The following is a 108,080-nucleotide window of genomic DNA, read 5'->3' as shown; positions in this document are numbered from 1 at the left end:
GATGCGGTGGGGCGGCTGAACCAGCAGGTCCAGCAGCTCAGCCAGGAGGTCACCCGCCTCAACCAGGAACTCATCCAGGCGCGCAGCACCCCACCGGCTCCGGCGCCCAGCACCGGCACCAGCACCGGCAGCACCGCGCCCGACGCCAGCGGCACCGGAACCGGCTCGTCCAGCGGCGCGCCGCAGCAGTGAACCAACGGGATTCAGCAAAACGGGGAGGCGAGCGATGGCGCACCACGGCCACATCGACGAATTCGACCGCATGATCAACGTCGGCCACGCCGAGCGTGTGGCGTCGCTGGTCGGCGGCGGCATCCTGGCGGTGCTCGGCATGCGCCGGCCCACCATCACCGGGGCCGCCATGGCGCTGGTCGGCGGCGCGCTGGTGGCGCGCGGGCTGACCGGCTATTGCCCGGTCTATGGGCTGATGGAGGAGTGGAACGAGCATCACGACCCGGCGATTCCCAGCCAGGATGTCGAGGAGGGGCGCAACCAGTTCGCCCGTCACCCCGGCGACATCTATTCCGACTGCGACGAGACGGTGGACGAGGCCTCGAAGGAATCGTTCCCGGCCAGCGATCCGCCGGCTTTTTCTCCAGGCATCACCTGACGCGCGCCAGCGCTCAATATGCCGGTCACAAAAAGGTCTTTTCGATCAGAAATGGCCTTTTTCGTGCTTCCAGCCGGTGAAATGTTTGCCGGTATTGCGCATTGAGGGCGCGCATCCAGGGGTGGACGCCGTATGACCACGGAATAGCCAATTCTTGTCAGATTTGTTGCAGTATTCGCAAGTTGCGCAGCCGGCGCGTCTGTTCTATGGTGCGCCGCACAACCGGTCCGCTGCCCGTGGGGAGGAATGTTGAACCCGGCGCGTCCTTGCATCAGTACTTCGTCATGCAATGGTTCGCCGCACGGAACAACCGACCAGTCAGCGACCTGATCGCCATTCCTTACCATCCTGATGGGATACTTCCTGATGACCACGATGATTCCTGCCGCCGCCAGCCTTGCCGGCAAGAAGGGCCTGATCCTCGGCATCGCCAACGACCAGTCGATCGCCTATGGCTGCGCCAAGGCCTTCAAGGCGCTGGGCGCCGATCTGGCGATCAGCTACCTGAACGAGAAGGCCAAGCCGCACGTGGAGCCGCTGGCCCGCGAGCTCGAGACCGAGATCTTCGAACCGGTGGACGTCACCGGTGAAGGCCAGCTCAAGGCCATGTTCGAGAAGATCGAGCAGAAGTGGGGCAAGCTCGACTTCGCGCTGCACTCCATCGCCTTCGCCCCGCGCGAGGACCTGCACGGCCGCGTCACCGATTGCTCGCGCGACGGCTTCTCGGCGGCGATGGACGTGTCCTGCCACTCGTTCATCCGCATGGCCCGCTACGCCGAGCCGCTGATGAAGGACGGTGGTACTCTGTTCACCATGTCCTACTTCGGCTCGCAGCGCGTCATCGAGAACTACGGCGTCATGGGCCCGGTGAAGGCCGCGCTGGAGTCTTCCGTGCGCTACCTCGCCTCGGAGTTGGGCCCGAAGGGCATCCGCGTGCACGCCATCTCGCCGGGTCCGATCAAGACGCGCGCCGCCTCGGGCATCGCGCATTTCGACGAGCTGATGGCCAAGGCCGCCGACCGCGCGCCGGAGCACCGTCTGGTGACCATCGAGGAGGTCGGCTACACGACCGCCTTCCTCGCCACCGATGGTGCCAAGGGCATCACCGGCGCCACGACCTACGTGGACTGCGGCTACTCCATCGTCGGCTGATCCTCAGCTGCGTTGCCGGAAAGGGGCGGGCGTGTCTGCGTCCGCCCCTTTTGCGTGTGGATTCGGGGTGCGTCAAATTGCCGTGCGCCCGCATGCTTCCTTCTTCGCGGGCGCGAACGACGCATAATCCGCCTGTGGGTGCCCAGCAAGGCGGGCACACGGTTCCGGAGGCAGCATGGGTGCGATAGCGTGGCGGCGGCAGCTCAGCGTCGGGCAACCGGTCATCGACGAGGATCACAAGCACCTGATCGAGTACCTGAACGAGCTGGACGCGGCGCTGAACGCGCGCGTCTACCTGCCCGCGCGTGTTGCCAAGACGCTGATGAAGCTGCTGGAGTACACGCACCAGCACTTCCGGCGTGAAGAGAAGATCATGGAGTCGGTCCACTTCCCCAAGCTGGAAGAGCACAAGGTCCGCCACGTCAAGGCGGTGAAGGCGATTGGTGACCTGTCCAACATCTTCGCCAAGGAACCGACGCGCGCCAACGGCGAGCGGATCTACGCCTTCACCGCCGACTGGCTGGTGAACCACATCATCATGGAAGACACGCAGATCGCCCCCTTCGTGCGGGGCGTGTGGGTGTAGGGGGCAGGAGCCCCCTAAGACGCCCTGGTCCGCTTCGCCCAGGCGTGCTCGCGCGTCCATTCGACGACGACGTCCAGCAGGCGCTCCACCGATGGGCGCACCTCGGAAACGAGGTCGTCGCGGAAGCGGAAGGGCGGCGTCTCGTCCATGTAGGTGCGCTGGCTCAGCTCGAGCTGGACGGTGTGGGTGCCGTGCTCGGGATTGCCGTAAGCGCGCGTGATATAGCCGCCCTTGAAGCGGCCGTTGAGCACCGACGTATACTTCTCGCTCGCGGTCAACACGTTCATCAGCCGGCCGACCAGCTTCGGTGAGGCGGTCATGCCGTCGCCGGTGCCCAGATTGAAGTCGGGCAGCCGGCCCTTGAAGAAGCGCGGCACCTCGGACCGGATGGAGTGCGCGTCGAACAGGATGGCGATGCCGAACCGCTCGCGCAGCGCGTGCAGCTCGCGCTGCAACTGTTCATGGTAAGGGCGCCAGTAAGTCTCGATGCGGCGCTGCACCTCGGCGGAGTCGGGCTCGTGACCGGGCTTGTAGATCGGCTCGTGGTCAAATGTGGTCAGCGGGCACAGTTCGGTGTTGTCGGCGCCGGCGTACAGCGACGCCCCGGCCGGGTCGCGGTTGAGGTCGACCACGTAGCGCGAACACGTCGCCTTCAGGAATCCGATGCCCAGCGCCGGAGCGAAGTGATAGAGGCGGTCGAGGAACCAGTCGGTGTCCGGCACCTTCAGCGCCGCGTCGGTCATGCCCGCAGCGATGTCTGGCGGGATGTCCGTGCCGACGTGCGGGATGCTCAGCAGGACCGGGGTCTCGCCCGGCTGGAATCGAAATGTTTCCATGGTCCTACCTCGACTGCGCACCGCTATGCTGCAATGCACAACGACTATGGGGGCGAACGCCGCCCCCGTCAAATTCCATTTCGATTTTATTATATAGAGTACGAATATTCTACGTCGGCGGATCGTTTGGCGCATCGGGGTCGAGGTCGTCGCTTTCGGCGACGTGGTCGACCATGTCGGACAGCACCCGGCGGATATGCTCGTCGGTGATCAGGTAATAGACACGGTTGCCGCGCCGCTCGGCCTGGATCAGCCGCCCGGCGCGCAGCAGGCGCAGGTGGTGGCTGACCAGCGAGGGCGACAGCCCCACGGCCGCCGCCATGTCGCCGACCGAGGTCGGCGTCTCCAGGCAAGCAAGGATGATGCGCAGCCGGCTCGGGTCGCTCATCAGGCGGAACATGTCGGCCAGTTCGGCGGTCTGGTCCTCGCTGACGCGCAGCAGCGCGGGCTTTGCGGTGGGGGCGCTTCTCAGCATGCGGGGCGGGGCTCCGGTTTGGGGGTTGAGGATGATATGGCGATTCTGGCGCGTCGGCGCATTGGCGCTTATGGACATTTGAGGTGTTGACGCGAGCCGGGGAGTTCGGAACAATTCGTTCAAAGCCAGATTTGCCGAAAAATGGCTGCTGCGGGTTCACCGCACCGGGAGGAAAGACCATGACGACACGCCGTCAGGTGTTGTTGCCGCTGGCGTTGGCGCCGATTGCCGGGATGGCCGTATGGGCCGGCGGTGCGGCCGAGCCGACGCACCCCGCGGGCCGCTTCCACCTCGCCCTCGATGAGTTCACCGCGCTGTGGCGCGACCTGTCCGACGTGCGCATCGCCGGTGCGGCGTCGGAGCCGCAATTCTCTGCCAAAATCAAAGCACTGGATGGCGTCCAGGTGACGTTGCGCGGCTTCATGGTGCCGCTGACCGAGGGTGGGCCGCAGCGCCGCTTCATCCTTGCCGCCAACCCGGTCGGCTGTCCGGCCTGCGAGCGGCCGGGACCCGCCACAATGCTGCATGTCCACACGCAGACCCCGGCGGCCGAGACGCGCAACGCCGTGGTGGTCGCCGGCACGCTGCGGCTCAAGCCGCACGAGGGACTGTTCTACCGCCTGGAGCAGGCGGCGGTCCGCTATACCTGAGACTCAGTCGAACAGCAGGCCGCGACCGTGCCCCTCCAGGGGCTCGCGTCCGGCCACCGATGCCACCAGATCGCCCAGCCCGGCGAAGCGTACGTTGCTGCGCGCCATCACCAGCCCCGCGCCGCCCGCCCGCAGCGGCGTGCGCCCGGTGGCCGGGTCGGCCGCCGTGGGGTCGACGATGTCCGCCACCAGATCGCCCGCCGACACCCATTCTCCGACCTCGCGGTGGTAGGTGATGATTCCCGAGCAGGGCGCCGTCAGCCGCTCCAGGCCCGACAGCGGCGTCGCCTCGCACGCCAGGGCGGGCAGGGGGGCAGCCTTGCCGGCAACCATGCCGCGCCGGGCCAGCACGCGCAGGATGGCGCGGGCGTCGGCCTCGGCCAGCGCGTCGGACACGTCGGCCTTGCCGCGCAGCTCGACCGTCACGGCGACACAGGCGGAGGGCACCGGCGTGGCCGCTCCGAACCGCTCGGCCAGCCTCCACCAGGGTGCCGCGCAGGCTTCGTCGAAGGGCTCGCCGCCCGATTCCCGCTCCAGCAGCACCGCGCGGCAGCCCAGTTCGGCGGCGATGTCGGCGGTCTCCGGCCACAGCGCCTCGCCGGTGTAAAGGTGCGGCACCGCCTCTTTGTCGCAGTGCAGGTCGAGCACGAGGTCGGCGTCCAGCGCCAGCCCGAGAAGCGCGTGGCGCAGCGCCGCCACCTCGTCGCCCGGAGTCAGCGCGGCGTGCGCCTTGTGCAGCGCCTCGCGCACCACGGCCGTGTTGGCGGCCGGGTCGTCGCCCAGCCGGCCGTGCAGCCGGTCCCCCGCCGCGGCCGCGAGGTCGGGGAAATGCCGGTTGAAGTTGCCTCCGCCGTCGAGCGCGTAGCGCCCGACGTGCGTGCCCTCGACCATTTGGGCCAGGCCCACGGGGTTCGCCGCCGGCACCACGACCACTTCGCCGGTCACCGTGGCGTCGCGCAGCAGGCGGATGAGGTGGTGCGCGACCAGCATTCCCGGCGTCTCGTCGGCGTGCAGCGCCGCCTGGACATACGCTTTGGGCCGGGCGCCCGGCGTGCCGAACCGGTGCACCGACAGCGCGCGCCGCGTGCCGAGCCGCGCGCCGGGGAGGGGAATGTCCTCGACCATGATGCCTCCGGTGTACAACCTCGCCGATCAGATAGCGCGTGCGGCGGCGTACGTCGAGGCCGGCCGCTTACCGCCGTCGTCGGCGGCGCATCCACGCCCGTACCGGGCCGCTGGCCGCCGGCAGCACGAACGCGGCCAGCAGCACCGCGGCGGCCAGGGCGGCGAAATCGTCGGCGTCGAAATCCGCCAGCCACGCGCGCACCGGCACGCCGATGGCGAAGCGGTCCAGCGCCCACAGCGGGACGACGCCCAGGCAGACCGCCAGCGCCACCCGGTCCGCCCGCCATGCCCCGGCCGGTTCCGGCTCCGGCTCCGGTGTGGCGAGGCTGCGGCCGGTGACGACGATCCACGCCACATAGGGATAGAGGCCGAGGGTCAGCGCCTGCTTCAGCCACGGCCGGGTCGGGCGGTAGATCCAGTCGCCGTAGAAATGCATGCCGAGACCGAACACCACCGCGCCCAGCACGACCCACAGCGCGCCGGTCGGCTGCCGCCGGTGCTCGGCGAAGGCGGCCAGCGCCGCCAGTGCCGCAACGTTGAGGTAGGAGCCCTCTTCGGTGCGGGGGTTGAACAGCACCAGATAGAACACCGCCAGCATGACGGTGACCAGCGTCGCCGTCGGCCGGTCGAGCCGCTGCGTCGCCGTGAACGCCACCGCCAGCGTGGCCAGCGCCGCGGCGATGCGCAGATGCGTCATGGCGGGATAGCTCGGGCGCACGCCTGCGCTCGCCAGCAGCGTCGTCAGGTCGAACCAGCTGCCGCTGTCCGGTGCCGCGGCGGTGGTCAGCTTCGCCACCATGGCGACGTATTGTCCGGCCACATAGGCCGGGTCGGGGTGGAGGAACGGCACCGCGGCCGCCGCCACCAACCCGAACAGCAGCGTCCCCCGCACGCCCGGCCGCACCGCGCCGAACAGCAGCGCCGGCACCAGCGCCAGCGGCTTCAGCGCCACCGCCAGCGCCAGCAGCCAGCCGCCGCGCCGCTCATCGCCGCGGGCGATGTCGATGGCGGCGTGCAGGATGATGGACACCATCATCAGCTCCCACTGACCGCGCAGCAGGTTGATGGAGGCGGTTGGGATGGCGAGCGCCAGCACCCAGGCGGCGGTCCAGTGCGCTGCGTCGCGTCGCAGCAGCGCCGCCGTGCGGGCGATGGCGGCGGAGAAGACCGCCACCAGCAGCAGCCGCCAGATCTGGTCGCACAGCCCGAGCGGCAGCGCCGCGAACGGCCCGTACAGCACGGCGCTGGACGGGAAATAGAGGAAGCCGTGGATGCCGCCTGTGTAGACCGGCACGCCCGACCACCAGTCGAGCGCCGCGTCGCGGTAGATGTGCGTGATCGGCCGCCCCGGCTTGACCACCGCCAGCACGCCAATGACCACGGCGAACAGCCCCCACAGCGCTAATCCGATCGGGGCGGGCGGCCAATGGCCGGAGCCGCGGGCATTGGATGGACCAAGGGGGAAAAGCATCATGCACCAGATAGACTTACCACCTTTGTTATATAGGGCGATTCGCCGCGGGTGTGAACGACCGACCGTGCTCGGCACGGGCGTGCCGGCAAAACGCCGCCGGGTGTGGCAGGAATGCCCCTCGCGTGCGATCCTGGCGGCATGGGAGCACTCACCACGCCATGGCGGGCGTCGGCGCTGTTCGCGGCGCTGGCGCTCTACGGCCTCCTCAGCGCGCCGGCCCCGCCGGAAGTGCGCGTGGTGGAGGCCGTCATCGGTGCGCTGCTCCTCGCCGGCATAGGGTTGGAAAGGCCGCTGTTCGTCGCGACCGGCCATGCGTTGCGCGTGCCCGATCTTGCCGGCTGGGAAGCGGTGGGTGTCGCGGCCTTCGTCTGGCTGTTGTGGGCGCCGCTGGTGCGCGGGCTGACGCTCGGCTGGGAGGCGGCGGCGGTGCTGCGCGACGTGTTGCCGCTCGGCTACCTGTTCCTGCCCGTGCTGCTGGTGCCGCTGCTGCGCCGTGGAGGGCCGGAGGCGGTGTCGGGCGCGGTGCGGCTGCTGGCGGCGGGGCTGGCGCTGGCCGGCGTGCTGTTCGCGTTGCGCTGGTGGCGGCAGGCGGGGTGGGGCTTCGGTGCCGTGGGCATGCGGCCCATGGCGGACGGCCTGCGCTATTTCCTCAACGCCCCATCGGTGCTGTTCGCCGCGGTGGCGCTGCCCATGGCGGCACTGGGGCTGGCGGCGCGCGGCGGCTGGTGGCGGTGGGGCGTTGCCGCGGCGCTGCTGGTGCCGGCCGCGCTGTGCCTGGGCGCGTTGGCCGGGACGGTGCACCGCATGGCGTTGGGCATGGCGTTGCTGGGGTTCCTGACGACCGTCCCCTGGTGGTGGCGCCGGGCGCCCGCGGCGGTGCTGGCCGGCGTGGTGCTGGCCGGGGCCGGTGCGCTGCTGCTCGGTGACAGCATGGCCGGCGCGCTGGCGCTGGTGGGGGAGAAGACCCGGCTGACCGGCACCAACGCCCGCATCGACGAGGCGGCCGCCGTGCTGGAGCAGGTCGGGCGCTCGCTGCCCGCATTCCTGTTCGGCGACGGCTGGGGCGCGCAGATCGCCAACCCGGCGGTGGGCGGCTGGCGGGTGACGTACACCCACACGCTGGCCAGCTATGCGCTGCTCAAGGGCGGATTGCTGGGCCTGGTCGCGGTGGTCGCCTATCTGGCGGCGCTGATGCCGCCGGCCTGGAACCTGCTGCGCACCAACCCGCCGCTGGCGGTCGCGTGCCTGGCGCCGTTGTCCATGGCGCTCGGTGTGCACACGGCCTTCAAGTACCTGGATTGCGGCCTGCTGCTCACGCTGCTGGTGTTGGCGGCGGAAGAAACTCGGACCAAAGAGCAGAGGAACGTCTTGGCTGACGCTTGACGTGTGTTGCATACTAATGCATGCAACCGTTGCCATGGGGCCGCCCCTTGCCGGAGTCGCCGTCGATTCTCTTCATCAACCGGGTGTTCCCGCCGGACCGTGGGGCCAGCGGACGCTGCCTCGCTGATCTGGCCGGGCGCGCGGCGCGGGCCGGCTGGCGCGTCACCGTGCTGGCGGATGGCGAGGGGCCAAGCGAGGCGCCGCGCGGCGTCACCATCGTGCGGACCGGTGGAACTGGTGAAGGTCGGCCGACGTTGCGCGGATACCTCGCGGCGCTGGCGCGGCTGACCGTGCGCGCCCTGACGCTGCCGCGTCACGATCTGGTCGTCACCATGACGGATCCGCCGCTGCTGGCGCTCGCCGGGCCGTTGCTGGCGTTGCGGCATCGGGCGGCGCTGCACTGGTGCCACGACCTGTTCCCGGCGTTGCTGCCGGTGCTCGGCGTGCCCCTGCCGGCCTTGATGCGGCGCGCATTGCAGGCGGCCATGGCCGGCGCGCTGAAGCGCCACGGCGCGGTGGTCGCCATCGGGCGCTGCATGGCGGAACGGCTGCGCGGGCAGGGTGTGCCGGAGCGGTTGGTGACCGTGCTGCCCAACTGGGGTGACCCGGCGATCCGGCCGCTGCCGCGCGACGCCAGCGCCTTGCGCGCCGAGTTGCGGCTGGGTGGCCGCTTCACCGTCGCCTACGCCGGCAACTTCGGGCTGGCGCACCCGCTGGGCGCGCTGCTCGCCGCCGCCGAGGCGCTGCCGGAGGTGGCCTTCCTGCTGGTCGGCTACGGTCGCGGGCACGCCGCCGCGGCGGCCGAGGCCGGGCGGCTGGCGAACGTGCACCTCCAGCCGTTTCAGCCCACGGAACGGCTGGCCGACACCCTGGCTGCGGCCGACCTCCACCTCGCCGTCATGGACCCACGGGCCGAGGGGCTCCTTGTTCCATGCAAGGTGGCGAGCGCTTTGGCCGCCGGGCGGCCCTGCCTGTTCCTCGGGCCGCCGGGCAGCGAGGCGGCGCGCCTCATCGCCGATCACGCCTGCGGCATCGTGCTGGAGCCCACCGATGCCGGCGGGCTCGCCGCGACGATCGCCGCCTACGCGGCCGACCCGGGGCGCTGCGCGGCGGAGGGCGCGCGGGCGTCGGCGGCAGCGTCGGCTTGGGACGCCGACGCGGCGGCGGCGCGCTTCCTGGCGCTGGCTGCGGCGCTGATCCCGGCGCGCGGCGTTGCGTCCGCGTGGGGGGCGGGCCATGGCTGAGGTCACGCAGAGCTTTGACCGCGCGACGCCGGGGCTCGGGGCGCCGGGCGTGCGCGAATTGGCCGGCACGCTGCGCGCCGGATGGCGGCTCGTCGCCGCGTGCGCGCTGGCGGCGCTGGTGCTGGCGCTGGCCGGGCTGCGGCTGGTGCCGGCGGAGCACACGGCCAGCATGGTCGTCGGTCCGACGGCGCGTACGGGCGTCGCCGCCATGGGACCGCGCATGCCCGTGCACGGCGCCGATGGCGCCTTCGGCCTCGCCGAGCCCGGCCCCGGCGACGAGACGCTGTCCGACTTCGCCCGCTTTCTGGAGTTGCTGGGCTCGGTGCCGGTCGCGTCGCGGCTGATGGCCGACCCGGCGCTGGTGCAGCGCCTGTTTCCCGAGCGCTGGGACGCCGGCACCGGGCGTTGGGCCGCGCCGTCCGGTGCCGGTCCAACGCTGAAGCGCTGGCTGCTGGCGCTCGCCGGTCGCGACGACTGGATCGAACCGGACGCCGAGGCGCTTGCCACCCGGCTGCGCCGCGCGCTGGTGGTGTCACCGGTCGGCACCGGGCCGATGCGGCGGCTGACGCTGCGCCATGCCGACCGCGCCTTCGCGCTGGATCTGCTGGGGCGACTGGCTGTTGCGGCGGACGCGCACCTGCGCGCCGAGGCCATGCGCCGCAGCGCCGCCCAGGTCGCCCACGTGCGCGCCAAGCTCGCCACCGTCACCCAGGCCGATCACCGCCGTCCGCTGGTCGATCTGCTGGCCGAGCAGGAGCGCGTCTCGCTGCTGATCGAGGTGGATCTGCCCTTCGCCGCCGATCCCATCGAGCCGCCCTCGGCGGCGCGGCTGCCGGATTGGCCGGACCCGCTGGTGGTGTTGCCCGCGGCGCTGGCCGGCGGGTTGGTGCTGGGCGTCGTTCTGGCGACGCTGCTGGCGATGCGCAGGGAGCGTCGTCCAGGGGGGCGGGCGTGATTCCCATCCCCGTTTCGGTCGTGGTGATGACGCGCGACGAGGCGGTGAACCTGCCGGCCTGCCTTGCCGAACTGCGCCGTTTCGCGCAGGTCTTCGTGGTGGACTCCGCCAGCAGCGACGCCACGCCGGAGATCGCCGCCGCCTGGGGCGCCACAATCGTGCCGTTCCGCTGGAACGGCGGCTATCCCAAGAAGAAACAGTGGTGCCTGGACCATCTGCCGTTCGCCTGGGACTGGGTGCTGTACGTGGATGCCGACGAGCGCCTGACGCCCGCCCTGGTGGACGAACTGGCGGCGCTGATGGCGCGCGGGCCGGCGTGCGCCGCGTACGCCGTCGAGGGGCGGCCGGTGTTCCTCGGCCGGCCGCTGCGCTTTGGGGCTCGCAACGCCAAGCTGGCGCTGCTCGACCGGCGCCGGGCGCGCTTCCCGGAGGTGCCGGACCTCGACGTGGCGTCGATGTGGGAGGTGGAGGGGCACTACCAGCCGGTGGTCGACGGCCCGGTCGGGCGGCTGCGCGCGCCGCTCCGGCACGCCGACGACAAGCCGCTGTCGGCGTGGTTCGACCGCCACAACCGCTATTCGGACTGGGAGGCGGCGCTGCGCGCCGATGGGCGCATGGCGGCGCTGATCGGCCTGGAAAGCGGCCGCCGACGCCGGCTCAAGCGGCTGCTGCACGCGCTGCCGCTGCGTCCGCTGGCGGTCTTCCTGCACGGCTACGTGCTGAAGCTGGGTTTCCTGGACGGGGCCGCGGGCCTGCATCACGCGCTGGCCCGCGCCTTCTACTACTGGCAGGTGGGGGTGAAGATCCGTCAGGCCGCTTGGTTGTCCGCGGCGGCTTCGCGCTCACCGCCCAGCGCCTTGACGAGGTCGAAGGTGCGCTTGCGCACGGACGGGTCGGCGATGCGGTAGTAGGCGCGCACCAACTCCAGCGTCTCGCGCCGGGCCATGGAGTCGAACTCCTCGGTCTCGCTGGGGTGCGCCTGAGCCAGCACCGGTGTGGCGCCGGACTGCGGCATGTCGTCGAAGAAGAAGCTGACCGGCACCTCCAGCACCTGCGACAGGTTGAACAGCCGGCTGGCGCTGATGCGGTTCGAGCCGCGCTCGTACTTCTGCAACTGCTGGAAGGTGATGCCCACGGCCTCGCCCAGCTTCTCCTGGCTCAAGCCCAGGAGCGTTCGGCGCAGACGCAAGCGCGCTCCCACGTGCACGTCGATCGGATTGGGGCCTTCGCCGCGCCGCGACAGGGTGTGAGGGGAGGGGAGCTTGGTCTTGGTTGAGGTCATGTCGGCGCTCTCGGGCTGGGTGCAGCCACCGGTGGCGGCTGCCCTGACGGTAGATTCTGAAAACAAATTTTATGCAACCTCCTGTCGGCATCAACAATATATCACGCCGGGACTGTGGGCTGGGTCACAAACGAAATGAAATTTCTACGTGGCGGAAACGGCCAATCGAATACAGGGCCGGCAAGTGGCGTTTCATTGCGGCTGCGCAACATTGTGTTGCCGTGATCGCTGCGCACGGCAACCGTCCGATGCCAAGCAGTTCGCGGCGCGCCCTGGTCTGATCGCTGCGTCCCAGCTCTGCCCGCCGTTGCGAGAGGCCGCCCGGAGCGAACACGCACACTGGTAAGTCCAGCTTCCGCACCCGTTCGGCACGCTTCAGCGCCCGCAGCGTGAAGGCGTAATCCGCCCCCACCGGGAAGCGCGACTCGAAGCGCAGCCCGGCCACCATCGTCCGCCGGTAAGCCATGGCCTGATGGTGGGTGAACATACCGTAGAAGGCGAAGCGGTGCGAGCGCGCCGGCTTGCGCCGAAGCGCTCCGTCCGCGGCGCGCTCCAGCGCGTCGCCGTAGAGCAGATCCGCCTCTTCTGCGGCAAGGCGGGCAAGCACGTCCGGCCCGGCCAGCGTGTCCCCGGCGTTGAGGAACAGCACATAGGTGCCCGTCGCTGCGGCCAGCCCGATGTTCATGGCGTCGTACAGCCCGTCGTCCGGGGCGGAGCGCCACCACGCCGGCTCGTCGGCGTGCGCCGCCAGCCACGCGGCGGTGCCATCGGTGGAGGCGCCGTCCACGACGATCCACTCCCAATCGCCGAAACCCTGAGCCCGGAGGCTGGCTCGCGTCGCCAGCAGGCCGGGCAGGTCGTCGCGCACGACGGTAACGACGGAGACCTGCGGCGCGCTCATCGTGCGATCACCGAGATGGAGGCGGCGGTGATGGCGAGGCTCGACAGGATGCCGCCGATGTTCTTGGTCAACTCCAGCCATTCGAAGGGCTTGGGATCGCGCGGAACCACCACGACCGAGCCGGGCGGCACCGCCGTCACGCTGTGGTTCCACGACGAGAGCGCCAACGGCTGGGCGCGCCCGTCCGGCAGCACCAGATAGGCGCGGTCGCCGTCGGCTTCGCGGGTGGTGCCGCCGGCCTCGCGGATGTAGTCCTCCGGCGCCTTGCCGGAGCGGAACTGCAACGCGGCCGGGCGCAGCACCTCGCCCGCCACCGCGACGCTCAGCGGCCGCTTGGGGATCAGGATGCGGTCGTCTGCCTCCAGGAGCACATCCAGTTCCGGGCGCTGCTTGAGCAGCGCCGGGTTGGACTCGACGACGATGCGGCCCAGGGGCTCGACGCTGCGCAAGTCGGCGACCAGCTGGCGGGTGTGCGCGGCGTCCTCCGCGTTGACGGTGTCGCCCTTGGCCTTGGCGCGCACCAGGGCGCGCTCGATGGAGCGGGCGTCCTGCTCGTACTCTTCCTTCTCGCGGCGGCGCTCGCTGGCGCGGGTGAAGATCGTGCCGGCCGGGTACGCCTCGTCGGTGAGGCCGCCGGCCCGGTCGATCAGCGACGCCAGTGTCTCGTCGCGCTTCACGTCGTACGCGCCGGGGCGGCGCACCGCGCCGGCGATGGTGACCGCGCGGTGCTCCAGCGCGACGGGCGCGGCGTTGACGCGGATGGCGTCCCCGGCGTTCACCGTCAGCCGGCCGGCGCCGGGCTGGGCGAGGTCGACGGTGCGCCGCGGTGCGGAGCCGCCGCCGGGCGTCACTTCGACGCCGGTCAGGTCGGCGCCGGCCGTTGGTCCGTCCGCCGCAGCGATCAGCGCGTCGAGCGTCGCCGCACCCGCCACCGGGTAGGCGCCCGGTTGCAGGACGGCGCCGCGCACCTGCACCACGCGCTCGAGGAACAGCGCCGCCACCGCCGGATCGACCGGCTCTCCCGTCCGCAAGGGTATGGGAATGCTCCGGCTGGGCGTCTCGGCGACTGGGGCGCCGGGCGGGGGTGCGGCGACCGGAGCGGCCGGGGCGCGCGGATCGCCGGTGAGCGGAGCGGCCAGGGCGCGCACGCGCTCGGCCGCCAGCAGATGGATGCGGTCGTGATCCATCAGCGCGCGGTCGGCGCGCCCGGCGGCCACCTCCTGCGGGGAAAAGGGGATGAGCTGGCGGGTCAGCGTGCGGCGCTCGAAGCGTTCGATCACCGCCATCAGCGGGTAGATCCCCGGCAGCAGCGCCTCGCCACCGGCCAGCGCCTGCCGCAGCGTCGAAGCGCCGGCCAGCGGCCGCACGCCGGGATGGCGGACGTGGCCGAGCAACTCATAGCGCGGCTCGGTGGAATCGACGATCTCGCCGCGCCGCGTGGACGAAGCGCCCCCCATGGCGACCGCCGGCCGCGCCGTGGGGTGAAAGCCCGGCCGCGGCACGCCGGTGCGCACCAGCGTGGCGTGCGTCAGTGCGAAGGCCAGCAGATCGGGATGCTCGTCGAAGACCGGCGGGCAGGGCGCGGTGCTGCCGGTCATGGTCGCGGCGGCACGCGCCGGCGGACCGCGGGCCAGCGTGCCGTCCGGCTCGGCGGCCAGCGTGCGGGCCAGCACCTCCAGCCCGCGGCACGCGCCGGCCGGCGGCACCCTGCTGCCTCGCAGCAGCGCCAGCACCGCCTCGGAGGTCAGGAAATCCACGTCCTCGGCACCCAGCACGATCAGCGCGTCACCCTCGGCGAGGCGGGAATCGTCCTGCCCATCCAGCACGGCGGCGAGGTCGATGGGGCGCAGCACCCGCGCTCGGTTGCGCGGCTCGGTGACGGACAGCGCGGCGAAGGGCAGGTACGGCTCCGGCCGCAGATCCTCAGGGCGCAGCAGGCCGCCCAGCGTGCGGGCCTTCGACAGCTCGCGCGGGCCGGGCCGGTGCACGTGCCCCTCCAGCCGCACGGTGTTGCGGCGGTTCTCCTGCCGGGGCGTCAGCAGCAGCAGGTCGCCGGCGCCGAACTGCGGCGCGTCGGCGTCCGCCACCTCCTCGCTGCGCTCCTCGCCGTTGCCGCCGATGGCGAGGCGCAGCGCCCGCGCCGGACCGGGGCGGACCAGACCGCCGGCCAGATCCCGCATCTCCGCCAGGGACAGCCGCGGCCGGGCGGCGGACAGCTCATAGATGCCGGGCCGCATGACCGCCCCGGCGACGGCCACCGTGGGACCCAGCGGCGGCACGACAATGCGGTCGCCGTCGCGCAGCCGCTCGTCGGCCGCACCGCCGCCGGGCATCCACAGGTCATAGAGGTCGATGGTGCGCTCTGGGGTTCGCTCCGGCGCTCCGCCGGGGTGCACGAGGCGAATCCGCCGCAGCGAGCCGTCCGGGGTGACGCCGCCGGCCGCGGTCAGGGCGTCCAGCACGGTGGCGAAGGCGGTCAGCTCGATCCGGCCGGGCCGCCGCACCGGGCCGAGCACGAAAATCCCGATGCGCCGCACCTCGGCCAGCGAGACGAACACCTCCACGTCCAGGTGCGCGGCCGACATGGCGGCCTGCACTTCCTCGCGCAGCTCGGCCAGGGTGCGGCCGGCGGCGGTCACCGGCCGCAGATCGTCGAGCAGCAGGCGCCCCTCGGCGTCGATGACGATGCGCTTGCTGGCTGTCTTCTGGCCGCGCAGCATCACCGCCAGCGTGTCGCCGGTGCCCAGCCGGTAATCGCCCTGCACCGCGCCCAGCGTGGTGGATGCGGTGCCGTCCGCCGCCCCGACGAACTGGTCGTAGCCGAACTGCCGCAGGGGTGCGTCGGCGCGGGCGGAGAAGGCGGCTTCGACCGCGGATAGCGCTGGGGCGGACGGCGGCAAGGCACGCGGGAGCGGTCGCGCCGGCTCGGCAGCCGGCGCGGCGTGTGTCCATAGGTATACCGCCGCCACCGGCAGCAACCGGGCGATCATCCCGCACGCAGCAAAAAACATAAGATGTCTAACGCACCATGCTCCGCCACCGACGGGTTGCCAGTGTGCCGTAACACATACATTCGCGTGTATTTCAGGTGATTGCAACACGCTTTGTGCCCGCGCCGCCACATTGCCGGCCGCGCGCGAAAGGAGTATCATGAGCTTTTTACGGGTGTGGAGGTCCGGGCATGGACATCCCGCGGATTGGCTCCGGCACGCTGTACCGGCCGCCCCAGGCGTGGGCGGGCCGATCGGCCGAGTCCGCCGTCGACGACTCCGGTCAGCCCGGTACCGTTGGCGCGCCCAAAACCGACACCAAGCCCGACCTTAAGACGGACGCCAACCAACCGGCCGCCAAGCCGGCCGGCGGTAGCCGGGCGCCGGGTGAGCCACTCTCCGACGAGCAGCAGAAGCAGGTCAACAAGCTCAAGGCCATCGACACCAAGGTGCGCCAGCACGAGGCGGCGCATCAGGCCGCCGGTGGCGGACAGGCGGGCGGAGCGTCCTTCACCTATCAGGAAGGGCCGGACGGCAAGCGCTACGCCGTTGGCGGCGAGGTGCCCATCAAGTCCGGCGGCGGCAGTTCGCCGGAAGCGACCATCCGCCAGCTCGAGCGGGTCAAGAGCGCCGCGCTGGCCCCGGCCGATCCCTCGGGCCAAGACCTCGCCGTCGCCGCCCAGGCCACGGCGTCACAGGCCCAAGCCCAGCAGCAGTTGAACGCCTCCAGGGCCGCCGAGGCCACGGGGCAGGGGGGCGGCGAAACCGGTGCGCCGGCTGAGTCGCCGGGTGCTCCACCCCCCACGGCCCCGCCAACTGGCGGCCGCCCTGAGCAGTCCGGCCCCGGCACCCGTGCCAGCACCCGTAGCAGCACCGGCGCCGACACCGGGAACGCTGCCGTGCAGGACGCGATCGTGCAGGCGACCGCCGCCACCCGCGCCCTGGCGGCGCGCGGGGTTGCCGCCTACAGCGCGGCGGCGAGCGTGAACGCCGCGCCGAGCCACGCCGCCGTCCATTTCGCCTAACGCCGCGTCTCGCCGTCCAGCGTCAACAGCGGGCCATAGAACTCCGGCCGGCGGTCGCGGAACACGCCCCAGGACGCGCGCTGCTGCGCGAGACGGTCCAGATCGAAACTGGCGGTCAGCACGGTCTGGCTCTCGCGGTCGGCCTGGGCGACGATCTCGCCATGCGGGCCGGCGATGAAGGACGAGCCGTAGAAGGTGATGCCGCAGTTCTCTGCCTCCTCGCGCCCGACCCGGTTGGAGGCGATGAGCGGCATCAGGTTCGCCCCGGCGTGGCCCTGCATCACCCGCGTCCAATGGTCGCGGCTGTCGATGGAGGCGTCCTGCGGCTCCGATCCGATGGCCGTGGGGTAGAACAGCAGCTCCGCCCCCTTCAGCGCCATGATCCGCGCGCTCTCCGGAAACCACTGATCCCAGCACACCGCGGCGCCGATGGTGGCGTGGCGCGTCTTGTAGACCTGAAAGCCGGTGTCGCCGGGGCTGAAGTAGAACTTCTCCTGATAACCGGGTCCATCGGGGATGTGCGACTTGCGATACATGCCAAGCACTTGTCCATCGGCGTCGATGACTGCCAGCGAGTTGTAATAGGCGGTGTTCGCCCGCTCGAAGACACTGATCGGCAGCACCACGCCCAGTTCGGCGGCGAGCGCGCTCATGCGGGCGATCACCGGGTGCCCCTCGATGGGGGCGGCCAGCGCGAACAGTTCCGCCTTCTGCTCCTTGCAGAAGTACGGCGTCTCGAACAGTTCCTGCAACAGCACGATCTGCGCGCCGCGGCCGGCGGCCTCACGCACCAACGCTTCGGCGCGCTCGACGTTGGCGACGCGGTCCCAGGTGCAGGCCATCTGTGTGGCTGCCACGGTCACGGTTCTCATCGGTCTCGACTCTCCTTCTTCCCGGTGCGGCCGGCGAGTAAAAGTGCTGGTGAAAGCCGCCGCGGCGAAAGTGTCGGTTCTCACCGTCTCTGCATACCAGGATATGATGACGGTTTGTGGTTCATGCCTCGGCAAAACGCGCTCGCATACTTGCGTATACAGTTCGTCTCTTCCATGCAGCTCTGTGGCTTTCCCGCTGCCGCTGGAGAAATGGCCAACATATCATTGCATGCACGTGATCGGAGGTGGCGCTTTTGTTTTGCGCTTTTTGCTGGACCGTTTATGATCGGAAGAAATTCAACCATGTCGCTCGGGTTGAGTTCCTCGCCCGAGGTGCTGCCGGCGACTGCGGAAAGATTGTTTGGATGCACGGTCCTTTCAAGAGGTACGGAGCCGCGTTGGCATTGGCACCCAGCAGCAATGGAATCGCCGCCCCGGGCGTCGACGCAAACCTGTCGCACGTCGTGCGTGACGTGCACCGGTTCTTCTCGCGCGCGCTTCAGGCGCGGATCGCTTCGCACGGCGTCAGCATGGGGCAATGGTTCTTCCTGCGCGCCTTGTGGGAGGAGGACGGCCTGACCCAGCGCGAGCTGAGCCAGCGCGTCGGCATGATGGAGCCGACCACCGTCACCGCGCTCAACACCATGGAGCACAAGGGGCTGGTCGAGCGCGTGCGCAATTCGCACGACCGGCGCAAAGTGAACATCTTCCTCACCGAGCGCGGCCGCGGCCTGAAGGACGTCCTGCTGGACTGCGCCTCCGAGGTCAACGACCATGCGGTGCGCGGCATCCCGCCGTCGGAACTGTTGCGCGCCCTGGAGGTGCTGTGCCGCATCTCCGCCAATCTGGGCGGCAACGGCTTCCTCGGCGACGAGATCGACTGATCGTCCGGGCGGGACCATCGGATCAAACACAGGCGGGCCGCTCCATCGGAGCGGCCCGCCTGTGTTTTCAGAGCTTGCTGGCGGTGGCGACCACCGCTTCGGTGCGCTGCCCGGCACCAAGCGTCGCGCCGAGCGGCGGCGCGGGCACTGGCGCCGCTGGCACCTGGGCCTGCCGCTTGGCGCAGCGGTGCTTCTGGATTCGGTGCGCCAGGAACACCATGCCGAACATGAAGGCGAAGACGCCGAGCATGGCGAGCGTGAAGTACGGCGCCACCTGATCCAGCACCGGGCGCAGCGCCGTGCCGAGCAGGACGCCGGCACCGGCAAAGCCGATCGCCCAGATGCCGGCCGCGATGAAGTTCAGGCCGAGGAAGCGGTACCACCTCGTGTGGCTCATGCCGAGCGCGAAACTGGCGAAGTTGCGCACCCCGTAGATCCAGCGGAAGGTCAGGATGAACACGGTGTCGTAGCGCCTGAGCCAGTCATCGGCGGTGTCCACGTGGCGCTGCCAGCGCGGGAAGCGCTTGAGCATGCCCGGCCCGAAGCAGCGCCCGATGTAGAAATAGCACTGGTCGCCGCAGAAGCTGCCGAGCCAGGCGCACGTCAGCAGCAGCGGGCCGTCGAGCAGGCCCTGCGCCACCAGAACGCCTGCATAGATCACGAACGTCTCGCCCTCGATGAACGTCCACAGGAAGGTCACCGCGTAGAACCAGACGCCGTATTCGGCAATCAGGCTTTGAAGATAGTCGAGATCCATGGGTACTCTTGTGTCCTCGTGCTGACGCCTGTGGCCCTATCGCCGACGAAAATCTTCCGTCGTTTCCGGCGCGCGGTCTGGCACGCCGGCGTTGGACGCCTGCACGGGCCGCACCTTATCGAACGCTTGCCTCCCATTGGCCGATCATTCATCGCATCGGCTCGTTCGCGGCCCGATACCTGGGGATGCCGGGCATGGGCTGCAATAGGATGATGCCACAGGGGACGCTCCCTGTCGCGCTCGCTTTATGCGTGGGGGTTATATCATCACGCATAGGAAGCGGGCGTTAACTTTTGGAGACCGATTGGTCGGACACGCCCACTTGGTGCTTCAGTCGTCCGGGTCGGGGGCGGGCGGCAAGCTGGCACCGGTCAGGTTGGCGCCGGTGAACTTGGCGTCGCGGATGTTGGCGTCGGTCAGGATGGCGCCGGTCAGGTCGGCGCCGCTGAAGTCGCAGCCGGCCAGATTGGCGCCGCGCAGGTTGGCCCGCACCGCCGAGGCGCCGACGAATTTGCAGCCGATCAGGTTGGCTGCCCACAGGCGGCCGGTCGGCTTGCCGTCCGGGCCCTTGATGTCGACCCAGCCGATGCCGGCGCCGTCCAGGCGGGCGCCGCTGAAATCGCTGCCGCGCAGGTTGGCGCCGTCCAGGATGGCGCCGGTGAAATCGCTGTCGCGCAGGTCTGCCTCGGAGATCTCGCACATGATCAGCAGGCTGTCGCGCATCTTGGCGCCGGCCAGTTGGGCGGACTTCATGCTGGCGCCGCTGAGGTTCACGCCGTGCAGGTCGATGTGCGCGAGGTCGGCGCCGTTCAAGTCGGCGCGCGAGCCCATGGAGCCGTTGGTGTTGATCCAGGTGTAGTGGTTGTGCAGCGCTTCCTGGATGTGCAGCGAGAAGTTCTCGGCCGAGCGGGCGAGGTTGGCGCCGGTGGTGTCGGCCCCGGCGAGGTCCACGCCCTCCATCTTGGCGCCTTGCAGGTCGGCGTTGCGCAGATTGGCGCCGGCCAGCACCGCGCCGGCCAGATTGGCATCGCGCAGCACGGCGCCGCTGAGGTTGACACCCGACATGTTGCAGCCGCGCAGATCGGCGTTCGTCAGATTGCTGTTCTTCATCTGCGCGCGCAACAGCGTGGCGCCGGTCATCAGCGCCCCTTCGCAGTCGGCGCCGTTCATGGTGACGTCGGTGAGGTCGGCGCCGGACAGGTTGGCGTTCGACATCGACGCGTCGTCGAAGTCGCTGCCCGTCAGGTCGGAGCGCACGAAGTCCACGCCCTTGCTGCCGCCGCCGCCGTACAGCAGCGCGCCGCCGCGCAGATCCGCTTCCTTCAGGATGGCGCGCTTCAGCTTGGCGCCGCGCATGCGCGCACCGCGCAGATCGGCACGGTAGAGGTTGGTGCCCGACATGTCCGCTTTCGTCAGGTGCGCGGCGAACAGGTCGGCGTGGCTGAGGTTGGCGTTGGACAAATCGCTGTGCGTCAGGTTGGCGCCCGACAGCTTGCCCGACGTCAGGTCGACGCCCGACAGGTTGGCGCCTTCGAGGTTGGCCATGGTCAGGTTGGCACGGGCGCCGCCCTGCTTGTTCTTCAGCCATCGCTCGTGCTTTTCAAGCACGGCGACCAATTCGTGAGGCGTCATGGCCTGGTCCGGTGCCAGTGCCGCGAACGCGCCGCGGCTGGTTGCTCGAAGGATGGGTAGTTTCTTAGAAGATAATGGTGCAATCGTTAAGGACTTTCACCGCGGGCCGGATGCGGTTCGCGGAACGACCGGGCAAGGAGATCGGGGAATGGGCGCTGGGCACACCTTCCAGACGTTCGACGAGGAACTTGCGGCCCTGCGCAAGGCCATCGAGCAGATGGGCCGGCTGGCGGAGCGCCAGTTCGCCGACGCCATGAAGGCGGTTACCGGCAACGACGCCGAACTGGCCGCCGCCGTGATCGCCGGTGACGTCGAGATCGACCGGCTGGAGCAGCAGGTGGAGAACATGGCCGTGCGCCTTCTGGCGTTGCGGCAGCCCATGGCCGGCGACCTGCGCGAGATCGTCGCGGCGTTCCGCATTTCGTCCAACATCGAGCGCATGGGCGATTTTGCCCGCACCATCGCCAAGCGCGCGGTGACGCTGAGCGCGCTGCCGGTGCCGCCGCCGCTGCCCTCGCTGGCCTGGATGGGTGAGGGCGTGCTGGCCATGATCCACGACATGGTGACGGCCTACGCCACCCGCGACGCCGAACTGGCGACGTCCGTGCGCAACCGCGACAGCGAGATCGACCACGCCTACACCGCGCTGTTCCGCGAATTGCTGACCTACATGATGGAGTCGCCGCAGCAGATCACCGGCTGCACGCACCTGCTGTTCGCCGCCAAAGCCATCGAGCGCGTCGGCGACCACGCCACCAACGTGGCGGAGAACATCTGCTATCAGGTCAAGGGCAAGCTGCCCAGCGAGGAGCGTCCGAAGGACGATTTGAGCAGCTTTGCGGGGGTGAACGAGCCGCCGCGGGGCTGATACCCCCGAGGGAACCGTTGAGGCGCCGCAGGGTTCATGCCTTGCGGCTCAACGCAACGGGACATGCCGGATATGATCGCTCAGACCATCGAATCCGACCACGACGCCGGGAAGGAGGTCTTCGCTGTCGTCGGCAACGCCGCGCAGCCGGCATGGGACGAACGGGCCAGCGAGATGCAGATGCTCGCCCGGCTGTGGGAGGTGCACGGCGTGATGCTCGATCGCGCGGTCTTTCCGCGGCTCGGCAGCGCCGGGGTGCTGGTCGAGGATCTGCGGAGTCTGCAACGGCAGGTCTCGGAGTTGGCCGCCGACTTGGCGCGCCGCGGTCCCGAGCACGACGCCGATGGGCGCTGGCTGACCGATTTCGAAACCCTCAAGCGTCTGTTCGACGAGCAGTGTCAACGCGAAGACGTCGATCTGGTGCCGCTGATCCGCGACCGCGTGGCGCCCGACGATGTGGCGGAGATGACCCGGACCGCCCGCGCGCTGCGCCAGCCCAGGGCAGCGTGAGCGGAGCCTTGGAAGAGACCGCTCCCAGACTACGTCACTCTCTTCGAGGGCCCGATCAGGGCCCGGCAAAGGGAGGACTCGCTCATGCTTCGCAAAGCCGCTCTCGCCGCCGTTCTCGCGATGGCCTTCGCCGCACCGGCGTTGGCCAACAGCTGCCCCACGCACATGAAGAAGATCGACGAAGCGCTCGCCAAGAACCCGCAGATGTCGGCGGGGCAGATGGCCGAGGTGAAGAAGCTGCGCGCGGATGGCGAAGCGGCGCACAAAGCCGGCAGGCACGCCGACTCCGAGGCTGCGCTGATGAAGGCCGAGGGGATGCTCGGCATCAAGTGACCGGTGTTGTTCCGCGTGGCGCCGCTCTTATCCCGGAGGGCGGCGCCGATGCGCCTAATGCGTCTGTTTCGGGCGCCAGTTCTCGCCCACCTTTTCGAAGCGGCGTTTCACCGCGGCCCAGGCCACCTTGTGGGCGGTCGCCTCGCGCGGCGCGGCGCGGCGGGATTCGGGGCGGTCGTACTCCTGCCATGCGTTGTTGAAGGCCGAACGATAGATGTCCTGCGCGCGCATGGGCAGGTTCGCCTTCACCGACTCGGGCAGCTCCGTGTTCCGATGGTAGGGCACCGGCGTTCCTCCAGAACTTTTTTCGTTGCGCCTATATTACCCGTTCCTGTTGAAAAGGTGCAGTAGATCTTTTGGTAGAACTGCACCCCGATTCTCCTCCGCATTTTGGCGGAGGCGGTTTTCCGTCGCCGTCGACACCGCACGGCCCGCTGCAACCGAACCTGCCGCCGGGCATAAAAAAACCCTCCCCGGCGCACATGGCCGGAGAGGGTTTCTTTGTTCGGCGTTCAGACCTTGCCGCGGCCTTTATTGAGGCCGGCGAGCGGCGCGATGGGCGGGGATCGGGATGGGGCGGGCCACCTGCTCGTCGCGGCGGCTTGCGGACATGTCGATCTCGATGCGGGCGAGCACCTTGCGCAGATCGTGCACGGCGTCGGACAGCGACTGGACGCTGCCGGTGCCGGGTTGCTGGCGCCACGTCCGATACGCCGCGAGGCAGCCGCGCGCCGTTTCACGCAACCGCGCTTCGACCTCATCGACGGGCGGGGTCGGTTCGGGACGGGCGCCGGCCGGACGCGGCGCCGGGGTAGCGGCCGGCTGCTCGCCAGCGGTGGTCGGGGCGGCGACCGGAGCGGCAACGGGTTCCGGAGTCGGTGCCGGGCGCGGCTCTTCGCGCTTCAGCTCCAGGCGGGTCTTCGGCGCGGGCTCCGCGGGGCGGGCGATCTCGGCCGGCTTGGGCGGGGCCTCGGCCGCGGGCCGCGGCGCTTCGGCCGACCGGCGCGCCGCCGGCTGACGGGCGGAGGGCGGCACGGGAGCCTCGGGCACGGCGGCTGCCGGCTGGTCCGGGGTGATCGTGTCGGTGTCGGTGGTCTTCTCGGTGTCTTCGCTCACGGTCACGCCGCTCGCCTCCGCTTTGCGTACGATGTACGAGATGGCGCTGGGGGTGCATTCGAACTCCCGCGCGATGGCCGAGAGCGTCGCGCCGCCGCGATAGCGCTCAAGGATCTGTGGCCAGGCCGATTGCGGGATACGACCGCGGCGCTTCGGGGAATCCTGCTCGCCGCCTTCGGCGCCGGCTTCGGTGTTCGAGATGTCGCTCGGCGTCCAGAGTGTATTCTGCGTCATTCCTGAGATGCTCGTACAGGTTCGCGCACAACCGAACGTGGCGCCACACGGATTTGGTGGGCTTTGTTCGGGCGTTGAGTTTAGGGCGATGATTGTCTGTGCGGATCAATATCGGCGACCGCTCCGAAAAATACCAGCATAACTTTGCGCGGCAAAGCCTTTTCGCGTCTATACGCCAAGGCTCTGAGTCCGCCGAAGGAATTAGCTCCGCCGGCCGGTGCCTTGCCGGCGGTGGCGTCCGGGCAAAGTGCCTCAAGAAGCGCCTTTGAAAGGATAGCGGGCGACTTTTTTAAAGTACCGCTGGAGTGGTTGTCTTTCAAAGCGACCGGCTTCTTGGAAACGTGCGGCGCCCGGCGCTGTTTTGAAGGAGGACGGCGGCGCCCGCGGTGGACGCCGCCGTGCCGCTCCACTGCCGGAGACGCCCCATGCTCGATTCCCTCGCCACCGTCGCGTGCCTGCGGCGGCTCGCGGTGGCCGCCACCCTGACCGCCGCCCTGGCGTTGCCGGCGGCGGCCCAGGATCAGACCCCAAAGGATCAGCCCCAGACTCAGGCCATCACTGGACGCGCGGCGCCGATGAGCTTCGCACCGCTCGCCAGGACGCAGTTGCAGACGGTGGTGAACATCTCGACCACGCAGCCGGCGCCGGGCGGCGAGGCGCAACGCCTGCCGGACATGCCGAGCTTCCCGCCCGGCTCGCCCTTCAACGAGTTCTTCAAGGAGTTCCGCGAACGGCACCAGCAACAGGCGCAGAAGCCGGTGACGGCGCTGGGCTCCGGCTTCATCATCGACTCGGACGGCTATGTGGCGACCAACAGCCACGTCGTCGCCGACGCCGCCGAGATCGCCGTCATCCTGCACGACGGGCAGCGGCTGTCGGCGAAGCTGGTCGGCTCCGATCCGCTGACCGATCTGGCGGTGCTGAAGGTCGAGGCGAAGCAGCCGCTGCCCGCCACCCGCTGGGGCGACAGCGACGTGATGGAGGTTGGCGACTGGGTGGTCGCCATCGGCAACCCGTTCGGGCTGGGCGGCTCGGTCACCGCCGGCATCCTGTCGGCACGCCAGCGCGACATCCATCAGGGACCGTATGACGACTACATCCAGACCGACGCCTCCATCAACCGCGGCAACTCCGGCGGGCCGCTGTACAATCTGGCCGGCGAGGTGATCGGCATCAACACGGCGATCTATTCGCCGACCGGCGGCAGCGTCGGCATCGGATTCGCCATCCCCTCGGCGCTGGCGCGGCCGGTGATCGAGCAGTTGAAGAGCAACGGCGAGGTGCGGCGCGGCTGGCTCGGCGTGCAGATCCAGCAGGTCAGCCCGGACATCGCCGAGAACCTGAGCGTGGCCGAGCAGAAGGGCGCCCTGGTCACCAGCGTGACCCCTGGTGGCCCGGCCGAGAAGGCGGGCATCAAGCAGGGCGACGTGATTTTGAGCTTCGGCGGCAAGGACATCGAGAAGATGCGCCAGTTGCCCCGCATGGTCGCCGGCACCGAAGCCGGCCGGGAGGTGGCCGTCAAGCTGATGCGCGAGGGCCGGGAGCAGTCGCTCCAAGTCACCGTCGGCGCCATGGAACCGGAGACGCAGATGGCTGCCGCCGGCTCCAGCGGGCCGACCCCGCCGCGCGGGTCGGTGCGTTCGGAAAAGGCGCTCGGCCTGACGCTGGCGCCGATGAGCGAGAACATGCGCGAGGCCTTCGAGATCGAGGATGGCGCCGAGGGCGTGGTGGTCGCCGAGGTGTCGGAGAACAGCGCCGCCTCCGACCGCGGCTTTGAGGCCGGCGACGTCATCGTCGAGGTCGGCCAGGAGCCGGTGAAGAAGCCCGAGGAGGTGCTCGCCAAGATCAAGAGTGCGCGCGATCAGGGCCGCAAGACCGTGCTGATGCTGATCAGCCGCCACGGCGACCTGCGCTACGTGCCCGTGCCCATCGAGGGGCGCGGGTAAGCGGCCTTGCGGGAGGGACTTCGGTCCCTCTCGCTTTTCTCCTACCGCTCGCCTCGCTCCGGCGGTATTTTGCCGCCCGCCTGAGCATTGGGGTTAGCGCCTGTGAGCATTCCTGCGGCGGATCGGCAGCCCGTACGGCTGTCGGTCGTCATTCCCGTCTTCAACGAATCCGAAAACGTCCTGCCGCTGCTCGATGAGATCGAGCGGGCGCTGGCGCCGTTGGGCTCCTTCGAGGCGATCTTCGTCGACGACGGTTCGACCGACGACACCGCGAACGTCCTGGCCGACGCGGCGGCGGCCGGTCGTCCCGTGCGCCTGCTGCGTCACCGCCAGCGCTCCGGCCAGAGCGCCGCCGTGCGCACCGGCGCCAAGGCGGCGCGGGCGGAGTGGGTCGGCACGCTGGACGGCGACGGCCAGAACGACCCGGCCGACCTGCCGGCCCTGCTGGCCCGCGCGCTGGAGCACGACCACCCCGTGCTGGTCGGCGGCCTGCGCAAGAAGCGCCAGGATTCGCTGTCCAAGCGCGTCGCCTCGCGCCTCGCCAACAAGGTGCGGCAGGCCATGTTGCAGGACGGCTGCACCGACAGCGGCTGCGGCATCAAGGTGTTCCACCGCGAAACCTTCCTCGACCTGCCGTTCTTCGGCGCGCAGCACCGCTTCATGCCGGCGCTGTTCCGCGCACACGGCCATCACGTGGCGTACGTGCCGGTCAACCACCGGCCGCGCCAGCGCGGCGCGTCGAAGTACACCAACCTGCGCCGCGGGCTGATCGGCGTGGTCGATCTGATCGGCGTCTACTGGCTGAAGCGCCGCACGGTGCTGTCGCCCAGTGTGGAAGAGCGTGGGGGGCCGTCGGCATGATGGACAAGCTGATGGCCTGGTACGCCAGCACCTCCGCGACCGAGATGGTGTGGATCGGCCTTGGCCTCTTCGCCCAGGCGCTCTTCATGATGCGCTTCGTCGTACAGTGGATCGCCAGCGAGCGCATCAAGCGTTCCGTCGTGCCGGAGACCTTCTGGTACTTCTCCATCGGCGGCGGCATCTTGCTGCTGGCCTACTCCATCTACCGGGTTGACCCGGTGTACATGTTCGGCCAGGGGCTCGGCCTGATCATCTATTTCCGCAACCTGTACTTCGTCTGGACACACAAGAAGGCTGGCGGCGACGCCCCGGCCGACGCGGGCTGAGCGCCATGCGCTGGGCGGCGTTCGAGGGCGGTCCGGGGACGCGCGTGCCCCTGCTGGCGTACGCGCTGCTGGCGCTGCTGGCGGTGGCGCTGTTCCTGCCGGGCTTCACCAGCATCCCGCCCTTCGACCGCGACGAGGCGCGTTTCGCGCAGGCCTCCTACCAGATGCTGGAGAGCGGCAACGTCGTCGACATCCGCTTCCAGGACGAGGCGCGCTACAAGAAGCCCATCGGCATCTATTGGATGCAGGCCGCCGCCACGGCGCTGTCCGGCGAGTCGGACAAGGTCATCTGGACCTACCGCATCCCGTCGATGATCGGCGCGGTGCTGAGCGTTCTGCTGACCGCCTGGGTCGGCGCGCGGCTGTTCGGGCCGGCGACCGGCGTGCTGGCGGCGGTGATGCTGGCCGGCTGCGTGGTGCTGGGCGTCGAGGCGCGCATGGCGAAGACCGACGCCATGCTGCTCGCCACCATCCTCGCGGCGCAGGGCGCGCTCGCCCGCATCTACATGGACCGCGACAAGCCTTCTTCCGGCCGAGGGGGCGGCTGGGGCGCCGCGGCGGCGTTCTGGATCGCTGCCGGCATCAGCATCCTCATCAAGGGGCCGCTGGTGCTGCTGGTGTCCGGCACCACGGTCGCCGGACTGGTGCTGTGGGAGCGGCGCGCGGCCTGGCTGAAGCGGCTGCGGCCGCTGCTCGGTCTGGCCATTGTCGTCGCCATCGCCGCCCCCTGGCTGATCGCCATCGCCATCCAGACCAAGGGCGCCTTCTTCGCCGAGTCCGTCGGCCATGACATGCTGGGCAAGGTCGCCGGCGGGCAGGAGGGCAAGGGGTTGCCGCCGGGCTACTACCTGGGCACCTTCTGGATCACCTTCGCGCCGTGGTCGTTCCTGACGCTGCTGGCGCTGCCGTGGGTGTGGCGCAACCGGCGCTCGGACGCCGTACGCTTCTGCATCTGCTGGATCGTGCCGAGCTGGATCGTCTTCGAGGCGGTGCCGACCAAGCTGCTGCACTACACGTTGCCGGTCTTCCCTGCCATCGCGCTGCTGACCGCGCAGGCGTTGCGCGACGGCTTTGCCCGCACGGCGGAGGCCCGGCGCCGTACGCTGCTCATCGCCGCCGCGGGGCTGGGCATCGTGACGTACGCGGTGCTGGCGGTCGCCATCGCCGTGGTGCCGTGGGTCATCGACGCGCGCGTCGAGTGGGCGGCGCTCGCCATGCTGCCGCCGGTTCTGGCGCTGTACGTGTGGGGTGTACGTCTGGTGGCGCGCGGCGACGGGCTGCGCGGCGTGGCTGCCGCCCTGGGCTCGGTCATCGTGCTGTACGCGGCGACGTACACGCTGGTCCTGCCGGGCATCGACGGGTTGTGGATCAGCCGCTCGGCGGCGCAGGTGGTGTCGGCGGTGCGGCCATGCCCGACCACGACCGTCGCCTCCGCCGGCTATTCGGAGCCGAGCCTCGTCTTCCTGGTCGGCACGCGCACCAAGCTGGTGGGCGGCGGGGACGCGGCGAAGCATTTGCTGTCCGACCGGGCCTGCGCGCTGGCGCTGGTCGACCAGCGCGAGCTGGCGGCGTTCCGCAGCGCGCTGGACGGCGTGGAACCGAAGCCGCTGGGCGAGGTTCATGGCTTGAACTACAACAATGGCCGGCGCATCGTCCTGACACTGTACGCCGCGCCGCCCTGACGTTCGGGGGCATCATCGCATGGCCGCCACGCGCAACCGCACCCTGCTGGCTCTGCTCTGGCTGAGCATTGCGGCGTTGGCGCTGGTCCTGCTGATGCTGTACGTGGACAAATCGGTGTCCGGTGCGGCCCTGCTGGCGCCGCACAGGCTGGTCAGATTCTTCGGAATCGTCACGTTCTTCGGGCAGAGCTGGCTCTATTGGGTGCCGGCGGCGGTGCTGTTCTTCGTTTTTCTTGTGCTGTCGCAGCGGACGACGCTGCACATGATGTATTACCGCTGGGCGGCCGAGGCGGCGGCCTTCGTGTTCGCCGCGGTGGCAGGGTCGAGCATCGTCGTTGGAATCATCAAACGCGTGGTCGGCCGGGCGCGGCCCTATGTCGAGCTGCCGCCGGACACCAGCCCGTTCTCCTGGTTCGTGCTGGACAATGATTTCGAGTCGTTTCCCTCCGGCCACGCCGACACCTTCCTGGCCGTCGCGACCGTGCTGGCGTGGCTGTGGCCGCGCTGGCGCTGGCCGATTCTGTTGGCCGGGGTGCTGGGCGCGGTCAGCCGTGTCGTGCTGCACGTCCACTACGTCAGCGACGTGGTGGTGGGCGGCGCCATCGGCGTCGGAGTCGCCTATGCCATGCGCTCGTGGTTCGCCGACCGCGGCTGGGCGTTCCGGCGGCGGCGCGACGGCTCCATCCGCATGAAGCCGGCCGGGCGCTGGACGCTCATGCGCGTGCGGCGACGGCTCCTGAGGCCACGCGCCTGACGAAGCCGGCCATGGCGTCCAGCACGGCGTCGGCTTGATCGCGGTGCGGGCTGTGCTTGCAGTTCGGCAGCATCAGCGCCTCGACCGGGCTGGAGACCTGCGCCGCCACCGCCTCGATCTGGGCCGGTGTGCCGTACTCGTCGTCGTCGCCCTGGATCAGCAGGGTGGGGGCGGTGATGCCGGGCAGCACGTCCTCGATGTTCCAGGCCGGGAACCGCGGGTCGAGCCAGATGTCGCGCCACAGGCCGAAGGTGTGCTCCGGGTCCTGGTGGTGGCGGCCCATGCGCCCCTTGAGGTCGGTGGTCGCCCACACCTGATCGGTGGCACGGATGCCGGCCAGCGTCTCCTCCTCGACGAAGACGTGCGGCGCCTCCAGCATCAGCGCCTTCACCGGGCGCTGCGCCTTGCCGGCGTGGATGAGCGCGATGGAGGCGCCGTCGCTGTGGCCGACCAGGATCGGCTCGTGCACGCCAAACTGGTCGAGCACGGCCGGCAGCACGTCCAGCGCCTCGCGGTGCATGAAATCCAGGTCGAACGGCTGCGGCGCCGGGTCGGACCGGCCATAGCCCAGGCGCGAATAGACCAGCACCGGCGCGCCGGTTGCGGCGGCCAGCCGGTCGGGGAAGTCGCGCCACAGCGTGACCGAACCCAGTCCTTCGTGCAGAAAGACCAGCGTGGGGGCCGTGGCGTCGCCGGGAATCCAGCGGTGCTCCAGGCGGCGGTTGCGGAAGGAGAGCGTCATGCGTGCTGTCCTATCAGCGGCGCCCCGGTTTCGGCAAGACGGACGTTCCGCGCGCCGGACGGATTAACACGCCGGCGTGCTGGAATTCCGAGTGGTCTTGCGGCCGAATCGCGGACGAGTACCCGTTCCCGGAAAAGGCGCTTTCCGCATGAGTCGCATGTTGGTGGTGGTGTCCGCGCTGACCCTGCTGAGCCTCCCGGCGCTCGCCCAGGATCAAAAATACCCGAAGTGGATGATGGACGAGGCGATGCCCATCGAGCCCCGCACACCGGTGACCAACCCGGACGCGCTTGGGAACCGCCCCGCCACGCGCGCCAACAAGATGGCCGAATCGAACCAGTTCCGCCGCGACGAGAAGCCCAAGCCCGGCGCGCTGAAGCCCATGTACAGCTCGCAGCACTCGCTGCACCTCGATCAGACCGCGCGCCCCTCGCCGAACCAGCCGCAGCCGGTCAAGGCGCCGCCGCGCCCACGCTGAGCGACTCAGGCCTCCTCCGGCCGCCACAGCCACGCCGCCCCGCGCACGCCGCTCGAATCGCCGTGCACGGCACGGCGCACCGGCGTGTCGATGCGGTCGGAGAAGCACCAGCGCTCGATCAGCGGCGGCAGCGCCGTGTAGAGCGCCTCCACGTTGGACAGCCCGCCGCCCAGCACGATCACGTCGGGGTCCAGCACATTGACGATGGCCGCCAGCCCGCGCGCCAGCCGCTCGCACAGCCGGTCGAGCGCGGCGCCGCACGCCGCGTCGCCGGTTGCCGCACGAGCGACGATCTCCTCCGCGCTGAGGGACTCGCCGGTTGTCAGGCGGTAATCCGCGGCGAAGCCCGTGCCGGACACGAACCCCTCCAGACAGCCGGTCTTGCCGCAATAGCAGGCCGGGCCGGGGCGCTCGCCGTCACGTGGCCAGGGCAGGGGATTGTGCCCCCATTCGCCGGCCACCGCGTTGCGACCCGACAGCGGGCGGCCATGCACGACGATGCCGCTGCCGCAGCCGGTGCCGAGGATCGCCGCGAACACCACGCCGCAGCCCGCCCCGGCGCCGTCCGCCGCCTCGGACACGGCGAGGCAGTTGGCGTCGTTCTCCACCCGCACCGGCCGCGCCAGCGCCGTCGCCAGATCGCGGTCGAAGGGCCGGCCGATCAGCCAGGTGGAGTTGGCGTTCTTCACCAGCCCGGTGGCCGGCGAGACCATGCCGGGAATGCCGACGCCCACCTTCGCGCTCCCTCCCGCCTCGGTCTCCAGCGCTGCCACCAGTTCCACGATGGTACGCACCGTTCCGTCATAGTCCCCCTGCGGGGAGGGAACCCGGCGGCGGGCAAGCTGGTTGCCGGAAGGGGCGAGGACGATTCCTTCCGTCTTGGTGCCGCCGAGGTCGATGCCGATGCGGATCATGGGGCAGAACAGGCCTGGTCAAAGGAGTGAGCGTCAACCGATTGGGGTTGACCGCAACGGGCTATATTGTAGAACGGTTGAAAGAGACGGTGGGACTCGAAAGTGTTCGTCCACCGTCGCAGCACCCTGTAGCCGGAGCATACTGATGCATCGCACGCGCGCCGTCACCGCGACTGCTTCCCCGTCGTTCAGCCTCATCCGGAGCCGGCGCCTGTGGAGCGTGGCGTCCGCGCTGGCTGTGGCGGGCATCGTTGCCGTCGTGTCCGTGCCCGCCGCCGCGGCGGCCGCCAAGTCGTCGACGGCCAAGTCGGCCGCCGCCAAGCCGTCCGCCAAGGCTTGCTACAGCCGCTCGGAGCACGCGGCCGAGCAGCTGATCCGCATGCACACGGAAATGATGATCACCGGCCTGACCTGTAAGGACGTGGCGCCGGAGAAGGCTCCGTTCGCCAAGTACCAGGAGTTCACCGTCAAGAACCGCCCCAGCATCTCGAAGGCCGAGGGCGAAATGATGAGTCACTTCCGCAAGGTCGGAAAGGGCAACGCCACCAACCAGTTCGACATGTATCGGACCGAGGTGGCGAATGAAATCAGCCGCCGCGCGACGATCATCGGCACGGAGAACTACTGCCAGACCTTCCTGCCCCGCGTCGAGAACGCGGTGAAGCTGACGCCCGACGAGGTGCGCACGCTGACCTCCGACGAGAAGAACGCCGGCCTCATGCACCTTAGCCAGCAGCCGCTGTGCGACGTCAAGGTGGTGAGCACGCCGGATTCCGGCCCGGTGCTGGCCTCGGCCGAGCCGGCGCGCGCCAAGTCGAAGTCCACCAAGCCCGCCGCCGCCAAGCCGGCCAAGCCCGCCGCCGCCAAGCCGGCGGCCAAGGCGGCCGCGATCGAACCGGCGGCGCAGACCGCGTCCACCGACGGCAAGCGCTGAGTTTTCCCGGCACCGGTCCGGCCTCGGCAAAACCCCTCCCGCCCACCGGCGGGAGGGGTTTTCTATTAGGGACTTCGCATAAAACCGTGAATGCTATGCAAATCAGCGGTTTGCCGGTATTTCCCCAACTTTCGTCGGACATTGGCGGTAGTCCCGAACGATTGTGGTTTTCCCTACTTGCCGTATGCATTCGGCCGGGATAACGTCCGGATCGTCAACGAATGTGCCCGGCGGTCTACGCATGGGCTTAGGGACAGTTCAGGGAGCGGCAGATCAAGTGAACGGGGACCGTCGCGTTCTCGCCTCGCTGCCCGTCCGTTTGCCATGCGCTGAGGCGGGAAGAGGCTAATGGAATATTTCCTTCAACAGCTGATCAACGGGCTGACGCTGGGGGCCATCTACGGCCTCATCGCGATCGGCTACACGATGGTGTACGGCATCATCGGCATGATCAACTTCGCCCACGGCGAAGTGTATATGATCGGCGCGTTCATCTCGGTCATCAGCTTCCTGGTGCTGGGAACCGCCGGCATCACCTGGGTACCGTTCCAGCTGCTGGTCGTGCTGGTGCTCGCCATGCTGTTCACCGCGGTCTACGGCTGGACCATCGAGCGCATCGCCTACCGGCCGCTGCGCAACTCGCCGCGTCTGGCGCCGCTGATCTCCGCCATCGGCATGTCGATCTTCCTGCAGAACTACGTGCAGTTGGTCCAGGGCGCGCGCGTCAAGCCGATCCCGCCGGTGGTCACCGGCGGCTTCAAGGTGATGGAGCGCGCCGACGGCTTCGTGGTCAGCCTCAGCTACCTTCAGATCTTCATCATTCTTCTGACCTTTGCGCTGATGTACGGCTTCACCCAGCTGATCCAGCGCACCTCGCTGGGCCGCGCCCAGCGCGCCTGCGAGCAGGACAAGACGATGGCCGGCCTGCTGGGCGTCAACGTCGACAAGACCATCTCGCTGACCTTCGTCATGGGCGCGGCGCTGGCCGCCGTGGCGGGCATGATGGTGACGCTCTACTACGGCGTGATCGACTTCTACATCGGCTTCCTGGCCGGCGTGAAGGCGTTTACCGCCGCGGTTCTGGGCGGCATCGGCTCGCTGCCCGGCGCCATGCTGGGGGGGCTGGTGATCGGGCTTATCGAAGCCTTCTGGTCGGCCTATTTCACCATTGAGTACAAGGACGTGGCCGCCTTCGGCATCCTCGTCCTGGTGCTGATCTTCCGCCCGACCGGCCTGCTGGGCCGGCCGGAAATCGAGAAGGTGTGACGATGACCGCGATTTCCGTCGCACAGCCGCGGTCCATTGCCTGGCCCGCCATCCTGCGCGAGGCCGGCTTGGCCGCCTTCGTAACCATCCTGCTGACGGTGCCGCTCGTCGGCTTGCGCACGGTCGACCGCCCGGTCGGCCTTGGCATCGAGCCGCGCCCGCAGGACGTGCTCACCGCCGCCGCCCTGGTCTTCCTCGGCCGCCTCGGCCTCTGCCTGATTCGCGAGGGGCAGGCGGTGGTCGTCCTGGCGCTGTCGCTGCTGGCCGTCGCCGCGGGCTTCCTGATCAACACGCCGACCGAGGCGTTCAAGATCGTGCTGATCATCGGCGGTGCGGTGATCGCCATCCGCGCCGGCATCTCCATCGGCACCAAGCGCTCCAAGCTGACCCAGGCCGAGCGTGAGAAGCGCATGGACCGCTTCGCCGCCAAGGTGCAGGAGGCGTCGCGCTTCCTCGGCCCCATCGGCATCGTGTTCGCCCTGGTGTTCCCGTTCCTGCCGTTCGCCGACCGTCAGTTCATCGACATCGGCATCCTGATGCTCACCTACATCATGCTCGGCTGGGGCCTGAACATCGTGGTGGGCCTCGCCGGCCTGCTCGATCTGGGCTACGTCGCCTTCTACGCGGTGGGGGCCTACTCCTACGCGCTGCTGGCGCAGTACACGGGCCTGAGCTTCTGGGCGTGCCTGCCGCTCGCGGGATTGCTGGCGGCGATGTCCGGCGTGCTGCTGGGCTTCCCGGTGCTGCGTCTGCGCGGCGACTACTTCGCCATCGTGACGCTGGGCTTCGGCGAGATCATCCGCATCATCCTGGTGAACTGGTACCAATTCACCGGCGGTCCCAACGGCATCAGCGGCATCCCGCGCCCGAGCTTCTTCGGCATCGCCGACTTCTCGCGCAACGGAGCCAACGGCCTGCCGTCGTTTGCCGAGATGTTCGGGCTGGAGTTCTCCTCGCTGCACCGGATCATCTTCCTCTACTACCTCATCCTGGTGCTGGCGCTGGTGGTGAACCTGTTCACCCTGCGCATCCGCAAGCTCCCCCTCGGCCGCGCCTGGGAGGCGCTGCGTGAGGACGACATCGCCTGCACGTCGCTGGGCATCGACCGCACCAAGATCAAGCTGGCGGCCTTCGCCATCGCCGCGATGTTCGGCGGCTTCGCCGGCTCGTTCTTCGCCACCCGCCAGGGCTTCATCAGCCCGGAGAGCTTCACCTTCATCGAGTCGGCGATCATTCTCGCCATCGTGGTGCTGGGCGGCATGGGCAGCCAGATGGGCGTCGTCGTCGCCACGCTGGTGGTCATCGGCCTGCCGGAGATGTTCCGCCAGCTCGCCGACTACCGCATGCTGACCTTCGGCATGGGCATGGTGGTGATCATGCTCTGGCGTCCGCGCGGGTTGCTGGCGCACCGCGATCCGACCATCCTGCTGCACAAGCGCAAGCGCGCCGACGCCCCGGCGGAGGTGGCGCCATGAGCGAGACCATGACCAACACCGCAGCACCCCTGCTCACGGTCGAACGCCTGACCATGCGCTTCGGCGGCTTGGTGGCGGTGGGCGACGTGTCGTTCGCCGCGCACGACCGGCACATCACCGCCATCATCGGCCCGAACGGCGCCGGCAAGACGACGCTGTTCAACTGCATCACCGGCTTCTACACGCCGACGGTCGGCCGGCTGTCGCTGCTGCACCCGAAGGACGGCAAGGAGTTCCTGCTGGAGCGCATGCCCGGCTTCCGCATCTCGCAGCAGGCGTCGGTGGCGCGCACCTTCCAGAACATCCGCCTGTTCGGCGGCATGAGCGTTCTGGAAAACCTGATGGTGGCGCAGCACAACAAGCTGATGCGCGCCAGCGGCTTCTCCATCGCCGGCCTGCTGGGCCTGCCGACCTACCGCAAGTCCGAAAAGGACGCGCTGGAGCTGGCCAAGTACTGGCTGGACCGGGTGAAGCTGCTGGAATTCGCCGACTGGCAGGCCGGCAACCTGCCGTACGGTGCGCAGCGGCGGCTGGAGATCGCGCGGGCCATGTGCACCGAGCCGGTGCTGCTGTGCCTGGACGAGCCCGCCGCCGGCCTCAACCCGCGCGAATCAGGCGAACTGGCCGATTTGCTGACCTTCATCCGGGACGAGCAGAAGATCGGCGTGCTGCTGATCGAGCACGACATGAGCGTGGTGATGAGCATTTCCGACCACGTGGTCGTGCTGGATTACGGCCGCAAGATCTCGGACGGCACGCCGCACGAGGTGAAGAACGACCCGGCGGTGATCCGCGCCTACCTCGGCGAGGAAGAGGCCGAAGAGCTGCCGCCGGACATCGCGAAGGATCTTCCCGACGTCGCCCGCCGGGCGGGGGAGGGGGTATGAGCATGCTCAAGGTATCGGGGGTGCACACCTACTACGGCGCCATCGAGGCGCTGAAGGGTGTGGACGTTGAGATCAACGAAGGCGAGATCGTCACCCTGATTGGCGCCAACGGCGCCGGCAAGTCGACGCTGCTGATGACGCTCTGCGGCTCGCCGCAGGCACGCCAGGGCCGAATCAGCTTCCAGGGCGAGGAGATCACCAAGCTGCCGACCTACGAGATCGTGCGGCGCGGCATCGCCCAGAGCCCGGAGGGGCGGCGCATCTTCCCGCGCATGTCCGTGCTGGAGAACCTGCAAATGGGCTCCATCACCGCCAAGCCGGGCAGCTTCGACACCGAGCTGGAGCGGGTCTTCCACCTGTTCCCGCGCCTGAAGGAGCGCATGCACCAGCGCGCCGGCACCATGTCTGGCGGCGAGCAGCAGATGCTCGCCATCGGCCGCGCGCTGATGAGCCAGCCCAAGCTGCTGCTGCTGGACGAGCCGTCGCTGGGTCTGGCGCCGCTGGTGGTCAAGCAGATCTTCCAGGTCATCCGCGACATCAACCGCGAACAGGGGATGACCGTGTTCATGGTCGAGCAGAACGCCTACCACGCGCTGAAGCTGGCGCACCGCGCCTACGTGATGGTGACCGGCCGCATCACCATGAGCGGCACCGGCGCCGAACTGCTGGCGAACGAGGAGGTGCGCTCCGCCTATCTCGAGGGAGGCCACTGATGGAAAGCGTTCTCGGCTCCTCGCTGCCGGTGTTCATCGGGCTGACGCTGGTGGTGTTCGGCGGCTGCGGCTTCCTCACCGGCCAGTCGCTGGCCGAGGGGTGGAAGCCGCTGCCCATGGTGTTCGCCTATTCGGTCCTGATGGGGCTGGGCGACCGCTTCCTGGTCTTCGGGCTGTTCGACGGGCCGCTGCTGTCGCTTCCGGGCTTCGTGACGCACACGCTGGCGATCACCGTGATCACGTGGGTGTCCTACCGCATGGCGCTGGCGCACCGCATGGTGTCGCAGTACCCGTGGCTTTACGAGCGTTCCGGGCCGTTCGGCTGGCGCGAGAAGATCGGCGCCCGGGTCGCCGGCTGAGGGGGGCGGTTGAGCGGATCTTCGCGCCCTGACCTTAAGTCCATCTCTGACCTTAGGCCCTGACCTTAGGCAATGTGTCGCATCGCCCGGCGGGTGGACTATAGTAGAACCAAATCCTGCCGGACCCCGTGCAAAGCGGGGCCGGCGGTAGGGGCCCACAGCGGGGCTCAGGTTGTGACTCACAACAGGGAGCGAACTGGACAATGAATTACAAGCACATCCTCCTCGCCGCCGTCGCGGCGACCGCGCTGGGCGCCACCTCGGCCAAGGCCGACATCGCGGTGGCCACCGCCGGCCCGATCACCGGCCAGTACGCCTCCTTCGGCGAGCAGATGAAGAAGGGCATCGAGATGGCCGTGAAGGACATCAACGATGCCGGCGGCCTGCTCGGCCAGAAGCTCAAGCTGGAAGTGGGCGACGACGCCTGCGACCCGAAGCAGGCGGTGGCCGTGGCCAACGACCTCGCCAAGAAGGGCGTGAAGTTCGTGGCCGGCCATTTCTGCTCGGGCTCCTCGATCCCGGCCAGCCAGGTCTACAACGAGGAAGGCGTCCTGCAGATCTCCCCGGCCTCGACCAACCCCAAGCTGACCGAGCAGGGCTTCAAGAACGTCTTCCGCGTCTGCGGCCGTGACGACCAGCAGGGCATAATCGCCGGCAAGTACCTCGTCGAGAAGTACAAGGGCAAGAACGTCGCCATCCTGCACGACAAGTCGGCCTACGGTAAGGGCCTCGCCGATGAGACGCAGAAGGCGCTGAACGCCGCCGGTCAGAAGGAAAAGGTCTACGAGGCCTACACCGCCGGTGAAAAGGACTACTCGGCGCTGGTGTCCAAGCTGAAGCAGGCGGCGGTCGATGTCGTCTACATCGGCGGCTACCACACCGAGGCCGGCCTGATCGCCCGCCAGATGAAGGATCAGGGTCTCCAGGCTCCGATCGTTTCGGGCGACGCGCTGGTCACCAACGAGTACTGGTCCATCACCGGCCCGGCCGGCGAAGGCACCATGATGACCTTCGGCCCCGACCCGCGTGAGATGCCGGAAGCCAAGGCGGCGGTCGAGAAGTTCCGCAAGGCCGGTTACGAGCCGGAGGGCTACACCCTCTACACGTACGCCGCCCTGCAGATCTGGGCCGATGCCGTGCGCAAGGCGAACTCCACCGACATCGCCAAGGTGACGCCGATCCTCCACAAGGAGAAGTTCTCCACCGTGATCGGCAACATCGGTTTCGACGCCAAGGGCGACGTGACCACCCCGGCGTACGTCTGGTACCGCTGGAACGCCGACGGCAAGTACGCCATGGTGAAGTAACGAACGCGCGCCGAAAGCGTATGTTCGCCAGGGGGCTCGGCGGGAAACCGCCGGGCCCTTTCTTCGTGTGGGGGCGGGTTACGTGGCGAAGCCCTCGGGCACGGGCGATCTCGGGGGCGCGCCGGGCATGACGGCGCCCGGACGCTCCGTATGCACGCGCTCGGCGAGCAGGCGTTCCGAGGTGCGCATCACGTCGCGCCAGAACGCCGCTGCGCGCAGATTGTTGGTGGCCGTCAGTTCGACGAGTCGAACCCGGCTGATGCGGATGGCGGTCTCACCCATCTCATCGACGAGGCGAGTCGCGAAGAGAAGCACATCGGAGTCGATCTTCATGCTCTTATGAACCGCAGGTTCGGCGTTTCTGTTCCATGCACGCATCGGAGTTTTTGCTGCGCTGCGGTGGTGCCGCGCAGGGGTGGCTGTTGCGGTGCGGCGACACGCGGCTGGCCATACGGACGTGTCCCATAACGGACACTCGCCATTCCGGGGGGGATTTGTGCTTCAATGGGGGTGCCGATCCTGGTCGAGGGGCGGCACCGCGCGGCTCCCTCCGGGGGCTGGCGGCTTATGGCGTTGGAGAATGGCATGCGCAGAAAGCGCGAGATCGTCGAAGGACAGGTGTTCCGCAAGCTGGGTCCCGGCGGCGGGATCTGGGAAGTGGTGGCGATCCGCAAGGACGGCATGGGCACGCAGCATGCCCAGATGAAGCGTGCGGACGACCCGCACACGCTGAAGACGTTGGCCGTCGTGACTCTGCTCGATCCCCACCAGTTCGAGTGGCTCAGCGAAAGCTGAGCGATCGCGCACCCTCCACGGTACCGGGCGCACCACCGGCCGCTGGCGCGGCCGGTGGCTGTCGCGCGTGCCGGTGCCAGCCCGCCCAAGCCGCCCTTGCTCCTGGTGGTCCTGCGGCGCAGGACCGTAATCCTCATCGGCGGGGCGCGTCCGCGCGTTGCCGGGCGGATGAAACACCGACCAAACACGCGTTTCATAGTGTTTCATTGTGTTTCATCCGACATCGCTGAAGGGGTGCAACGCTCCATCACATCGCGTTGCACAGCGTTGCATCGGGTTGCATCCATCGCTCCGCTTCAGTGTTGCCTGCGCGACACGGGTCCCGTGGAGGTAACCGATAAAGATAAGGCTTTGAAGGGCTTTTGGGGCCGGTGCCGGGAGGCCGAACCCGCCATTTTGTGCCGCATAAATGTCACAGGCCGGGACTTCCTGCGGGTGGGGGGATTGCCGCATTGCGGCATCATTGGTATTTGTGGCGCGGAGATTTCAACCGCCGACGAATCGTGGCGGGCCAAATCGGCGGCGAGGCGCGAGCAACCGGTGCACGCCACGTCCGAAGGGACACGGGCGGCCATCGCCTGCGGTGTCCCGGTGGTGCTGGTTTCCGTGGTCCGGCGATGCCGTCATTGAAGGGGAACAAAAAAATGAAGATCCGTGGGATTCTGCTCGCCACCGCCGTCGCGCTGCTGCTGCCGACCGCCGCCATGGCCGCGAACGAGGGCTTCTACGTCGGCGGCGCCGGCGGCTTGAACTGGACCCGCGACGCGGATTTCCGCGTCCCGTCGCTCCCGTCGGCCACCTTCAAGTACGATCAAGGCTGGGTCGGTTCACTCAGCGCCGGTTACGCCACCGCGATGGGCATTCGCGCCGAGCTGGAGGGGAACTACCGCTGGGGCAACGACATCAGCAGCACCCGGCCGGCCTCCGCCGCCAGCGGCAAGGTTCGCTCGCTCGGCTTCATGGGCAACCTGCTGTACGATTTCAACACCGGCACGCCCTTCACCCCGTACCTCGGCGTCGGCGCCGGTATGGCTCAGGTGAAGCACGACGCGCGCCTCGGTGCGACCAGCGTCTCCGAGTCGGATTGGGTGTTCGCCTACCAGGGCATCGCCGGTGTCGCGTACAACGTGACCAACAATCTGGCGCTCACCGCCGACTACCGCTACTTCGCGACCCAGGATCCGAAGTTCGACGTCCTCGGCACCACCGCCAAGGGCGAGTACCGCAACCACAGCATCCTGGTGGGCCTGCGCTACTCGTTCGGCGCCCCGGTGGCGTCGGCCGCGGCTCCCGCCGCCCCGCCGGCCCCGGTCGCCCAGCAGCCGCAGACCGAATACCTGGTGTTCTTCGACTGGGACAAGGCCAACATCACCCCGGTTTCCGACAAGATCATCGGTGACGCCGCCGCCGCTGCGGGCAAGCTGCGCGCGGTCGGCATCCACGTGATCGGCCACACCGACACGTCGGGCAAGCCGGCCTACAACCAGAAGCTTTCGGTGCGCCGCGCCGATGCGGTGAAGCGCGCCCTGATCGCCAAGGGCGTCCCGGCCAATCAGGTGTCGATCGAGGGCAAGGGCGAGAGCAGCCTGCTCGTCCCGACCGGCGCCAACGTGCGCGAGCCGTCGAACCGCCGCGCGCAAATCCTGATCCGCGTGCAGTGATCGGGATCGGCTGTCGCGGGGGCTTCCCCGCGGCGCCGGCCAAAGCGTTCGGAAGGGCACCGCTGCAAGGCGGTGCCCTTTCCGTTTCCGGGCACAACGCCGATACTCAGTCGATGGACTCCGCCCTCGACATCGTCATCCCCTGCCTGAACGCCGCCGGCACCCTGCCGGCGACGCTGGCGGCGCTCGGCGCCGGGGCACGGGTGATCGTCGCCGATGGCGGCTCCACGGATGGCACCGCCGCGCTGGCGAGCGCTGCCGGTGCGCGGGTGATCGAAGCGCCGCGCGGTCGCGGGCCGCAACTGGCGGCGGGTGCGGCGGCGGGACAGGCGTCCTGGCTGCTGTTCCTGCACGCCGACACGAGGCTCGGCCCCGGCTGGCGGAGCGCGGTGCAGCGGCACGTCGAGGACCCGGAAACCCTTGAGCGCGCCGGCTATTTCCGCCTGCGCTTCGACAGCCCCGCCGCTCCGGCGCGGCGGTGCGAGCGTGCGGTGGCGTGGCGCAGCCGCGCGCTGGGGCTGCCCTACGGCGACCAGGGGCTGCTGATCGCCCGCAGCTTCTACGAGCGCCTCGGCGGCATCCGACCGCTGCCGTTGATGGAGGATGTGGATCTCGTCCGCCGCGTCGGCCGGCGGCGGCTGGTCGCCCTGGAGGCCGACGCGGTCACCTCGGCGGCGCGCTACGAGCGCGACGGCTGGCTGTTGCGTCCGGTGCGCAACCTGACCTGCCTGTCCCTGTACTTCGCCGGGGTGCCGCCCCGGCTGATCCGCCGGCTGTACGGATGAGGGTGCAACACCTCGTCCTTTTCGCGCGCGAGCCGCGCCTGGGCCGGGTGAAGAACCGGTTGGCGGCCGGCATCGGCGCGCTGGCGGCGCTGCGCTTTTACCGGGCGATGCTGGCCGGTCTGCTCGCGCGGGTCGGGCGGGATCGCCGCTGGCGGGTGTGGCTGGCGGTGACGCCGGACCGGGCGGTGACGGCCCGCCACTGGCCCAAGGGAGCGCGCGTCACCGCGCAAGGCGGCGGCAGCCTGGGCGCCCGCATGGCGCGGCCCTTGCGGGATCTGCCGCCCGGTCCGGTGGTGATCGTGGGCAGCGACATCCCGGACGTGGACGCGCCGCACATCGCCGCCGCCTTCCGGGCGCTGGGCCGCCGCGAGTTCGTTTTCGGCCCGGCCACGGACGGCGGCTACTGGCTGGTCGGCTCGTCGCGCCGCCGTCTGCCGCGCGGGCTGTTCGAGGGCGTGCGCTGGTCGAGCCCGCACGCGCTGGCGGACACGCTGGCCACTCTGCCGCGCGGCGCCTTGGTGGGCTTTGTCGATACACTGGACGATGTGGACGACGTGGATGATTGGCGACGTTTTTTGGGACACTCCCGAAAGAAGTAACCCACCAGTGGAGGGATGCCCGACTGAACCAACCGCGTGTTTGGGCCGTAATCGACTCCAGATATGTTTGGATGGAGAGCCCCATGTGGTCTCGTTACACCGCGCTGATCCTTGCCGTGGCGTTCGCGGGCGCCGGACTTCTTGGCTTCGTTCCGGCGGCGCTGACGCCGCCGACCGATGGCGCCAACCTCGCCGTCAATTCCATGCACGGCAATTTGCTCGGGATCTTCCCGGTCAATGTCGTGCACGACCTGATCCATCTGGCCTTCGCACTGTGGGGCTTCTTCGCCTTCTTCAGCGGGGCGCCCAGCGCACGCGGCTATCTGCGCAGCGTCGCGGTCATCTACATCGCCCTGGCGGTCCTGGGCTTCATCCCCGGCCTCAACACGGTGTTCGGTCTGGTGCCGATCCACGGCAACGACATCTGGCTGCACGGTCTGATCGCCATCGTGGCGGGCTGGGTCGGCTTCTTCATGACCGACCGTGACCGGGTGGCGAGCACGGAGGCGGGCTGGCGTGCCTAAGCGCCGGTCTGATCCTGGTCCGGGTTGAAGCCGCAGGCCTTCAGCGCGTCCAGCATGTGCGCCGGCACCGGCGCGGTCACCGCGACCGGCGGCTTCTTGGGGTAGAGCGGCAGCACAATGGCGCGCGAGTGCAGGTGCAGCCGCCCCTCCGGCCCGCCGTACTGCGGGTCGCCCAGCAGCGGGCAGCCGATGGCCGCGCCATGCACGCGGATCTGGTGGGTGCGCCCGGTGTGCGGGATGAACTCGATCCAGGTCAGCCCGTCGGCGCGGCCCTTGACCGCGTAGTCGGTGACGGCGGTCTGGGCGTCCGCATCCCCGTCCTGAGCGGTGACGATCCGCCAGCCGCCGGTGCGGTTGCTGATTTTCTTCAGCGGCAACTCGATGCGGCCTTCCGCGGCGGGTGGGGAGCCGGCGCACACCGCCCAGTAGGTCTTCTCGACCCGGCCTTCCTGGAACAGCTTGCCGAGCCGGCGCAAGGCCTTCGGATGCCGCCCCAGCGCCAGACAGCCGGAGGTGTCGCGGTCCAGCCGGTGCGCCAGCCCTGGCGGCTTTGGAAAGCCATAGCGCAAATGGTCGAAATAGCGTTCGAGGTTGTCGCCGCCGCCGGGACCGGCGTGCACCGCCAGCCCGGCCGGCTTGTCGATGACGAGCAGCAGGCCGTCCCGGTAGAGGACGCGGGCTTGGATCTGGTCGGGGGTCATGCTGTGCCTATTATCCCCACGCCCGCGAAATCAGCAGGTCGATGGCGGCGATGATCCGGTCGCCTTCCGGTTCGAGCGAGCAGACGAACTCGCCGAGGTGATCGCCGGGCAACGAGACGATTTGCAGTGGGTGAAGCACGACGGTTCGATCCTCGATGAGGAAGGATGGAGTAAAATTCGGCTCCACGACGCGGACCATGGTGCCGTCAAGCAACGGAGCGACGACCCTTCGGCCCGATGTGTCAAAACGCCGGGACTGCACGATCAGCAGATAAGGGATGCCACTTTTTTGTCGGCCGCGGTTCCGGTGAACGTCGAACTGCGCCATCAGAGGTCGATGTAGTCGTCGGCAAAGGAGCCGAATTTCGCATCGAACTCGTTCAGCGCTGCTATGGCGTCGTCCAGCCGCTTCTCGCGTTCATCCAACCGCTTCTGCTCCTCCGTCACATAATCGGCGAGCAGCTTCTCCACCTGATCCGACAGGTTGCCGGTGAAGGCGCGCGCTTGACGGACCAGATCCTCGTTGAGGGACAGGTTCACCGGGCGCTTCGGGGCGTGGGCGTCGTAGCCGAGCGGCATGGGGGGCTCCATCACGTCATGCGCATGATATGCGCATGATGATGGTGGTAGCAACTGGAACCCCCCCGCAAGAGGGCGAGAGGGCTTGCCGCCCTCTCGCGCTTCACATCCTTACGGCAGGTTCAACTCCTTGAAGAAGTCGTTGCCCTTGTCGTCGACGATGATGAAGGCGGGGAAGTCCTCCACCTCGATGCGCCAGATGGCTTCCATGCCCAACTCGGGGTATTCGACCACCTCGACCTTCTTGATGCAGTCCTGCGCCAGACGCGCCGCCGCACCGCCGATCGAGCCCAGGTAGAAGCCGCCGTGCGCCTTGCAGGCCGCCGTCACCTCGGGGCTGCGGTTGCCCTTGGCGAGCATCACCAGAGACCCGCCCGCCGCCTGGAACTGGTCGACGAAGCTGTCCATGCGGCCGGCCGTGGTCGGGCCGAACGAACCGGACGGCATGCCTTCCGGCGTCTTCGCCGGGCCGGCGTAGTAGATGGGGTGGTTCTTGAAGTAGTCCGGCAGCGGCTCGCCGGCGTCCAGGCGGGCGCGCAGCTTGGCGTGCGCCAGATCGCGGGCGACGATCAGCGGGCCGGTCAGCGAGACGCGGGTGCGGATCGGGTGCTGCGAGAGGATGGCGCGAATCTCGCTCATCGGCTTGGTGAGGTCGATCTTCACCACCTCGCCGGCCAGCGCGCTGTCCTCGATCTCCGGCAGGTACTTGGCGGGATCGGTCTCCAGCGCCTCCAGGAAGATGCCGTCCTTGGTGATCTTGCCCACCGCCTGACGGTCGGCCGAGCACGACACGCCGATGCCGATGGGCAGCGAGGCGCCGTGGCGCGGCAGGCGGATGACGCGCACGTCGTGGCAGAAGTACTTGCCGCCGAACTGCGCGCCGATTCCCATGCCCTGCGTCAGCTTGTGGATGGCGGCTTCCATCTCCAGGTCGCGGTAGGCGTGGCCGGTCTCGGAGCCCGCCGTCGGCAGGCTGTCGAGGTAGCGGGCCGAGGCCAGCTTGACCGTCTTCAGGTTCTGCTCGGCGCTCAGGCCGCCGATCACCACGGCGAGGTGGTAGGGCGGGCAGGCCGAGGTGCCGAGATACTTGATCTTGTCTTCCAGGAACTTCAGCAGCCGGTCCGGCGCCAGCACCGACGGCGTCGCCTGATGCAGGAAGGTCTTGTTGGCCGAGCCGCCGCCCTTGGCCATGAACAGGAACTTGTAAGCGTCCTCGCCCTCCGAATAGATCTCGATCTGGCCGGGGAGGTTGTTGCGGGTGTTCTTCTCCTCGTACATCGACAAGGGCGCCAGCTGGCTGTAGCGCAGGTTGCGCTTCAGGTAGGCGTCGCGGGCACCGGCGGACAGCGCGTCCTCGTCGCCGCCCCTGGTGAAGACGCGGCGTCCCTTCTTGCCCATGACGATGGCGGTGCCGGTGTCTTGGCACATCGGCAGCGTGCCGGCGGCGGCGATGTTGGCGTTCTTCAGCAGGTCGAGCGCCACGAACTTGTCGTTCGGCGAGGCCTCCGGGTCATCCAGAATGCCGCGGATCTGCTTGAGGTGGCCCGGCCGCAGCAGGTGGTTGATGTCGCTGAAGGCGGCTTCGGCCAGCAGGCGCAGGCCCTCCGGCTCGACCTTCAGGACCTGCTCGCCGTCGAACTCGACGACGGAGACGTGGTCGGAGGTGAGCTTGCGGTAGGTGGTCTCGTCCTTGCCGAGCGGGAAGAGGGTCGCGTACCCCGGGGCCAGGCTGCTGTCGTCGGGCATGAAAGGCGTTCCTTCGGTTTGTTCCGTCCGCGGCGTTCGCCTCCTGCTCCGCCTCCGGCCGTGCTGCCGCTGGCGCCCCCCGGTGTGCTACGGGAAGCGCGCGAAGGGGAGGGGGCGTTTTCGGGGCTTCTTATACACCCGTTGGGGCCACAGACAATGCTTCGCTGCCCCGCGCCGGCCGATGGCCCGCGGATAAAAAAACGCGTCCCTCGATCCTTGGATCAAGGGACGCGAAAGGGGCATCCTATGGGAGAGATGGTGCCACGCGAGCGTGGCAACAAAAAAGACCAGCAAAATGATCTTCGGCCACTCTTCTATTCAAAAAGCGGATGCCGCACATTGACAACGGTCAAGCGTTGAGAATCCTTCTAAAAAGGCGTGTGTTCGTGAGAACGCGCGGGGTGTTCTGGCGGATATTGATAATAATCAAGTGGGGATTCGTGGCGTTGCACCCCCACCCCATCCCTCTCCCGCTGGGCGGGGGAGGGGGTTGGATTCTTGCGCTCGCAAATAAGCGGCGGAGTTCCCTCCCCTGCGAAGCGGGGGAGGGTTAGGGTGGAGGGTCGGCGAAAGCGCTCCGCCAAATCGCCGGAAATCAGCGCGCCAGTTGCCGGTACAGCGCCGGCAGGGCGGTCGTCAGGCGGCCGATGTGCGGGAAAATCGCATAGGCACCGCGACCGAACAGCGTCGGAAAATAGTCCCGCGCCTCGGCGTCCACCGTGATGCCGAACACCGCCAAGCCTTCCTTGCGCGCCTCGATCACCGCCTTGCGGGTGTCCTCGATGCCATAGCGGCCCTCGTAGTGGTCCATGTCGTTCGGCTTGCCGTCCGACAGCAGGATCACCAGCTTCTGGCGGTTCGGCCGTTCGGCCAGACGCTTGGTGACGTGGCGAAGTGCCGCACCGATGCGCGTGTAGTGTCCGGGCTTGAGCGCCTGGATGCGCCGGTCGATCCTGGGCGACTGCGTCTCGTCGAAGTCCTTCAGCGTCTGCACGTTGACGAACGAACGCTTCTTGGAGGTGAAGGCGAACACCGCGTGCTGGTCGCCGCAGGCGGTCAGCCCGTGCACCAGCGCCAGCAGCGCCTCCTTCTCCACATCCAGCACGCGGCGGTCCTCGATCCACGAGTCGGTGGACAGCGACACGTCCACCAGCACCGCCACCGCAAGGTCGGGCAGGGCGTTGCGGACCTGGAGATAGACGCGCTCGTTGGCGATTCCGCCGGCACGCTTGTCGGCGTGGCTGCGGACCAGCGCGTTGAGGTCCACCTCGTCGCCGTCCGGCTGGCCGGGGAAGATCATGCGGCGCGGGCGCAGGGCCTCGAACTGGCGGCGGACGGCGCGGATGCGGCGGCGCGAGGCGTCGTCCGGCTCCCACTCCTCACCTTCCTCCGACGCCGGGCCGGCGATCACGCGGCAGTAATCCTTGTGATAGACGCCCCGGCTGTAGTCCCACTCCGGGTAGGTGATCTCGGCGCGGATCGGCGTGGTGTCGACGGCTGACGGAGCGATGTCCAGGTCGAGCTTCAGCTTGGTCGACGCCTTGCGGTCGTTGGTGCCCAGCGCGATCTCGTCGGTCTCGTCGAGGGCCTTCTGGGCGCCGTCCTGGTCGTCGTCCTCGGTCTTGCGGTTGAGGTTCAGCATCTCCGCGATCGACATCACCGTGTCGAAGCGGTTGAGGATCAACGGGTCGTCGCGGTTGCTCTGGTCGCTGTCCCGGCGGGTGGCCTTGCGGCGCTGGCTGTCCTTCTGCTCGCCGTTGGCGGACTCCGGGTCCGCGTCGTCGGGGTGCTCGACGGCGGCGCTGGGCGGGCGGTTCACCGCCTCGCCCCACAGCGGGACGGGGAGGAAGGGCTGGTAGCCGTGCTCCGCCTTGAAGGACGCGAGCGGGACGGACTCGTCGAGGAAACGGCCGGCGGCCGAGTCGGGGTCGGCCAGCAGGGCCTGCACCGCGGCCTCGACTTCGGCTTCCTGTTTGGGAAGCTTGCGCTTCGGGCGGGCGGCCAGGGTGGCGATGGCCAGTTCGGCGTGGATGACGCGCAGCCCCGGCCAGCGCGCGATGGCGCGGCGGACCGCCGTGCGCGCGGCGCGCAGCGCCTGCACGTCGGCCTGCAAGGGATCCTCGGGGCGAGCGCCGAGGGGCTCGGCGTGCGCGAAGAACGCCGCCAGCCACTCGTACAGCAGCTCGTTCAGCCGGGCTTCCGGGAACAGGGCGATGCTGGGGGGGAGTTGCAGGACCTCACCGTCCAGCGACGCCTTGTCGATTTTCTCCGTGCCCAGGCCGATGCGGTCGAGCAGCGACAGCCGGTGGCCGGACGCCGCCTTGGCGCCGGCCGCAAGCCGCACGCCGTGGTCGCCGCCCAGACCGCGGTAGAACACCGCCAGCCGGTGCCGCAACGTCTCCAGCGACACGGCGGCCTCGGGGTGGTGCGGGTAGCTGGAGCGGTTGCCGACCAGACGGTGCCAGTGGCGTCCGACGAACTCCTCCGGCTCGAACATGCCCATGGCGGTTAGCCCCCGTCTCAGCCCAGAGTGATCTGCGCGACGCGCAGCAGCGCCTGACGGACGTCGGTGTCGTCGGTCAGCGGCTCCAGCATGGCGGCGCGGATGGCGCGGTCCGGCTTGATGCCGGAGCGAATCAGCGTGGCGCAGTAGACCAGCAGGCGAGTCGAGACGCCCTCTTCCAGATCCTGGCCCTTGAGGTCGCGCAGCGCGTTGGCGAGGCGGACCAGCGGGGCGACGTTGGCGGCGGGCAGGCCGCTTTCCTTGGCGACCACGTCGATTTCCAGCTCGGCCGGCGGGAAGTCGAACTCCATCGCCATGAAGCGCTGGCGCGTCGAGGGCTTCAGCGCCTTCAGCACGTTCTGGTAGCCGGGGTTGTAGGAGACGACCAGCATGAAATTGTCCGGCGCCACCAGCGTCTCGCCGGTGCGGTCGATGGGCAGGATGCGGCGGTCGTCGGTCAGCGGGTGCAGCACGACGGTGACGTCCTTGCGCGCCTCGATCACCTCGTCCAGGTAGCAGATGGCGCCCTCGCGCACCGCGCGGGTCAGCGGGCCGTCCACCCACACCGTGTCGCCGCCCTTGATCAGGTAGCGCCCGGTCAGGTCGGCGGCGGTCAGGTCGTCGTGGCAGGAAACCGTGTACAGCGGCCGGCCGAGCTTGGCCGCCATGTGTGCGACGAAGCGGGTCTTGCCGCAGCCGGTCGGGCCCTTCAGCAGCATGGGGAGCTGGTGGCGGTAAGCGTGCTCGAACAGCTCGCACTCGTCGCCGATGGGCTGGTAGTACGGGGCGGCGCTGTCGGCCTGGACGGCCGTGGTGACGGGCATCGGAAATCTCCGGGAATCAAGGTGCTGGGACATACTTGACCAGCGTGGTCCAGTACCCCTTGACCATCGTCAAGCGGGGTGGCCGGAAACGGAAAAACCCCGCCGGTTCGCACCGGCGGGGTTTCCTGACGAGAGACCGGTTTGGACCCGGTTATTCGGCGGGCTGAAGGCTGCTGACGCGAGCCGACTTGGACGACGACACCGGGCCGAGGACCGAGTAGACGAACAGCGCCACACCCAGCAGGACCGCGACACCGGCGCCGAGGCGCATCCAGTAGAACAGGCCGAGCTGGTCCTGCACTTCCATGTAGCCCATGCCGAGCACGCGCTGCAGGTGCACCTGGACAACACCGGCGACGGTCAGGGCGAAGGTCATGAAGGCGACGCCGGCGCTGATCAGCCAGAAGCTCCACATGTTGAGCACCTGGTGGTACGGCTCACGCTGGCGCAGGTGCGGCATGGCGTAGGAGATGATCGCGAGGTTGATCATCACGTAGGCGCCGTAGAAAGCCAGATGGCCGTGCGCCGCGGTGACCTGGGTGCCGTGCGAGTAGTAGTTGATCGGGGCGAGCGTGTGGAGGAAGCCCCACAGGCCGGCGCCGAAGAACGCGAACACCGAGCAGCCCAGCGACCACAGCATGGCGGCCTTGTTCGGGTGGTTGCGGCCACCCTTGTAGACCATCATGAAGGCGAAGACGACGATGGCGAAGAACGGCGCCACTTCCAGCGTCGAGAAGACCGAGCCGATCCACTGCCAGTAACCCGGCGTGCCGATCCAGTAGTAGTGGTGGCCGGTGCCCAGGATGCCCGAGAACAGCGCCAGACCGACGATGGCGTACAGCCACTTCTCGACGACCTCGCGGTCCACGCCCGTCATCTTGATCATGAGGAAGGCGAGGATCGAGGCCATCACCAGTTCCCACACACCCTCGACCCACAGGTGGACTACGAACCACCAGTACATCTTGTCGAGACCGAGGTTCGACGGGTTGTAGAACGAGAACAGGAAGAAGATGGCGATGCCCCACAGTCCCATGAGCAGGATGTTGGTGATGACCGTCTTGCGGCCCTTCAACACCGTCATGGTGACGTTGTAGAGGTACATCAGCGCCACGACCACGATGGCGGCCTTGATCCACAGCGGCTGCTCGAGGAACTCGCGGCCCTCGTGGATGCGGAAGACGTAACCGACCACCGCGGCCAGCGCGCCGAACATGAACAGGCCGAACTGGATGTAGGCCAGCGTCGGGCTGTGGATGTCACGCTCGGACTCTTCCGGGATGAGGTAGTAGCCGGCGCCGAAGAAGCCCATCAGCAGCCACACGATCAAGGCGTTCGTGTGGATCATGCGCAGGATGTTGAAGGGAAGCAGCTCCGACAGCAGGTTCGGCATAACGTACACCGCGCCCGCCAGGATGCCGACCAGAACCTGTACGACGAAGAGCAGCAAAGCTCCGGCGAAGTATGGCAGGGCGACTTTTTGCGTTGCGTATTTCATGCTCACACCTCCTTAGCCGGAAATCTTGGGCGGCCAGTTCTGGGTATTCATGGAATTCGTCCACTTCAGGAACGCGACGAGATCGTCCAGCTCCTTCTCGGACAAGTTGAATTGCGGCATCTGCCGGCGACCCTCGACGCGCGAGGGCTGAGCCGCCATCCAGCCCTTCAGCGCGCTGGCCGCACCTTCCGGGTCCTTGTCGCCGCCGTAGCGGACCCACACGTTGCCCAGCTCCGGCGCGAAATAGGCGCCCTCACCGAGGATCGAGTGGCAGTTGATGCACGAATGCTTCTCCCAGACATGCTTGCCGCGCGCGACGCTGTCGGTCAGGGTGGCAACATCCGTGCCCTTGGTCAGAATATAACCGTGGCTCATCGCGACGAGCGAGATGAACACCACGAAGAAGAAGAGCGAGCCGCCGAAGAAGATGTTCCGCGCTGCCGCCTTTGTAAAACGCTCCGTCATCGCGTGGATCCTTGTTGCAAGGTATGCATGCGAGATCCCCTCCTGCCCTGGTGTACGGAGGGGCTCACAGTTCCGAATGGCGGCTGCCGCGACTGCGGGCACCATCGCCAGGGTGTTCCCATAATCACCATCTGAGACACCGCATCCTTGACTGCGGTCAAGCCGATGGACGCAGCCGGCGCCGTAGGCTCCGACGGCATGACCGGGCCGATCACGGGCGCCGGGGTGTTCGGAGCGCGGCAGACGCTTGCAAAACAGCGGTGGGAATCCTGCGCCTTCGGCGCCCCTGTTGTTCGGCCGCGCCGCAATAACAAAGCGGCTCGCTAGGTTGACCGAAGTCAAGATTCAGGTGCTTGGCCGGCCGTATAAGCGGATCTGTAATGGCCACATATCCAGGAGAATAAGTATGCGGTGGACCAGTCGGGCCTTTTGGGCCGCGTCAGTGGCGCTTCCGGCGCTGCTCGCGCTGTCGCCGGTTTCCGCTTCGGCTCAGTCGGCGGACCCGTCGCTGTCGAAGGACGTGAAGGACGCGAGCGCCAAGATCTACTTCGAGCGCTGCGCCGGATGTCACGGCGTGCTGCGCAAGGGCGCCACCGGCAAGAACCTCGAGCCGGAAGCGACCAAGAAGCTCGGTCAGCAGCGTCTGGAGAAGATCCTGACCCTGGGCACCGAAGGCGGCATGCCGAACTTCGACGACATCCTGAGCAAGGATGAGATCAAGAGCATGGCCACCTACATCCAGATGGCTCCCGACGCCCCGCCGGAGTGGGGCATGAAGGAGATGAAGGATTCCTGGAAGGTGGTCATCGCGCCGGACAAGCGTCCGACGAAGAAGATGAACAGCGTCAACCTGGACAACGTGTTCTCGGTGACGCTGCGCGACACCGGCGAGGTCGCCCTCATCGACGGCGACACGCACAAGATCTGGAACATCGTCAAGACCGGCTACGCGGTGCACATTTCGCGCATCTCGGCGTCCGGCCGCTACGTCTACGTGATCGGCCGCGACGGCAAGCTCGACATGATCGACTTGTGGATGGAGAAGCCGGAGGTCGTCGCGACGATCAAGACCGCCCTCGACGCCCGCTCCGTCGAAACGTCGAAGTTCAAGGGCTTCGAGGACAAGTACGCGATCGCCGGCGGTTACTGGCCGCCGCAGTACGTCATCATGGACGGCCTGACGCTGGAGCCGCTGAAGATCGTCTCGACCCGCGGCAACACCGTCGACGGCACCTACCACCCCGAGCCGCGCGTCGCCTCCATCGTGGCGTCGCCGATCAAGCCGGAGTTCGTGGTCAACGTGAAGGAGACGGGCATGATCAAGCTCGTCGACTACACCGACATCAAGAACCTCAAGGAAACCACCATCGAGTCGGCCAAGTTCCTGCATGACGGTGGCTGGGACGCGTCCAAGCGCTACTTCCTGGTCGCCGCCAACGCGTCGGACAAGGTCGCGGTCGTGGACACCAAGGAAGGCAAGCTCGCCGCCCTGGTGGACACCAAGCCGAAGCCGCATCCGGGCCGTGGCGCCAACTTCGTTCACCCGAAGTTCGGTCCGGTCTGGGCGACTTCGCACCTGGGCTCCGACGTGATCACCCTGATCGGCACCGATCCGGAGAAGCACAAGGAGAACGCCTGGAAGGTCGTCGCCGAACTGAAGAACCACGGCGCCGGCTCGCTGTTCGTCAAGACGCACCCGAAGTCGAAGAACCTCTGGGCCGATGCCCCGCTGCACCCGGAGCGTGATCTGGCCGAGTCGGTGTCGGTGTACGACATCGCCAACCTCGACAAGGGGCCTGAGGTCATCAACATCGCCAAGCTGGCCGACCTGCCGGAGACCAAGGCGACCAAGCGCGTCGTCCACGCCGAGTACAACGCCAAGGGCGACGAGGTGTGGTTCTCGATCTGGGCCGGCAAGACCGACCCGTCGGCGATCGTCGTCATGGACGACAAGACCCGCAAGCTGAAGACCGTGATCAAGGATCCGAAGCTGATCACGCCGACCGGCAAGTTCAACGTGCTGAACACCCAGCACGACATCTATTGAGCTTGACTGCGGTCAATACCTACCCGGCTTCGGCCGGGTAGGCTTCCTACCGGACAATGGGGGCGGGCAATTGGGCAACCTTGCCCGCCCTTTCTTTCGAATAAATGCGAATGGGTGGTAACATGGCGTTGGGCACACTCTGGGCCCGTCTCGGCCGTCTGAGGATCTTCGGGGCGACGATGGTCGGTGCCGCGGTGATCTTCGTCTCGGGCATCGTCTTCTGGGGCGGCTTCAACACCGCCATGGAGGCGACCAACCAATTGGACTTCTGCGTCTCGTGCCACGAGATGAAGGACAACGTCTACGCCGAGTACAAGAAGACCATCCATTTCCAGAACCGCACCGGCGTGCGCGCCACCTGTCCGGACTGCCACGTGCCCAAGGATTGGGTGCACAAGATCATGCGCAAGATCCAGGCCTCGAACGAGGTGTACCACTGGCTGCTCGGCAGCGTGGACACGCCCGAGAAGTTCGACGCCAAGCGCCTGGAGCTGGCCAAGCACGAGTGGGCGCGCTTCAAGGCGAACGACTCGCTGGAATGCCGCAACTGCCACTCCTTCGAGGGCATGGCCGCCGACAAGCAGAAGCAGCGCGCCAAGAAGCAGCACGAGATGGCCAGGGCCGATGGCATGACCTGCATCGACTGCCACAAGGGCATCGCGCACAAGCCGGTCCACCAGCTGCTTGAGGACGAAGAGAAGGTCGCCGACGCCGGCAAGGCCAAGCCGGTGCAGGCCGCCGCGGCCGTCGCGCCCGCCGCTGCTCCGGCCCCCGCCCCGGCCCCCGCTCCGGCTCCGGCGCCCGTGGCCGTCGCTCCGGCTGCTGCCCCGGCTCCGGCTGCTGCCCCGGCCGCGCCGGCTTCCGGTGGGGCTTCGGCGTCGGCCGACATCCCGGCCATCGACTGGAGCAAGGTCGCCGAGAAGAAGGTGACGCTGTTCTTCCCCGGCCAGACCTCGTTCGAGTGGATCCAGAACGGCCCCGACCACGGCGGTGCGCGCGCCTTCAAGAAGGGCGAGCAGTGCTCCGGCTGCCACGAGGGCGAGCAGGCGGACATGGGCGCCAAGATGGTGGCCGGCAAGAAGGCGGAGACCACGCCGATCCCCGGCAAGCCCGGCTCGATCCCGCTGACCGTGCAGGCGGCGCACGACGGCACCAACCTGATGCTGCGCTTCCAGTGGCCGGCCAGCCCGCACACCCCGGCGCCGTTCGTCGAGGGCGGCAAGATGGATCCGGAGAACTCCGTCAAGCTCGCCATGATGATCGACCAGGGCACGGTGCAGGACGCCGACCGCTCGGGCTGCTGGAGCACCTGCCACCACGACGCCCGCAGCATGCCCGACGCCCCGGCCGGTGCCGGCTTCACCAAGTACCTGCCGCAGACCCGCACGGCGATCTCGATCAAGGACAGCCCGCGCGGCGGTGGCGACAAGCTGAAGTCGCCGGAGGAGCTGAAGGCACTGCTCGACCAGGGCGTGTTCCTCGACCTGCTGCGCTGGAAGTCGGGCAGCAACACGGTAGAAGACGGCTACGTCTCGTCGGAGCGCGTGATGACCGGCGGCCAGGGCGCCAGCGGCCAGGGCGTGCTGAAGGACGGCATCTGGACGGTGACGATCGTGCGCAAGCTGACGTCCGACAAGCCGGGCGACATCAGCATCGAGCCGGGCAAGACCTACACCATCGGCTTCGCCATCCACGACGACCACACCAACGCCCGCTTCCACCACGTCTCGGTGGACTACAAGCTGGCGCTCGACAACGCCGAAGCCGGCATCAACGCGGTCAAGCAGTAGGCTGCACGGATCAGGCTGGTTACACTGGGGGGCGATGCTAGGCATCGCCCCCTTTTCCTTTTGTAAGGATGGTTCCATGCGACGAATCACCCTGTCCGCCCTGCTGCTCGCGGTCTCGCTCCCCGCCGGTGCGGCGGAGGTCACCGTGCGCATCGACAAGAACGCCTACGAGCCCGCGCAGGTGACGGTGAAGCCCGGCGACACCGTGGTCTGGATCAACGCCGAGAAGCGCACCAGTCACGACGTCATCTTCGAAGACGGCGAGCGCTCCGTGCGGCTGATGCCGGAGGACACGCACGCCCGCACCTTCGCCAAGCCCGGCCGTTACCCCTATCACTGCGACCCGCACCCGCACATGAAGGGCGAGGTGGTGGTCGAGCCCTGACGCGGGCGCCGCCTCGACTTGACAACGGTCAAGCACCGTTTTGCCGATTTGATGGAGCATACCGGCCATAGGGGAGGCCATGCCTCCATGCACCAGCGAGCGGGAAAGCCATGACCGGCGGGCGTGTGTATCTGGTGGGTGCGGGGCCGGGCGACCCGGACCTTTTGACCGTCAAGGCGCACCGGTTGATCCGGGCGGCCGAGGTGGTGGTCTACGACCGGCTGGTCAGCCCCGGCATCGTCGCGCTGATCCCGCCGCGCGCCGAGCGGGTCTTCGTCGGCAAGGCGCCGCGCAACCACGCCGTGCCGCAGCACGAGATCAACGCGATCCTGGTAAACCTCGCCCTGGCCGGCCGCACGGTGGTGCGGTTGAAGGGCGGCGACCCCTACGTGTTCGGGCGCGGCAGCGAGGAAGCCCTGGCGCTGGCCGAGCACGCCATTCCCTTCGAGATCATCCCCGGCGTGACCGCCGCCACCGGCTGCGGCGCCTACGCTGGCATTCCGCTGACGCACCGCGGGTTGGCGACCGGCGTGCGCTTCGTCACCGGGCACGGCAAGGACGACCAGAATCTGGAGCACGACTGGGCCGGCATGGCCGACCCCAACACCACGCTGGTGTTGTACATGGGGCTGATGAACCTCGACGAAATCCGCGCCAAGCTGATCGGCGCCGGCATGGACCCGGCCATCCCCGCGGCGGTGGTTGCCGCCGGCACCACCGAGCGGCAGATCGTCTGCACCGGCACGCTGGCCGACCTGCCCGAGCGCGTGGCCGGCGCCGACTTGCCGGCGCCGTGCCTGATCATCATCGGCCGTGTCGTGTCGCTGGCCCCGCAGCTCGCCTGGTTCGAGGCGGTGGCGGAGCCCGCGCGGCGGGAGGCCGTCCATGCGTAGCGCGTTCGTGCTGGCGATGCTGGTTGCGGCGCCGGCCTGGGCTGGCGAGCCTTCGCCGGCCCGCCAGCAGGAGTTGGATTACATGCTGCGCCAGGACTGCGGGTCCTGCCACGGGATGAGTTTCAAGGGTGGGCTGGGCTCGCCGCTGTTGCCCGAGCATCTGGCGGGCAAATCCGAGGACGCGCTGGCCGACGTCGTGCTGGACGGCATTCCCGGCACGCCGATGCCGCCGTGGCGCAGCCTTTTGACCGAAGCCGAAGCCCGTTGGATGGTCGCGCGCCTGCGCCGGGGACTGGAGCAATGATGCACAAGCTGATGCTGACCGGCGTCCTCGCCGCCTCGCTGATCGCCGCGCCCGCGCTCGCCGCCGAGCCGCGCGGAACCAACGACATGGGCATCGTCGTCGAGCGCGCCATCGGCAAGGTGCTGGTGGTCGAGACCACCGGCCGCACCGTTCTGGGCGAGGTGGCCGGCCTGGGCGACCTCAGCCACGCCGCCGCGGTGTTCTCGCGCGACGGGCGCTACGCCTACGTCTTCGGCCGCGACGGCGGGCTGTCCAAGGTGGATATCCTGACCAACACGCTGGTCAAGCGCGTCATGCAGGCGGGCAACTCCATCGGCGGGTCTATCTCGCAGGACGGCACGCTGATCGCCGTGCAGAATTATGAGCCCGGCGGCGTGAAGATCTTCGACGCCGACACGCTGGACCAGATCGCCGACATCCCCGCGACCTACGGCGAGGGCGGGGCGCGTTCCAAGGTGGTCGGGCTGGCCGACGCGCCGGGCAAGCGCTTCGTGTGGACGCTGTACGACGCCGGGGAGATCTGGGTGGCGGACCTCGCCGACCCGAAGAACCCGCAGGTCCGCAAGTTCAAGAACGTCGGCACCCAGCCCTACGACGCCCTGATCACCCCGGATGGACGCCACTACATCGCCGGGCTGTTCGGCGAGGATGGGCTGGCCCTGCTCGATCTGTGGAACCTCGACACGGGCGTGCGGCGCATCCTCAATGGCTACGGCAAGGGCGATCCGGCGCTGCCGGTCTTCAAGATGCCGCACCTGCGCGGCTGGGGCTTCGCCGACGGCAAGATGTTCCTGCCGGCCATCGGCCGGCACGAGGTGCTGGTGGTCGATTCCCGGACCTGGACCGAAGTCGGCCGCATCCCGGTGAAGGGCCAGCCGGTGTTCGTCATGCCGCGCCCCGATGGGCGACAGGTGTGGGTGAACTTCGCGCTGCCCGACAACGGCTTCATGCAGGTGATCGACGTGCCGAGCCTGAGCGTCCAGAAGACGCTGGAGCCCGGCCCCGGTGTCCTGCACTTCGAGTTCACGCCGCGCGGCGAGACGGTGTGGGTGTCCGTGCGCGACCAGGACCGCGTGCGCGTGTACGACACCGCCACCCTGGACGAGGTGTCGCAGTTCAAGGCCGACAAGCCGAGCGGTATCCTGTTCACCGCGCGGGCCAATAAGATTGGGCTGTGATCGTCATGGATGACCTCGACCGCCGCCTGCTCGACGAGTTTCAGCGCGGCTTTCCGCTGGACCCGCGTCCCTACGCCGCCATGGCCGACCGCTTGGGCTGCTCCGAGGGCGAGGTGCTGGAGCGCCTGAAACGCCTGAAGGCGCAGGGAGCGGTGGCGCGGGTCGGGGCGACCTTCCGGCCGCACCGCGTCGGCTCCTCGACGCTGGCCGCCATGGCCGTGCCGGTCGAGCGTCTGGAGGCGGTGGCCGCCCTGGTGGACGGCTTCGAGGAGGTCAACCACAACTACGAACGCGCCCACCGGCTGAACCTGTGGTTCGTCGTCACCGCACCGACCCGCGAGCGGGTGGCCGGCGTGATGGCCGCCATCGAACAGGCCACCGGCCTGGAGGTGCAGGAGTTCCCGCTGGTGCGCGCCCACCGCCTCGATTTGGGATTCCCGCTATGGAACTGATCGCCCGCGAGCGTCTGCTGGGTTGGCTGCGCCGCGGCCTGCCGCTGGTCGAGCGGCCGTACCTCGCCATCGCCGAGGACATCGGCGTGTCCGAGGACGCGGTGATCACCGAAATCGCCCGGCTGACCGAGACCGGCGCGGTGTCGCGCTTCGGCGTGATCGTCGATCATCAGGCGCTGGGCTACACCGCCAACGCCATGGTGGTCTGGGACATTCCCGACGACGCGGTGGATTCGGCCGGCGAGATGCTGGCCGGCTGCCGCGGGGTGTCGCTGTGCTACCAGCGGCCCCGGCGTGGCGTGGAGTGGCCGTACAACCTGTTCACCATGATCCACGGCCGCGACCCGGACGAAGTGGCGCGTTGCGTCGCGGATCTCGCGGCGACGTGCGGGCTGGGCGGTGTGCGGCACGAGCTGCTGTTCACTGTGCGGCGCTTCAAGCAGACGGCGCCGTGCTACGGCGCGCGGAGGGCGTGATGGAGTTGGATGCGACCGACCGCGCGCTCTTGAACCGCTTGCAGGACGGCGTGCCGCTGGTGGATCGCCCCTTTGCCGCGGTGGGCGAGGAACTGGGCCTGTCGGAAGACGACGTGCTGGCCCGCGTGCAGGCGATGGTGGCGGCCGGCGTGCTCAGCCGCTTCGGCCCGATGTTCCATGCCGAGCGCCTGGGCGGCGGATTGACGCTGGCGGCCATGCAGGTGCCGGTGGGGGACTTCGACCGCGTCGCCGCGGCGGTCAACGCCTTTCCCGAGGTAGCGCACAACTACGCCCGCGAGCACGCGCTGAACATGTGGTTCGTCATCGCCACCGAGGCGCCGGAACGCGTCGCGGAGGTCTGCGCCGCCATCGAGGAGCGCACCGGCTTGGCCGTCTTCCCGTTCCCCAAGCTCGCCGAGTATTACCTGAACCTGAGGTTCAAGGCATGAGTGAAGCCCCGCTGCTCGACGAGATCGACCGCCGGATCATGCTGGCGACGCAGGAGGGGCTTCCCGTCGTGGCGCGCCCCTTCGCCGCCGTGGCTGAGACGGTCGGCATCCCGGTGGAGGAGGTGATCGCCCGCTTCCGGTTCATGCAGGAGCAGGGCATCGTCCGCCGCATCGCCGCGGTGCCCAACCATTACAAGCTCGGCTACACCGCCAACGGCATGACCGTGTGGGAGGTGCCGCTGGACGTCATCGACGAGGCCGGGCAGCGGCTGGCCGCGCTGGAGTACGTAAGCCACTGCTACCGCCGCCCGGCCAAGCCGCCGGAGTGGCCGTACACCCTGTTCGCCATGGTCCACGCCACCGACCGCGCCCAGGTCGAGGCGCGGATGGCGGAGATGGCCGCATTGCTCGGCCCCCTGGTGCGCAGCCACACGGTGCTCTACTCGACGAAGATCCTCAAGAAGACCGGGCTGCGCATCCGGGGGTAACGCCTCACGCCAGCGTCACCACCTCTTCGAAGTCCAGGCGCGGGCTGCGCGGGAACAGCTTGGAGGCGTCGCCGTAGCCGAGGTTGACCAGGAAGTTCGCCTTGATCGCCGTGCCGGCGAAGAACTCGGCCTCGACCTTGGCGGCGTCGAAGCCCGACATCGGGCCGACGTCCAGGCCGACCGCACGGGCGGCCAACATCAGGTAGGCACCCTGGAGCGAGCTGTTGCGGAACGCCGATTCCTGGATCATGGCGTCGTTGCCGGCGAACCAGGGGCGCGCGTCCACGTGCGGGAACACCCGCGGCAGCGTGTCCACGAACGCCAGGTCGTAGCCGATGATGGCGGTGACCGGGGCGGCCATGGTCTTGTCCAGATTTCCGGCGGCCAGCGCCGGCTTCAGGCGCTCCTTGCCTTCCGCGCTGCGGACGAAGACGACGCGCATGGGCTGGGTGTTGACCGCGGTCGGCCCCATGCGGGCGAGGTCGTAGACCTGCCGAAGCACATTGTCGGAAACCGGACGGTCGAGCCAGCCGTTGTGGGTCCGCGCCTCAAGGAAGAGCCGATCCAGCGCCTGCTGATTCGAGGCGTCCGAAGGCTGGAGGGATACGGTGTCGAGCGGCATGGGAAACTCCAAATATCGTGTTCGCTTAGAGGTAATGGAGTTGCTGCGCGGGACAAAGAGCCTTTGGCAGAACATGTTGTTGTGAAAAAGGCAACGAACGCGCTCGTCCCCGTCCACCTGACTTCGGTCAAGTAACCCCTGCCGATCCCGCCGTATCAATGGGATGAACGGCAGGGAGAGCTCCGTCCGATGTTCCGCTTGAGCCAGTACATGCGCGCCCTTGTTACACCGGCTGGGGTGGCGCCGGCCGAGGCGCCGCGCCGCGCGGCGGCTCCGCACCCGTCGTCCGGTCCGCTGGGGCCGGTCGTCATCTGGAATCTGGTGCGGCGCTGCAACCTGTCGTGCCTGCACTGCTATTCCTTCTCGGCCGACCACGACTTCCCCGGCGAGCTGAACACGGCCGATGTTTTCCGTGTGCTGGACGACCTCAAGGCATTCCGCGTGCCGGTGCTGATCCTGTCCGGCGGCGAGCCGCTGATGCGGCCGGACATCTTCGACATCTCCGCCCGCGCCAAGGAACTCGGCTTCTACGTCGGTCTGTCGTCCAACGGCACGCTGATCGACGAAACCCGCATCGCGGCCATCGCGGCGGCCAACTACGACTACGTCGGCATCAGCCTGGACGGGCTGGAGGAGACGCACGACTACTTTCGCCGCCGCAAGGGGGCGTTCCAGTCCTCGCTGCACGGCATTCGGCTGTGCCGGCAAGCCGGCATCAAGGTCGGCATCCGCCTGACCCTGACCGAGCAGACCGCGCAGGACATGCCGGCACTCCTCGACCTGATGCTGGCCGAGGACATCGAGAAGTTCTACCTGTCGCACCTCAACTACGCCGGCCGCGGCAACACCAACCGCGAGCGCGACGCGCTGCACGCGACCACGCGGCAGGCCATGGACTATCTGATCGAGACGGCGTACGCCGACGCCCAGGCCGGCCGCCACCGCGAGATCGTCACCGGGAACAACGACGCGGACGGCGTTTACATGCTGCATTGGGTACGCAAGCACCTGCCCGAGAAGGCCGCGGCGTTCGAAAAGATCCTGCGCCGCTGGGGCGGCAATTCCTCGGGCGTCAACATCGCCAACATCGACACGCAGGGCGACGTTCACCCCGACACGATGTGGAGCGACCACACCCTCGGCAACGTCCGCAAGCGTGCGTTCGGCGACATCTGGACCGATCTGTCCGATCCGCTGCTGGCGGCGCTGAAGCAGCATCCCCGCCCGGTGACCGGGCGCTGCGCGTCGTGTGCGTACCTCGGCATCTGCAACGGCAACACGCGGGTGCGCGCCTTCCAGACCACCGATGACCCCTGGGCCGAAGACCCCGGCTGCTACCTGACCGGCGAGGAGATCGCCCATGCTTAAGCCCCTGCTGACCGCTGCCCTGCTGGCGCTGCTGCCCGGAACCGCGCTGGCCCTCGACGGCGCGGCGGCCACCTACGCCGAGCACTGCGCGGCCTGCCACGGCGGCGACCGCCTGGGCGCCATCGGCCCGGCGCTGCTGCCCGACAATCTCGGCCGCATGAAGCCGGCCGAGGCCGCCAAGGTCATTGCGCAAGGCCGCGCCGCCACCCAGATGCCGGCCTTCGCCGACAAGCTGAACGAGCAGCAGGTGAAGGACCTCGCCACCTTCATCTTCAAGGCGCCGGACGCCGACCCGAAGTGGGGCGAGGCCGACATCAAGGGCTCGCACATCGTCCTCAAGACCCGCGCCGAGCTGCCGGACAAGCCGGTGTTCCAGGCCGATCCGCTGAACCTGTTCACGGTGGTGGAGGCCGGCGACCACCACGTCACCATCCTCGACGGCGACAAGTTCGAGCCGCTGGCCCGATTCCAGAGCCGCTTTGCGCTGCACGGCGGCGTGAAGTACTCCCCCGATGGCCGCTTCGCCTATTTCGCCTCGCGCGACGGCTGGATCTCGGTCTACGACCTCTACAGCCTGCAAACCGTGGCCGAGGTGCGCGCCGGCATCAACACCCGCAACATCGCGGTGTCGGCGGACGGGCGCTTCGTGGCGGTCGGCAACACGCTGCCGCGCACGCTGGTGATGCTCGACGCGCGCGACCTCAGCCTCGTCAAGATCATCCCGGTCGCCAACAAGAAGGGCGAGACCTCGCGCGTCAGCGCCGTCTATTCCGCCCCGCCGCGCCAGAGCTTTGTCGTCGCCCTGAAGGACATCCCGGAGATCTGGGAGATCGCCACCAACGACGACGCGCCCCCCGTCTACACCGGCCTGGTCCACACCTACGAAAAGGGCCTGGACGAGGGCGTGCCGGAGTCCGCCGGCCGCTTCGCGCTGCGCCGGACCGAGATGACCGAGCCGCTGGACGACTTCTTCTTCAGCGCCGACTACAGCGGCGTGATCGGCGCCTCGCGCGACGGGTCGCAGGGCAAGGTCATCAACCTCGACGCGCGGCGCAAGGAGGCGCAACTCGATCTGCCGGGCATGCCGCATCTGGGCTCCGGCATTTCGTGGATGCGCGACGGACGGCGGGTGATGGCGACGCAGCACCTCAAGGGCTCGACCATCAGCGTCATCGACATGCAGGACTGGAAAACGGTCAAGCAGATCGAGTCGCTCGGCCCCGGCTTCTTCCTGCGCAGCCACGAGAACAGCGACTACGCCTGGGCCGACGCCATGCTGGGGCCGAAGAAGGACACCATGGCGATCCTCGACAAGCGCACGCTGGAGATCGTCCGCACCATCACGCCGGAGCCGGGCAAGACCGCCGCCCACGTGGAGTTCACCCGCGACGGCCGCTACGCGCTGGTCAGCGTATGGGAGGACGACGGGGCGCTGGTGATCTACGACGCGAAGACCTTCGAAGAGGTCAAACGTTTGCGCATGCGCAAACCGGTCGGAAAATACAACGTGTACAACAAGATCACCCTGTCGGAGGGAACGAGCCATTAACCCCTTTCTCCAGGGGGAGAGGGAATTTTGCAAGAGGCGAGAGGCATGACCGACACCACTCTGACCCCCCACCCTCAACAAGAGTTCTCCGGCCTGCCGGGGAACCTGATGATGTGGATTCTGATCCTCAGCGAACTGGTGGTGTTCGGTGCCGCCCTCATCGGCTTCGCGGTCGCCCGCGCGCTCGATCCGGCGACCTTCGACCTGGGACAGGCGCACCTCGACCGGATGCTCGGCGGGCTCAACACGTTGGTGCTGGTGACCAGCGGCTACATCGCCGCACGCGGCGTCGAGGCCGGGCGCAAAGGCAATCCCGGCCGCGCCAGCCGCCTGTTCATGACCGCCTCGGCGGTCGGCTGCATCTTCCTGGTCATCAAGCTGACCGAGTACAGCGCGACGATCAGCGCCGGCTACACCATCGACAGCGACAATTTCTTCAGCATGTACTTCATGCTGACCGGCTTCCACGCGCTGCACGTGGTGTTCGGCATTGGCCTGCTGCTGGTGGTCGCCCGCTGGAACAGCCAGGAGAACCTGGAGACCGGTGCCGCCTTCTGGCACATGGTCGACCTGATCTGGGTGATCCTCTACCCCATCGTCTACCTGATCCGTTGAGGGAAAACCCCATGGCCATCAATCGGCTGACCATCGCCTGGGGCGTGCTGCTCGGGCTGTCCGTCACCGCGCTGTTCGTCGGCAACGCCGGGGCGGGGCACGCGCACGAGACGCTGGGCGTCCTGGGTGCGGCGGGCGTGCTGGCGACCTCGGTGCTCAAGGGCTACCAGATCCTCATGCACTATCTGGAACTCAAGCACGCCGGGCGCGGCTGGCAGGTCATCCTGATGAGCTACCTGCTGATGGTCGCCGCCCTGGTGCTGCTGGCCTACGCGGCGCAGGACCTGGGGTGGCTGGCGACGCTGCGCCATTAAGCCCCGGCCTTGCGCGCGTCCGTTTCCCGCAACGCGTTCTCCGCCATGCGCCGGACCGCCGGGTAGTCGGCCTTGCCGGAGCCCAGCGTCGGGATCTCCTCCACCCACAGCACGGTCTTCGGCACCGTCAGCTCCGGGATGCCGCGGGAGCGGGCGAAGGCGAGGAATTCTTCGCGGTGCGCGCCGGCGCGGGTGGTCAGCAGGATGATGCGCTCGCCTTTGCGGGTGTCCGGCAGGGCGATGGCGGCGTGCGTGTCGTCGGGCCAGAGCCGCGCGGCGTGCGCCTCGACGCCGGTCAGCGACACCATCTCGCCGGCCAGCTTGGCGAAGCGCTTGATGCGCCCGACGATGCGCGCATAGCCCTCGGAATCGATCGCGACGATGTCGCCGGTGTCGTGCCAGCCCTGAAGCGGCGGGATCAGTTCCGCCGGGCGGTCGGTCAGGTAGTAGCCGAGCATGACGTTCGGCCCGCGCACCACCAGTTGCCCGCCCTCTGAGACGCCCGGCACCGGCTCCAGCCGGTGTTCGATGCCCGGCAGCAGGCGCCCGACCGTGCCGGGGCGCAGGTGCGTCGGCGTGTTGACGGCCAGCACCGGGGCCGCCTCGGTGGCGCCGTAGCCTTCCAGGATGCGCACGCCGAAACGTTCCAGATAGAGGCGCCGGGTGCCGTCGCGCACCGGCTCGGCCCCCGCCACGGCGTAGCGCAGCGACGACAGCTCGCCGTCCGGCGCGGCACGGGCGTAGCCGGTGAGGAAGGTGTCGGTGGCGAACAGCAGTGTCGCCTTCAGATCGGCCACCAGTTCCGCCACCGCGCGGTAGTGCAGCGGGCTCGGGTAGAAGCAGGTCGGCACGCCGGTCAGCACCGGCAGCAGCAGCCCGGCGGTGAGGCCGAAGCTGTGGAACACCGGCAGCGGGTTGACCACCCGGTCGCTCGGCCACAGCTCCACCACCGCGGCGATCTGCGCCACGTTGGCGAGAAAGTTGGCGTGGCTCAGCACCACCCCCTTGGGCACGCCCTCGGAGCCGGAGGTGAACAGCACCGCCGCGGCGGCATCGGCGCGCGACGTCCTCCCGCGCATGAGGAAGGGCACACGCGACACCGCCAAGCCCCACAGCTTGTCGAGCGGCCGCACCGCCTTGCGCACGTCCTCCAGATAGACCAGCCGCGTGTGCGCGGCCAGCGCCTCGGAGATGCGCTCCAGGCGGCCCAGCGCGATGAAGCGGCGCGAGGTCAGCACGGTGCGGACCTTGGCGGTGGCGCACGCCGACACCAGCGCGTCCGGCCCCATGCTGTAGTTCAGCATGGCCGGCACCCGCCCGAACGCCTGAAGCCCGAACAGCGTCACCGCCACCGCGTTGGCGTTGGGCAGCAGCACGCCGACCACCTCGCCCGGTGCGGTGATGCGGGTCAGCGCGCGGCCCAGCGCCACGCTCGCCAGCACCAGCCGGCCGTAGGTGAGCGGCTGGCGCTCGGCGTCCTCCAGGATCGCCAGATCGTGGCCGAAGCGCGTGCGGGCGTCGAGCAGCGCGTCGAAGAGGCTGCGGTCGCGGTCGTAGGCGTGCAGCGACGCCTCCGCCATCGCGTCGTACAGCGCGCCGGCCAGCGCCATGCGCCGCGCCCGTCCATGCAGGTCGGGATCGACCGTCAGGCGGCGCGCCGGCCGCACGGTCAGCACGATCTTCGGGAACCACCGCCCGGCCGGCCGGTGCCCGCCGATGGCGAAGGGCGTGAACGCCGCACCGTCGATCCGCACCGGCAGCACCGGCGCGTCGGCCCGGTCGGCGACCAGCGCCGGGACGCCGTAGACCGCCGGCAACTCCTCGCCACGGTCGGCGGAGCCCTGCGGGAAGATCACGCATCGCCGTCCGCCCCGCACCGCCCACACCAGGGCGCGCAAGGCGCCGGGGCCGAGCCACACGGTGCCGAACGCGCCGAGCAAGCTCCGCAGCCAGCCCGGCCCGGCGCGGTGCGGCTCCACGGCCAGCACGGCGTCGCCGGGCAGGAAGGCGGCGATCAGCAGCGCGTCCAGGCGCGACTGCGGGTTGGCGACGATCACGGCGCGGCCCCGGACGGCGCGCGCGTGGTCCAGGCCGCGCACCTCCACCCGGTAGGCAAGCCGGAACACGACGCGCAGGAGCGCTCTCAGGATACCGGGCGCCATGGCCGTCACGTGGTCGTCAGGGACGTTTGGGAAACAGGCGCTGCGCGCCAAACTCTCGGGCGGGGATTCTAGCGGAGGTTTGTTACAGCTCCATGCGCGTCAATGGGCGCTCATCGGCTCCATGTCGTTCAAGCGCAGGGCCGCGAACGCGGTGTCGCGGTCGGGGAAACGGCCCAAGAAGCTGCCGTCGGCGGCGTGCACGGTCACCGATTTGCTGCCCCGGCGCTTGACGCGCTTCACATAGGCGCGGTCCAGGATGCCGAAATCGGCGAAATCGTCGGCCGTCGGAAGCGGCTGATGTGCGGCGAGCATGATGACCTCCTCCTGCCGATCCGTGCGGCAAACGATAGGTGTCGCTCCATCCAATGTAGGAGCGCGGGGTGGGTGCCGCTGTGATGTGGATCACGAAAACCACCCATTTATTTCGGCGCAACCCGAAAGAAAAGGGCCGGCGGTACCCCCGCCGGCCCAGTGGCCCAGGATGGATGGCCCAGGATGGAAGGGTGAGCGCTCAGCGCGTTAGGACGCCCACCGGCATCGGCCAGTCTGTTCCCCGCACGCCGGCCGCGCTGTGAGCCAGCTCACAGTTTTCGCCACAAGGGGTGGCGCGGTCCGCCATCTACCATTCGAGACATGGACTCGATCCCCCGCGGTTCCGATGGTTAGGAAACACCGCGTTCGGAGGCCGCCATGCGAAGACACGCCCGCGCCGCCCTTCTCGCCCTCTGCATCTCTGCCGCGCTGACGCCCGGCGCACCCGCCTTCGCCGCGGATGCGGTGGTGGTCGCCGCCACCGCCTCTGGCTACACGCCCGGCCAGCGCGTCCCCGATGGCGCCAGCGTGCGCCTGCCGGACGGGGGCAGCGTGCAGGTCCTGTTCGCCAACGGCCGCACCCTGACGCTGAAGGGGCCGTACGATGGCCCGCTCGACCGCCAGCCGGCCCAGGCCGGCAACAGCCGCATGACCGACATGCTCGGCCGCCCGTCGCTGATGCAGGACGAGCTGGGTGCCTCGCGGGCGGTGGCGTCCGGGGGAGCGGAGCCGCTCGACCTCGTGCTCTCCACCGACCGCGGCCCTTATCCGACCTACCAGCCGGGCGACCCCGTGCGCCTGGTTGTGCAGACCAACCGCGACGCGCACCTCGCCTGCATGTTGCGCGACGGGCGCGGCGCCACCACGCTGCTGTTCCCCACGGCGGAATCCGGCGGCTCGCGCGTTGCCGGCCACGCGCCGCTGGTGCTGCCGGGCGAGCGCATGCCGATGCCGTTGCAGGCTTCCGCCGACCAGGAGGTGCGCTGCGTCGCCGGTGACCGCGACCTGACCGACGCGCTGCCCCGGACCTCCGGGCTGGTGCCGTTGACGCCTGCCGAAACCGAAGGGCTGGAACGCGCGTTGACGGTGGGGGCGGGGCGGATGGTGACGGGGCAGGTGATCCTGCGGGTCGATCCGCGCTGACCAACTGTTCCGGGGTAGGGAACGCATTGGCGCTACCCCGGTTGGAGGCATCAGGAAATTCAAGGCGGTAGTCCGGCTGCCGCCTTGCCCGAGGGGAGGGCAGGACGACAATTCGGTACCCCGTTGCGTGGAGTGACCGGCCGCATGCGCACCGCGCGCTTTCTCTGGATCTTCCTCCTGGCGCTGCTCTCGGCTGGCGCCGCGCTGGCGGCCGAAGGCGGGCCGCGCATCGCGCTGGTCATCGGCATCGGCACCTACACCCAGGCCCCCGAGCTGCCCAACGCCCGCAACGACGCCAAGGCCTTCGCCGAGGCGTTGCGCAAGCTGGGCTTCACCGTGGAGGAGCGCAACGACCTGCCCAACCGCGGGCTGGCCGAGGCGTTGCGCGACTTCGGCATCCGCGCGCAGAAGGCCGATGTGGCGCTGCTCTACTTCGCCGGGCACGGCATGCAGGTGGGCGGCACCAATTACCTGATCCCCGCCGACGCCCGGCTGGAGCGCGAGCGCGATCTCGTCTACGAGGCTTTGCCGCTCAACCTGCCGCTGGGCGAGGTGTCGCAGGCGCGCAAGCTCGGCATCCTGATCATCGACGCCTGCCGCAACAATCCCTTCGTCGAGCGGCTGGCGCGCTCCACCCCCGGCCGCACCGACGCGCACGCCGGATTCGCCCGCATCGACGACACGCCGAGCGACACGCTGGTGGCGCTGGCGACCCGCGCCGACGCGGTGGCCGAGGACGGCGCCGAGGACCACAGCCCCTACACCGCGGCCCTCCTCAAGAACCTTGAGGTGCCGGGCCTGGAGCTGAGCCTGTTCTTCCGCCGCGTGCGCGACAGCGTCATGCAGGCGACGCAAGGGCGGCAGGAGCCGTACATCTACGGCTCGCTGGGCGCGACGCCATTCTACTTCAACCCGCTGCCGGAGAACCGGCCGCCGGTGCTGGGTGCCCTCAAGCCGCTGGAGGTGTTCGACCGCGGCGGGGCGGAGCCGCTGCGCATCAGCCGCCCCACCGACCCCGACAACGACCAGCTGTTCGCCCAGGTCACCGGCCTGCCGCGCGGCGGTTCGGTGCGCATCGGCGACCGCGTCGTGCTGATCGGCGACTATCTGACGGTGGACCAGCTGGCGGCGACGACGTTCAAGCCCGACGCCTCGCATCTGGGCGACGCGGGCAGCTTCGATTTCGCGGTGATGGACGGGCGCGGCGGTGTGGCGCGTGGCAGTCTCAAGGTGACGGTCAAGCCCAGCAACCGGCCACCGGTCGCCGCGGCGGAACGCACGGTGCGCGCGGCGATCACCGCGTTGCGCATGGAGATGCCGGTCGATCCCGACGGCGACCCGCTGACCTTCATCGTCTCCAGCCTGCCCGAGCATGGCGCGGTGAAGGACGGCGCCAACCCGGTGAAGCTCGGCGACCGCCTCGGGCCGGAGCAGCTCACCGGCCTGACCTTCGACCCGGAGCGCAGCAGCCCCGGCCGCGCCGGTGTGTTCAGCGTGCTGGTCGAGGACGGCCGCGGCGGCCGCGCCACCGAGAGCGTCGTGCTGGAGGTGGAAGAAGCCGGCGCCGCGCCGCCCGCCGCCGATCTGGAGGAGGCGCTGTGGCGCCGCGTGCGCGACAGCCGCTCCGCCGCCGAGGTCGAGGGGTTCCTGCGGCTGTTCGACGGCGGCGCCTATGCCGCGCTGGCGCGCGAGAAGCTGGCCGCGCTGACGGCGCAGGGCGAAGGCGCTGCCGTCGCCAGCCTTGCCGGGGCGAGCGGGGGAACGGCCACACGGGCCAGCGGCGCCGCCGCGCCGCCGCCGCAGCACACGCCGGCCGAACTGAAGGTCGAAACCTCGGCGGAGGGGATGTACGTCGCCATCGCCGATTCCAGCCTGCGCGCCGGGCCGGACAACCGCTCCGACGTGGTCGGCAGCGTCGGCCGCGGCGCGCATGTGCGCGTCGTCGGCCGCGTGCAGGATGCCGACTGGTACCGCGTCGCCATGGAGGACGGGGCGCAGGGCTTCCTGTCCGGCCCGTCGCTGCGTCCGGCCGGTCAGGAGGACCGTCAGCGCATCGCGCTCGCCGCCCCGCCGGCCGCGCCGCGGCAGGATCCGCCCAACGCCTTCCAGGACTGCCCGGAGTGCCCGAAGATGGTGCGCGTGTCCGGCGGCTCGTTCACCATGGGCTCGGACAAGGGCGATGCCGTCCAGCGGCCGGCGCATCGCGTGACGGTCAAGCCGTTCGCGCTCGGCACCTACGAGGTGACCACCGCCGAGTGGCGCGCCTGCGTCGAGGCCGGCGGCTGTTCCGAGATGCCCCGCATGACCAACGCCGCCGACGACACCCCCGTGCACAACGTGCACTGGGCGGACGCCCAGGCCTATGTGGCGTGGCTCAGCCGCAAGACCGGGCAGCGCTACCGCCTGCCTTCGGAGGCGGAGTGGGAGTACGCGGCGCGCGGCGGTGCGACCGGGCCGTACTGGTGGGGCGAGGCCGGCGGGGTGGCCAACGCCAACTGCCGCGACTGCGGCGGCTCCTTCGACCGGCTGCGGCCGGCGGCGGTGGGCAGCTTCAAGCCGAACGCGTTCGGGTTGCACGACATGAGCGGCGGCGTGGCGGAATGGGTGGCCGACTGCTGGAACCCCAGCTACAAGGGCGCCCCGGCGGACGGCAGCGCCTGGACCGCCGGGGACTGCAAGAAGCGCGTGCTGCGCGGCGGGTCCTGGCGCGACGAGCTGGACGCCATCACCGTCACCGCGCGCCTGGGCTACGATTTCGACGTGCGGTACGTGGCGGACGGGTTCCGCGTGGCGCGCGAGCCCTGAGCGCTCAATCCCTGGGCGCTCAATCGTCGATATCCACGTCCACGTTTCCGGTGCGCACGCGGACGCGCCCGGTGCGGGTGTCCACCACCACGTCGTCACCGGCAGCGCCGATGGACGGCATGCCGGGACAGACGACTTTGCCGTCGCGGGTGTCGCACAGCCGCTGCGTCGGCGAATGGGTGCAGGTGGTGCGGTTGTTGACGGTCTGGCAGGCCAGCGTGCCGGGGCCCTGGGCGCACACCGTCTGCCCGTTCACCGTCTGGCAGGCGAGGTTCTCGGCGGCGGCCGGGCCGGCGAGCAGGGGAAGGGCGAGCAGGGCGAGGGGAAGGTAACGCATGGTTCGCGGTCTCCGTGCCGACAAGGGGCTCCAACGTGCGACGCACGGCCCCCCGGCCGCTGTGAGCCGGCTCACAGTTTGCGCGCTTCTGCGCCCGGCGCGGGCGACACGGAGGCGGTAATCCCACAGTATGGGAACACTGCTCATAGCAGATGTGCCTGTTGTCCTTTGAACACGCCGCAGGGCATCGAAAGTACATCTGCGTTTTGCCAAGACCACGGGTGAATTGGTGCAGTGTTAACGTCCCGCTGGAGTTGGGGAGGATCGCGGTGACGGGTGTGTTGAAACGGTGGTTCGTTTGGGCGGTGCTGGCGGGCGCGGTGCTGCTGGCCGGCGGCCTTGCTCAGGCGGCCGAGCGGCGGGTGGCGCTGGTGATCGGCAACGCGCAGTACCAGCGCGGCGGTGCGCTGCCTGCGGTGGCGGCCAACGCTGCCGCCGTGGCCGAGGCGCTGCGCACCGCCGGCTTCGACGTGACCGTCGCCAGCAACCAGGAGCACCGTGGCTTGGTCGCGGCGCTGAGCCACTTCGCCACCAAGGCCAAAGGGGCGGAGTTGGGCGTCGTCTACTACTCCGGGCTGGCGCTGTCGCTGGGCGGCAAGAGCTTCGTGGTGCCGGTGGATGCCAAGCTGGCGTCGGAATACGACGTGGTTATCGACACCGTCGAACTCGACCAGTTGCTCCAGCAGATGCAGTCGCCTCAGCGCGGCGTCGTGCTGCTCGACGCGGTGACGCCCAACCCGCTGGCCGACACGCTCGCCCAGGCCATGGGGAAGGCCGGGCGCTCGGTGCGGCCGGTTCCCGGCGCGCCGGGGCCGGCGGACACGCTGCTGATCGCCTATTCCCACCAGCCGGACACCGCTCCCGCCCCCGTGCAAGGCTCCGGTCCTAGCCCCTTCGCCGCGGCGCTGGCGCAGGAACTTGTCAAGCCCGGCGCCGACGTGCGCGGCGCGCTGGCCGCGGTCGAGCGCACCGTCGCAGCCCGCACCAACGGCGCGCAGCGGCCGTGGATGCAGGACCGTCTCGGCCAGACCGTCGCGCTGCTGCCGGTAACCGTGGCACCGCCGCCTGCCGCCCCGCCCCCCGCCACCCCGCTGTTTGCCGAAAAACATCCGGAGCCCCCGCCAGCCGCCGCGCCCGAACCAAAGGTCGAGCCTTTGGAGGGCAGCTTCGTCACCACCCGCGACACCAACATGCGCCAGGGGCCGGACATCAAGGCGCCGGTGCTGCGCACGGTGGCGCGCGAGACCACGGTGACCGCCACCGGCCAGGTCCGCCGGGGCAGTTGGATACGAACCACGCTGGACGGCCAGCAGGGCTTCATCTCCTCCGGCAATCTGCGGCGCTCCGACGCTTCCGCCGAGCCCCCGCCGGACACCGTGGCCGCGGCTCCCCCCGGCCCCACAGCGGCGCCCGCCGAGCCAGCCGAGCGGCGGATGCTGCGTTCGGCCACGCTGTTCGACCGCCCGGCGCTGGGGGCGCGGGGCGTGCGAGAACTGCCGGCCGGCATGCCGGTGACGGTGGTGGAGGCGGTGCCCGGCTCCAACTGGGTGCGGGTGCGCGACCGCTCCTCGCAGGAGGGCTACGTGACCATCGGTGCGCTGACCGCCGGGGGCGAGCCGCCGCCGCCCGACCGCGCGCCCACCGCCGTGGTGAACCGTGACGAGGCGCTGGCGCTGTCCGGTTCCTCCCGCTGGCCGGAGACGGCGGCGGTGCCGCCCGACCGCGGAATCTCCGGCCCGGCGCAACCGAGCCCGGCCCAGGGCGCGGTGCAGGACGCCGTACGCTCGGCGCGCGACAGCGCGGCGGCGGGCGAGAGCGCCGCCACCCAGGCCCGCGCCTCGGCGCAGCGGGCCGCGGAGGCGCAGAGGTTCGCCCGCGACGCGGCGGAGACCGCGCGTGCCGGCACGCCGCGCGCCTGGGTGCACCGCTTCGCCAACGGCGACGCTTACGAGGGCGAGTGGGCGATGGTGAGCGGCGACGGCATGCGGCAGGTGCACAAGAGCGGCCACGGCGTCTATCGCTTCGCCGACGGTCAGGTCTATGAGGGCGAGTGGCGCGACGACCAGATGGCCGGCGTCGGCGTCCTGACCTTCCGCACCGGCGATCGCTACGCCGGCACCTTCCGCGGCGGCCGGCCGGAGGGGCTGGGGATGTTCCGCTACGCCAACGGCGACGGCTATGCCGGCGAGGTGCACCAGAACCGCCCGGAGGGACCGGGCGAACTGACCTACGCCAACGGCGACCGCTACCAGGGCCGGGTTGCCGACCGCCGGCCGAGCGGTTATGGCGCGCTGACGATGAACGGCACCGGGGGGAGGCACCTCGGCCGCTTCCGCGACGGCGTGCCGGACGGGCCGGGCGTCGGCATCGCCGTCGACGGCACCCAGCACGGCGGCGTCTGGCAGGGCAACCATATGGCGGGGGAGTGAAGGGCTCGCGCCGCCGCCGCTCCGGCGCTATACGGGAAGACCCATCCCAGCCGCCATCCCAGCCGGAGATCCCATGTCCACCATCCTGTCTTTGGCCGCCGATCTGGCCGCCGGCCGCACCACCAGCGTGGCGTTGACCGAGCAGGCGCTGGCCCGCATCGCCGACCCGGCCGGGGAGGGGGCGCGCACCTTCCTCCATGTGGACCGCGACGCCGCACTGAAGGCCGCGCAGGCCAGCGATCTGCTGCGCGCCGCCGGGGTGGTGCCGTCGCCGCTGGCCGGGCTGCCGGTCTCGGTCAAGGACCTGTTCGACGTGGCGGGCCAAGTGACCACCGCCGGCTCGGTGGTGCTGGCGGACGCGGCACCCGCGGCGAAGGACGCGCCGGCCGTCGCCCGGCTGCGCGCCGCCGGGGCGGTGATCGTCGGGCGCACCAACATGACGGAGTTCGCGTTCTCCGGCCTTGGCCTCAACCCGCATCACGGCACGCCGGGCAACCCGTTCGACCGCGCGCGCATCCCCGGCGGCTCCTCCTCGGGGGCGGGGGTGTCGGTGGCGGACGGCATGGCCGTGGCGGCGGTGGGCAGCGACACCGGCGGCTCGGTGCGCATCCCCTCGGCGTTCTGCGGACTGGTGGGGTTCAAGCCGACGCAGGCGCGCATCCCGCGCGACGGCGCGCTGCCGCTGTCGTGGACGCTGGACACGGTCGGGCCGCTGGCGCGCTCGGTGGCGTGCTGCGCCATTCTCGACGCGGTGATGGCGGGCGCGGCTCCGGTGGTGCCGGAAGCCGTGGATCTGGCCGGGCTGCGCCTCGGCGTGCCGAAGACCATCGTGCTGGACGGCATGGACGCCACCGTCGCCGCCGCCTTCAACCGTGCGCTGGAGGCGTTGTCCAAGGCCGGCGCGCGGGTGGTGGAGATCGAGCTTCCCGTGCTTGACCGCATCCCGCAGGCCAACGCCAAGGGCGGCTTCGCCTCGCCCGAGGCGTACGCGTGGCACCGCGAACTGCTGGCGCGCTCCGGCGACCGCTACGACCCGCGGGTGCGCATGCGCATCCAGCGCGGCCAGGAGCAGAGCGCCGCCGACTACATCGAGCTGACGCGCATCCGCACCGCCGTGATGGCCGAGGCCGAGGCGGCGACGCGCGCCTTCGACGCACTGGTCATGCCGACGGTGCCGGTGGTGCCGCCGCGCGTCGACGAACTGGCGGACGATGCGGCGTACGCGCGCATCAACATGCTGGTGTTGCGGAACCCGTCGCTGTGGAACTTCCTCGACCGGCCGGCGGTGTCGCTGCCCATGGCGACGGACGGGTTGCCAGCCGGTCTGATGCTGGTCGGCAAGCGCGGGCACGACAGGAACCTGCTGCGCGTGGCGCGCGCCGTCGAGCCGGTGGTGAAGTAGCCCCTCTCCAGCCGGGGAACGGGGGAGAGGTATGCCATTTTCTCCGCGAAACCGCTCCGCTCCGGCTGCGTTGACCGTAAGGGCGCCGTGTGGCCTTGCGGGAGACGGACATGGATCTGGACGTGCTGCTGCTGAGCCGGCTGCAATTCGCCTTCACCATCGGCTTCCACATCCTGTTCCCGACGTTCACCATCGGCCTCGCGCTGTTCCTGGTGGTGTTGGAGGCGCGCTGGCTGTTCTGGCGGGAGGAGGGCGCCTACCGGCTGCTGCGCTTCTGGACGGGCATCTTCTCGCTGACCTTCGGCGTCGGCGTGGTGACGGGGCTGGTGCTGTCCTACCAGCTCGGCACGAACTGGAGCCGCTTCTCCACCTTCTCCGGCAATCTGCTGGGCCCGATCATCAGCTATGAGGTGCTGACCGCCTTCTTCCTGGAGGCCGGGTTCCTCGGCATCCTGCTGTTCGGCTGGCATCGGGTGAGCGCGCCGGTGCATTTCTTCGCCACCTGCATGGTGGCGCTGGGCACGGTCATCTCGGCGTTCTGGATCCTGTCCGGCAATTCGTGGATGCACACGCCGGCCGGCTTCGCGGTCGATGCCGGCCGTGTCGTCGCCACCGACTGGGCGGCGGCGGTGTTCAACCCGTCCTTCCCCTACCGCTTCGCGCACATGGTGATGGCGTCGCTGCTGACGACCTCCCTCGTGGTGGCCGGCGTCGGCGCCTGGTACCTGCTGCGCGGCGTGCACGAGGAGTTCGCGCGGCGCGCCTTCTCATTGGCGCTGTGGATGGCGGCCGGCGCGGCCCCGGCGCAGGTGGTCATCGGCGACCTGCACGGCCTCAACACGCTGCACCACCAGCCCATGAAGATCGCCGCCATGGAGGCGCTGTGGGAGACCGAGTCCCCCGCCCCCTTCGTGATCTTCGCCATCCCCGACCAAGCCGCTGAGCGCAACCACGCCGAACTGGCGATCCCCCGCCTCGGCAGCCTGATCCTCACCCATTCCCTCGACGGCGAGGTGAAGGGCCTGAAGGAGGTGCCGCCGCAGGACCGGCCGCCGGTCGGCATCGTCTTCTTCGCGTTTCGGCTGATGGTCGCTCTCGGGGTCCTGTTCGTCGGCGTGGCGGCGCTCGGGCTTGTGTTGCGCTGGAGCGGCGGGCTGTACCGGCGGCGCTGGTTCCTGCGGCTGTGCGTGGCGGTGTCGCCGCTGGGCTTCGTGGCGCTGCTGGCCGGCTGGACGGTCACCGAGGTCGGGCGTCAGCCCTGGGTGGTCTACGGCCTGCAACGCACCGCCGACGCGGTGTCGCTGCTGCCGGCATCGTCCGTCACCACCACGCTGGCGCTGTTCCTGATCGCCTATTCCGTGCTGCTGAGCGCCTTCCTGGTCTTCTTCTTCCGCATGGTGCGCGCCGGCCCGGACTATGCGACCGACCCGCCGCACTTCCAGGACAAGGCCCGCACGCTCTACGAGCGGGCATGAACAGGGGGGAGCCATGGACCTGCCGCTGATCTGGAGCGCCATCATCGCGCTGGGCGTCTTCATGTACGTCCTGCTCGACGGGTTCGACCTGGGCGTCGGCATCCTGTTCCCGCTGGTGCGCGTCGAGCGCGACCGCGACGCCATGATGAACTCGGTGGCGCCGATCTGGGACGGCAACGAGACGTGGCTGATCCTCGGCGGCGCGTCGCTGCTGGGGGCGTTCCCGCTGGCCTATTCGACGCTGCTGCCGGCCTTCTACCTGCCGATCATGGTCATGCTGTTCGGCCTGATCTTCCGCGGCGTGGCCTTCGAGTTCCGTTTCAAGTCGAGGCTGCGCCGCCGCTGGTGGGACGCCTCGTTCTTCCTCGGCTCGCTGGTGGCGACGGTCATGCAGGGCATCCTGCTCGGCGCCTTCATCACCGGCGTGCCGGTCGAAGCGCTGGGCGGCGGCGTCTACCGCTTCACCGGCGGGGCGCTCCACTGGCTGACGCCGTTCAACCTGATGTGCGGGGTTGGGCTGGCCTGCGGCTACGCGCTGCTGGGCGCCACGTGGCTGATCCTCAAGACTGAGGGGCATTTGCAGCGCTTCGCCTTCCGCGCGGCGCGGGTGCTGGTGGCGCTGGTGGCGCTGTTCCTCGCGGTGGTCAGCCTGTGGACGCCCTTCGCCCACCCGCCGATCCGCGAGCGCTGGTTCACCATGCCGAACCTGCTGTACCTGTCGCCGGTGCCGCTGGTGACCGGGGCGACGCTGCTGGCGCTGTTCGCAGCCCTGCACCGGCGGCGCGAGACGGCGCCTTTCGTGCTGACGCTGGCGCTGTTCGCGCTGTCCTACGCCGGGCTGGCGATCAGCCTGTGGCCCTACGTGGTGCCGCGGGCGCTGACCATCTGGGACGCCGCCTCGCCGCGCGATTCGCAGATCTTCCTGTTGGTCGGCGTGGCGTTCCTGCTGCCGGTCATCCTCGCCTACACCGTCTATTCCTACCGCGTGTTCCGCGGAAAGGTGGCGGAAGGATACCATTAGAGCCTGTCATGGATTTACGCCGCGACTCAACCGCAGGGATGCCCGTAAGGCAGACGAAGGTGTCGGCGACCAGCGCGCTTGCTCTTGCAGGCCATTCGATTTAGGATAAAATTCCTCGTTGGGCGAGGCGCGTCCACACGATGCCGAGCGGATGCGACGCTCGGCAAAAATGCGTCTCATAGCGTCTCACTTCGCCTCATCCGACGCCGGACGGATGCAACACTCCATCGAATCGCGTTTCATAGCGTTTCATAGCGTTTCATAGCGTTGCATTCGGTGCATTGGCGGCTCTACCCGCGCGGCCGGCTCTGGTTGAGGGCTGCGAGGAACGGCGAGGCGCCCTGCACGCGGCTGGCGCGCGGGGCCGGGGCTTTCGGTGCCGATGCGGGCGCCGCCGCGGGCGTTTCCGAGGCGGCCGCCGGGGCGTGGCGCTGCTCGACGACGGTGCGCGCCAGGGTGTGGGCGCGGGTGATGATGCGTGTCTGGAAGTCGCCGTCCAAGGCACGGAACGCGGACGCCGCCTCGGCGAGGTGCTCCTCGGTCGCCTGCTCGGCGGCCTGTTCCAGCGCGCGTTCGAGTTGGCGGAACTCCACCACGCCCGGCACGCGCTCGCGGCGCACCGCGTCGGTGAGGACCTGGATCGCCTCGACCGTTTCGCGGTCCAGCAGAGCCGAGGGGGAGTGCGGAAGGGTGCTCATGGGCCGCAGGCTAGCGGCGCTTGTTGCGTTGCACAAGATTAATAGAATTACGCCGCACTGAAACGAATCGTTGAATATTTCAATCCAGCAATCAGGCGGGAGCGATCACGTGTTACCACAGCAACATGGAAGTGCTGGGCATGCGGATCAACCTGCCTGAGGCCGAGGCCGACGTGGTCGAGGCGGCCCTACACTATGTGCTGTACAGCGACGTCATCTCCAGACCGCACAAGCGGGCGATGATGGCTCGACTCGCCGGCATGCAGCAGACGCTCGATTGTCCGCCGCACGCGTGCGGCGCATGCCCGCGCAGATCCACCTGTGAGACACGCATCCTCGACATCATGGCGTCGTCGGCGTAAATGGCGCCTGTGAATCAGTCTCTGTGATGGCCGTCACCGCAAGCCATGCGGGCTGTGTTAGGATGGTCCGTTCGTCAGGATGCGCGTCGGCATGGGCTTCTCTCTCACCTTCTGGGGCGTCCGCGGCACCGTGCCGTGTCCGATGGCCTCGCATATGGGATACGGCGGCAACACCAGCTGCGTGGAGGTGAGCGTCGGCGGGCGCACGCTGATCCTCGACGCCGGGACCGGGTTGCGCCTGCTCGGCCGGCGGCTGCTGGAGCGCGGGGTGGGGCAGGCGACTCTGCTGCTCAGCCACACCCACCTCGACCACATCAGCGGCTTTCCGTTCTTCGCCCCGGCCTACACGGCCGGATTCGAGCTGGAGATCGTCTCCTGCCATCTCTGCGGCGGCGGCGGGGCGGAAGCGGTGCTGGCCCGCCAGATGGAGGGGCCGCTGTTCCCGGTGCCGTTCCGCACGCTGGCGGCGTCGCTCAGCGTCACCGACGCGGTTCCCGGCACCACCCTGGACCTCGGCGACGGGGTGCGGGTGCGCACGGCGCCGCTCAACCATCCCGATGGCGCCACGGGGTACCGAATCGACTACGCCGGCCGTGCCGTCGCCTACATCACCGACACCGAGCACGTGCCGGGCCGCCCGGACCGCAACATCCTCGACCTGATCGCCGGCTGCGACCTCGTGCTGTACGACTCGACCTTCACCGACGCGGAGTTCCCGCAACGCGTGGGCTGGGGCCACTCGACCTGGAGCGAGGCGGTGCGGCTTGCCCAGGCAGCCGGCGTGAAGCGGCTGGCGCTGTTCCACCACGACCCGGACCGCGACGATCAGGCCATGGCCGCCCTGGAGGCCGAGGCGCAGGCCGCATGGCCCGGCCACGTCTTCGCCGCGCGCGAGGGCGTCACCATCGACCTGATGGCGGGCTAGAAGCTCCCCGCATGACCGCCACCATCGTCGGGCTGTTCGCGCTTACCTACCTCGGCATGGCGCTGGGGCGCTTTCCGGGGCTGAGGATCGACCGCACGGGCATCGCCGTGGTCGCCACCATCCTGCTGCTCGGCGCGGGCGCGCTGACCTCGCAGCAGGTGGTCGAGGCCATCGACTTCCCGACCCTGTTCATCCTGTTCGGCCTGATGATCCTGTCGGCTCAGTACGCCGCCAGCGGCTTCTACGACTGGTGCGCGCTGCGCATCGCCGGCTCGGCCCGCTCCCCGGCGGGGCTGCTGGGCGCCACGGTGGTGGTGGCCGGCGCTCTGTCGGCGGTGCTCGCCAACGACGTGGTCGCCTTCGCCATGACGCCGATGCTGTGCGCCGGGTTGAAGGCACGCGGCCTCGACCCGCGGCCCTATTTGATCGCGCTGGCCGGGGCGGCCAACGCCGGCTCGGCGGCGACGGTCATCGGCAACCCGCAGAACATTCTCATCGCCCAGGTCGGACACCTGGATTTCTGGCGCTTCCTCGGGGCGTGCGGCGTGCCGGCGCTGGTCGGCATGGCCTGTGTTCACGCCGTGGTCTGGTGGGTCTGGCGCGACCGTCTGGCCTTGCGCGGCCCCGAAGGGGAGGCGGTGGCGGCGGCTCCGCTCGACCGCTGGCAGTTGGGCAAGGCGGTGGCGGCCACCGTGGCGCTGCTGGCGCTGTTCGCCTCGCCCTTGCCGGAAGAAACGGGCGTGCTGCTGGTGGCCGGCGCCATTCTGGTCAGCCGCCGGCTGGCGTCGCGCGACATGCTGGGCATGGTGGACTGGCACCTGCTGGTGCTGTTCGCCGGGCTGTTCGCGGTGAACCGCGCTCTCGGCCTCACCGGCCTTCCGGCGGAGCTGGTGCAGCAGCTCTCGGCCGCCGGCTGGTGGCCGGACCGGCTGGCGGTGATGGCGCCGCTGGCGCTGGCGTCGAGCAACTCCATCGGCAACGTGCCGGCGGTGGTGCTGCTGCTGTCGGCCTGGGCGAACCCGCCGGAGGGGGCGCTGTACGGGCTGGCGCTGCTGTCGACGATGGCCGGCAATCTGGCTTTGCCCGGCAGCCTGTGCAACATCATCGTCGCCGAGCGGGCGGCGCTGGCCGGCGTGACGTTGGGCTTCCGCGAGCACGCGCGCTGCGGCGTGCCGATGACGCTGCTGTCCATGGCGTTCGGCGTGCTGTGGCTGTGGCTTGGCGGCTGGATGCGGCTCGCGTGACGTTGTAGGGTTGGGTGGTCGTTACGGAGGACGCGCCGGTGGGCCTCGTCGAACAGTTCCTGGAGTTCATCGAGCAGGCGCCGGACCAGTCGCTGCGGGCGCTCAGCGGCCGGGTGCTCGCCAAATGCCGGGAGCTGACCGGGGCCGAGGCCGGCTCGGTGTTCTACCTGCACGGCCGCGGCCGGCACCGCAAGCTGGAGGCGGTGGCCTTGCAGAACGACCGGGTGCGCACGCGCAGCGCGGCCTTCGTGGTGCCGGCGGACCTGACCTCCGTCGCCGGCTACGTGGCGGCCACCGGCGAGACGGTGTTCGTCGACGACGCCTACGCCATCGCGCCGGAGCGGCCCTACCGCTTCAACCCGGGCTTCGACGAGAAGAGCGGCTTCCGCACGCGTTCGATCCTGGCCTTCGCGCTGAAGGGCTTCCAGGACCGGCCGGTGGGGGTGGTGCAGCTCATCAACCGGTGCGGCAGGGCGGGGGCGGAACCCTTCCTGCCCGAGCACGAGCGGATGATCGCCCCGGTCAACCACATCGTCGGCCGCGCCCTGGAACGCGCCGCCAGCCGGGAGCGTCTGGCCGAGCGCAACCGCACGCTTCAGCAGCAACGCCGACGCATCGCCGAGCTTCAGGCGGAGACGGAGCGGGCGCTGATGGCCTCGGTCCGGCTGCTCGCCCGCGCCGCGGAACTCCACGACGGGGACACCGGAAACCACATCCTGCGGGTAAACGAGTACGCCCACGCGCTGGCCCGCGCGGCCGCGTGCCCGGCGGCGTTCTGCAAGGAGATCCGCTATTCCGCGGCGCTGCACGACGTCGGCAAGATGAGCGTCGATCAGGCGGTTCTGCACAAGCAAGGCCGCCTGGACGAGCGCGAGACGGCGGAGATGCAGCGGCATCCGCAGTACGGCTTTGACATCCTCATCGTGTCCGACCGCCTGAAGATGGCCGCGGAGATCGCGCTGTGCCACCACGAGCAATGGGCCGGCACCGGCTATCCCCGCGGGCTGAAGGGGGAGGGCATTCCGCTGGCGGCGCGTATCGTGGCGATTGCCGACTGCTACGACGCGCTGCGCAGCGAGCGCCCGTACAAGCGGGGCTTCAGCCACGAGCGCACGGTGGAGATCATGACGCGGGGCGACGACCGCCTGAGCCCGGCGACGCATTTCGACCCGACGCTGCTCGCCCTCTTCGCCGACCGCCACGCGGAGTTCGAGCGCATCTGGGAGGAACTGAAGGACGAGGCCTCGGTGGCTTGATCAGCTGGGGCTGGTGTTGCCCTGGCCGCGCACGAACCCGTTGAACAGATCCTCGATCACCTGACGGCCGACATCGCGGGTGATGAAGACGATCTTCGAGCGGCGGTCGTCGGTCGGCCATGCCTCCAGACGCACCGGCGGGTGGAACATGTGCTGCACGCCATGGACCACCACCGGCAGCTCGCTCTCCAGAACGTTCAGCATGCCCTTGATGCGCAGCAGGTCGGGGCCGCGCAACGTGATCAGCGCCTCCATGAAGTCGACGAAGCGGTCCCAGGGGATCGGCTGCTCCTCGACCATGCAGAAGGCGCGGATGTGGTCGTCGTGGCGGTTCGCGTCGCCATGGTCATGCCCGCAGTCGGCACCGCACTCCTCGCCGTGCTCATGGTCGCCATGCTCATGGTCGTGGTGATGGTGGTCGTGGTGGTGATGCCCGTGCGTCTCCTGCGCCCGGTAGGCCTCGTCCTTGAGCCAGCGGGCGACGTCCGGGCTTTTGGTTTCGGGGTTGTAGAGGCCGGCATCGAACAGCATCGCCGGGTCCACCGCGCCGAAGGCGGCGGGGATCACCGGGGCGGCCGGGTTGATGAGCGACAGGCGCCGGCACAGTTCCACCGTCGCGGACGGGGTGGCGGCGTCGGTCTTGGTCAGCACGATGCGGTCGGCGACGGCGGCTTGCTTGACGCTTTCCGGGTGCTGGTCGAGCTGGCTGGAGCCGTGCACCGCGTCCACCGTGCTGATCACCCCGTCCAGGCGGAAGCGGGCGGCCAGCAGCGGGTCGCTCATCAGCGTGTGGATGATCGGCGCCGGGTCGGCGAGGCCGGTGGTCTCGACCACCACGCGGTCGTACTCGGGGATGATGCCCCTGACGCGCTTGAGGAACAGGTCGCGCAGCGTGTCCACCAGATCGCCGCGGATGGTGCAGCACACGCAGCCGCTGTCCATGACGACCATGTTCTCCGACGCCTTGGCGACCAGCAGATGGTCCAGCCCGACCTCGCCGAACTCGTTGATCACCACGGCGGTGCGCGCCATGCCCGGATGGTGCAGCAGGCGCTGCAGCAGCGTGGTCTTGCCGCTGCCGAGAAAGCCGGTCAGCACCGAGACGGGGAAACGGGTGGCGGGCATCGCGTCGCTCACGGGGACTTCTCCTGGCAATCGGGGCATACGCCGCGCACCTCGACGGTGGGCAGGCGGATCTGGAAACCGCGCTCGGAAGCGGCGGTGCGGATGGCGTCGTGCACGCGGGGGTCGTCCAGCTCGACCGCGTTGCCGCAGCCCTCGCAGACCAGGAACTGGCCGGCGTGCACGCCGCCGGGCTCGGCGCAGCCGATGTAGGCGTTGAGGCTCTCGATCCGGTGCACCAGCCCCTGCTCGACCAGGAACTCCAGCGCCCGATAGACGGTCAGCGGGGCGGTCGGCTTGCCGCCCTGCTGGGTCAGATCGTCGAGGATGGCGTAGGCGCCGCGCGGCCGGTGGCTGGTCCACACCAGCTCCAGCACACGGCGCCGCAGGCTGGTCAGCCGGGCGCCGCGCTCGGCGCACAGTGCGTCGGCGCGGGTCAGCGCGTCGGCGATGCAGTGGTCGTGGTCGTGGGCTGCGGTCTGCGGCATGGTGTTATGATATAACATCTCGCACGCCCCGCGGAAACCGGGGAGGCTCAACCGGTCCGCCGCGCCAGCCCGCGAAACGCGGTCAGCGCCCGCATCCGCGCCATCCCATGATCGACGATGGGCCGCGGGTAGGTGGAGCCGAGCCGGACACCGGCGGTCTCCAGCACCGGTTCCGGCGCCTGCCAGGGCTTGTGCACCCAGCGGTCGGGCAGACGGCCAAGTTCGGGCACGAAGCGGCGGACGTAGCCGCCCTGCGGGTCGAACTTCTCGCCCTGGGCCACCGGGTTGAAGACGCGGAAGAACGGGGCGGCGTCGGCGCCGCAGCCCGCCACCCATTGCCAGTTGGCGGCGTTGTTGGCCGGGTCGGCGTCCACCAGCGTCTCGCGGAACCACGCCTCGCCGGACTGCCAGGGCAGCAGCAGATCCTTGACCAGAAAGGACGCCACCACCATCCGCACCCGGTTGTGCATCCATCCGGTTTCCAACAGCTGGCGCATGCCGGCGTCGACGAGGGGGTAGCCGGTGCGGCCCTGCTGCCATGCCTCCAGCGCGGTGCGGTCCTCGCGCCAGGGGAAGGCGGTGAAGCGGCTGTCCAGGGGGGTGTCGGGCAGGTCCGGCGTGTGGTGGAGCTGGTGCTGGCAGAACTCGCGCCAGCCCAGCTCGCGCAGGTACGCCTCGATGCCCGGCGCCCGCTCGGGATGCGCGTCGGCGGTGTACCGCGCGGCCTGCCAGACCTGTCGCGGGCCGATCTCGCCCCAATGCAGGTGCGCCGACAGGCGCGACGTGCCGTCCACGGCCGGGCGGTCGCGGTCCTGGGCGTAGCGGGCGACCGGGCCGTCCAGGAAGTCGGCCAGACGCTCGCGGGCCGCTGCCTCGCCGGGTGTCCAGGCCACGCCCGGACAGCCGTCCGCCAGGCCCCAGTCGGCGAGCCGGTCGGTGCGCACGGGCAAGTGCAGGGAGTTCACGCGGGTGGGGGCGCTCAGCGGGGTGAACGGCTCGGGCAGCGCGCGGCAGGCGCGCCAGAACGGGCCGAAGACGCGGAACGGCCCGCCGGACTTGGTGTGCACGGCCGGCGGCTCGAACAGCAACGTGGCGTCGTAAGCCTCGGTGCGCAGGCCGCGCGCCTCCAGCGCGGCGGCGGTGCGGCGGTCACGGGCGGCACCCGCGGGGTCCCAGCGGCGGTTCCACAGAATCGAAGCGGCGCCGGTTTCGGCGGCCAGTTCCCCCAGGACGGCACTCGGCTCGCCCCGGCGCAGCAGCAGCGGAACGCCCAGGCGGGCGAGGTCGGCGGCGAGGGACTCCAGGCTGTGGTGCAGCCACCAGCGGGCGGCGGCGCCCGGCGGTGGGGCCGCGTCGTCCTCCAGCACGAACACCGGCACCACCGGCCCGGCGCCGGCCGCGGCCACGGTGAGCGCGGGGTTGTCGGCGAGGCGCAGGTCGCGGCGGAACCAGACGATGATCGGGCTGCTGATCGGGCTGCTCATGGGCACCATGCCGGTTGTTGGTCCGGTATGTACGTGGATTTGGGGGCGGTGGATGCGCCGTGGGGGAAAAATAAGTCCTTCATGGGTCGGGCGACAGGCGGTTGTGCGGGAAGGCGTGCACTTTGCCGTTGCGGATCAGATGGATTTGGAAGGGCGTGCGCAGCAGGCGGCGCACCGCCGGGTCGAGCACGTTGAGGCCGCCGGCGTAGGCGCCGAAGGCCGGCAGGATCAGTTTGACGCCGTCCGTGACGAAGCAGCGCTCGCGCACGCGCCGACCGGGCAGCAGGACGGTGGCGGCGGGGTGGAGGTGGCCGGACACCTCGCCGGTGGCGCCGGGCTCCGCTTCGTGGCGGAAGGTCAACGCGCCGAGCCGGATCTCCTCGGCCACCCGGCCGCCGAGCCCGCTGGGGGCGTGGGGGTCGTGGTTGCCGGCGATCCACACCCAGTCAGTGGCGTCCACCAGGGCGGTAAGCCGCGCCCGGTCGGTATCGTGCATGCGCTCGGCGGCGCGGCGGTCGTGGAAGCTGTCGCCCAGGCAGAGGATTGTTTGCGGCTTCAGGCGGGTGATGGACTCGGCCAAGCGGTCGAGGGTGGCGCGGGTGTCGTAGGGCGGCAGCATCCGCCCGCGTGCCGCGAGGCTCGAACCCTTCTCCAGGTGCAGGTCGGCGACGGCCAGCACTCCCTCATCCGGCCACCACAACGCGCCGGACGGATCGGGGGTGAGGGGTATGCCGGAGAGGCGCACGTCAGTAGATCAGTTCGTTCTCGCCGCCACCCTCGGAGATGACGATCTCGCCGCGCGCCGCCAAGTCCTTGGCGAGCTGGACCATGTACATCTGCGCCTCGTCCACGTCGCGCACCCGCACCGGACCCATTGCCGCCATGTCCTCGCGCATGATCTTGCCGGCGCGCTCCGACATGTTGGAGAAGAACAGGTCCTTCAGCGTCTCCGAAGCACCCTTCAAGGCGGTGCCCAGCTTGGTCTTGTCCACGTTCCTGAGCAACGTCTGCACGCCGGACGGGTCGAGTTTGGACAGGTCCTCGAAGGTGAACATCAACGCCTTGATGCGCTCGGCGCTGTCGCGGTTGCGCTCCTCCAGCGCGGCCATGAAGCGGTGCTCGGTGGTGCGGTCCAGCCCGTTGAAGATCTCCGCCAGCATCTCGTGGCTGTCGCGCCGGCTGGTGCGCGCCAGATTGGTCATGAACTCGGTGCGCAGCGTGCGCTCGACGTCGTCCAGCACCTCCTTCTGCACCGCCTCCATGCGCAGCATGCGCATGACGCACTCCATGGCGAAGCTCTCGGGCAACTGGGTCAGCACGCGCCCGGCGTGCTCGGGGCGGATCTTCGAGAGCACCACGGCGACGGTCTGCGGGTATTCGTTCTTTAGGTAGTTGGACAGCACCTGCTCGGACACGTTGCCGAGCTTGTCCCACATGGTGCGGCCGGCCGGGCCGCGGATCTCCTCCATGATGACGTCGACCTTGTCCTTGGACAGGGTCTTCAGCAGCAGGCGCTCGGTGGAATCGAAGGTGCCGACCAGCGAGCCGGTGGCCGACATCTGCTCGGCGAACTCGACGAACAGGCGCTCGATCAGGTTGGCCGAGACGGTGCCCAGGTTGGCCATGACCTGGGACAGTTCCTTGATCTCGTCGTCGTCCATCAGCGAGAACATCTTGGCCGCGTGTTCTTCGCCCAAGGACAGCATCAGGATGGCCGCCTTCTCAGGTCCCGTCAGAGTGCGGTAGTCTTCACGTACCTTGAGCGCCATGATCAGGTCTTTCCAAGGCGGCGCGCACCGGCCGCAGCAATCCGGGTAGTGTCCCTATATGCCCGATTTACCTGTGGTTGGGCACGCAATAAGTTCGCCGGCCTCACAGCGCCAGACTCCCTTGATCGCCGCCGCCCGGTTCCGGCATGGCTTCGGCGATCAGCTCGGCCGCGGCCTGTTCCAGAAGCTCGTCGGTGGCGGAGCCGTCGATGCGCTCGCGGCCGATCTCCAGGATCGCCGGGACCGCCAGCGGCGAGATGCGGTCGAGCGCCTTGTGGGTGATCCGCCCCTCGACGCGGGCCAGGAAGTCGGACAGGCGGCGCACGTCGGTCAACCCGCCCGCCGCGTCGGCCCGCGTCGCGCGCAGCAGGACGTGGCCGGGGTCGTGCTTGCGCAGCACGTCGTAGATCAGGTCGGAGCTGAAGGTCACCTGACGCCCGGTCTTCTCCTGCCCCGGATGGCGGCGGTCGATCACGCCGGTGATCAGCGCCACGTTGCGGAAGGTCCGGCGCAGCATGGCGGACTCGTCCATCCACGCCTCCAGATCGTCGCCCAGCATATCGCGGTCGAACAGGGCCGCCATGTCGGTGGGCGTGCGCAGGCTCCACACCGCCAGCACGTAATCGGTGGCGACGAAGCCCAGCGGCCCCAGGCCCATGCGCTCCATGCGCCGGGTCAGCAGCATGCCCAGCGTCTGGTGCGCGTTGCGCCCCTCGAACGCGTAGGCGACCAGGAAGCGCTTGCCCTTGCGCGGGAATGTCTCGACCAGCAGCCCGTCGCGCGCCGGCAGCAACGAGCGCCAACGCTGTAGCCTCAGCCACTCCTGCACCGGGTCGGGGAGGTCCGTCCAGGACTGCGGATCGGCAAGCATGCCGCGTACGCGGTCGGCCAGTTGCGTGGTCAGCGGCAGCCGACCACCGGCGTAGGCCGGCACCTTGGGGTCGCCGGTGCCCCCCTTGGCGCACTGCACTTCAAGCTCGCGGATGCCCAGGTATTTCAGCAATTGACCGGCGAACAGGAAGGTGTCGCCGGGGGTGAGGCCCTGGACGAAATACTCCTCCACCTCACCCAGCACGGGGCCGCGCGGCGACAGGCGGACGCGCAGCATCGCCTCCTGGGTGATGGTACCGATGTTCAGGCGGTACTGCCGGGCGACCGGAGGCCCGGCCACGGCGAGCCGGCCGTCCTCCAGGCGCTTCAGCCGCTGGAAGCGCTCGTACGAGCCGAGGGCGTAGCCGCCGGTCGCCACGAAATTCACCACGTCGTCGAACTGGTCGCGGTCGAGGTCGGCGTAGGGGGCGGCGTTGACCACCTCGTCATACAGATCGCTCGCGTCGAACGGCCCGGCGCACGCCACGCCCAGCACGTGCTGCGCCAGCACGTCCAGCCCTCCGGGGCGCGGGCGCTCGCCGTCCAGCGCGTGGGCGTTCACCGCGTCGATGGCGGCGCGGCACTCCAGCACCTCGAAGCGGTTGGCGGGGACCAGCAGCGCGCGGCTCGGCTCGTCCAGGCGGTGGTTGGCGCGGCCGATGCGCTGAACCAGACGGCTGGCACCCTTCGGCGCACCGATCTGCACTACCAGATCCACCGCGGCCCAGTCGATGCCCAGATCCAGCGAGGAGGTGGCGACCACCGCCCGCAACTTGCCCTGGGCCATGGCCGCCTCGACCTTGCGCCGCTGCTCGGCCGCCAGCGAGCCGTGGTGGAGTGCGATGGGAAGGCTCTCGTCGTTGAGCCGCCAGAGATCCTGGAAGACGATCTCGGCCTGCGCGCGGGTGTTGACGAAGACCAGCGTTGTGCGGTGCGCGCGGATGCGCTGGTAGACGTCGTTCAGCGCATGCGTCGCCCGGTGCCCGGCCCAGGGCAGGCGATTTTTGGTGGTCAGGATTTCGATGTGCGCCGACGCCCCGGCGCGGCCCTGGATCAGGCGGACATCGTTTGTGTCGGAGCGGCCGGTCTTCGACAGCCAGGCGAGGAGGTGGTCGGGTTCGGCGACGGTGGCCGACAGGCCGACGCGCCGGCTGGCGGGGGCAAGCTTCGCCAGCCGCGCCAGCCCGAGGGCGAGCAGGTCGCCGCGCTTGGTGCCGGCCAGTGCGTGCAACTCATCGACGATGACGCAGCGCAAGTGCCGGAACATGCTCGGCGCGTCGGGGTAGGAGAGCAGGAGGGCCAGGCTCTCCGGGGTGGTCATGAGGATCTGCGGCGGGTGGGCGCGCTGGCGGCGGCGCTTGGACTCCGGTGTGTCTCCGGTGCGCGTCTCGGTGCGGAGGGGGAGCCGCATCTCGGCCACCGGCTCCTCCAGGTTGCGCTGCACGTCCACCGCCAGGGCCTTGAGCGGCGAGATGTAGAGCGTGTGCAGGCCGTCGCGCGGGCGTTCGGAAAGTTCGATTAGCGAGGGCAGGAACCCCGCCAGCGTCTTGCCGCCGCCGGTCGGCGCAATCAGCAGCGCGGACTCCGAGTTTTGCGCCGCCTCCACCATGGCAAGCTGATGCCCATGCGGCTCCCACCCGCGCGACCGGAACCAGCCGGCGACGTTGGGCGGGAGGAGGGTCACGCGGGGCGGCCCGTTGTGCAGCGTTGTGCACCGGGTGGGAAGTGCACAACGGCGCGGAGAGGGGGTTTCGCGTTGCGGATCAGCGGCTTGGCGCGTGCATTAGCAAACTTGCATTGTGCAGTGGAGGCTGCGTGGAAGGCGCCCAAATTCCCTCTCCCCTCTGGGGAGAGGGTTAGGGTGAGGGGGGGCCGCACAGCGTCACTGACGGGACGATCCCCTCTCCCGCCCCGGGAGAGGGTGGCGCGCAGCGCCGGGTGAGGGTGCCGTTGGCGCTGCCGCGTCTGCGAGAGGCCCGGCCTCTCGCTCTTTCCGGCAGGGGCCACAGGCCCCTGCACCCCGGCGGATGCAACGGAATGCAACGCTGTGCAACAAGAGTTAGGGGGGTGATTCATTCGCCGACTCTGATCCGAGCTACCCACAGGAAAACCGGAGCAGTGTCACATAGAAATAGGAATATTGTCAACAAAGAGTGAGTGGTTTGCACCGTTCCGGCTAAATGCGCTCTTATCATTCTGTCGATGTGAGAACTTCCATCTCGGCGCGGGAGAGGTCTCTCACAATCCTTTCAAGGCTACTGGTATACCTATCGGCGTTGCGCCACATTCTGAGGTCTCCGATATTGCGCTGATCTCTCAATTTAATTGCCCAGGGTTCTTGGCATTTCATAACGTCATCGTCTAATCTGATAGGGAATAGCACGGTAGTATTTCTAGCTCTTTCTTCGGCATACGCCTTGTTGACTTCGTCCTCCACCCATTGGCTGGCTATGGAATTTCGCGACAGAATCAGAAGCACCTTATCTCGATCTTTAATAGCTCTATCAATAGCATCCCAAGTTTTTGCACCAATTTGAAGGTCGTGTGGAGCGAACCAGCACCGAATTCCGATGTTTTGAAGATCCTTGTAGAGTTTATCGGCAAATCCTTGATCTTTCGTAGAGTAACTTATGAAGCAACTGTAAAATCCCGAACTCTTTGAATTGAAGGCTTCCAAGAGGGTGATTATGCTATCATTTAGTCCGACACCGCGCAGGAAAGGCTGTGGAAGGGCCGGGCACATTTCTAACGTGCTGAAGTCCATATTTGATCTATATTTGTGGACAGCATCTTCTAACCATTTCGCGTTTCTAAGATTCGTTTTTGCAAAATCCGTCTCTCCGAATATGGCGCTTTTTAGATTGGCGTTATCAAACAATGCATATCTCAAATTCGTTCGTACAAGGTCCGCCCCTTGTAGTATGGCATTGGAAAAATCGCAGAAGCTAAGGTCTGAGTTAAAAAAATTGCACAATGACAAGTCGGAGCCTGAGAGGTTTGCTTTTTCGAGTCTTACCGACTTGGCATCTGCTTTCGATAAATCGCTTTCGCTCAAGTCTGCGAACGATAAATCGCTTCCGGCGAGTATCGAATGTGAAAGATTAAAACCGGATAAGTTTATAGTGGTGCGAAGTATATCTTTGGCGGGCAGATAGTTTCTGCCATTGGCGCTGTTCAGTGATCGCAAATCCGGTATTATTGCGGGGTTGTTATTTCGCCATGTGTTCCAAGCGTCCACGCCAAGCTTGAGTATTTTGAGGTGGTCCGGATTGGCCATGATTGCCTCATCGTTATGCTGGTCTGCAAGCAAGCGTCAAGCGTAGCATGTGCTATGCCAAAGGCCAGCAATTTGCGCGCCAGACCAAATAGTGTGATGAACAGCACCTCGGAATGTTGCTGGGGAATTGCTCCCATCCCAACCCTCCCCCGCTGGGCGGGGGAGGGGGTTAGGACTGTTCCGAGAAGGCTTTGGCAATGTCGGCAACGATCTTCCGGAGGCGTGACGCTGTGCGGGCCCCCCTTCGCCCTAACCCTCTCCCCCGGGGGGGGGGCGGATTTTGGGAATCACGCGTTCTTCAGCTGATCCCGCGTCAGCCAGAACACCTCGCCGAAGCTGTCGGCGGTCTCCAGCCACAGGAAGTCCAGGTCGGGGTACTCGGCCTCCAGGATCTCGCGGCCGGTGCCGAACTCGCAGAGCAGGCCGCCCTCGGGGGTGAGGTGCTTGGGGGCCTCCTTGAGGATGCGGCGCACGATGTCCAGGCCGTCGTCGCCGCCGGCCAGAGCCAGCCCCGGTTCGGCGCGGAACTCCGGGGGCAGGGCCGCCATGGCGTCCGCGTCCACGTAGGGCGGGTTGGTCAGGATCACGTCGTACTTGCGGCCCTTCAAGGGCGCGAACAGGTCGCCCTGGAGCAGGGTGACGCGGTCCTCCACGCCGTGGTCCGCCACGTTGCGGCGGGCGACCTCCAGCGCGTCGGGGGAAAGGTCGACGGCGTCGACCGCGGCCTCGGGGAAGATCGTCGAAGCCAGGATCGCCAGACAGCCGGAGCCGGTGCACAGGTCGAGCACGCGGGTGACCGCCGTGGGGTCCTCGACCAGCGTCAGGTCGTCGCCCTCGCCGCCGAACAGGTCGGAGAACAGAAGCTCGCCGATGTAGGAGCGCGGCACGATCACCCGCTCGTCCACGTAGAACGGGAAGCCCTGGATGTACGCCTTGTTCAGCAGGTAGGACGCCGGCTTGCGGGTGCTGACGCGGGCGTGCAGGAGGTCGGCCAGGGTCTGGCGCTCGGGCGTGGTCAGGCGGGCGTCGAGGTAGGGATCGAGCTGGTCGATGGGCAGGCGCAAGCCCTCCAGCACCATGAACACCGCCTCGTCGAACGCGGTCGTCGTGCCGTGGCCGTAGGACAGCTCGGCGGCGGTGAAGCGGCTGACGCCGTAGCGGACGAAGTCGCGGACGGTCAGCAGTTCGGAAGCGGCCTGGGTGGCGGTGGGCTCGGTCACGGGTGCGATCCTGTGTTCGCGGGAGGGTCGGGCTGTTTAGCAAATCGCTGCGACGGCCACCATATGCCGAACAGGAGGTGCGGCATGGCGCTGGTGTTGGGGGGCGGCAATCCGTTGCGGCGCATGCCCGTCGCCTATGTGAACCGCGGGCTCATCATGGTGTGCGTGCTGGCCTTCGTGTCGGGGATACGGCCGGAGCCGTTCGCCTTCGTGCCGGCGTACTTCTATGGGACGGTGGATCTGGCCGGGCCGCTGCCGACGTGGGACGTCTGGCGCGGGCTGGTCGGGCATGTGCTGGTGCACGGCGATTGGGTGCATCTGGCCTCCAACATGGTGGCGCTGTGGGTGTTCGGCGACAACGTCGAGGACGCCATGGGGCACCTGCGCTATCTGGCGTTCTTTCTGCTGTGCGCGGTGGCCGGGGCGCTGGTCGAAGGGGCGTGGGCGGCCGATCCCATGCGGCCGCTGGTGGGGGCGAGCGGGGCGATCTCCGGGGTGATGGGGGCGTATCTGCTGCTGCACCCGCACGCCAAGATTCTGGTGCTGGTGCTGCTGCGGTTTCCGGTGCTGCTGCCGGCCTCGGTGGTGGTGGCGGGGGATCTGGCGGCCAACATCACCATGGCGCTGATGCCCGGTGCGGCGGCTGGGGATACGGCGTGGGGGGCGCATCTGGGCGGGTTCGCCGCGGGGATGCTGCTGGTGATGCCGTTCAAAAGGGCGGAGGTGCCGCTGTTCCTGCCGGCCAGCGCGTATCCGGCGGTGCCGTTTCCGAGATTGCAAAAAGTGCTGGTGGACTTTTTCCCGCCGCCGGATCCGGTGAGGCGGCGCGGCGGTGCCTGGGAGCGCTGGACGGTGGCGGGGAAGGCGGCGGTGTATTTCGGGCTGATCGCGGTGCTGTTCTGGACGCTGTAGTCGCGGCGTTGGGGGGCAAGAATTCACACGGATTGCACGGATTTGAACACGGATTACACGGATTTTTTTTATGCTCGCAAAGCCGCGAGCCACCCCGAAGGCCGCTGCTGCGCACGGATAAAGAAAATCCGTGTAATCCGTGCATAAATCCGTGCAATCCGTGTGAATTGTTGTTGGCCGTGCGGATTGTCGCGGGTGGCCTTGCCTTTTGCCGGCCGCCCGGCAAGACTGCGCCTCCCTTACCTCATACCTTCTGGAGACGGACACCATGGCGGAACCGGTGCTCGGCGTGATTGGCGGCAGTGGCGTCTACGACATCGACGGGCTGGAAAACACGCGCTGGGTCAAGGTGGACTCGCCCTTCGGCGATCCGTCCGACGAGTTGCTGTTCGGCGAGCTGGACGGGCAGAAGCTGGTCTTCCTGCCGCGCCACGGCCGGGGCCATCGCATCCCGCCGTCGGAGCTGAACTTCCGCGCCAACATCGACGCGCTGAAGCGCGCCGGGGTGACGGAGATCCTGTCGGTCTCGGCGGTCGGCTCGCTGAAGGAGCATCTGCCGCCGGGCACCTTCGTGGTGGTGGACCAGTTCATCGACCGCACCTTCGCCCGCGCCAAGAGCTTCTTCGGAACCGGGCTGGTGGCGCATGTGGCGCTGGGGCACCCGGTGTGCGCGCGTATGGGCGACGCCATCGAGACCTCGCTGAAGGAACTGGACATCAAGTTCCAGCGCGGCGGCACCTACATGGTCATGGAAGGGCCGCAGTTCTCCACCCAGGCGGAGTCCGAGCTGTACCGGTCGTGGGGCTGCGACGTCATCGGCATGACCAACATGCCCGAGGCCAAACTCGCCCGCGAGGCGGAGATGTGTTACGCGACGGTCGCCATGGTCACCGATTACGACTGCTGGCACCCGGACCACGCCGACGTGACGGTGGACGCCGTCATCAAGGTGGTCGTCGCCAACGCCGACAAGGCGCGCAACCTCGTCAAGCAGCTGGCGCCCAAGCTGCGCCACCGCGAGCATGTCTGCGGCCAGGGCTGCCACACGGCGCTGGACAGCGCCATCATGACCGCGCCAGACCGCCGCGACCCGACGCTGATCCGCAAGCTCGACGCCGTCGCCGGGCGGGTTCTCGGGCGGGCAGGCTAGCCGCCGCGCATTGGTGGTAGGTTTTGTTGCGGTGCAGCAATATGTTTGACGTTAACGGAAGGCCTATGCCACGGTCCCGCTCCCAACCGGGACCTTGTCCATAACCTCCAACGTGAATCGTCATGCTGAAGCCTGCCGTCCAACGCCGCCACGCCACCTGCTGCCATTGCGGGGAACCCGTGAGGCGCGGTCAAGCCCACTGGGCGGGCGATCCGGAGGGCCGCATCTGGCACTACGCCTGCGCCGAGGCGGCGGAGTTGGTCCAGCCCTATCGGGCGTGGATCGACAATCTGCGCAGCCGGGAGGCGTGAACGGAAAAGGGCGCCTGGCCATCGCGGCGGGGCGCCCCTGTTCGGAGGAGTGGGCTTGGAGGAACGAGCGCGGAAGCTTAATGGCGGGTGCGCGCCGGGGTGACGTAGACGCCGTCCCAATCAACGCCGAACAGCGCGGCGTCGCCGGCGTCCTCGACCAGTTCATCGTACTCGGACGGGTCGATCAGGCCGAAGATCGAGGCGGTTCCGGAGGCGTCCAGGTCGCAGGTGACGACGCGGCCGGCCACCTCCAGCGAGGTGAAGAACACCTCGGGCAATTCCATGGCGTCCAGTTCCGCGGCGACGCGGCACTCGATCTGGTGGGCGACGACGGCCGCGAGGCCGACGCGCAGCCGGGCCGCCTGCGACGCCCAGACGATCTTCTGCACCCGCGACGCCGGCCGCGTGTCGTCGCCATCCGCCAGATCGGGGCTGGCGGCCATGGTGATCATCCGGGAAACCAGGCTGGACGGGCTCGATGCGCGCATTGGGGTCCTCCGTGATAGGCACCCCGAGACTCAGGCCTAGGCGGTTAACGTGGTCTTAAGACGGATGGGCGCAGAGGGCTTACCTCATATGGATTATGACATAGGCGGTTGTGCCAGGGCCGCATAGGCCCCTGCGACCAGCGCCGCGACGCGCGCGTTGTTGCCGATGAGCGCGATGTTGGCCTCCAGACTGCGCCCGGCGGTCAATTCCTTGAGGCGGCCGAGCAGGAATGGGGTCACCGCCTTGCCTTGGATGCCATCCGAGTCGGCGTCTTTCAGCGCTTGGGAAATCACCGTTTCCATGTCCGCGGGGTCGAGCGCGTCGGCCTCCGGGATCGGGTTGGCGAGCACGACGCCGCCCTTCAGCCCAAGCCGCCACTTGGCGTGCAGGACGCGCGCGACCTCGGCTGGGGTGTCGCAGCGGTGGGCCACCTTCAGCCCGCTGCTGCGGGCGTAGAAGGCCGGGAAGTCGTCGCTGCCGTAACCCAGCACCGGTACGCCGCGGGTTTCCAGGTATTCCAGGGTCTTGGGCAGGTCGAGCACCGACTTGGCGCCGGCGCACACCACGCAGACGTCGGTCATCGCCAACTCGTCCAGATCGGCGGAGATGTCGAAACTGGTTTCGGCGCCACGGTGCACGCCGCCGATGCCGCCGGTGGCGAAGACGGCGATGCCCGCGAGCTGTGCGGCGATCATGGTGGCGGCCACCGTGGTGGCGCCATCGGCGCCCAGCGCCAGGGCGACGGGCAGGTCGCGGCGGCTGAGCTTCCACACATCCGTGCCGGTGGCCAGCCGCTCCAGCTCGTGGTCGGAGAGGCCGACGCGGATGCGACCGCCGAGCACGGCGATGGTGGCGGGGACGGCGCCCCCGGCGCGGACGATGGCCTCCACCGCGCGGGCGGTCTCGACGTTCTGCGGGTACGGCATGCCGTGGGCGATGACGGTGGATTCCAGCGCCACCACGGGGCGGCGGTCGTGCAGCGCCGCGGCCACCTCGGGCGTCAGGGAGAGGAAGTCGTGCATGGGCTGAGGATGCGCCCAGGACAGGGGGGGGCGCAAGGGGCTAGGATCTTGCTCCTACGGCGTTTCCGTCCCATATTCTGGGGCATGACCGCTCCCCTGCATCCAGACCGCTGGGTCCGCGTCTGCCCCGAGGGGCTGTACGTCGAGCCCGGCGGGTTCTTCATCGACCCCGTGCACCCGGTCGAGCGCGCAATCGTCACGCACGGCCATTCCGACCACGCGCGGCCCGGCCATCGCCGTGTGCTCGCCACGCCGGGGACGCTCGCCATCATGCGCCAGCGTTTGGGCGAGGGGGCGGGTGGGACGCAGCAGGCGCTGGAGTATGGCGAGACGATGCGCATCGGCGACACCACCGTGCGGCTGGTGCCGGCCGGGCACGTTCTGGGCAGCGCCCAGGTGGTGGTTGAGCACGCCGGATCGCGCATCGTCGTGTCGGGCGACTACAAGCGCGCGTACGACCGTACGTGTGTGCCGTTCGAGCCGGTGCCCTGCGACGTTTTCGTCACCGAGGCGACCTTCGGGCTGCCGGTGTTCCGCCATCCCCCGGACCTCGGCGAGGTCGGCAAGCTGCTGCATTCTCTGGAGGTTTTTCCAGAGCGCAGCCACGTCGTCGGGGTGTACGCGTTGGGCAAGTGCCAGCGCGTCATCACCCTGCTGCGGGCGTCGGGCTACGACCGGCCGCTGTACCTGCATGGCGCGCTGATGCCGCTGTGCGACCTGTACCGGGGGTTCGGCGTGGAGTTGGGCGAGTTGCGCCCGGCCACCGTGGCGGCCAAGGAGGAGCTGAAGGGGGCGCTGGTGCTGGCGCCGCCGGGGGCGGTGGCCGACCGCTGGGCGCGGCGGCTGAGCGATCCGGTGGTTGCGATGGCGTCGGGCTGGATGCGCGTGCGCCAGCGGGCGCGGCAGCGTGGCGTCGAACTGCCGCTGGTGATCTCCGACCACGCCGATTGGGACGAGCTGACGCGCACGCTGGACGATGTCGGCGCACCGGAGGTGTGGGTGACGCACGGGCGCGAGGAGGCGCTGGTGCACCATGCCAAGGGGCGCGGCATCCGGGCACGGGCGTTGGCGCTGGTGGGCTTCGAGGAGGACGAGGCGTGAACCGCTTCGCCGCGCTCATCGACGCGCTGGTGTTCACGCCGTCGCGCAACGGCAAGATCCGGCTGCTGGCGGACTATTTCGCGCACACGCCCGATCCCGACCGCGGTTGGGGCTTGGCGGCGTTGACCGAAACGCTGGTGTTTCATGAGGCCAAGCCCGCCGCCATCCGCCAGCTGGTCCTGACGCGGGTGGACCCGGACCTGTTCGCCTGGTCCTACGATTACGTCGGCGACCTCGCCGAGACAGCCGCGCTGATCTGGCCGGAGCGCCACGAGCGCGCCAACAGCCCGCCGCCCAGCTTGTCAGAGGTGGTCGACACCTTGCGCGCCGCCAAGCGCACCGATGTTCTGGGGCTGATCGAGGGGTGGATGGACGCGCTGGACGCCTCGGGGCGCTTCGCGCTGCTGAAGCTGATCACCGGCAGCCTGCGCGTCGGCGTGTCGGCGCGGCTGGCGAAGACGGCGCTGGCCGCGTGGGGGCGGGTGGAGGTCGACGCCATCGAGGAATGCTGGCACGGCCTGACGCCGCCCTATGAGCCGCTGTTCGCGTGGCTGGAGGGGCGGGCGGAGCGGCCGGAATCGGCGATGGGCGCCGGTTTCCGGCCGCTGATGCTGGCGCACCCGCTGGATGAAGGGGACATGGCCGGGCTCGACGCCACGGCCTATTGCGCGGAGTGGAAGTGGGACGGCATCCGGGTGCAACTCGTCGCCCGCGGCGCGGCCCACGGGGGAGAGCGCCGCATCTACAGCCGCACCGGCGACGAGCTGTCCGGCGCCTTCCCGGACATCGCCGATCACATGAGCTTCGACGCGGTGCTCGACGGCGAACTGCTGGTGGTGCGCGACGGCGTGGTGGCGCCGTTCAACGACTTGCAGCAACGGTTGAACCGCAAGCAGGTGACCGCGGCGATGCTGCGGGACTACCCAGCCTTCGTGCGGCTCTACGACATGCTGTTCGACGGGGCGGAGGACGTGCGGAGCCAGGGGTTTCTGGAGCGGCGGGCGCGGCTGGAGCGTTGGTACGACGCGGTGATGCCGCGCCGCATGGACCTGTCGCCTCTGGTGCCGTTCGGTGGCTGGGAGGCGTTGAAGGGGCTGCGCGAGGGCGCGCGCGAGGCCGGCATCGAGGGGCTGATGCTGAAGCGCTGCGACAGTCCTTACACCGCCGGGCGGCCGAGGGGGCCGTGGTTCAAGTGGAAGCGCGGCGCGCTGACGCTGGACACCGTGCTGATGTACGCACAGCGCGGGCATGGCAAGCGCTCGTCCTTTTATTCGGACTTCACCTTCGGGGCGTGGCGCGGCGAGGAACTGGTGCCGGTGGGCAAGGCGTATTTCGGTTTCACCGACGCCGAGCTGGTCGAATTGGACCGCTGGGTGCGCAACCACACCACCAAGCGCTTCGGCCCGGTGCGCGAGGTGGCGCCGGGGCTGGTGCTGGAGGTTGCGTTCGACAGCGTGCACCGCTCGCCGCGGCATAAGAGCGGGCTGGCGATGCGCTTTCCGCGCGTCCACCGCATCCGCTGGGACAAGCCCGCGCACGAGGCCGATCGGCTGGAGACGCTGGAGCGGTTGGTGGTGGAGTAGGGCGGGCTACATTGCCCCGCGCGTCGCCGGGGTGATGAGCACGCGGCCCACCGTGCCCTTGCCGAGCAGCGCGTTGCAGGCATCCTCCAGGCGCTGGCGCAGCGCGTGGCCGTTGCTGATGACCCCGCCGGTGACCCAGCCCTTGTCCACCGCCTCGTAGACGACCGCCGTCACGGTGTCCTGAAGGCGCGGCGTCTTGGACTGGATCTCCGGCGTGCGGCCGGCGTCGGCGATTTCCAGCGTGATTTCGTAGGGGGCGTACTTCTCGATGTGGCCGCCGACGACGATGGGCACCATCACCGGGCGGACGCGGACGATGTTTTGCTGGGCGCCGGGGGAACCTTCCGCCGCCAGCGCGGGGGCGGCGGTCAGCAAGGCGAGCGCGGTGAGGACGCTGTGGCGGAGCACGGGCGGGCTTATTGCAGCGAGGACTGGCGGCCGACCGGGACGATGAGGACGCGGGCGATCGACGCCTTGCCGATCAGCTTCTGCGCCGCCTCGTCGAGCCGGGCGCGCAGCGCGGTGGCGTTGGCGATGTTGCCGCGGACGATCCAGCCCTGCTCGACCGCGTTGTAGACAACGGTCAGCACCGCGTCCTGTATGCGCGTGATCTGCAACTGCGCGTCCGGCAGCTTGGCGGCGTCGGCCAGTTCCATGGTGACTTCATAGAGCGCGTACTTCTCGATGCGCCCTTGATAGACCACCGGGACCATCAGCGACTTGATGCGCACCGACGGCGGCAGGGCGGCGTCCTTGCTCTCCGCAAAGGCCGCCGGAGCGCCGGCCAGAACGGCAAGGAAAGCAAGGGCGGCGACGGTCGGGCGCATGCGCGGGGTAATCCCAAAGGAGGCGGCGCCACTGTACGCCCGACCGCACCTCCCGGCAATGGCGGTTCATGCGTTGCAGGACGATGGCTCCTTTAGGGGCGCGACGGCGCCCCCGCGCCTCCGTGGGCGCGAAGGCAAGGGGCCGGACGGCCCCGCCCGCCTCGCGCGCAAACTTCGTTTGCGCTGACGGCGTCAGGCGGATCGAAGATCCACCGAGAGCCGTCTGAGGGAAAAGATAAAGATCAGGCCGCCTTCTGGCCTGCCTGGAGCGCCTTCTTGTTGATGTCGCCGATCGCCAGTTTGTTCAGGCGCTTGTCGGTTTCCTTCTCCTCGTTGAGCGTCTGCTCCAGAAGGCCGGCGACATTGGTCAGGCCGCAGCCCTGGGCATAGGCGTGCAACGTACCGTAGCTGGCGATCTCGTAATGCTCGACCTTTTGGGCGGCGGCGATCAGCGCGGCGTCGGTCACCTCCGGCGCCATGCCCATCTCCAGGATTTCCTGCGCTTCTTCCAGCAGGGCCTTCATCGCCTCGCACGGCTTGCCGCGGGTGCGGGTGTCGAGTTCCTCGAAGCATTGCTCCAGGCGTTCGATCTGGCCCTGGGTCTGCTGCGCGTGTTCCTCGAACGCGGTGCGCAGGGCCTCGGACTGGACCTTCTTCGCGAGCTTCGGCAATGCCTTCAGGATCTGCTTCTCGGCGTGGTAGATGTCGCGCATCTCCTCGATCAGGAGATCCTGCATCGTCTTGGCGGCCATGGGTTCGGCTCCCTGAAACTTGAACGGGGAATTTTATGAACGGGTTGGCCGAACCAACAAGGCCACGCACCTGCGGTTCCGGGTCTGTGCTATCATCGGAAGGGGAATGGAGAAGGGCATGGCGAATATGCCGGAAGACGAGGTGCTGCTCGAATACGTGCGGCTCGGGCCTTACATGAAGGTGATGGCCATCGACGCGAAGACGGGCGTCGAGGTTTCGGTGGCCGGGCCGGCCGTGGGGTGCCGCGAACTGCTGACCCGCACCGCCATCAGCAAGCTGAATTACGTGATGCGGAAGAACGCTGGCAACGGCCGGTGAAACGATGCGGTGTCCCCATAAGGATCGCGCCCGCCGGTGGGACCGGGGGCGCGTTGTGAAGTCTCTGGCTTCTGCTGATGGTGAGCAATGACATCCAGGTACCGGGTCTGCGGGACCGGACCTCGTTGAACTGCTCGACGCCGATCCTAGACCCGATTCCGGCGAAGGACACTGGCGCAGGTGGGGTAACGCCTGTAGAACGGCGCTCGACGAACGATGGGGACGAGAAACGATGCGGCTGGTGTGGATGTCGATGGTCGTGGCTGTTTTGGGGACCGCCCTGGCGGCGCCGGTTGCCGACGCCGCGAACGTCTGCGTCAAGCCCATGGTTCCGGCCTGCATGAACGACGGCACGACCTTCGTCAGCGCCGACAAGATGCAGACCTGCCAGTTCGAGGTGAAGGACTACGCCGACAAGACCATGGCGTACCTGGCGTGCCTGTCCGACGAGCACCAGGCCACCGGCCAGGATCTCACCCGCAACATCGAGCGATTCAACTGCCGACTGTCGGGCCGGCCGAACTGCGGCTGACCGCCCGGACTCGACCTGTAGACTTAAACCGTGCAAACGCAACCGGCCGGCCCTCGCGGTAGGGGCCGGCCAGCAATGCGTGCGGAAACGGTGATCAGCCGGCGCGGCGGCGCGTCGTGCGGCCGGCGTTGCGGCCCAGGCCGATTCGCTTTGCGAATTCCGAGCGTTGCGCCGCGTAGTTGGGGGCGACCATCGGGTAGTCGGGCGGAAGTCCCCAACGCACCCGGTACTCGTCCGGCGACATGTTGTAGGTCGAGCGAAGGTGCCGCTTGAGCATCTTCAGCTTCTTGCCATCTTCGAGGCACACAATGAACTCGGGCGTGACCGACTTGCGGATCGGCACCGCCGGCTTCAGCGGCTCGGCCGGCGTCTCGCGCGGACCGTTGTTCAGGCCCGTCAGCGACGAGTAGACGGTGTTGATGACATCGGGGATCTGCTGCGAGGGCAGCACGTTCTTGCTGACATATGCGGAAACGATTTCTGCCGTCATGCGCAGCAGCCCGTTGTCGGGTGAATCGGAGCGGAGCGGGTCACTCATTGCACAGTGTCCTGGCTTTTTCGTTTTGGCAGTAGCAACCAAGTTGCATACCGTGATTTGGGTGTCAATATAAATCCCGCAAGTGGTAAGTGGCTTATTTGTTTCTCCGAGAACTGACGATGGGGCAGTAAATTAGCGGTGTCTCAAACCAGCCTCGTCGGCCGGCATCCGCGGCGGGTTTATGACAGCACTAGTGGGGTGCAACAGGCGCGGAGCATGGAAGACATGCTCGGCAATTGAGCAAACCGTGCCACGGCCCAGATTTGGCTGGTGTGCTTATTCCGTCCTATGAACAACGCAGAGGTGATGCCGCGCCGCGGTTTTTCAGCGGATGGGGCGCGTATGGCTGCCCTGTCGCGAGGTGTACGCTGATCGTTGTGTCGAACTGGTGATCCGCATCGACATCTGGTAGGTTGCTGCGCGTATCGTCTGGGGGTGGCGTGGCAAGGCCCACGGCGGCACCCCCGATTGTCCGGAGTTGCGTTCGATGACCGTGAAGACCGTTGCGCTGGCGTGCGATCACGCCGGCACCCAGATGAAGGCCGAGTTGAAGGACCTGCTCGCCGGGCGGGGGTACGAGGTGCTGGACCTCGGCACCGACGGGCCGGAGTCGGTGGACTATCCCGACTTCGCCGACGCCGTGGCGGCTGCGATTCGCGACGGCCGGGCGCAACGCGGCGTCTTGATCTGCGGCACCGGCATCGGTATCAGCATCGCGGCCAACCGCCACCGTCACGTGCGGGCGGCGCTGTGCACCGACGCCACCACGGCCCGGCTGACGCGCGAGCACAACGACGCCAACGTGCTGGCGCTGGGCGCCCGCGTCGTCGGCATCGAGGTCGCCAAGGATTGCCTCACCACGTTCCTCGACACGCCCTATGCCGGCGGCGAGCGCCATGGGCGCCGCGTGGCCAAGCTGGGCTGACAGAAGCGCTTGTCGTCTGAAAGGAAACTCTTGATGTACGCTCCGAACCCGACGTTCTTCTCCGCCACGCTGGCCGAAACCGATCCCGAGTTGGCCCGCGCGGTGCGCGACGAGCTGCTGCGCCAGCAGGACCAGATCGAGCTGATCGCCTCGGAGAACGTCGTCTCCGCTGCCGTGCTGGAGGCGCAGGGTTCGGTCCTCACCAACAAGTACGCCGAAGGTTATCCGGGCAAGCGTTACTATGGCGGCTGCGAGTTCGTCGACGTGGCCGAGAACCTCGCCATCGAGCGCGCCTGCAAGCTGTTCGGCTGCTCCTTCGCCAACGTGCAGCCGAACTCCGGCTCCCAGGCCAATCAGGCGGTGCTGCTGGCGCTGCTGCAGCCCGGCGACACGGTGCTGGGCATGTCGCTGGCGGCCGGCGGCCACCTGACGCACGGCGCCCCGCCCAACATGTCGGGCAAGTGGTTCAACGCCGTGCAGTACGGCGTGCGCCGCGACGACCACCTGATCGACTTCGACGAGGTCGAGCGGCTGGCCCGCGAGCACAAGCCGAAGCTGATCATCGCCGGCGGCTCGGCGTACCCGCGCGTGCTCGACTATGAGCGCTTCCGCGCCATTGCCGACGAGGTCGGCGCCTTCTTCATGGTGGACGTGGCGCATTACGCCGGCCTGATCGCCGGCGGCGTCTACCCGAACCCGTTCCCCTACGCCGACGTGGTCACCACCACCACTCACAAGACGCTGCGCGGCCCGCGTGGCGGCATGGTGCTGACGGATCGCGAGGACATCGCCAAGAAGATCAACTCGGCGGTGTTCCCCGGCCTGCAGGGCGGCCCGCTGATGCACGTCATCGCCGCCAAGGCGGTGGCCTTCGCCGAGGCGCTGCGGCCGGAGTTCAAAGCTTACGCCCAGGCGATGCTCGACAACGCCCGCGTGCTGTCGAAGACGCTCATCGAGGGCGGGCTGGACATCGTCTCGGGCGGCACCGACAGCCACATCGTGCTGGTCGACCTGCGCCCGAAGAACCTCACCGGCAAGGCCGGCGAGGCCAGCCTGGAGCACGCCGGCATGACCTGCAACAAGAACGGCGTGCCGTTCGATCCGCAGAAGCCGATGATCACCTCGGGCGTGCGCCTGGGCAGCCCGGCGGCCACCACGCGCGGCTTCGGCACCAAGGAGTTCACGCAGGTCGGTCAGATGATCGTCGAGACGCTCGACGGGCTGGCGGCCAGCAATTCGGGGGACAACACGGCCGTCGAGGCGTCGGTGCGGGAGCGGGTGCGCGATCTGTGCCGCCGTTTCCCCATCTATCCGACGCTCTGAGGAGCCGATAAACCAAGGGGGAAATGCCGGACATGCGCTGCCCGTTCTGCGGACACGATGATACCCAGGTCAAGGATTCGCGACCGACCGAGGACAACTCGGCGATCCGGCGGCGGCGTTTCTGTCCCGGCTGTGGGGCACGCTTCACCACCTTCGAGCGCGTGCAGCTGCGCGAGCTGACGGTGGTGAAGAGCGCCGGCCAGCGCGAGCCTTTCGACCGCGAGAAGCTGCTGCGGTCGATGCGCATCGCGCTGCGCAAGCGCCCTATCGACGCCGACCGCATCGATCGCGTGGTCAACAGCCTGGTGCGGCAGCTGGAGTCCTCGGGCGAGAGCGAAATCCCGTCGAAGCAGATCGGCGAGATGATCATGAACGCGCTGCAAACGCTCGATCAGGTCGCGTACATCCGCTACGCCTCGGTCTACAAGGACTTCCGCGAGGCGTCGGACTTCAACGAGTTCGTCGAACAGCTCGCCCCCGAGGCGCAGCACTGACCGTTTCCCCGCTGCCGTGCCCGCGTTCCGCGGGGACGGTGGGCGGGGACGGTTGTTGCCGTGTTGGGGGGCATTTCCATGACTCATTCCGCCGACGACCATCACCACATGCGCGCGGCGCTGGCGCTGGCCGCCCGCGGGCTCGGCAGCACGGCGCCGAACCCGTCGGTGGGCTGCGTGCTGGTCAAGGACGGCGTGGTGGTCGGCCGCGGCTGGACCCAGCCCGGCGGGCGCCCGCACGGCGAGACCGAAGCCTTGCGCCGGGCCGGGACGGCGGCGCGGGGCGCCACCGCTTACGTCTCCCTGGAGCCGTGCAACCATCACGGCAAGACGCCGCCCTGCTCGGAGGCGCTGATCGCCTCGGGGGTGGCGCGCGTCGTCGTCGCCTGCGAGGACCCCGACCCGCGCGTGGCGGGCAACGGCGTCAAGCGCCTGCGCGAGGCGGGCGTCCGCGTGGACGTCGGCGTCTGCGCCGACGAGGCGTGGGAGCTGAACCGTGGCTTCTTCTCGCGCATTCTGCACGACCGGCCGCTGGTGACGCTGAAGCTGGCGACCACGCTGGACGGCCGCATCGCCACGCACGGCGGCGAGTCGAAATGGATCACCGGGCCGCAGGCGCGGGCACTCGGCCATGGCCTGCGGGCGCGGCACGACGCCATCATGGTCGGCATCCGCACGGCGATGGCCGATGACCCGGAACTGACCTGCCGCCTGCCGGGTCTGGAAGCGCGCTCGCCGGTGCGCGTCGTCTTCGACAGCCGCCTGCGCCTGCCGCTGACTTGCAAGCTGGTGCGTACGGCGAAGCAGGTGCCGACCTGGATCGTCACCCGCGACGACTGTGACGGACTGCGCCGGCAGGCGCTGATCGACTGCGGCGTGCAGCTGGTGCCGGTGGCGTGTGATGGCTCCGGCCTGCCGGACCCGGTGCGGGCGATGGCGGAGCTTGCCAAGCGGGGGTTGACGCGGGTGCTGGTCGAGGGCGGGGCGACGCTGGCGGCCTCGCTGCTGCGGGCTGGACTGGTGGACCGGCTGGAGTGGTTCCGCGCCGCGCGGGTCATCGGTGGCGACGGCGTGGCGGCGGTGGCGGCGTTCGGGGTGGACGCGCTGAGCCAAGCCGCCGATTTCGGCCGCGTGCGGGTGCGCCGGGCGGGGGATGATCTGGTGGAGAGCTACGTGCGGCGGGAGTGAGATGCGGCGGGGCACTCCAGCAGCGCCACGCTGAGGCGAATCAGACTCTCCTCGAACTCCGGCGTGCCGGGAAGGCCCGTGTCCTCCAGCACGGCGGAGCGGATGGCGCCGAGAACGCTTCGGCTGACCACGAACATCGTGGCGGCATCGGGCGCCGGGAAATCGGGGTGGGCACGGCGGGCGAAGGCCGTCCGGGTGCGCTCCGTCACCTGCCGGACGGCGGCGACGGCTGGCGGCGTGTGGTCCAGCATCCACGCCCGCTTGAGCAGCAGGCGGCGGGCGGCGCCGCCCACGCCGAAGACGTCGATCAGCGCGCGGACGAACCGGCGGATGATCTCGTGGGGGTGGATGTCGGACGCTTCGGCTTCGGCCAGCAACTGCTCGAGATCGGCGGTGATCCGTCGGCGTTCGAAGTCGATCATCGTCAGCAGGATGGAGTCCATGCTCGGGAAATACTGGTAAAGCGTGCCGATGGAGAAGCCCGCGCGCTCCGCCACCCGGTTGGTGGTCAGCGCCTTTTCCCCGTCGCGGTCGAGAATCTGAAAGGTTGCCTCGAAAATTGTCCGGATGGTCCGCCAGGCACGTCCCTGGGTCGGACTTTTTCTCATGGTTTCAATGGGTTGATCTGGGTGGTCGGTCATGCTGACGGGGCCGGGGAATGCGAGTTTGGAAACCGAGCATCCCCCAGTATCGTTTCGCCGTCCACGACTTCCGGAGAGCTATGATGTCCAACCTTACCGTGCGCCGGCCCGCGATCGACGTGGCGGCCCTGGAGATGCCGCCGCAATGGCTGGGCGGGGATGCGTTCCGCACGCAGCTGTTCAACGCGATGTCCATGATGTTCCCGATCGGGGAACAGTATTTCATCGATTCCGCCCGCGAAGGCCTGCCGCTGATCGACGATCCCGCCCTGGCAGAGGACGTCCGCCGCTTCATCGGCCAGGAGGCGACGCACAGCCGGCTGCACAGGATCTTCAACGGGCGGCTTGAGGAGCAGGGGCTGCGCTTCGTGATGGAACCGTTCATCGCGTTCCGCATCCGCACCAGCACCTGGATCGGGCCGCTGAACAAAATGGCGGTCACCATGGCGTACGAGCATTTCACCGCCGCCTTCGGCGATGCCGTCCTCGGCCCCACCGACTGGCTGGAGGGCGCCTCCGAGCCGATGCGCGTGCTGTGGACGTGGCACGCGGCGGAGGAGAGCGAGCACCGTTCCGTCGTCTTCGACGTCTACCGGGCGGCTGGCGGCGGCTATGGGCGTCGCGTGGCGTGGTTCCTTTACGTGAGCATGCTGTTCACGATCGACAGCACGGTACAGACGCTTCACAACCTGTACCGCAGCGGCGCGCTGTTCCGCGCGAAGACGTGGCGGCTGGGGCTGCGCTTCCTGTTCGGCCGGCGGGGGCTGGCGGCGCTGATGGCGGGGGCGTGGTTCGCCTATCTCCGTCCGGGCTTCTCGCCCTGGGACGGCGCCGACACCGAGGCACCGCGGGCGTGGCTGGAGCGGAACGCCGCGTGGTTCGGCAATTCGGCCACCGCCGGGTGAGGGAGCGTCCCCCTTTGTCTCTCGCGCCAAGCGTTCAAGGGCGGGCCGGAGGCGGCGTCGGGCTCGCGCCGCCTCTGCTCCCTTTCTGAAGGGTGCGATGCGGGATGCCGGAGCGGTTGGCTCCGCTCCCGCGCAACAGTCCGTTGCGCGCCGCGCGTTGCGGATGCTCCTTCCCCAGTGCGCAAAAGCTGATTAGATTGCGGCCCTATGTTCACCGGCATCATCACCGACGTCGGCCGCGTCCGCTCGATCGAGCGCCAAGGCGACACCCGCTTCACCATCGAAACCGCCTTCGACATGGAGACGGTGCCGATCGGCGCGTCCATCGCCAACTGCGGCGTCTGCCTGACCGTCGTCGAGAAGGGGCCGGGCTGGTTCGCCGTGCAGGCCTCGGGCGAGACGCTGTCCAAGACCACGCTCGGCGGCTGGCGCGAGGGAACCCGCGTCAACCTGGAACGCGCCATGAAGCTCGGCGACGAGCTGGGCGGGCACATCGTTTCCGGGCACGTGGACGGGGTGGCGACGGTGGTGGACGTGCGGCCGGACGGCGAATCCGTGCGGCTCACCTTCGAAACGCCCGCGAATCTGGCGAAATACGTGGCGTCCAAGGGCTCGGTGGCGCTGGACGGCGTGTCGCTGACGGTGAACGAGGTGGAGGGTGCGCGATTCGGCGTCAACATCATCCCGCACACGCAGACAGCGACCACCTTCGGCGAGCTGAAGCCGGGCGACCGCGTGAACCTGGAAATCGACATGCTGGCGCGGTACGTGGCGCGGCTGGTGGGGCAAGAATGAGCGCGTCGGAATACCATTCCTACCTGTCGCCGACCGAGGAGATCCTCGAAGAGGCGCGCCAGGGCCGCATGTTCATCCTCGTCGACGACGAGGACCGGGAGAACGAAGGCGATCTGGTGATTCCGGCGCAGTGCGCCACGCCCGAGGCCGTCAACTTCATGGCCAAGCACGGGCGCGGGCTGATCTGCCTCGCCATGGACAGCGCGCGCATCGAGCGCCTGCACCTGCCGCTGATGGCGCAGCAGAACGGCACCCGGCACCAGACCGCGTTCACCGTGTCCATTGAGGCGCGCGAGGGGGTGACCACCGGCATTTCGGCGGCCG

General features: G+C 68.8%; 113 protein-coding genes (2 of these 113 only partly in view). 70 read left to right on the top strand and 43 right to left on the bottom strand.

From position 1 onward, the window contains the following. From ACSVDD_RS13165 to ACSVDD_RS13150, 4 genes are all read left to right on the top strand, one after another. A protein-coding gene (locus ACSVDD_RS13165) for a PRC-barrel domain-containing protein (RefSeq protein WP_448189819.1) crosses the window boundary here: on the top strand, nucleotides 1–192 show its 3' end. The gene continues 708 nt to the left of window position 1, outside the view; only the last 192 of its 900 coding nucleotides appear in the window; its start codon lies off the left edge, out of view; its stop codon occupies nucleotides 190–192. Between the two features lie 34 nt (nucleotides 193–226). Further along, nucleotides 227–610 (top strand): YgaP family membrane protein, encoded by a 384-nt coding sequence (locus ACSVDD_RS13160; RefSeq protein ID WP_448189818.1) that lies wholly within the window; start codon nucleotides 227–229, stop codon nucleotides 608–610. Nucleotides 611–976: 366 nt separating this feature from the next. After that, nucleotides 977–1,762, top strand: coding sequence for an enoyl-ACP reductase FabI (gene fabI, locus ACSVDD_RS13155; protein ID WP_448189817.1), 786 nt, complete (start codon nucleotides 977–979; stop codon nucleotides 1,760–1,762). A 175-nt stretch (nucleotides 1,763–1,937) separates the two neighbouring features. After that, nucleotides 1,938–2,348: a bacteriohemerythrin gene (locus tag ACSVDD_RS13150; protein WP_448189816.1), complete on the top strand. Its 411-nt coding sequence runs from the start codon at nucleotides 1,938–1,940 to the stop codon at nucleotides 2,346–2,348. A gap of 14 nt (nucleotides 2,349–2,362) precedes the next feature. Here ACSVDD_RS13150 and hutG read toward each other — a convergent pair whose 3' ends face one another. Then, a complete protein-coding gene (gene hutG, locus ACSVDD_RS13145) occupies nucleotides 2,363–3,184 on the bottom strand; it encodes an N-formylglutamate deformylase (protein WP_448189815.1) in 822 nt (273 codons plus the stop codon). 109 nt (nucleotides 3,185–3,293) lie between these two features. Further along, on the bottom strand, nucleotides 3,294–3,659 hold the full coding sequence (locus ACSVDD_RS13140; RefSeq protein ID WP_448189814.1) for an ArsR/SmtB family transcription factor: 366 nt from the start codon (nucleotides 3,657–3,659) through the stop codon (nucleotides 3,294–3,296). A 179-nt stretch (nucleotides 3,660–3,838) separates the two neighbouring features. On the opposite strand from ACSVDD_RS13140, the gene ACSVDD_RS13135 reads away from it, so the two are divergent. Next, nucleotides 3,839–4,309: a DUF3299 domain-containing protein gene (locus tag ACSVDD_RS13135; RefSeq protein WP_448189813.1), complete on the top strand. Its 471-nt coding sequence runs from the start codon at nucleotides 3,839–3,841 to the stop codon at nucleotides 4,307–4,309. Nucleotides 4,310–4,312: 3 nt separating this feature from the next. Here the strand turns inward: ACSVDD_RS13135 and ACSVDD_RS13130 are convergent, their stop codons facing one another. Beyond that, complete coding sequence (locus ACSVDD_RS13130) at nucleotides 4,313–5,434, bottom strand: succinylglutamate desuccinylase/aspartoacylase family protein (protein ID WP_448189812.1); 1,122 nt, start codon at nucleotides 5,432–5,434, stop codon at nucleotides 4,313–4,315. 67 nt (nucleotides 5,435–5,501) lie between these two features. Continuing rightward, nucleotides 5,502–6,908 carry a glycosyltransferase family 87 protein gene (locus ACSVDD_RS13125; protein ID WP_448189811.1) on the bottom strand — a complete coding sequence of 469 codons (1,407 nt, stop codon included), beginning with the start codon at nucleotides 6,906–6,908 and terminating at the stop codon, nucleotides 5,502–5,504. A 138-nt stretch (nucleotides 6,909–7,046) separates the two neighbouring features. Here ACSVDD_RS13125 and ACSVDD_RS13120 point away from each other — a divergent pair, with 138 nt between their 5' ends. The 4 genes from ACSVDD_RS13120 to ACSVDD_RS13105 are packed head-to-tail and all read left to right on the top strand — an operon-like array spanning nucleotide 7,047 to nucleotide 11,398. After that, entirely contained in the window at nucleotides 7,047–8,291 is a 1,245-nt protein-coding gene (locus tag ACSVDD_RS13120) for a hypothetical protein (RefSeq protein WP_448189810.1), read from the top strand. A gap of 47 nt (nucleotides 8,292–8,338) precedes the next feature. Next, the gene (locus ACSVDD_RS13115; protein ID WP_448189809.1) at nucleotides 8,339–9,535 is read left to right on the top strand and encodes a glycosyltransferase; all 1,197 of its coding nucleotides are present in this window, start codon (nucleotides 8,339–8,341) and stop codon (nucleotides 9,533–9,535) included. Continuing rightward, nucleotides 9,528–10,490: a hypothetical protein gene (locus ACSVDD_RS13110; protein ID WP_448189808.1), complete on the top strand. Its 963-nt coding sequence runs from the start codon at nucleotides 9,528–9,530 to the stop codon at nucleotides 10,488–10,490. Before ACSVDD_RS13115 ends, ACSVDD_RS13110 begins: the two co-directional genes overlap by 8 nt. Further along, the gene (locus tag ACSVDD_RS13105) at nucleotides 10,487–11,398 is read left to right on the top strand and encodes a glycosyltransferase family 2 protein (protein ID WP_448189807.1); all 912 of its coding nucleotides are present in this window, start codon (nucleotides 10,487–10,489) and stop codon (nucleotides 11,396–11,398) included. The genes ACSVDD_RS13110 and ACSVDD_RS13105 overlap by 4 nt, the downstream gene beginning before the upstream one ends. Here the strand turns inward: ACSVDD_RS13105 and ACSVDD_RS13100 are convergent. From ACSVDD_RS13100 to ACSVDD_RS13090, 3 genes are all read right to left on the bottom strand, one after another. Continuing rightward, nucleotides 11,299–11,772, bottom strand: coding sequence for a helix-turn-helix domain-containing protein (locus ACSVDD_RS13100; protein WP_448189806.1), 474 nt, complete (start codon nucleotides 11,770–11,772; stop codon nucleotides 11,299–11,301). The genes ACSVDD_RS13105 and ACSVDD_RS13100 overlap by 100 nt on opposite strands. Before the next feature lie 124 nt (nucleotides 11,773–11,896). Further along, nucleotides 11,897–12,673 carry a glycosyltransferase family 2 protein gene (locus ACSVDD_RS13095; protein ID WP_448189805.1) on the bottom strand — a complete coding sequence of 259 codons (777 nt, stop codon included), beginning with the start codon at nucleotides 12,671–12,673 and terminating at the stop codon, nucleotides 11,897–11,899. Beyond that, complete coding sequence (locus tag ACSVDD_RS13090) at nucleotides 12,670–15,663, bottom strand: SLBB domain-containing protein (RefSeq protein WP_448189804.1); 2,994 nt, start codon at nucleotides 15,661–15,663, stop codon at nucleotides 12,670–12,672. Before ACSVDD_RS13090 ends, ACSVDD_RS13095 begins: the two co-directional genes overlap by 4 nt. A gap of 191 nt (nucleotides 15,664–15,854) precedes the next feature. Between ACSVDD_RS13090 and ACSVDD_RS13085 the strand changes: the two genes are divergently transcribed. Then, entirely contained in the window at nucleotides 15,855–16,688 is an 834-nt protein-coding gene (locus ACSVDD_RS13085; protein ID WP_448189803.1) for a putative metalloprotease CJM1_0395 family protein, read from the top strand. On the opposite strand, the gene aguB is transcribed toward ACSVDD_RS13085, so the two are convergent. Then, nucleotides 16,685–17,560 (bottom strand): N-carbamoylputrescine amidase, encoded by an 876-nt coding sequence (gene aguB, locus ACSVDD_RS13080; protein WP_448189802.1) that lies wholly within the window; start codon nucleotides 17,558–17,560, stop codon nucleotides 16,685–16,687. The genes ACSVDD_RS13085 and aguB overlap by 4 nt on opposite strands. A gap of 398 nt (nucleotides 17,561–17,958) precedes the next feature. Between aguB and ACSVDD_RS13075 the strand changes: the two genes are divergently transcribed. Continuing rightward, on the top strand, nucleotides 17,959–18,444 hold the full coding sequence (locus ACSVDD_RS13075) for a MarR family winged helix-turn-helix transcriptional regulator (RefSeq protein ID WP_448189801.1): 486 nt from the start codon (nucleotides 17,959–17,961) through the stop codon (nucleotides 18,442–18,444). Nucleotides 18,445–18,511: 67 nt separating this feature from the next. Here ACSVDD_RS13075 and ACSVDD_RS13070 read toward each other — a convergent pair whose 3' ends face one another. Beyond that, the gene (locus ACSVDD_RS13070) at nucleotides 18,512–19,201 is read right to left on the bottom strand and encodes a DedA family protein (protein ID WP_448189800.1); all 690 of its coding nucleotides are present in this window, start codon (nucleotides 19,199–19,201) and stop codon (nucleotides 18,512–18,514) included. Between the two features lie 330 nt (nucleotides 19,202–19,531). Then, on the bottom strand, nucleotides 19,532–20,833 hold the full coding sequence (locus ACSVDD_RS13065) for a pentapeptide repeat-containing protein (RefSeq protein WP_448189799.1): 1,302 nt from the start codon (nucleotides 20,831–20,833) through the stop codon (nucleotides 19,532–19,534). Between the two features lie 148 nt (nucleotides 20,834–20,981). Here ACSVDD_RS13065 and phoU point away from each other — a divergent pair, with 148 nt between their 5' ends. The 3 genes from phoU to ACSVDD_RS13050 all read left to right on the top strand — a co-directional run bounded on the left by phoU (nucleotide 20,982) and on the right by ACSVDD_RS13050 (nucleotide 22,544). Further along, on the top strand, nucleotides 20,982–21,701 hold the full coding sequence (phoU, locus tag ACSVDD_RS13060) for a phosphate signaling complex protein PhoU (protein WP_448189798.1): 720 nt from the start codon (nucleotides 20,982–20,984) through the stop codon (nucleotides 21,699–21,701). Nucleotides 21,702–21,773: 72 nt separating this feature from the next. Further along, nucleotides 21,774–22,211, top strand: a complete 438-nt coding sequence (locus ACSVDD_RS13055; protein ID WP_448189797.1) for a hemerythrin domain-containing protein — start codon at nucleotides 21,774–21,776, stop codon at nucleotides 22,209–22,211. Nucleotides 22,212–22,295: 84 nt separating this feature from the next. Then, nucleotides 22,296–22,544, top strand: a complete 249-nt coding sequence (locus tag ACSVDD_RS13050; RefSeq protein ID WP_448189796.1) for a PA2433 domain-containing protein — start codon at nucleotides 22,296–22,298, stop codon at nucleotides 22,542–22,544. Nucleotides 22,545–22,598: 54 nt separating this feature from the next. Here ACSVDD_RS13050 and ACSVDD_RS13045 read toward each other — a convergent pair whose 3' ends face one another. Beyond that, the gene (locus tag ACSVDD_RS13045) at nucleotides 22,599–22,829 is read right to left on the bottom strand and encodes a ChaB family protein (RefSeq protein ID WP_448189795.1); all 231 of its coding nucleotides are present in this window, start codon (nucleotides 22,827–22,829) and stop codon (nucleotides 22,599–22,601) included. A 246-nt stretch (nucleotides 22,830–23,075) separates the two neighbouring features. Beyond that, nucleotides 23,076–23,894 (bottom strand): hypothetical protein, encoded by an 819-nt coding sequence (locus tag ACSVDD_RS13040; protein WP_448189794.1) that lies wholly within the window; start codon nucleotides 23,892–23,894, stop codon nucleotides 23,076–23,078. A 425-nt stretch (nucleotides 23,895–24,319) separates the two neighbouring features. Between ACSVDD_RS13040 and ACSVDD_RS13035 the strand changes: the two genes are divergently transcribed. The 5 genes from ACSVDD_RS13035 to ACSVDD_RS13015 all read left to right on the top strand — a co-directional run bounded on the left by ACSVDD_RS13035 (nucleotide 24,320) and on the right by ACSVDD_RS13015 (nucleotide 29,463). Further along, the gene (locus tag ACSVDD_RS13035; RefSeq protein ID WP_448189793.1) at nucleotides 24,320–25,840 is read left to right on the top strand and encodes a DegQ family serine endoprotease; all 1,521 of its coding nucleotides are present in this window, start codon (nucleotides 24,320–24,322) and stop codon (nucleotides 25,838–25,840) included. A gap of 102 nt (nucleotides 25,841–25,942) precedes the next feature. After that, nucleotides 25,943–26,701 carry a glycosyltransferase family 2 protein gene (locus ACSVDD_RS13030; protein ID WP_448189792.1) on the top strand — a complete coding sequence of 253 codons (759 nt, stop codon included), beginning with the start codon at nucleotides 25,943–25,945 and terminating at the stop codon, nucleotides 26,699–26,701. Next, complete coding sequence (locus ACSVDD_RS13025) at nucleotides 26,698–27,027, top strand: lipid-A-disaccharide synthase N-terminal domain-containing protein (protein ID WP_448189791.1); 330 nt, start codon at nucleotides 26,698–26,700, stop codon at nucleotides 27,025–27,027. The genes ACSVDD_RS13030 and ACSVDD_RS13025 overlap by 4 nt, the downstream gene beginning before the upstream one ends. Nucleotides 27,028–27,032: 5 nt before the next feature. Then, nucleotides 27,033–28,709, top strand: a complete 1,677-nt coding sequence (locus tag ACSVDD_RS13020; protein WP_448189790.1) for an ArnT family glycosyltransferase — start codon at nucleotides 27,033–27,035, stop codon at nucleotides 28,707–28,709. A 19-nt stretch (nucleotides 28,710–28,728) separates the two neighbouring features. Further along, the gene (locus tag ACSVDD_RS13015; protein ID WP_448189789.1) at nucleotides 28,729–29,463 is read left to right on the top strand and encodes a phosphatase PAP2 family protein; all 735 of its coding nucleotides are present in this window, start codon (nucleotides 28,729–28,731) and stop codon (nucleotides 29,461–29,463) included. On the opposite strand, the gene ACSVDD_RS13010 is transcribed toward ACSVDD_RS13015, so the two are convergent. Further along, nucleotides 29,423–30,205, bottom strand: a complete 783-nt coding sequence (locus ACSVDD_RS13010) for an alpha/beta fold hydrolase (RefSeq protein ID WP_448189788.1) — start codon at nucleotides 30,203–30,205, stop codon at nucleotides 29,423–29,425. The two genes, ACSVDD_RS13015 and ACSVDD_RS13010, sit on opposite strands and share 41 nt — an antisense overlap. A gap of 148 nt (nucleotides 30,206–30,353) precedes the next feature. Here ACSVDD_RS13010 and ACSVDD_RS13005 point away from each other — a divergent pair, with 148 nt between their 5' ends. Then, on the top strand, nucleotides 30,354–30,683 hold the full coding sequence (locus ACSVDD_RS13005) for a hypothetical protein (protein WP_448189787.1): 330 nt from the start codon (nucleotides 30,354–30,356) through the stop codon (nucleotides 30,681–30,683). 5 nt (nucleotides 30,684–30,688) lie between these two features. Here ACSVDD_RS13005 and ACSVDD_RS13000 read toward each other — a convergent pair whose 3' ends face one another. Further along, a complete protein-coding gene (locus ACSVDD_RS13000; RefSeq protein ID WP_448189786.1) occupies nucleotides 30,689–31,597 on the bottom strand; it encodes an ROK family protein in 909 nt (302 codons plus the stop codon). 145 nt (nucleotides 31,598–31,742) lie between these two features. On the opposite strand from ACSVDD_RS13000, the gene ACSVDD_RS12995 reads away from it, so the two are divergent. From ACSVDD_RS12995 to ACSVDD_RS12965, 7 genes are all read left to right on the top strand, one after another. Then, on the top strand, nucleotides 31,743–32,531 hold the full coding sequence (locus ACSVDD_RS12995) for a hypothetical protein (RefSeq protein WP_448189785.1): 789 nt from the start codon (nucleotides 31,743–31,745) through the stop codon (nucleotides 32,529–32,531). A gap of 348 nt (nucleotides 32,532–32,879) precedes the next feature. Continuing rightward, on the top strand, nucleotides 32,880–33,797 hold the full coding sequence (locus tag ACSVDD_RS12990) for an ABC transporter permease subunit (RefSeq protein ID WP_448189784.1): 918 nt from the start codon (nucleotides 32,880–32,882) through the stop codon (nucleotides 33,795–33,797). A gap of 2 nt (nucleotides 33,798–33,799) precedes the next feature. Further along, nucleotides 33,800–35,272: a high-affinity branched-chain amino acid ABC transporter permease LivM gene (gene livM / locus ACSVDD_RS12985; protein ID WP_448189783.1), complete on the top strand. Its 1,473-nt coding sequence runs from the start codon at nucleotides 33,800–33,802 to the stop codon at nucleotides 35,270–35,272. Beyond that, nucleotides 35,269–36,159 (top strand): ABC transporter ATP-binding protein, encoded by an 891-nt coding sequence (locus ACSVDD_RS12980; RefSeq protein ID WP_448189782.1) that lies wholly within the window; start codon nucleotides 35,269–35,271, stop codon nucleotides 36,157–36,159. The genes livM and ACSVDD_RS12980 overlap by 4 nt, the downstream gene beginning before the upstream one ends. Nucleotides 36,160–36,161: 2 nt before the next feature. After that, nucleotides 36,162–36,872, top strand: coding sequence for an ABC transporter ATP-binding protein (locus tag ACSVDD_RS12975; RefSeq protein WP_448190065.1), 711 nt, complete (start codon nucleotides 36,162–36,164; stop codon nucleotides 36,870–36,872). After that, nucleotides 36,872–37,231 carry a DUF6867 family protein gene (locus ACSVDD_RS12970; protein WP_448189781.1) on the top strand — a complete coding sequence of 120 codons (360 nt, stop codon included), beginning with the start codon at nucleotides 36,872–36,874 and terminating at the stop codon, nucleotides 37,229–37,231. Before ACSVDD_RS12975 ends, ACSVDD_RS12970 begins: the two co-directional genes overlap by 1 nt. A gap of 203 nt (nucleotides 37,232–37,434) precedes the next feature. Continuing rightward, nucleotides 37,435–38,538 (top strand): branched-chain amino acid ABC transporter substrate-binding protein, encoded by a 1,104-nt coding sequence (locus ACSVDD_RS12965; RefSeq protein WP_448189780.1) that lies wholly within the window; start codon nucleotides 37,435–37,437, stop codon nucleotides 38,536–38,538. Between the two features lie 78 nt (nucleotides 38,539–38,616). On the opposite strand, the gene ACSVDD_RS12960 is transcribed toward ACSVDD_RS12965, so the two are convergent. Then, nucleotides 38,617–38,871 (bottom strand): hypothetical protein, encoded by a 255-nt coding sequence (locus ACSVDD_RS12960; RefSeq protein ID WP_448189779.1) that lies wholly within the window; start codon nucleotides 38,869–38,871, stop codon nucleotides 38,617–38,619. A 252-nt stretch (nucleotides 38,872–39,123) separates the two neighbouring features. Here ACSVDD_RS12960 and ACSVDD_RS12955 point away from each other — a divergent pair, with 252 nt between their 5' ends. The 5 genes from ACSVDD_RS12955 to ACSVDD_RS12935 all read left to right on the top strand — a co-directional run bounded on the left by ACSVDD_RS12955 (nucleotide 39,124) and on the right by ACSVDD_RS12935 (nucleotide 42,902). Then, on the top strand, nucleotides 39,124–39,333 hold the full coding sequence (locus ACSVDD_RS12955; RefSeq protein ID WP_448189778.1) for a hypothetical protein: 210 nt from the start codon (nucleotides 39,124–39,126) through the stop codon (nucleotides 39,331–39,333). Nucleotides 39,334–39,977: 644 nt separating this feature from the next. Further along, complete coding sequence (locus tag ACSVDD_RS12950; RefSeq protein ID WP_448189777.1) at nucleotides 39,978–40,994, top strand: OmpA family protein; 1,017 nt, start codon at nucleotides 39,978–39,980, stop codon at nucleotides 40,992–40,994. A 113-nt stretch (nucleotides 40,995–41,107) separates the two neighbouring features. Continuing rightward, nucleotides 41,108–41,779 (top strand): TIGR04283 family arsenosugar biosynthesis glycosyltransferase, encoded by a 672-nt coding sequence (locus tag ACSVDD_RS12945; RefSeq protein ID WP_448189776.1) that lies wholly within the window; start codon nucleotides 41,108–41,110, stop codon nucleotides 41,777–41,779. Then, nucleotides 41,776–42,378, top strand: coding sequence for a TIGR04282 family arsenosugar biosynthesis glycosyltransferase (locus ACSVDD_RS12940; RefSeq protein WP_448189775.1), 603 nt, complete (start codon nucleotides 41,776–41,778; stop codon nucleotides 42,376–42,378). The genes ACSVDD_RS12945 and ACSVDD_RS12940 overlap by 4 nt, the downstream gene beginning before the upstream one ends. An 83-nt stretch (nucleotides 42,379–42,461) precedes the next feature. After that, the gene (locus ACSVDD_RS12935) at nucleotides 42,462–42,902 is read left to right on the top strand and encodes a DUF4383 domain-containing protein (protein ID WP_448189774.1); all 441 of its coding nucleotides are present in this window, start codon (nucleotides 42,462–42,464) and stop codon (nucleotides 42,900–42,902) included. Here ACSVDD_RS12935 and ACSVDD_RS12930 read toward each other — a convergent pair. From ACSVDD_RS12930 to ACSVDD_RS12895, 8 genes are all read right to left on the bottom strand, one after another. Next, nucleotides 42,899–43,603: an RluA family pseudouridine synthase gene (locus ACSVDD_RS12930; RefSeq protein ID WP_448189773.1), complete on the bottom strand. Its 705-nt coding sequence runs from the start codon at nucleotides 43,601–43,603 to the stop codon at nucleotides 42,899–42,901. The genes ACSVDD_RS12935 and ACSVDD_RS12930 overlap by 4 nt on opposite strands. Before the next feature lie 10 nt (nucleotides 43,604–43,613). Continuing rightward, nucleotides 43,614–43,931, bottom strand: a complete 318-nt coding sequence (locus tag ACSVDD_RS12925) for a CcdB family protein (RefSeq protein ID WP_448189772.1) — start codon at nucleotides 43,929–43,931, stop codon at nucleotides 43,614–43,616. Continuing rightward, the gene (locus ACSVDD_RS12920; protein WP_448189771.1) at nucleotides 43,931–44,182 is read right to left on the bottom strand and encodes a type II toxin-antitoxin system CcdA family antitoxin; all 252 of its coding nucleotides are present in this window, start codon (nucleotides 44,180–44,182) and stop codon (nucleotides 43,931–43,933) included. Before ACSVDD_RS12920 ends, ACSVDD_RS12925 begins: the two co-directional genes overlap by 1 nt. Nucleotides 44,183–44,293: 111 nt before the next feature. After that, nucleotides 44,294–45,928 (bottom strand): fumarate hydratase, encoded by a 1,635-nt coding sequence (locus tag ACSVDD_RS12915; RefSeq protein ID WP_448189770.1) that lies wholly within the window; start codon nucleotides 45,926–45,928, stop codon nucleotides 44,294–44,296. A gap of 595 nt (nucleotides 45,929–46,523) precedes the next feature. Continuing rightward, nucleotides 46,524–48,431: a nitric oxide reductase activation protein NorD gene (locus ACSVDD_RS12910; RefSeq protein WP_448189769.1), complete on the bottom strand. Its 1,908-nt coding sequence runs from the start codon at nucleotides 48,429–48,431 to the stop codon at nucleotides 46,524–46,526. Between the two features lie 17 nt (nucleotides 48,432–48,448). Beyond that, nucleotides 48,449–49,255, bottom strand: coding sequence for a CbbQ/NirQ/NorQ/GpvN family protein (locus ACSVDD_RS12905; protein ID WP_448189768.1), 807 nt, complete (start codon nucleotides 49,253–49,255; stop codon nucleotides 48,449–48,451). Nucleotides 49,256–49,406: 151 nt separating this feature from the next. Beyond that, a complete protein-coding gene (locus ACSVDD_RS12900) occupies nucleotides 49,407–50,753 on the bottom strand; it encodes a cbb3-type cytochrome c oxidase subunit I (RefSeq protein WP_448189767.1) in 1,347 nt (448 codons plus the stop codon). A 12-nt stretch (nucleotides 50,754–50,765) separates the two neighbouring features. Next, a complete protein-coding gene (locus ACSVDD_RS12895) occupies nucleotides 50,766–51,218 on the bottom strand; it encodes a c-type cytochrome (protein WP_448189766.1) in 453 nt (150 codons plus the stop codon). A gap of 406 nt (nucleotides 51,219–51,624) precedes the next feature. On the opposite strand from ACSVDD_RS12895, the gene ACSVDD_RS12890 reads away from it, so the two are divergent. The 10 genes from ACSVDD_RS12890 (at nucleotide 51,625) to ahbB (ACSVDD_RS12845) (ending at nucleotide 59,680) form a co-directional block, all read left to right on the top strand. Further along, a complete protein-coding gene (locus ACSVDD_RS12890) occupies nucleotides 51,625–53,265 on the top strand; it encodes a cytochrome D1 domain-containing protein (protein WP_448189765.1) in 1,641 nt (546 codons plus the stop codon). 122 nt (nucleotides 53,266–53,387) lie between these two features. After that, nucleotides 53,388–55,055, top strand: coding sequence for a NapC/NirT family cytochrome c (locus ACSVDD_RS12885; protein WP_448189764.1), 1,668 nt, complete (start codon nucleotides 53,388–53,390; stop codon nucleotides 55,053–55,055). Nucleotides 55,056–55,131: 76 nt separating this feature from the next. Next, nucleotides 55,132–55,440 carry a cupredoxin domain-containing protein gene (locus ACSVDD_RS12880; RefSeq protein ID WP_448189763.1) on the top strand — a complete coding sequence of 103 codons (309 nt, stop codon included), beginning with the start codon at nucleotides 55,132–55,134 and terminating at the stop codon, nucleotides 55,438–55,440. A 110-nt stretch (nucleotides 55,441–55,550) separates the two neighbouring features. Next, a complete protein-coding gene (cobA, locus tag ACSVDD_RS12875) occupies nucleotides 55,551–56,333 on the top strand; it encodes a uroporphyrinogen-III C-methyltransferase (RefSeq protein ID WP_448189762.1) in 783 nt (260 codons plus the stop codon). Then, on the top strand, nucleotides 56,326–56,637 hold the full coding sequence (locus ACSVDD_RS12870; RefSeq protein ID WP_448189761.1) for a c-type cytochrome: 312 nt from the start codon (nucleotides 56,326–56,328) through the stop codon (nucleotides 56,635–56,637). The genes cobA and ACSVDD_RS12870 overlap by 8 nt, the downstream gene beginning before the upstream one ends. Next, nucleotides 56,634–57,815 carry a cytochrome D1 domain-containing protein gene (locus ACSVDD_RS12865; RefSeq protein ID WP_448189760.1) on the top strand — a complete coding sequence of 394 codons (1,182 nt, stop codon included), beginning with the start codon at nucleotides 56,634–56,636 and terminating at the stop codon, nucleotides 57,813–57,815. Before ACSVDD_RS12870 ends, ACSVDD_RS12865 begins: the two co-directional genes overlap by 4 nt. Nucleotides 57,816–57,820: 5 nt before the next feature. After that, on the top strand, nucleotides 57,821–58,267 hold the full coding sequence (locus ACSVDD_RS12860; RefSeq protein WP_448189759.1) for an AsnC family transcriptional regulator: 447 nt from the start codon (nucleotides 57,821–57,823) through the stop codon (nucleotides 58,265–58,267). Further along, complete coding sequence (gene ahbB, locus ACSVDD_RS12855) at nucleotides 58,258–58,743, top strand: siroheme decarboxylase subunit beta (RefSeq protein ID WP_448189758.1); 486 nt, start codon at nucleotides 58,258–58,260, stop codon at nucleotides 58,741–58,743. The genes ACSVDD_RS12860 and ahbB (ACSVDD_RS12855) overlap by 10 nt, the downstream gene beginning before the upstream one ends. Next, the gene (locus ACSVDD_RS12850; RefSeq protein WP_448189757.1) at nucleotides 58,743–59,192 is read left to right on the top strand and encodes an Lrp/AsnC family transcriptional regulator; all 450 of its coding nucleotides are present in this window, start codon (nucleotides 58,743–58,745) and stop codon (nucleotides 59,190–59,192) included. The genes ahbB (ACSVDD_RS12855) and ACSVDD_RS12850 overlap by 1 nt, the downstream gene beginning before the upstream one ends. After that, a complete protein-coding gene (gene ahbB / locus ACSVDD_RS12845) occupies nucleotides 59,189–59,680 on the top strand; it encodes a siroheme decarboxylase subunit beta (protein WP_448189756.1) in 492 nt (163 codons plus the stop codon). The genes ACSVDD_RS12850 and ahbB (ACSVDD_RS12845) overlap by 4 nt, the downstream gene beginning before the upstream one ends. Nucleotides 59,681–59,684: 4 nt before the next feature. Here ahbB (ACSVDD_RS12845) and ACSVDD_RS12840 read toward each other — a convergent pair whose 3' ends face one another. Continuing rightward, a complete protein-coding gene (locus ACSVDD_RS12840) occupies nucleotides 59,685–60,302 on the bottom strand; it encodes a malonic semialdehyde reductase (RefSeq protein ID WP_448189755.1) in 618 nt (205 codons plus the stop codon). Nucleotides 60,303–60,491: 189 nt separating this feature from the next. On the opposite strand from ACSVDD_RS12840, the gene nirJ reads away from it, so the two are divergent. Genes nirJ through ACSVDD_RS12820 form a run of 4 tightly spaced genes read left to right on the top strand, consistent with a single transcriptional unit; the run spans nucleotide 60,492 to nucleotide 64,148 of the window. Further along, nucleotides 60,492–61,670, top strand: a complete 1,179-nt coding sequence (gene nirJ / locus ACSVDD_RS12835) for a heme d1 biosynthesis radical SAM protein NirJ (protein WP_448189754.1) — start codon at nucleotides 60,492–60,494, stop codon at nucleotides 61,668–61,670. Further along, a complete protein-coding gene (locus ACSVDD_RS12830) occupies nucleotides 61,663–63,219 on the top strand; it encodes a cytochrome D1 domain-containing protein (protein WP_448189753.1) in 1,557 nt (518 codons plus the stop codon). Before nirJ ends, ACSVDD_RS12830 begins: the two co-directional genes overlap by 8 nt. Nucleotides 63,220–63,264: 45 nt before the next feature. Beyond that, nucleotides 63,265–63,834: a cytochrome c oxidase subunit 3 family protein gene (locus tag ACSVDD_RS12825; protein ID WP_448189752.1), complete on the top strand. Its 570-nt coding sequence runs from the start codon at nucleotides 63,265–63,267 to the stop codon at nucleotides 63,832–63,834. 11 nt (nucleotides 63,835–63,845) lie between these two features. Continuing rightward, entirely contained in the window at nucleotides 63,846–64,148 is a 303-nt protein-coding gene (locus ACSVDD_RS12820) for a cytochrome C oxidase subunit IV family protein (RefSeq protein WP_448189751.1), read from the top strand. Here the strand turns inward: ACSVDD_RS12820 and ACSVDD_RS12815 are convergent. Further along, nucleotides 64,145–66,310, bottom strand: coding sequence for an AMP-binding protein (locus ACSVDD_RS12815; protein WP_448189750.1), 2,166 nt, complete (start codon nucleotides 66,308–66,310; stop codon nucleotides 64,145–64,147). The two genes, ACSVDD_RS12820 and ACSVDD_RS12815, sit on opposite strands and share 4 nt — an antisense overlap. Before the next feature lie 99 nt (nucleotides 66,311–66,409). Continuing rightward, on the bottom strand, nucleotides 66,410–66,622 hold the full coding sequence (locus ACSVDD_RS12810) for a DUF1150 family protein (protein ID WP_448189749.1): 213 nt from the start codon (nucleotides 66,620–66,622) through the stop codon (nucleotides 66,410–66,412). Between the two features lie 378 nt (nucleotides 66,623–67,000). Here ACSVDD_RS12810 and ACSVDD_RS12805 point away from each other — a divergent pair, with 378 nt between their 5' ends. Next, on the top strand, nucleotides 67,001–67,765 hold the full coding sequence (locus ACSVDD_RS12805) for a DUF4384 domain-containing protein (RefSeq protein WP_448189748.1): 765 nt from the start codon (nucleotides 67,001–67,003) through the stop codon (nucleotides 67,763–67,765). Nucleotides 67,766–67,909: 144 nt separating this feature from the next. Beyond that, nucleotides 67,910–70,570: an SUMF1/EgtB/PvdO family nonheme iron enzyme gene (locus ACSVDD_RS12800; protein ID WP_448189747.1), complete on the top strand. Its 2,661-nt coding sequence runs from the start codon at nucleotides 67,910–67,912 to the stop codon at nucleotides 70,568–70,570. A gap of 19 nt (nucleotides 70,571–70,589) precedes the next feature. Here the strand turns inward: ACSVDD_RS12800 and ACSVDD_RS12795 are convergent, their stop codons facing one another. Further along, a complete protein-coding gene (locus ACSVDD_RS12795; RefSeq protein WP_448189746.1) occupies nucleotides 70,590–70,907 on the bottom strand; it encodes a hypothetical protein in 318 nt (105 codons plus the stop codon). 269 nt (nucleotides 70,908–71,176) lie between these two features. On the opposite strand from ACSVDD_RS12795, the gene ACSVDD_RS12790 reads away from it, so the two are divergent. The 4 genes from ACSVDD_RS12790 (at nucleotide 71,177) to cydB (ending at nucleotide 77,234) form a co-directional block, all read left to right on the top strand. Continuing rightward, nucleotides 71,177–73,336, top strand: a complete 2,160-nt coding sequence (locus ACSVDD_RS12790; protein WP_448189745.1) for a caspase family protein — start codon at nucleotides 71,177–71,179, stop codon at nucleotides 73,334–73,336. A 73-nt stretch (nucleotides 73,337–73,409) separates the two neighbouring features. Beyond that, on the top strand, nucleotides 73,410–74,738 hold the full coding sequence (locus ACSVDD_RS12785; protein WP_448189744.1) for an amidase: 1,329 nt from the start codon (nucleotides 73,410–73,412) through the stop codon (nucleotides 74,736–74,738). Nucleotides 74,739–74,848: 110 nt separating this feature from the next. Continuing rightward, nucleotides 74,849–76,213: a cytochrome ubiquinol oxidase subunit I gene (locus ACSVDD_RS12780; protein ID WP_448189743.1), complete on the top strand. Its 1,365-nt coding sequence runs from the start codon at nucleotides 74,849–74,851 to the stop codon at nucleotides 76,211–76,213. Nucleotides 76,214–76,226: 13 nt separating this feature from the next. Continuing rightward, nucleotides 76,227–77,234, top strand: a complete 1,008-nt coding sequence (gene cydB / locus ACSVDD_RS12775; RefSeq protein WP_448189742.1) for a cytochrome d ubiquinol oxidase subunit II — start codon at nucleotides 76,227–76,229, stop codon at nucleotides 77,232–77,234. Nucleotides 77,235–77,524: 290 nt separating this feature from the next. Here cydB and ACSVDD_RS12770 read toward each other — a convergent pair whose 3' ends face one another. Then, the gene (locus tag ACSVDD_RS12770) at nucleotides 77,525–77,932 is read right to left on the bottom strand and encodes a hypothetical protein (RefSeq protein ID WP_448189741.1); all 408 of its coding nucleotides are present in this window, start codon (nucleotides 77,930–77,932) and stop codon (nucleotides 77,525–77,527) included. Nucleotides 77,933–78,072: 140 nt separating this feature from the next. Between ACSVDD_RS12770 and ACSVDD_RS12765 the strand changes: the two genes are divergently transcribed. From ACSVDD_RS12765 to ACSVDD_RS12750, 4 genes are all read left to right on the top strand, one after another. Next, entirely contained in the window at nucleotides 78,073–78,294 is a 222-nt protein-coding gene (locus tag ACSVDD_RS12765) for a hypothetical protein (RefSeq protein ID WP_448189740.1), read from the top strand. Between the two features lie 91 nt (nucleotides 78,295–78,385). Continuing rightward, nucleotides 78,386–79,219 carry an MBL fold metallo-hydrolase gene (locus tag ACSVDD_RS12760; RefSeq protein ID WP_448189739.1) on the top strand — a complete coding sequence of 278 codons (834 nt, stop codon included), beginning with the start codon at nucleotides 78,386–78,388 and terminating at the stop codon, nucleotides 79,217–79,219. An 11-nt stretch (nucleotides 79,220–79,230) separates the two neighbouring features. Continuing rightward, nucleotides 79,231–80,463 carry an SLC13 family permease gene (locus ACSVDD_RS12755; protein ID WP_448189738.1) on the top strand — a complete coding sequence of 411 codons (1,233 nt, stop codon included), beginning with the start codon at nucleotides 79,231–79,233 and terminating at the stop codon, nucleotides 80,461–80,463. A gap of 38 nt (nucleotides 80,464–80,501) precedes the next feature. Beyond that, nucleotides 80,502–81,719: an HD-GYP domain-containing protein gene (locus tag ACSVDD_RS12750; RefSeq protein WP_448189737.1), complete on the top strand. Its 1,218-nt coding sequence runs from the start codon at nucleotides 80,502–80,504 to the stop codon at nucleotides 81,717–81,719. On the opposite strand, the gene ACSVDD_RS12745 is transcribed toward ACSVDD_RS12750, so the two are convergent. The 8 genes from ACSVDD_RS12745 to prmB form a co-directional block, all read right to left on the bottom strand. Next, a complete protein-coding gene (locus ACSVDD_RS12745; RefSeq protein ID WP_448189736.1) occupies nucleotides 81,720–82,883 on the bottom strand; it encodes a CobW family GTP-binding protein in 1,164 nt (387 codons plus the stop codon). Next, nucleotides 82,853–83,329, bottom strand: a complete 477-nt coding sequence (locus ACSVDD_RS12740) for a Fur family transcriptional regulator (RefSeq protein ID WP_448189735.1) — start codon at nucleotides 83,327–83,329, stop codon at nucleotides 82,853–82,855. Before ACSVDD_RS12740 ends, ACSVDD_RS12745 begins: the two co-directional genes overlap by 31 nt. A gap of 47 nt (nucleotides 83,330–83,376) precedes the next feature. Beyond that, complete coding sequence (locus tag ACSVDD_RS12735) at nucleotides 83,377–84,813, bottom strand: cryptochrome/photolyase family protein (RefSeq protein ID WP_448189734.1); 1,437 nt, start codon at nucleotides 84,811–84,813, stop codon at nucleotides 83,377–83,379. Nucleotides 84,814–84,892: 79 nt separating this feature from the next. Next, nucleotides 84,893–85,558 (bottom strand): ligase-associated DNA damage response endonuclease PdeM, encoded by a 666-nt coding sequence (pdeM, locus tag ACSVDD_RS12730; RefSeq protein ID WP_448189733.1) that lies wholly within the window; start codon nucleotides 85,556–85,558, stop codon nucleotides 84,893–84,895. A gap of 1 nt (nucleotide 85,559) precedes the next feature. After that, nucleotides 85,560–86,582: a flagellar motor switch protein FliG gene (gene fliG / locus ACSVDD_RS12725; RefSeq protein ID WP_448189732.1), complete on the bottom strand. Its 1,023-nt coding sequence runs from the start codon at nucleotides 86,580–86,582 to the stop codon at nucleotides 85,560–85,562. Nucleotides 86,583–86,685: 103 nt separating this feature from the next. Continuing rightward, entirely contained in the window at nucleotides 86,686–89,136 is a 2,451-nt protein-coding gene (locus ACSVDD_RS12720; RefSeq protein WP_448189731.1) for a ligase-associated DNA damage response DEXH box helicase, read from the bottom strand. A gap of 507 nt (nucleotides 89,137–89,643) precedes the next feature. Further along, on the bottom strand, nucleotides 89,644–90,729 hold the full coding sequence (locus ACSVDD_RS12715) for a toll/interleukin-1 receptor domain-containing protein (RefSeq protein ID WP_448189730.1): 1,086 nt from the start codon (nucleotides 90,727–90,729) through the stop codon (nucleotides 89,644–89,646). Nucleotides 90,730–91,016: 287 nt separating this feature from the next. Further along, entirely contained in the window at nucleotides 91,017–91,949 is a 933-nt protein-coding gene (gene prmB / locus ACSVDD_RS12710) for a 50S ribosomal protein L3 N(5)-glutamine methyltransferase (protein WP_448189729.1), read from the bottom strand. A gap of 84 nt (nucleotides 91,950–92,033) precedes the next feature. Here prmB and ACSVDD_RS12705 point away from each other — a divergent pair, with 84 nt between their 5' ends. From ACSVDD_RS12705 to ACSVDD_RS12695, 3 genes are all read left to right on the top strand, one after another. After that, nucleotides 92,034–92,861, top strand: coding sequence for a rhomboid family intramembrane serine protease (locus ACSVDD_RS12705; RefSeq protein WP_448189728.1), 828 nt, complete (start codon nucleotides 92,034–92,036; stop codon nucleotides 92,859–92,861). Nucleotides 92,862–93,129: 268 nt separating this feature from the next. Continuing rightward, the gene (locus tag ACSVDD_RS12700; protein WP_448189727.1) at nucleotides 93,130–94,011 is read left to right on the top strand and encodes an S-methyl-5'-thioadenosine phosphorylase; all 882 of its coding nucleotides are present in this window, start codon (nucleotides 93,130–93,132) and stop codon (nucleotides 94,009–94,011) included. Between the two features lie 179 nt (nucleotides 94,012–94,190). Next, a complete protein-coding gene (locus ACSVDD_RS12695; RefSeq protein ID WP_448189726.1) occupies nucleotides 94,191–94,322 on the top strand; it encodes a hypothetical protein in 132 nt (43 codons plus the stop codon). A 77-nt stretch (nucleotides 94,323–94,399) separates the two neighbouring features. On the opposite strand, the gene ACSVDD_RS12690 is transcribed toward ACSVDD_RS12695, so the two are convergent. Next, nucleotides 94,400–94,810: a hypothetical protein gene (locus ACSVDD_RS12690; protein ID WP_448189725.1), complete on the bottom strand. Its 411-nt coding sequence runs from the start codon at nucleotides 94,808–94,810 to the stop codon at nucleotides 94,400–94,402. Nucleotides 94,811–94,903: 93 nt separating this feature from the next. Next, nucleotides 94,904–95,833, bottom strand: a complete 930-nt coding sequence (locus tag ACSVDD_RS12685) for a pseudouridine-5'-phosphate glycosidase (protein ID WP_448189724.1) — start codon at nucleotides 95,831–95,833, stop codon at nucleotides 94,904–94,906. 84 nt (nucleotides 95,834–95,917) lie between these two features. Here ACSVDD_RS12685 and ACSVDD_RS12680 point away from each other — a divergent pair, with 84 nt between their 5' ends. Further along, on the top strand, nucleotides 95,918–96,934 hold the full coding sequence (locus ACSVDD_RS12680; RefSeq protein WP_448189723.1) for a ligase-associated DNA damage response exonuclease: 1,017 nt from the start codon (nucleotides 95,918–95,920) through the stop codon (nucleotides 96,932–96,934). Next, complete coding sequence (locus tag ACSVDD_RS12675; RefSeq protein ID WP_448189722.1) at nucleotides 96,931–98,517, top strand: cisplatin damage response ATP-dependent DNA ligase; 1,587 nt, start codon at nucleotides 96,931–96,933, stop codon at nucleotides 98,515–98,517. The genes ACSVDD_RS12680 and ACSVDD_RS12675 overlap by 4 nt, the downstream gene beginning before the upstream one ends. Nucleotides 98,518–98,523: 6 nt before the next feature. Here the strand turns inward: ACSVDD_RS12675 and ACSVDD_RS12670 are convergent, their stop codons facing one another. The 3 genes from ACSVDD_RS12670 to ACSVDD_RS12660 all read right to left on the bottom strand — a co-directional run bounded on the left by ACSVDD_RS12670 (nucleotide 98,524) and on the right by ACSVDD_RS12660 (nucleotide 100,096). Further along, nucleotides 98,524–98,925, bottom strand: coding sequence for a hypothetical protein (locus ACSVDD_RS12670; RefSeq protein ID WP_448189721.1), 402 nt, complete (start codon nucleotides 98,923–98,925; stop codon nucleotides 98,524–98,526). Nucleotides 98,926–98,933: 8 nt separating this feature from the next. After that, nucleotides 98,934–99,344, bottom strand: a complete 411-nt coding sequence (locus tag ACSVDD_RS12665) for a hypothetical protein (protein ID WP_448189720.1) — start codon at nucleotides 99,342–99,344, stop codon at nucleotides 98,934–98,936. 242 nt (nucleotides 99,345–99,586) lie between these two features. Further along, nucleotides 99,587–100,096: a YciE/YciF ferroxidase family protein gene (locus ACSVDD_RS12660; protein ID WP_448189719.1), complete on the bottom strand. Its 510-nt coding sequence runs from the start codon at nucleotides 100,094–100,096 to the stop codon at nucleotides 99,587–99,589. Between the two features lie 118 nt (nucleotides 100,097–100,214). Between ACSVDD_RS12660 and ACSVDD_RS12655 the strand changes: the two genes are divergently transcribed. Both ACSVDD_RS12655 and ACSVDD_RS12650 read left to right on the top strand, forming a co-directional pair. Then, the gene (locus ACSVDD_RS12655) at nucleotides 100,215–100,415 is read left to right on the top strand and encodes a DUF6898 family protein (RefSeq protein ID WP_448189718.1); all 201 of its coding nucleotides are present in this window, start codon (nucleotides 100,215–100,217) and stop codon (nucleotides 100,413–100,415) included. Nucleotides 100,416–100,647: 232 nt separating this feature from the next. Beyond that, nucleotides 100,648–100,947: a hypothetical protein gene (locus ACSVDD_RS12650; protein WP_448189717.1), complete on the top strand. Its 300-nt coding sequence runs from the start codon at nucleotides 100,648–100,650 to the stop codon at nucleotides 100,945–100,947. A 94-nt stretch (nucleotides 100,948–101,041) separates the two neighbouring features. Here ACSVDD_RS12650 and ACSVDD_RS12645 read toward each other — a convergent pair whose 3' ends face one another. Then, complete coding sequence (locus tag ACSVDD_RS12645; RefSeq protein ID WP_448189716.1) at nucleotides 101,042–101,485, bottom strand: Ros/MucR family transcriptional regulator; 444 nt, start codon at nucleotides 101,483–101,485, stop codon at nucleotides 101,042–101,044. Nucleotides 101,486–101,972: 487 nt separating this feature from the next. Here ACSVDD_RS12645 and rpiB point away from each other — a divergent pair, with 487 nt between their 5' ends. The 4 genes from rpiB to ribD all read left to right on the top strand — a co-directional run bounded on the left by rpiB (nucleotide 101,973) and on the right by ribD (nucleotide 105,415). Continuing rightward, on the top strand, nucleotides 101,973–102,410 hold the full coding sequence (gene rpiB, locus ACSVDD_RS12640) for a ribose 5-phosphate isomerase B (protein WP_448189715.1): 438 nt from the start codon (nucleotides 101,973–101,975) through the stop codon (nucleotides 102,408–102,410). Nucleotides 102,411–102,443: 33 nt separating this feature from the next. Next, nucleotides 102,444–103,733, top strand: coding sequence for a serine hydroxymethyltransferase (gene glyA, locus ACSVDD_RS12635; protein ID WP_448189714.1), 1,290 nt, complete (start codon nucleotides 102,444–102,446; stop codon nucleotides 103,731–103,733). Between the two features lie 32 nt (nucleotides 103,734–103,765). Then, nucleotides 103,766–104,227: a transcriptional regulator NrdR gene (gene nrdR, locus ACSVDD_RS12630; protein ID WP_448189713.1), complete on the top strand. Its 462-nt coding sequence runs from the start codon at nucleotides 103,766–103,768 to the stop codon at nucleotides 104,225–104,227. Nucleotides 104,228–104,305: 78 nt separating this feature from the next. Beyond that, a complete protein-coding gene (gene ribD / locus ACSVDD_RS12625; RefSeq protein ID WP_448189712.1) occupies nucleotides 104,306–105,415 on the top strand; it encodes a bifunctional diaminohydroxyphosphoribosylaminopyrimidine deaminase/5-amino-6-(5-phosphoribosylamino)uracil reductase RibD in 1,110 nt (369 codons plus the stop codon). On the opposite strand, the gene ACSVDD_RS12620 is transcribed toward ribD, so the two are convergent. After that, complete coding sequence (locus ACSVDD_RS12620) at nucleotides 105,397–106,023, bottom strand: TetR/AcrR family transcriptional regulator (protein WP_448189711.1); 627 nt, start codon at nucleotides 106,021–106,023, stop codon at nucleotides 105,397–105,399. The genes ribD and ACSVDD_RS12620 overlap by 19 nt on opposite strands. A gap of 116 nt (nucleotides 106,024–106,139) precedes the next feature. Between ACSVDD_RS12620 and ACSVDD_RS12615 the strand changes: the two genes are divergently transcribed. From ACSVDD_RS12615 to ribB, 3 genes are all read left to right on the top strand, one after another. Continuing rightward, nucleotides 106,140–106,961: a metal-dependent hydrolase gene (locus ACSVDD_RS12615; protein ID WP_448189710.1), complete on the top strand. Its 822-nt coding sequence runs from the start codon at nucleotides 106,140–106,142 to the stop codon at nucleotides 106,959–106,961. Between the two features lie 207 nt (nucleotides 106,962–107,168). Continuing rightward, entirely contained in the window at nucleotides 107,169–107,756 is a 588-nt protein-coding gene (locus ACSVDD_RS12610; protein WP_448189709.1) for a riboflavin synthase, read from the top strand. Next, nucleotides 107,753–108,080, top strand: the 5' end (the start) of a protein-coding gene (gene ribB / locus ACSVDD_RS12605) for a 3,4-dihydroxy-2-butanone-4-phosphate synthase (protein WP_448189708.1). Its footprint extends 812 nt past the window's final position; the window shows 328 of its 1,140 coding nt (coding positions 1–328); its start codon is at nucleotides 107,753–107,755; the stop codon falls past the right edge of the window. Before ACSVDD_RS12610 ends, ribB begins: the two co-directional genes overlap by 4 nt.

This window comes from Azospirillum terrae (genome assembly GCF_053470425.1).
This window is presented reverse-complemented; position numbering and strand designations above follow the sequence as displayed.

Excerpts from the sequence above, each read along its gene's own strand:
- ACSVDD_RS12905 (WP_448189768.1), bottom strand. The coding sequence starts at position 49,255 with ATGCCCGTCACCACGGCCGTCCAGGCCGACAGCGCCGCCCCGTACTAC.
- ACSVDD_RS13020 (WP_448189790.1), top strand. The coding sequence starts at position 27,033 with ATGCGCTGGGCGGCGTTCGAGGGCGGTCCGGGGACGCGCGTGCCCCTG.
- nrdR (WP_448189713.1), top strand. The coding sequence starts at position 103,766 with ATGCGCTGCCCGTTCTGCGGACACGATGATACCCAGGTCAAGGATTCG.
- ACSVDD_RS13055 (WP_448189797.1), top strand. The coding sequence starts at position 21,774 with ATGATCGCTCAGACCATCGAATCCGACCACGACGCCGGGAAGGAGGTC.
- ACSVDD_RS13160 (WP_448189818.1), top strand. The coding sequence starts at position 227 with ATGGCGCACCACGGCCACATCGACGAATTCGACCGCATGATCAACGTC.
- ACSVDD_RS13085 (WP_448189803.1), top strand. The coding sequence starts at position 15,855 with ATGGACATCCCGCGGATTGGCTCCGGCACGCTGTACCGGCCGCCCCAG.
- ACSVDD_RS12980 (WP_448189782.1), top strand. The coding sequence starts at position 35,269 with ATGAGCGAGACCATGACCAACACCGCAGCACCCCTGCTCACGGTCGAA.
- ACSVDD_RS12680 (WP_448189723.1), top strand. The coding sequence starts at position 95,918 with ATGACCGCTCCCCTGCATCCAGACCGCTGGGTCCGCGTCTGCCCCGAG.
- ACSVDD_RS12650 (WP_448189717.1), top strand. The coding sequence starts at position 100,648 with ATGCGGCTGGTGTGGATGTCGATGGTCGTGGCTGTTTTGGGGACCGCC.
- ACSVDD_RS12870 (WP_448189761.1), top strand. The coding sequence starts at position 56,326 with ATGCGTAGCGCGTTCGTGCTGGCGATGCTGGTTGCGGCGCCGGCCTGG.
- ACSVDD_RS12920 (WP_448189771.1), bottom strand. The coding sequence starts at position 44,182 with ATGCCGCTCGGCTACGACGCCCACGCCCCGAAGCGCCCGGTGAACCTG.
- ACSVDD_RS12955 (WP_448189778.1), top strand. The coding sequence starts at position 39,124 with ATGCGCAGAAAGCGCGAGATCGTCGAAGGACAGGTGTTCCGCAAGCTG.
- ahbB (WP_448189756.1), top strand. The coding sequence starts at position 59,189 with ATGAGTGAAGCCCCGCTGCTCGACGAGATCGACCGCCGGATCATGCTG.
- ACSVDD_RS13025 (WP_448189791.1), top strand. The coding sequence starts at position 26,698 with ATGATGGACAAGCTGATGGCCTGGTACGCCAGCACCTCCGCGACCGAG.
- ACSVDD_RS13140 (WP_448189814.1), bottom strand. The coding sequence starts at position 3,659 with ATGCTGAGAAGCGCCCCCACCGCAAAGCCCGCGCTGCTGCGCGTCAGC.
- ACSVDD_RS12705 (WP_448189728.1), top strand. The coding sequence starts at position 92,034 with ATGGCGCTGGTGTTGGGGGGCGGCAATCCGTTGCGGCGCATGCCCGTC.
- ACSVDD_RS12990 (WP_448189784.1), top strand. The coding sequence starts at position 32,880 with ATGGAATATTTCCTTCAACAGCTGATCAACGGGCTGACGCTGGGGGCC.
- ACSVDD_RS12850 (WP_448189757.1), top strand. The coding sequence starts at position 58,743 with ATGGAGTTGGATGCGACCGACCGCGCGCTCTTGAACCGCTTGCAGGAC.
- ACSVDD_RS12660 (WP_448189719.1), bottom strand. The coding sequence starts at position 100,096 with ATGGCCGCCAAGACGATGCAGGATCTCCTGATCGAGGAGATGCGCGAC.
- ACSVDD_RS13035 (WP_448189793.1), top strand. The coding sequence starts at position 24,320 with ATGCTCGATTCCCTCGCCACCGTCGCGTGCCTGCGGCGGCTCGCGGTG.
- ACSVDD_RS13065 (WP_448189799.1), bottom strand. The coding sequence starts at position 20,833 with ATGACGCCTCACGAATTGGTCGCCGTGCTTGAAAAGCACGAGCGATGG.
- ACSVDD_RS13130 (WP_448189812.1), bottom strand. The coding sequence starts at position 5,434 with ATGGTCGAGGACATTCCCCTCCCCGGCGCGCGGCTCGGCACGCGGCGC.
- ACSVDD_RS12765 (WP_448189740.1), top strand. The coding sequence starts at position 78,073 with ATGCGGATCAACCTGCCTGAGGCCGAGGCCGACGTGGTCGAGGCGGCC.
- ACSVDD_RS12795 (WP_448189746.1), bottom strand. The coding sequence starts at position 70,907 with ATGCGTTACCTTCCCCTCGCCCTGCTCGCCCTTCCCCTGCTCGCCGGC.
- phoU (WP_448189798.1), top strand. The coding sequence starts at position 20,982 with ATGGGCGCTGGGCACACCTTCCAGACGTTCGACGAGGAACTTGCGGCC.
- ACSVDD_RS12880 (WP_448189763.1), top strand. The coding sequence starts at position 55,132 with ATGCGACGAATCACCCTGTCCGCCCTGCTGCTCGCGGTCTCGCTCCCC.
- ACSVDD_RS13090 (WP_448189804.1), bottom strand. The coding sequence starts at position 15,663 with ATGATCGCCCGGTTGCTGCCGGTGGCGGCGGTATACCTATGGACACAC.
- ACSVDD_RS12700 (WP_448189727.1), top strand. The coding sequence starts at position 93,130 with ATGGCGGAACCGGTGCTCGGCGTGATTGGCGGCAGTGGCGTCTACGAC.
- ACSVDD_RS12900 (WP_448189767.1), bottom strand. The coding sequence starts at position 50,753 with ATGAAATACGCAACGCAAAAAGTCGCCCTGCCATACTTCGCCGGAGCT.
- ACSVDD_RS12800 (WP_448189747.1), top strand. The coding sequence starts at position 67,910 with ATGCGCACCGCGCGCTTTCTCTGGATCTTCCTCCTGGCGCTGCTCTCG.
- ACSVDD_RS13000 (WP_448189786.1), bottom strand. The coding sequence starts at position 31,597 with ATGATCCGCATCGGCATCGACCTCGGCGGCACCAAGACGGAAGGAATC.
- ACSVDD_RS13015 (WP_448189789.1), top strand. The coding sequence starts at position 28,729 with ATGGCCGCCACGCGCAACCGCACCCTGCTGGCTCTGCTCTGGCTGAGC.
- aguB (WP_448189802.1), bottom strand. The coding sequence starts at position 17,560 with ATGAGAACCGTGACCGTGGCAGCCACACAGATGGCCTGCACCTGGGAC.
- ACSVDD_RS12865 (WP_448189760.1), top strand. The coding sequence starts at position 56,634 with ATGATGCACAAGCTGATGCTGACCGGCGTCCTCGCCGCCTCGCTGATC.
- ACSVDD_RS12815 (WP_448189750.1), bottom strand. The coding sequence starts at position 66,310 with ATGGCGCCCGGTATCCTGAGAGCGCTCCTGCGCGTCGTGTTCCGGCTT.
- ACSVDD_RS13005 (WP_448189787.1), top strand. The coding sequence starts at position 30,354 with ATGAGTCGCATGTTGGTGGTGGTGTCCGCGCTGACCCTGCTGAGCCTC.
- ACSVDD_RS12820 (WP_448189751.1), top strand. The coding sequence starts at position 63,846 with ATGGCCATCAATCGGCTGACCATCGCCTGGGGCGTGCTGCTCGGGCTG.
- ACSVDD_RS12945 (WP_448189776.1), top strand. The coding sequence starts at position 41,108 with ATGGACTCCGCCCTCGACATCGTCATCCCCTGCCTGAACGCCGCCGGC.
- ACSVDD_RS12620 (WP_448189711.1), bottom strand. The coding sequence starts at position 106,023 with ATGAGAAAAAGTCCGACCCAGGGACGTGCCTGGCGGACCATCCGGACA.
- ACSVDD_RS13070 (WP_448189800.1), bottom strand. The coding sequence starts at position 19,201 with ATGGATCTCGACTATCTTCAAAGCCTGATTGCCGAATACGGCGTCTGG.
- ACSVDD_RS12785 (WP_448189744.1), top strand. The coding sequence starts at position 73,410 with ATGTCCACCATCCTGTCTTTGGCCGCCGATCTGGCCGCCGGCCGCACC.
- hutG (WP_448189815.1), bottom strand. The coding sequence starts at position 3,184 with ATGGAAACATTTCGATTCCAGCCGGGCGAGACCCCGGTCCTGCTGAGC.
- livM (WP_448189783.1), top strand. The coding sequence starts at position 33,800 with ATGACCGCGATTTCCGTCGCACAGCCGCGGTCCATTGCCTGGCCCGCC.
- ACSVDD_RS12860 (WP_448189759.1), top strand. The coding sequence starts at position 57,821 with ATGGATGACCTCGACCGCCGCCTGCTCGACGAGTTTCAGCGCGGCTTT.
- ACSVDD_RS13120 (WP_448189810.1), top strand. The coding sequence starts at position 7,047 with ATGGGAGCACTCACCACGCCATGGCGGGCGTCGGCGCTGTTCGCGGCG.
- ACSVDD_RS12665 (WP_448189720.1), bottom strand. The coding sequence starts at position 99,344 with ATGCGCCCGACCGTCGCCGCCCTTGCTTTCCTTGCCGTTCTGGCCGGC.
- ACSVDD_RS12910 (WP_448189769.1), bottom strand. The coding sequence starts at position 48,431 with ATGGGCATGTTCGAGCCGGAGGAGTTCGTCGGACGCCACTGGCACCGT.
- ACSVDD_RS12950 (WP_448189777.1), top strand. The coding sequence starts at position 39,978 with ATGAAGATCCGTGGGATTCTGCTCGCCACCGCCGTCGCGCTGCTGCTG.
- ACSVDD_RS12780 (WP_448189743.1), top strand. The coding sequence starts at position 74,849 with ATGGATCTGGACGTGCTGCTGCTGAGCCGGCTGCAATTCGCCTTCACC.
- ACSVDD_RS13135 (WP_448189813.1), top strand. The coding sequence starts at position 3,839 with ATGACGACACGCCGTCAGGTGTTGTTGCCGCTGGCGTTGGCGCCGATT.
- ACSVDD_RS12975 (WP_448190065.1), top strand. The coding sequence starts at position 36,162 with ATGCTCAAGGTATCGGGGGTGCACACCTACTACGGCGCCATCGAGGCG.
- ACSVDD_RS12940 (WP_448189775.1), top strand. The coding sequence starts at position 41,776 with ATGAGGGTGCAACACCTCGTCCTTTTCGCGCGCGAGCCGCGCCTGGGC.
- ACSVDD_RS12895 (WP_448189766.1), bottom strand. The coding sequence starts at position 51,218 with ATGACGGAGCGTTTTACAAAGGCGGCAGCGCGGAACATCTTCTTCGGC.
- ACSVDD_RS12770 (WP_448189741.1), bottom strand. The coding sequence starts at position 77,932 with ATGAGCACCCTTCCGCACTCCCCCTCGGCTCTGCTGGACCGCGAAACG.
- ACSVDD_RS12825 (WP_448189752.1), top strand. The coding sequence starts at position 63,265 with ATGACCGACACCACTCTGACCCCCCACCCTCAACAAGAGTTCTCCGGC.
- ACSVDD_RS12890 (WP_448189765.1), top strand. The coding sequence starts at position 51,625 with ATGCGGTGGACCAGTCGGGCCTTTTGGGCCGCGTCAGTGGCGCTTCCG.
- ACSVDD_RS12960 (WP_448189779.1), bottom strand. The coding sequence starts at position 38,871 with ATGAAGATCGACTCCGATGTGCTTCTCTTCGCGACTCGCCTCGTCGAT.
- ACSVDD_RS12735 (WP_448189734.1), bottom strand. The coding sequence starts at position 84,813 with ATGAGCAGCCCGATCAGCAGCCCGATCATCGTCTGGTTCCGCCGCGAC.
- ACSVDD_RS12645 (WP_448189716.1), bottom strand. The coding sequence starts at position 101,485 with ATGAGTGACCCGCTCCGCTCCGATTCACCCGACAACGGGCTGCTGCGC.
- cydB (WP_448189742.1), top strand. The coding sequence starts at position 76,227 with ATGGACCTGCCGCTGATCTGGAGCGCCATCATCGCGCTGGGCGTCTTC.
- ACSVDD_RS12925 (WP_448189772.1), bottom strand. The coding sequence starts at position 43,931 with ATGGCGCAGTTCGACGTTCACCGGAACCGCGGCCGACAAAAAAGTGGC.
- ACSVDD_RS12970 (WP_448189781.1), top strand. The coding sequence starts at position 36,872 with ATGGAAAGCGTTCTCGGCTCCTCGCTGCCGGTGTTCATCGGGCTGACG.
- ACSVDD_RS12760 (WP_448189739.1), top strand. The coding sequence starts at position 78,386 with ATGGGCTTCTCTCTCACCTTCTGGGGCGTCCGCGGCACCGTGCCGTGT.
- ACSVDD_RS12995 (WP_448189785.1), top strand. The coding sequence starts at position 31,743 with ATGCATCGCACGCGCGCCGTCACCGCGACTGCTTCCCCGTCGTTCAGC.
- nirJ (WP_448189754.1), top strand. The coding sequence starts at position 60,492 with ATGTTCCGCTTGAGCCAGTACATGCGCGCCCTTGTTACACCGGCTGGG.
- ACSVDD_RS12755 (WP_448189738.1), top strand. The coding sequence starts at position 79,231 with ATGACCGCCACCATCGTCGGGCTGTTCGCGCTTACCTACCTCGGCATG.
- ribD (WP_448189712.1), top strand. The coding sequence starts at position 104,306 with ATGACTCATTCCGCCGACGACCATCACCACATGCGCGCGGCGCTGGCG.
- ACSVDD_RS12915 (WP_448189770.1), bottom strand. The coding sequence starts at position 45,928 with ATGCCCGACGACAGCAGCCTGGCCCCGGGGTACGCGACCCTCTTCCCG.
- ACSVDD_RS12810 (WP_448189749.1), bottom strand. The coding sequence starts at position 66,622 with ATGCTCGCCGCACATCAGCCGCTTCCGACGGCCGACGATTTCGCCGAT.
- ACSVDD_RS12840 (WP_448189755.1), bottom strand. The coding sequence starts at position 60,302 with ATGCCGCTCGACACCGTATCCCTCCAGCCTTCGGACGCCTCGAATCAG.
- ACSVDD_RS13125 (WP_448189811.1), bottom strand. The coding sequence starts at position 6,908 with ATGATGCTTTTCCCCCTTGGTCCATCCAATGCCCGCGGCTCCGGCCAT.
- ACSVDD_RS12740 (WP_448189735.1), bottom strand. The coding sequence starts at position 83,329 with ATGCCGCAGACCGCAGCCCACGACCACGACCACTGCATCGCCGACGCG.
- ahbB (WP_448189758.1), top strand. The coding sequence starts at position 58,258 with ATGGAACTGATCGCCCGCGAGCGTCTGCTGGGTTGGCTGCGCCGCGGC.
- ACSVDD_RS12615 (WP_448189710.1), top strand. The coding sequence starts at position 106,140 with ATGTCCAACCTTACCGTGCGCCGGCCCGCGATCGACGTGGCGGCCCTG.
- ACSVDD_RS13050 (WP_448189796.1), top strand. The coding sequence starts at position 22,296 with ATGCTTCGCAAAGCCGCTCTCGCCGCCGTTCTCGCGATGGCCTTCGCC.
- ACSVDD_RS12885 (WP_448189764.1), top strand. The coding sequence starts at position 53,388 with ATGGCGTTGGGCACACTCTGGGCCCGTCTCGGCCGTCTGAGGATCTTC.
- ACSVDD_RS12655 (WP_448189718.1), top strand. The coding sequence starts at position 100,215 with ATGGCGAATATGCCGGAAGACGAGGTGCTGCTCGAATACGTGCGGCTC.
- ACSVDD_RS12830 (WP_448189753.1), top strand. The coding sequence starts at position 61,663 with ATGCTTAAGCCCCTGCTGACCGCTGCCCTGCTGGCGCTGCTGCCCGGA.
- ACSVDD_RS13100 (WP_448189806.1), bottom strand. The coding sequence starts at position 11,772 with ATGACCTCAACCAAGACCAAGCTCCCCTCCCCTCACACCCTGTCGCGG.
- ACSVDD_RS12685 (WP_448189724.1), bottom strand. The coding sequence starts at position 95,833 with ATGCACGACTTCCTCTCCCTGACGCCCGAGGTGGCCGCGGCGCTGCAC.
- ACSVDD_RS12935 (WP_448189774.1), top strand. The coding sequence starts at position 42,462 with ATGTGGTCTCGTTACACCGCGCTGATCCTTGCCGTGGCGTTCGCGGGC.
- fliG (WP_448189732.1), bottom strand. The coding sequence starts at position 86,582 with ATGGCGCTCAAGGTACGTGAAGACTACCGCACTCTGACGGGACCTGAG.
- ACSVDD_RS12610 (WP_448189709.1), top strand. The coding sequence starts at position 107,169 with ATGTTCACCGGCATCATCACCGACGTCGGCCGCGTCCGCTCGATCGAG.
- ACSVDD_RS12690 (WP_448189725.1), bottom strand. The coding sequence starts at position 94,810 with ATGCGCGCATCGAGCCCGTCCAGCCTGGTTTCCCGGATGATCACCATG.
- ACSVDD_RS13010 (WP_448189788.1), bottom strand. The coding sequence starts at position 30,205 with ATGACGCTCTCCTTCCGCAACCGCCGCCTGGAGCACCGCTGGATTCCC.
- ACSVDD_RS12965 (WP_448189780.1), top strand. The coding sequence starts at position 37,435 with ATGAATTACAAGCACATCCTCCTCGCCGCCGTCGCGGCGACCGCGCTG.
- cobA (WP_448189762.1), top strand. The coding sequence starts at position 55,551 with ATGACCGGCGGGCGTGTGTATCTGGTGGGTGCGGGGCCGGGCGACCCG.
- ACSVDD_RS13150 (WP_448189816.1), top strand. The coding sequence starts at position 1,938 with ATGGGTGCGATAGCGTGGCGGCGGCAGCTCAGCGTCGGGCAACCGGTC.
- ACSVDD_RS12930 (WP_448189773.1), bottom strand. The coding sequence starts at position 43,603 with ATGACCCCCGACCAGATCCAAGCCCGCGTCCTCTACCGGGACGGCCTG.
- glyA (WP_448189714.1), top strand. The coding sequence starts at position 102,444 with ATGTACGCTCCGAACCCGACGTTCTTCTCCGCCACGCTGGCCGAAACC.
- ACSVDD_RS13095 (WP_448189805.1), bottom strand. The coding sequence starts at position 12,673 with ATGAGCGCGCCGCAGGTCTCCGTCGTTACCGTCGTGCGCGACGACCTG.
- rpiB (WP_448189715.1), top strand. The coding sequence starts at position 101,973 with ATGACCGTGAAGACCGTTGCGCTGGCGTGCGATCACGCCGGCACCCAG.
- ACSVDD_RS12745 (WP_448189736.1), bottom strand. The coding sequence starts at position 82,883 with ATGCCCCGATTGCCAGGAGAAGTCCCCGTGAGCGACGCGATGCCCGCC.
- ACSVDD_RS13110 (WP_448189808.1), top strand. The coding sequence starts at position 9,528 with ATGGCTGAGGTCACGCAGAGCTTTGACCGCGCGACGCCGGGGCTCGGG.
- ACSVDD_RS12805 (WP_448189748.1), top strand. The coding sequence starts at position 67,001 with ATGCGAAGACACGCCCGCGCCGCCCTTCTCGCCCTCTGCATCTCTGCC.
- fabI (WP_448189817.1), top strand. The coding sequence starts at position 977 with ATGACCACGATGATTCCTGCCGCCGCCAGCCTTGCCGGCAAGAAGGGC.
- ACSVDD_RS13040 (WP_448189794.1), bottom strand. The coding sequence starts at position 23,894 with ATGACGCAGAATACACTCTGGACGCCGAGCGACATCTCGAACACCGAA.
- ACSVDD_RS12715 (WP_448189730.1), bottom strand. The coding sequence starts at position 90,729 with ATGGCCAATCCGGACCACCTCAAAATACTCAAGCTTGGCGTGGACGCT.